110 protein-coding genes and 1 tRNA gene are annotated in these 110,593 nt (G+C 66.9%); 64 read left to right on the forward strand and 47 right to left on the reverse strand.

Annotated features, from left to right (window positions below):
- Positions 1-217 precede the first annotated feature (217 nt).
- From A5747_RS11085 to nuoN, 25 genes are all read left to right on the forward strand, one after another.
- Positions 218-1,324, forward strand: a complete 1,107-nt coding sequence (locus tag A5747_RS11085) for a homogentisate 1,2-dioxygenase (RefSeq protein WP_076123990.1) — start codon at positions 218-220, stop codon at positions 1,322-1,324.
- Positions 1,321-2,505, forward strand: coding sequence for a S9 family peptidase (locus A5747_RS11090; protein WP_076123993.1), 1,185 nt, complete (start codon positions 1,321-1,323; stop codon positions 2,503-2,505). The genes A5747_RS11085 and A5747_RS11090 overlap by 4 nt, the downstream gene beginning before the upstream one ends.
- On the forward strand, positions 2,502-3,707 hold the full coding sequence (locus tag A5747_RS11095) for a CaiB/BaiF CoA-transferase family protein (RefSeq protein WP_076123995.1): 1,206 nt from the start codon (positions 2,502-2,504) through the stop codon (positions 3,705-3,707). Before A5747_RS11090 ends, A5747_RS11095 begins: the two co-directional genes overlap by 4 nt.
- On the forward strand, positions 3,704-4,597 hold the full coding sequence (locus tag A5747_RS11100) for a hydroxymethylglutaryl-CoA lyase (protein ID WP_076123998.1): 894 nt from the start codon (positions 3,704-3,706) through the stop codon (positions 4,595-4,597). The genes A5747_RS11095 and A5747_RS11100 overlap by 4 nt, the downstream gene beginning before the upstream one ends.
- Before the next feature lie 14 nt (positions 4,598-4,611).
- Positions 4,612-5,223 (forward strand): TetR/AcrR family transcriptional regulator, encoded by a 612-nt coding sequence (locus A5747_RS11105; RefSeq protein WP_076124000.1) that lies wholly within the window; start codon positions 4,612-4,614, stop codon positions 5,221-5,223.
- Positions 5,224-5,246: 23 nt separating this feature from the next.
- Complete coding sequence (locus tag A5747_RS11110; protein ID WP_076124002.1) at positions 5,247-6,485, forward strand: acyl-CoA dehydrogenase family protein; 1,239 nt, start codon at positions 5,247-5,249, stop codon at positions 6,483-6,485.
- On the forward strand, positions 6,482-7,480 hold the full coding sequence (locus tag A5747_RS11115; protein WP_369805055.1) for a phosphotransferase family protein: 999 nt from the start codon (positions 6,482-6,484) through the stop codon (positions 7,478-7,480). The genes A5747_RS11110 and A5747_RS11115 overlap by 4 nt, the downstream gene beginning before the upstream one ends.
- Complete coding sequence (locus tag A5747_RS11120) at positions 7,477-7,848, forward strand: DUF6285 domain-containing protein (RefSeq protein ID WP_076124005.1); 372 nt, start codon at positions 7,477-7,479, stop codon at positions 7,846-7,848. The genes A5747_RS11115 and A5747_RS11120 overlap by 4 nt, the downstream gene beginning before the upstream one ends.
- Before the next feature lie 11 nt (positions 7,849-7,859).
- Positions 7,860-8,258, forward strand: a complete 399-nt coding sequence (locus A5747_RS11125; RefSeq protein WP_076124008.1) for a nuclear transport factor 2 family protein — start codon at positions 7,860-7,862, stop codon at positions 8,256-8,258.
- Positions 8,259-8,265: 7 nt separating this feature from the next.
- Positions 8,266-8,814 carry a YceI family protein gene (locus tag A5747_RS11130; protein ID WP_076124202.1) on the forward strand — a complete coding sequence of 183 codons (549 nt, stop codon included), beginning with the start codon at positions 8,266-8,268 and terminating at the stop codon, positions 8,812-8,814.
- A 30-nt stretch (positions 8,815-8,844) separates the two neighbouring features.
- Positions 8,845-9,264, forward strand: a complete 420-nt coding sequence (locus A5747_RS11135; RefSeq protein ID WP_076124010.1) for a response regulator transcription factor — start codon at positions 8,845-8,847, stop codon at positions 9,262-9,264.
- A gap of 258 nt (positions 9,265-9,522) precedes the next feature.
- Positions 9,523-9,900, forward strand: a complete 378-nt coding sequence (locus tag A5747_RS11140; RefSeq protein WP_076124012.1) for an NADH-quinone oxidoreductase subunit A — start codon at positions 9,523-9,525, stop codon at positions 9,898-9,900.
- Between the two features lie 8 nt (positions 9,901-9,908).
- Positions 9,909-10,463: an NADH-quinone oxidoreductase subunit B family protein gene (locus A5747_RS11145; protein WP_076064437.1), complete on the forward strand. Its 555-nt coding sequence runs from the start codon at positions 9,909-9,911 to the stop codon at positions 10,461-10,463.
- The gene (locus A5747_RS11150; protein WP_076124014.1) at positions 10,460-11,188 is read left to right on the forward strand and encodes an NADH-quinone oxidoreductase subunit C; all 729 of its coding nucleotides are present in this window, start codon (positions 10,460-10,462) and stop codon (positions 11,186-11,188) included. The genes A5747_RS11145 and A5747_RS11150 overlap by 4 nt, the downstream gene beginning before the upstream one ends.
- Positions 11,188-12,516: an NADH dehydrogenase (quinone) subunit D gene (gene nuoD / locus A5747_RS11155; protein WP_076124016.1), complete on the forward strand. Its 1,329-nt coding sequence runs from the start codon at positions 11,188-11,190 to the stop codon at positions 12,514-12,516. Before A5747_RS11150 ends, nuoD begins: the two co-directional genes overlap by 1 nt.
- Positions 12,513-13,295, forward strand: coding sequence for an NADH-quinone oxidoreductase subunit NuoE (gene nuoE / locus A5747_RS11160; protein ID WP_076124018.1), 783 nt, complete (start codon positions 12,513-12,515; stop codon positions 13,293-13,295). The genes nuoD and nuoE overlap by 4 nt, the downstream gene beginning before the upstream one ends.
- Positions 13,295-14,632 (forward strand): NADH-quinone oxidoreductase subunit NuoF, encoded by a 1,338-nt coding sequence (nuoF, locus tag A5747_RS11165; protein WP_076124022.1) that lies wholly within the window; start codon positions 13,295-13,297, stop codon positions 14,630-14,632. The genes nuoE and nuoF overlap by 1 nt, the downstream gene beginning before the upstream one ends.
- Positions 14,629-17,058 (forward strand): NADH-quinone oxidoreductase subunit G, encoded by a 2,430-nt coding sequence (locus A5747_RS11170; protein WP_076124024.1) that lies wholly within the window; start codon positions 14,629-14,631, stop codon positions 17,056-17,058. Before nuoF ends, A5747_RS11170 begins: the two co-directional genes overlap by 4 nt.
- Complete coding sequence (gene nuoH, locus A5747_RS11175; RefSeq protein ID WP_076124026.1) at positions 17,055-18,296, forward strand: NADH-quinone oxidoreductase subunit NuoH; 1,242 nt, start codon at positions 17,055-17,057, stop codon at positions 18,294-18,296. Before A5747_RS11170 ends, nuoH begins: the two co-directional genes overlap by 4 nt.
- The gene (nuoI, locus tag A5747_RS11180) at positions 18,289-18,834 is read left to right on the forward strand and encodes an NADH-quinone oxidoreductase subunit NuoI (protein WP_076124029.1); all 546 of its coding nucleotides are present in this window, start codon (positions 18,289-18,291) and stop codon (positions 18,832-18,834) included. The genes nuoH and nuoI overlap by 8 nt, the downstream gene beginning before the upstream one ends.
- A gap of 44 nt (positions 18,835-18,878) precedes the next feature.
- A complete protein-coding gene (locus tag A5747_RS11185) occupies positions 18,879-19,667 on the forward strand; it encodes an NADH-quinone oxidoreductase subunit J (RefSeq protein WP_142245531.1) in 789 nt (262 codons plus the stop codon).
- Positions 19,664-19,963, forward strand: a complete 300-nt coding sequence (gene nuoK / locus A5747_RS11190) for an NADH-quinone oxidoreductase subunit NuoK (RefSeq protein ID WP_076064444.1) — start codon at positions 19,664-19,666, stop codon at positions 19,961-19,963. Before A5747_RS11185 ends, nuoK begins: the two co-directional genes overlap by 4 nt.
- A gap of 10 nt (positions 19,964-19,973) precedes the next feature.
- Entirely contained in the window at positions 19,974-21,875 is a 1,902-nt protein-coding gene (nuoL, locus tag A5747_RS11195; protein ID WP_076124032.1) for an NADH-quinone oxidoreductase subunit L, read from the forward strand.
- Positions 21,872-23,458: an NADH-quinone oxidoreductase subunit M gene (locus tag A5747_RS11200; protein ID WP_076124206.1), complete on the forward strand. Its 1,587-nt coding sequence runs from the start codon at positions 21,872-21,874 to the stop codon at positions 23,456-23,458. Before nuoL ends, A5747_RS11200 begins: the two co-directional genes overlap by 4 nt.
- Positions 23,455-25,074 carry an NADH-quinone oxidoreductase subunit NuoN gene (nuoN, locus tag A5747_RS11205; protein WP_076124035.1) on the forward strand — a complete coding sequence of 540 codons (1,620 nt, stop codon included), beginning with the start codon at positions 23,455-23,457 and terminating at the stop codon, positions 25,072-25,074. The genes A5747_RS11200 and nuoN overlap by 4 nt, the downstream gene beginning before the upstream one ends.
- Here nuoN and A5747_RS11210 read toward each other — a convergent pair.
- The 5 genes from A5747_RS11210 to A5747_RS11230 are packed head-to-tail and all read right to left on the reverse strand — an operon-like array spanning position 25,071 to position 29,272.
- A complete protein-coding gene (locus tag A5747_RS11210) occupies positions 25,071-25,475 on the reverse strand; it encodes a hypothetical protein (RefSeq protein ID WP_076124038.1) in 405 nt (134 codons plus the stop codon). The two genes, nuoN and A5747_RS11210, sit on opposite strands and share 4 nt — an antisense overlap.
- 53 nt (positions 25,476-25,528) lie before the next feature.
- Positions 25,529-26,791 carry a DUF58 domain-containing protein gene (locus tag A5747_RS11215; RefSeq protein WP_076124040.1) on the reverse strand — a complete coding sequence of 421 codons (1,263 nt, stop codon included), beginning with the start codon at positions 26,789-26,791 and terminating at the stop codon, positions 25,529-25,531.
- 46 nt (positions 26,792-26,837) lie between these two features.
- Positions 26,838-27,809 (reverse strand): MoxR family ATPase, encoded by a 972-nt coding sequence (locus A5747_RS11220; protein WP_076124043.1) that lies wholly within the window; start codon positions 27,807-27,809, stop codon positions 26,838-26,840.
- Between the two features lie 33 nt (positions 27,810-27,842).
- The gene (locus A5747_RS11225) at positions 27,843-28,325 is read right to left on the reverse strand and encodes a hypothetical protein (RefSeq protein WP_076124045.1); all 483 of its coding nucleotides are present in this window, start codon (positions 28,323-28,325) and stop codon (positions 27,843-27,845) included.
- Positions 28,322-29,272, reverse strand: coding sequence for a DUF4129 domain-containing protein (locus A5747_RS11230; RefSeq protein WP_233148017.1), 951 nt, complete (start codon positions 29,270-29,272; stop codon positions 28,322-28,324). The genes A5747_RS11225 and A5747_RS11230 overlap by 4 nt, the downstream gene beginning before the upstream one ends.
- Before the next feature lie 152 nt (positions 29,273-29,424).
- On the opposite strand from A5747_RS11230, the gene A5747_RS11235 reads away from it, so the two are divergent.
- Positions 29,425-30,852 (forward strand): 13E12 repeat family protein, encoded by a 1,428-nt coding sequence (locus tag A5747_RS11235; protein ID WP_076124050.1) that lies wholly within the window; start codon positions 29,425-29,427, stop codon positions 30,850-30,852.
- On the opposite strand, the gene A5747_RS11240 is transcribed toward A5747_RS11235, so the two are convergent.
- Both A5747_RS11240 and A5747_RS11245 read right to left on the reverse strand, forming a co-directional pair.
- Positions 30,849-31,727, reverse strand: a complete 879-nt coding sequence (locus tag A5747_RS11240) for an SDR family NAD(P)-dependent oxidoreductase (RefSeq protein WP_076124052.1) — start codon at positions 31,725-31,727, stop codon at positions 30,849-30,851. The two genes, A5747_RS11235 and A5747_RS11240, sit on opposite strands and share 4 nt — an antisense overlap.
- Positions 31,724-32,326, reverse strand: coding sequence for a TetR/AcrR family transcriptional regulator (locus A5747_RS11245; RefSeq protein ID WP_076116884.1), 603 nt, complete (start codon positions 32,324-32,326; stop codon positions 31,724-31,726). The genes A5747_RS11240 and A5747_RS11245 overlap by 4 nt, the downstream gene beginning before the upstream one ends.
- 62 nt (positions 32,327-32,388) lie before the next feature.
- On the opposite strand from A5747_RS11245, the gene A5747_RS11250 reads away from it, so the two are divergent.
- Together A5747_RS11250 and A5747_RS11255 are read left to right on the forward strand one after the other, a co-directional pair.
- Positions 32,389-33,549: a phosphotransferase family protein gene (locus A5747_RS11250; protein ID WP_076124208.1), complete on the forward strand. Its 1,161-nt coding sequence runs from the start codon at positions 32,389-32,391 to the stop codon at positions 33,547-33,549.
- On the forward strand, positions 33,549-34,664 hold the full coding sequence (locus tag A5747_RS11255) for a hypothetical protein (RefSeq protein WP_076124055.1): 1,116 nt from the start codon (positions 33,549-33,551) through the stop codon (positions 34,662-34,664). The genes A5747_RS11250 and A5747_RS11255 overlap by 1 nt, the downstream gene beginning before the upstream one ends.
- A gap of 58 nt (positions 34,665-34,722) precedes the next feature.
- On the opposite strand, the gene A5747_RS11260 is transcribed toward A5747_RS11255, so the two are convergent.
- Positions 34,723-35,295, reverse strand: coding sequence for a hypothetical protein (locus tag A5747_RS11260; RefSeq protein ID WP_142245527.1), 573 nt, complete (start codon positions 35,293-35,295; stop codon positions 34,723-34,725).
- A 122-nt stretch (positions 35,296-35,417) separates the two neighbouring features.
- Here A5747_RS11260 and A5747_RS11265 point away from each other — a divergent pair, with 122 nt between their 5' ends.
- Positions 35,418-36,767 carry a flavin monoamine oxidase family protein gene (locus A5747_RS11265; protein WP_076124059.1) on the forward strand — a complete coding sequence of 450 codons (1,350 nt, stop codon included), beginning with the start codon at positions 35,418-35,420 and terminating at the stop codon, positions 36,765-36,767.
- On the opposite strand, the gene A5747_RS11270 is transcribed toward A5747_RS11265, so the two are convergent.
- On the reverse strand, positions 36,762-37,751 hold the full coding sequence (locus tag A5747_RS11270; protein WP_076124062.1) for an alpha/beta fold hydrolase: 990 nt from the start codon (positions 37,749-37,751) through the stop codon (positions 36,762-36,764). The two genes, A5747_RS11265 and A5747_RS11270, sit on opposite strands and share 6 nt — an antisense overlap.
- Positions 37,752-37,929: 178 nt before the next feature.
- On the opposite strand from A5747_RS11270, the gene A5747_RS11275 reads away from it, so the two are divergent.
- Positions 37,930-39,279, forward strand: coding sequence for an NAD(P)/FAD-dependent oxidoreductase (locus A5747_RS11275; protein ID WP_083700343.1), 1,350 nt, complete (start codon positions 37,930-37,932; stop codon positions 39,277-39,279).
- Between the two features lie 10 nt (positions 39,280-39,289).
- The gene (locus A5747_RS11280) at positions 39,290-39,631 is read left to right on the forward strand and encodes a hypothetical protein (protein ID WP_142245528.1); all 342 of its coding nucleotides are present in this window, start codon (positions 39,290-39,292) and stop codon (positions 39,629-39,631) included.
- A gap of 37 nt (positions 39,632-39,668) precedes the next feature.
- On the opposite strand, the gene A5747_RS11285 is transcribed toward A5747_RS11280, so the two are convergent.
- The 4 genes from A5747_RS11285 to A5747_RS11300 all read right to left on the reverse strand — a co-directional run bounded on the left by A5747_RS11285 (position 39,669) and on the right by A5747_RS11300 (position 43,205).
- On the reverse strand, positions 39,669-40,127 hold the full coding sequence (locus A5747_RS11285) for an SRPBCC family protein (protein ID WP_076124212.1): 459 nt from the start codon (positions 40,125-40,127) through the stop codon (positions 39,669-39,671).
- Positions 40,128-40,204: 77 nt separating this feature from the next.
- Positions 40,205-40,609, reverse strand: a complete 405-nt coding sequence (locus tag A5747_RS11290) for an STAS domain-containing protein (protein ID WP_076124066.1) — start codon at positions 40,607-40,609, stop codon at positions 40,205-40,207.
- 187 nt (positions 40,610-40,796) lie between these two features.
- Positions 40,797-41,945, reverse strand: coding sequence for a helix-turn-helix transcriptional regulator (locus A5747_RS11295; protein WP_076124069.1), 1,149 nt, complete (start codon positions 41,943-41,945; stop codon positions 40,797-40,799).
- Positions 41,946-41,999: 54 nt separating this feature from the next.
- A complete protein-coding gene (locus A5747_RS11300; protein ID WP_076124071.1) occupies positions 42,000-43,205 on the reverse strand; it encodes a glycosyltransferase in 1,206 nt (401 codons plus the stop codon).
- Between the two features lie 229 nt (positions 43,206-43,434).
- On the opposite strand from A5747_RS11300, the gene A5747_RS11305 reads away from it, so the two are divergent.
- Positions 43,435-44,313, forward strand: a complete 879-nt coding sequence (locus A5747_RS11305) for a chemotaxis protein CheB (RefSeq protein ID WP_076124074.1) — start codon at positions 43,435-43,437, stop codon at positions 44,311-44,313.
- A 28-nt stretch (positions 44,314-44,341) separates the two neighbouring features.
- On the opposite strand, the gene A5747_RS11310 is transcribed toward A5747_RS11305, so the two are convergent.
- From A5747_RS11310 to A5747_RS11320, 3 genes are read right to left on the reverse strand one after another with little or no spacing between them, the layout of a single operon-like run.
- Entirely contained in the window at positions 44,342-46,183 is a 1,842-nt protein-coding gene (locus tag A5747_RS11310; RefSeq protein ID WP_076124077.1) for a CheR family methyltransferase, read from the reverse strand.
- 55 nt (positions 46,184-46,238) lie between these two features.
- Positions 46,239-47,006, reverse strand: coding sequence for an STAS domain-containing protein (locus tag A5747_RS11315; RefSeq protein ID WP_369805059.1), 768 nt, complete (start codon positions 47,004-47,006; stop codon positions 46,239-46,241).
- Positions 46,990-48,027 carry a chemotaxis protein CheB gene (locus A5747_RS11320; protein WP_076124083.1) on the reverse strand — a complete coding sequence of 346 codons (1,038 nt, stop codon included), beginning with the start codon at positions 48,025-48,027 and terminating at the stop codon, positions 46,990-46,992. Before A5747_RS11320 ends, A5747_RS11315 begins: the two co-directional genes overlap by 17 nt.
- A gap of 151 nt (positions 48,028-48,178) precedes the next feature.
- On the opposite strand from A5747_RS11320, the gene A5747_RS11325 reads away from it, so the two are divergent.
- Both A5747_RS11325 and A5747_RS11330 read left to right on the forward strand, forming a co-directional pair.
- Positions 48,179-50,302, forward strand: a complete 2,124-nt coding sequence (locus A5747_RS11325; protein ID WP_076124086.1) for a catalase — start codon at positions 48,179-48,181, stop codon at positions 50,300-50,302.
- Between the two features lie 15 nt (positions 50,303-50,317).
- On the forward strand, positions 50,318-50,575 hold the full coding sequence (locus A5747_RS11330) for a Rho termination factor (protein WP_076124089.1): 258 nt from the start codon (positions 50,318-50,320) through the stop codon (positions 50,573-50,575).
- A 33-nt stretch (positions 50,576-50,608) separates the two neighbouring features.
- Here A5747_RS11330 and A5747_RS11335 read toward each other — a convergent pair whose 3' ends face one another.
- The gene (locus A5747_RS11335; RefSeq protein ID WP_076124092.1) at positions 50,609-51,199 is read right to left on the reverse strand and encodes a nucleotidyltransferase; all 591 of its coding nucleotides are present in this window, start codon (positions 51,197-51,199) and stop codon (positions 50,609-50,611) included.
- Positions 51,200-51,319: 120 nt separating this feature from the next.
- On the opposite strand from A5747_RS11335, the gene A5747_RS11340 reads away from it, so the two are divergent.
- From A5747_RS11340 to A5747_RS11350, 3 genes are all read left to right on the forward strand, one after another.
- Positions 51,320-52,297, forward strand: coding sequence for an acyl-CoA dehydrogenase (locus A5747_RS11340; RefSeq protein ID WP_076124094.1), 978 nt, complete (start codon positions 51,320-51,322; stop codon positions 52,295-52,297).
- An 8-nt stretch (positions 52,298-52,305) separates the two neighbouring features.
- Entirely contained in the window at positions 52,306-53,079 is a 774-nt protein-coding gene (locus A5747_RS11345; RefSeq protein WP_076124097.1) for a PIG-L deacetylase family protein, read from the forward strand.
- Between the two features lie 61 nt (positions 53,080-53,140).
- The gene (locus A5747_RS11350; RefSeq protein ID WP_076124100.1) at positions 53,141-53,905 is read left to right on the forward strand and encodes an endonuclease/exonuclease/phosphatase family protein; all 765 of its coding nucleotides are present in this window, start codon (positions 53,141-53,143) and stop codon (positions 53,903-53,905) included.
- Here A5747_RS11350 and A5747_RS11355 read toward each other — a convergent pair.
- Positions 53,892-54,248: a DUF3349 domain-containing protein gene (locus tag A5747_RS11355; protein ID WP_369805060.1), complete on the reverse strand. Its 357-nt coding sequence runs from the start codon at positions 54,246-54,248 to the stop codon at positions 53,892-53,894. The two genes, A5747_RS11350 and A5747_RS11355, sit on opposite strands and share 14 nt — an antisense overlap.
- A 53-nt stretch (positions 54,249-54,301) precedes the next feature.
- On the reverse strand, positions 54,302-54,538 hold the full coding sequence (locus A5747_RS11360) for a CsbD family protein (protein WP_076124102.1): 237 nt from the start codon (positions 54,536-54,538) through the stop codon (positions 54,302-54,304).
- Between the two features lie 328 nt (positions 54,539-54,866).
- Here A5747_RS11360 and A5747_RS11365 point away from each other — a divergent pair, with 328 nt between their 5' ends.
- The 6 genes from A5747_RS11365 to A5747_RS11390 all read left to right on the forward strand — a co-directional run bounded on the left by A5747_RS11365 (position 54,867) and on the right by A5747_RS11390 (position 63,589).
- Positions 54,867-55,670: an SDR family oxidoreductase gene (locus tag A5747_RS11365; protein ID WP_076124105.1), complete on the forward strand. Its 804-nt coding sequence runs from the start codon at positions 54,867-54,869 to the stop codon at positions 55,668-55,670.
- 322 nt (positions 55,671-55,992) lie between these two features.
- Entirely contained in the window at positions 55,993-56,439 is a 447-nt protein-coding gene (locus A5747_RS11370; protein ID WP_076124107.1) for a heme-binding protein, read from the forward strand.
- A 137-nt stretch (positions 56,440-56,576) separates the two neighbouring features.
- On the forward strand, positions 56,577-57,632 hold the full coding sequence (locus A5747_RS11375; protein WP_076124109.1) for a DNA topoisomerase IB: 1,056 nt from the start codon (positions 56,577-56,579) through the stop codon (positions 57,630-57,632).
- A 92-nt stretch (positions 57,633-57,724) separates the two neighbouring features.
- A complete protein-coding gene (locus A5747_RS11380; protein ID WP_076124111.1) occupies positions 57,725-58,777 on the forward strand; it encodes an SDR family oxidoreductase in 1,053 nt (350 codons plus the stop codon).
- A 60-nt stretch (positions 58,778-58,837) separates the two neighbouring features.
- Positions 58,838-60,631, forward strand: a complete 1,794-nt coding sequence (locus A5747_RS11385) for a thiamine pyrophosphate-requiring protein (RefSeq protein WP_076124114.1) — start codon at positions 58,838-58,840, stop codon at positions 60,629-60,631.
- Between the two features lie 3 nt (positions 60,632-60,634).
- Positions 60,635-63,589, forward strand: a complete 2,955-nt coding sequence (locus A5747_RS11390; RefSeq protein WP_076124116.1) for an FAD-binding and (Fe-S)-binding domain-containing protein — start codon at positions 60,635-60,637, stop codon at positions 63,587-63,589.
- Here A5747_RS11390 and A5747_RS11395 read toward each other — a convergent pair.
- Both A5747_RS11395 and A5747_RS11400 read right to left on the reverse strand, forming a co-directional pair.
- Positions 63,539-64,213, reverse strand: a complete 675-nt coding sequence (locus A5747_RS11395; RefSeq protein ID WP_076124119.1) for a UdgX family uracil-DNA binding protein — start codon at positions 64,211-64,213, stop codon at positions 63,539-63,541. The two genes, A5747_RS11390 and A5747_RS11395, sit on opposite strands and share 51 nt — an antisense overlap.
- Before the next feature lie 101 nt (positions 64,214-64,314).
- Positions 64,315-64,875, reverse strand: coding sequence for a hemerythrin domain-containing protein (locus A5747_RS11400; protein WP_076124121.1), 561 nt, complete (start codon positions 64,873-64,875; stop codon positions 64,315-64,317).
- A gap of 156 nt (positions 64,876-65,031) precedes the next feature.
- Between A5747_RS11400 and A5747_RS11405 the strand changes: the two genes are divergently transcribed.
- Both A5747_RS11405 and A5747_RS11410 read left to right on the forward strand, forming a co-directional pair.
- Positions 65,032-66,078, forward strand: a complete 1,047-nt coding sequence (locus tag A5747_RS11405) for a hypothetical protein (RefSeq protein ID WP_076124123.1) — start codon at positions 65,032-65,034, stop codon at positions 66,076-66,078.
- 23 nt (positions 66,079-66,101) lie between these two features.
- On the forward strand, positions 66,102-66,464 hold the full coding sequence (locus tag A5747_RS11410) for a hypothetical protein (protein ID WP_076124126.1): 363 nt from the start codon (positions 66,102-66,104) through the stop codon (positions 66,462-66,464).
- Here the strand turns inward: A5747_RS11410 and A5747_RS11415 are convergent.
- Genes A5747_RS11415 through A5747_RS11425 form a run of 3 tightly spaced genes read right to left on the reverse strand, consistent with a single transcriptional unit; the run spans position 66,412 to position 68,709 of the window.
- Positions 66,412-66,753 (reverse strand): hypothetical protein, encoded by a 342-nt coding sequence (locus A5747_RS11415; protein WP_076124128.1) that lies wholly within the window; start codon positions 66,751-66,753, stop codon positions 66,412-66,414. The two genes, A5747_RS11410 and A5747_RS11415, sit on opposite strands and share 53 nt — an antisense overlap.
- Position 66,754: 1 nt before the next feature.
- On the reverse strand, positions 66,755-68,251 hold the full coding sequence (locus A5747_RS11420) for a molybdopterin-dependent oxidoreductase (protein WP_076124131.1): 1,497 nt from the start codon (positions 68,249-68,251) through the stop codon (positions 66,755-66,757).
- Positions 68,252-68,259: 8 nt separating this feature from the next.
- A complete protein-coding gene (locus A5747_RS11425) occupies positions 68,260-68,709 on the reverse strand; it encodes an oxidoreductase (RefSeq protein ID WP_142245529.1) in 450 nt (149 codons plus the stop codon).
- Between the two features lie 322 nt (positions 68,710-69,031).
- Between A5747_RS11425 and A5747_RS25670 the strand changes: the two genes are divergently transcribed.
- From A5747_RS25670 to A5747_RS11450, 5 genes are read left to right on the forward strand one after another with little or no spacing between them, the layout of a single operon-like run.
- Positions 69,032-70,759 (forward strand): serine/threonine-protein kinase PknH/PknJ, encoded by a 1,728-nt coding sequence (locus A5747_RS25670; protein ID WP_076124133.1) that lies wholly within the window; start codon positions 69,032-69,034, stop codon positions 70,757-70,759.
- 44 nt (positions 70,760-70,803) lie between these two features.
- Positions 70,804-71,283, forward strand: a complete 480-nt coding sequence (locus A5747_RS11435) for a hypothetical protein (protein WP_076124135.1) — start codon at positions 70,804-70,806, stop codon at positions 71,281-71,283.
- 5 nt (positions 71,284-71,288) lie between these two features.
- Complete coding sequence (locus A5747_RS11440; protein WP_076124137.1) at positions 71,289-72,548, forward strand: hypothetical protein; 1,260 nt, start codon at positions 71,289-71,291, stop codon at positions 72,546-72,548.
- A gap of 47 nt (positions 72,549-72,595) precedes the next feature.
- Positions 72,596-73,615, forward strand: a complete 1,020-nt coding sequence (locus A5747_RS11445; RefSeq protein WP_076124140.1) for a sensor domain-containing protein — start codon at positions 72,596-72,598, stop codon at positions 73,613-73,615.
- 30 nt (positions 73,616-73,645) lie between these two features.
- Positions 73,646-74,614: an aldo/keto reductase gene (locus A5747_RS11450; RefSeq protein WP_076124142.1), complete on the forward strand. Its 969-nt coding sequence runs from the start codon at positions 73,646-73,648 to the stop codon at positions 74,612-74,614.
- Between the two features lie 8 nt (positions 74,615-74,622).
- On the opposite strand, the gene A5747_RS11455 is transcribed toward A5747_RS11450, so the two are convergent.
- From A5747_RS11455 to A5747_RS11470, 4 genes are all read right to left on the reverse strand, one after another.
- Positions 74,623-75,390, reverse strand: coding sequence for an SDR family oxidoreductase (locus A5747_RS11455; RefSeq protein WP_083700352.1), 768 nt, complete (start codon positions 75,388-75,390; stop codon positions 74,623-74,625).
- A 54-nt stretch (positions 75,391-75,444) separates the two neighbouring features.
- A complete protein-coding gene (glgX, locus tag A5747_RS11460; protein WP_076124146.1) occupies positions 75,445-77,610 on the reverse strand; it encodes a glycogen debranching protein GlgX in 2,166 nt (721 codons plus the stop codon).
- Between the two features lie 68 nt (positions 77,611-77,678).
- Positions 77,679-78,860, reverse strand: coding sequence for a zinc-dependent alcohol dehydrogenase (locus A5747_RS11465; RefSeq protein WP_076124148.1), 1,182 nt, complete (start codon positions 78,858-78,860; stop codon positions 77,679-77,681).
- A 59-nt stretch (positions 78,861-78,919) separates the two neighbouring features.
- A complete protein-coding gene (locus tag A5747_RS11470) occupies positions 78,920-79,657 on the reverse strand; it encodes a GAF and ANTAR domain-containing protein (RefSeq protein ID WP_076124151.1) in 738 nt (245 codons plus the stop codon).
- A 223-nt stretch (positions 79,658-79,880) separates the two neighbouring features.
- On the opposite strand from A5747_RS11470, the gene A5747_RS11475 reads away from it, so the two are divergent.
- Together A5747_RS11475 and A5747_RS11480 are read left to right on the forward strand one after the other, a co-directional pair.
- A complete protein-coding gene (locus A5747_RS11475) occupies positions 79,881-81,191 on the forward strand; it encodes an NAD(P)/FAD-dependent oxidoreductase (protein ID WP_076124218.1) in 1,311 nt (436 codons plus the stop codon).
- A 117-nt stretch (positions 81,192-81,308) separates the two neighbouring features.
- Positions 81,309-81,578 carry a hypothetical protein gene (locus A5747_RS11480; RefSeq protein WP_076124220.1) on the forward strand — a complete coding sequence of 90 codons (270 nt, stop codon included), beginning with the start codon at positions 81,309-81,311 and terminating at the stop codon, positions 81,576-81,578.
- Positions 81,579-81,658: 80 nt separating this feature from the next.
- On the opposite strand, the gene A5747_RS11485 is transcribed toward A5747_RS11480, so the two are convergent.
- Together A5747_RS11485 and A5747_RS11490 are read right to left on the reverse strand one after the other, a co-directional pair.
- On the reverse strand, positions 81,659-82,210 hold the full coding sequence (locus A5747_RS11485) for a DUF1360 domain-containing protein (protein WP_076124153.1): 552 nt from the start codon (positions 82,208-82,210) through the stop codon (positions 81,659-81,661).
- Positions 82,211-82,272: 62 nt separating this feature from the next.
- Positions 82,273-84,015, reverse strand: coding sequence for a glycoside hydrolase family 15 protein (locus tag A5747_RS11490; RefSeq protein WP_233148020.1), 1,743 nt, complete (start codon positions 84,013-84,015; stop codon positions 82,273-82,275).
- A gap of 96 nt (positions 84,016-84,111) precedes the next feature.
- Between A5747_RS11490 and A5747_RS11495 the strand changes: the two genes are divergently transcribed.
- The gene (locus tag A5747_RS11495) at positions 84,112-85,575 is read left to right on the forward strand and encodes an aminotransferase class I/II-fold pyridoxal phosphate-dependent enzyme (protein ID WP_076124157.1); all 1,464 of its coding nucleotides are present in this window, start codon (positions 84,112-84,114) and stop codon (positions 85,573-85,575) included.
- A gap of 9 nt (positions 85,576-85,584) precedes the next feature.
- Here A5747_RS11495 and A5747_RS11500 read toward each other — a convergent pair whose 3' ends face one another.
- Positions 85,585-85,941: a helix-turn-helix transcriptional regulator gene (locus tag A5747_RS11500; RefSeq protein WP_076124159.1), complete on the reverse strand. Its 357-nt coding sequence runs from the start codon at positions 85,939-85,941 to the stop codon at positions 85,585-85,587.
- Positions 85,942-86,081: 140 nt separating this feature from the next.
- Between A5747_RS11500 and A5747_RS11505 the strand changes: the two genes are divergently transcribed.
- On the forward strand, positions 86,082-86,531 hold the full coding sequence (locus tag A5747_RS11505) for an Hsp20/alpha crystallin family protein (RefSeq protein ID WP_076064549.1): 450 nt from the start codon (positions 86,082-86,084) through the stop codon (positions 86,529-86,531).
- 274 nt (positions 86,532-86,805) lie between these two features.
- Positions 86,806-87,492: a PAS and ANTAR domain-containing protein gene (locus A5747_RS11510; protein ID WP_076124161.1), complete on the forward strand. Its 687-nt coding sequence runs from the start codon at positions 86,806-86,808 to the stop codon at positions 87,490-87,492.
- A 79-nt stretch (positions 87,493-87,571) separates the two neighbouring features.
- Here A5747_RS11510 and A5747_RS11515 read toward each other — a convergent pair whose 3' ends face one another.
- The gene (locus A5747_RS11515; protein WP_233148021.1) at positions 87,572-87,784 is read right to left on the reverse strand and encodes a deoxyribodipyrimidine photolyase; all 213 of its coding nucleotides are present in this window, start codon (positions 87,782-87,784) and stop codon (positions 87,572-87,574) included.
- 199 nt (positions 87,785-87,983) lie between these two features.
- Entirely contained in the window at positions 87,984-88,412 is a 429-nt protein-coding gene (locus tag A5747_RS11520; protein ID WP_076124165.1) for a TIGR03618 family F420-dependent PPOX class oxidoreductase, read from the reverse strand.
- Between the two features lie 141 nt (positions 88,413-88,553).
- Here A5747_RS11520 and A5747_RS25640 point away from each other — a divergent pair, with 141 nt between their 5' ends.
- Both A5747_RS25640 and A5747_RS11525 read left to right on the forward strand, forming a co-directional pair.
- The gene (locus A5747_RS25640; RefSeq protein ID WP_255376709.1) at positions 88,554-88,676 is read left to right on the forward strand and encodes a hypothetical protein; all 123 of its coding nucleotides are present in this window, start codon (positions 88,554-88,556) and stop codon (positions 88,674-88,676) included.
- A gap of 65 nt (positions 88,677-88,741) precedes the next feature.
- Complete coding sequence (locus A5747_RS11525; protein WP_076124167.1) at positions 88,742-90,298, forward strand: succinic semialdehyde dehydrogenase; 1,557 nt, start codon at positions 88,742-88,744, stop codon at positions 90,296-90,298.
- Between the two features lie 242 nt (positions 90,299-90,540).
- Here A5747_RS11525 and A5747_RS11530 read toward each other — a convergent pair whose 3' ends face one another.
- The gene (locus A5747_RS11530; RefSeq protein WP_076124169.1) at positions 90,541-91,164 is read right to left on the reverse strand and encodes an NADPH-dependent F420 reductase; all 624 of its coding nucleotides are present in this window, start codon (positions 91,162-91,164) and stop codon (positions 90,541-90,543) included.
- Between the two features lie 96 nt (positions 91,165-91,260).
- Between A5747_RS11530 and A5747_RS11535 the strand changes: the two genes are divergently transcribed.
- Entirely contained in the window at positions 91,261-91,743 is a 483-nt protein-coding gene (locus A5747_RS11535; RefSeq protein WP_076124171.1) for a MarR family winged helix-turn-helix transcriptional regulator, read from the forward strand.
- 201 nt (positions 91,744-91,944) lie between these two features.
- Here A5747_RS11535 and A5747_RS11540 read toward each other — a convergent pair.
- From A5747_RS11540 to A5747_RS11555, 4 genes are all read right to left on the reverse strand, one after another.
- Positions 91,945-92,018: transfer RNA gene (locus tag A5747_RS11540), tRNA-Met, on the reverse strand.
- A 51-nt stretch (positions 92,019-92,069) separates the two neighbouring features.
- Positions 92,070-92,606, reverse strand: coding sequence for a cupin domain-containing protein (locus A5747_RS11545; RefSeq protein WP_076124173.1), 537 nt, complete (start codon positions 92,604-92,606; stop codon positions 92,070-92,072).
- A gap of 47 nt (positions 92,607-92,653) precedes the next feature.
- Positions 92,654-93,349, reverse strand: coding sequence for a nitroreductase family protein (locus A5747_RS11550; protein ID WP_076124174.1), 696 nt, complete (start codon positions 93,347-93,349; stop codon positions 92,654-92,656).
- A gap of 17 nt (positions 93,350-93,366) precedes the next feature.
- Positions 93,367-94,014, reverse strand: coding sequence for an HD domain-containing protein (locus tag A5747_RS11555; RefSeq protein ID WP_076124176.1), 648 nt, complete (start codon positions 94,012-94,014; stop codon positions 93,367-93,369).
- A 107-nt stretch (positions 94,015-94,121) separates the two neighbouring features.
- On the opposite strand from A5747_RS11555, the gene A5747_RS11560 reads away from it, so the two are divergent.
- Positions 94,122-95,087 (forward strand): GlxA family transcriptional regulator, encoded by a 966-nt coding sequence (locus A5747_RS11560; protein ID WP_369805064.1) that lies wholly within the window; start codon positions 94,122-94,124, stop codon positions 95,085-95,087.
- 3 nt (positions 95,088-95,090) lie between these two features.
- Here the strand turns inward: A5747_RS11560 and A5747_RS11565 are convergent, their stop codons facing one another.
- The gene (locus A5747_RS11565; RefSeq protein ID WP_076124180.1) at positions 95,091-98,081 is read right to left on the reverse strand and encodes a UPF0182 family protein; all 2,991 of its coding nucleotides are present in this window, start codon (positions 98,079-98,081) and stop codon (positions 95,091-95,093) included.
- A gap of 83 nt (positions 98,082-98,164) precedes the next feature.
- Positions 98,165-99,187: a PDZ domain-containing protein gene (locus tag A5747_RS11570; RefSeq protein WP_076124182.1), complete on the reverse strand. Its 1,023-nt coding sequence runs from the start codon at positions 99,185-99,187 to the stop codon at positions 98,165-98,167.
- 94 nt (positions 99,188-99,281) lie between these two features.
- Between A5747_RS11570 and A5747_RS11575 the strand changes: the two genes are divergently transcribed.
- Positions 99,282-100,643, forward strand: a complete 1,362-nt coding sequence (locus A5747_RS11575) for a zinc-dependent metalloprotease (protein WP_076124184.1) — start codon at positions 99,282-99,284, stop codon at positions 100,641-100,643.
- 2 nt (positions 100,644-100,645) lie between these two features.
- On the opposite strand, the gene A5747_RS11580 is transcribed toward A5747_RS11575, so the two are convergent.
- Positions 100,646-100,930: a hypothetical protein gene (locus A5747_RS11580; RefSeq protein ID WP_076124186.1), complete on the reverse strand. Its 285-nt coding sequence runs from the start codon at positions 100,928-100,930 to the stop codon at positions 100,646-100,648.
- 330 nt (positions 100,931-101,260) lie between these two features.
- On the opposite strand from A5747_RS11580, the gene A5747_RS24810 reads away from it, so the two are divergent.
- The 3 genes from A5747_RS24810 to A5747_RS11595 all read left to right on the forward strand — a co-directional run bounded on the left by A5747_RS24810 (position 101,261) and on the right by A5747_RS11595 (position 104,602).
- Complete coding sequence (locus A5747_RS24810; protein WP_076124188.1) at positions 101,261-102,256, forward strand: hypothetical protein; 996 nt, start codon at positions 101,261-101,263, stop codon at positions 102,254-102,256.
- An 85-nt stretch (positions 102,257-102,341) separates the two neighbouring features.
- Complete coding sequence (locus A5747_RS11590; RefSeq protein ID WP_076124190.1) at positions 102,342-103,199, forward strand: cyclodehydratase; 858 nt, start codon at positions 102,342-102,344, stop codon at positions 103,197-103,199.
- Positions 103,200-103,258: 59 nt separating this feature from the next.
- Positions 103,259-104,602, forward strand: a complete 1,344-nt coding sequence (locus A5747_RS11595; RefSeq protein WP_076124222.1) for an AarF/ABC1/UbiB kinase family protein — start codon at positions 103,259-103,261, stop codon at positions 104,600-104,602.
- On the opposite strand, the gene A5747_RS11600 is transcribed toward A5747_RS11595, so the two are convergent.
- From A5747_RS11600 to A5747_RS11610, 3 genes are all read right to left on the reverse strand, one after another.
- Positions 104,599-104,865, reverse strand: coding sequence for a WhiB family transcriptional regulator (locus A5747_RS11600; protein WP_076124192.1), 267 nt, complete (start codon positions 104,863-104,865; stop codon positions 104,599-104,601). The two genes, A5747_RS11595 and A5747_RS11600, sit on opposite strands and share 4 nt — an antisense overlap.
- Positions 104,866-105,013: 148 nt before the next feature.
- Positions 105,014-105,166, reverse strand: coding sequence for a hypothetical protein (locus tag A5747_RS25750; RefSeq protein WP_369805065.1), 153 nt, complete (start codon positions 105,164-105,166; stop codon positions 105,014-105,016).
- Between the two features lie 109 nt (positions 105,167-105,275).
- Positions 105,276-107,381: an ATP-dependent DNA helicase UvrD2 gene (locus tag A5747_RS11610; protein ID WP_369805067.1), complete on the reverse strand. Its 2,106-nt coding sequence runs from the start codon at positions 107,379-107,381 to the stop codon at positions 105,276-105,278.
- A 124-nt stretch (positions 107,382-107,505) separates the two neighbouring features.
- On the opposite strand from A5747_RS11610, the gene mrx1 reads away from it, so the two are divergent.
- Positions 107,506-107,757: a mycoredoxin Mrx1 gene (gene mrx1 / locus A5747_RS11615; RefSeq protein WP_076124194.1), complete on the forward strand. Its 252-nt coding sequence runs from the start codon at positions 107,506-107,508 to the stop codon at positions 107,755-107,757.
- A gap of 13 nt (positions 107,758-107,770) precedes the next feature.
- Here mrx1 and nudC read toward each other — a convergent pair whose 3' ends face one another.
- The 3 genes from nudC to A5747_RS11630 form a co-directional block, all read right to left on the reverse strand.
- The gene (gene nudC / locus A5747_RS11620; protein WP_076124196.1) at positions 107,771-108,703 is read right to left on the reverse strand and encodes an NAD(+) diphosphatase; all 933 of its coding nucleotides are present in this window, start codon (positions 108,701-108,703) and stop codon (positions 107,771-107,773) included.
- A 37-nt stretch (positions 108,704-108,740) separates the two neighbouring features.
- The gene (locus tag A5747_RS11625) at positions 108,741-109,811 is read right to left on the reverse strand and encodes a TrkA family potassium uptake protein (protein WP_076124198.1); all 1,071 of its coding nucleotides are present in this window, start codon (positions 109,809-109,811) and stop codon (positions 108,741-108,743) included.
- 73 nt (positions 109,812-109,884) lie between these two features.
- A partial coding sequence (locus tag A5747_RS11630) for a PD-(D/E)XK nuclease family protein (protein ID WP_198938168.1) occupies positions 109,885-110,593 on the reverse strand: 709 nt, incomplete at its 5' end.

Genomic DNA, 110,593 nt, shown 5'->3' on the forward strand with positions numbered 1-110,593 from the left:
CAAAACCGACGCTGAACCGACGTCAACGACCAATGAGCCGCCATCAACACTTCCTAACTACGAAGTGTTGCAATCACTCCTTGAGCCCAACCCGGAGCGGTGCGCAATGGTTTATGTCTCGCGGATAGGCGACGTGCCCTTGTGCGAGCGCAAAAGAAAAAGTAATGTCACTTTCAGTTTTGTGCCGTCTTTTTCTTTGCCCGAGCCTGGAGCCGCCATGGAATCCTTCGTTCACCTGCGAAAAGGGAAGACGCCACGCCGGCTGCACGCCGATCTTGACGGCCTCAAGGACGACGAGCTGGGCCGCGGCGGATTCACCGGCCGGACCGCCAACATCTACCGCCGCAACGACCCCACCGCCTACCGCGCGGTGGGCCCGCTGCGCCCCCTCGACGTGTTGTCCAGCGAACTGAAACCCAGCGACGCCACCGACGCCAACGGTGGCCCGTTGCTGATGTTCAGCAACGCCGACTGCCGCATCCTGCTGAGCCGCCGGCATGAACCGATGCCGTTCTACACCCGCCACATCGACGGGGATCTGCTGTGCTTCGTCCACGACGGCACCGGGCTGCTGGAGACCGAGTTCGGACCGCTGCGCTACCGCGAGGGCGACTGGGTCTACCTTCCTAAGGCATGCACCTGGCGCCAGGTGCCCGATCGTGAGACCACACTGTTGATGATCGAAGCCAGCGACGAATTCCGGGTGCCGCCGCCCGGCTCGCTGGGCCGCCACTTCCCCTTCGACCCGTCACAGGCGACGATCCCCGAACCGGAACCGATCGACGATGATGGGCGTGACGAATACGAGGTCCGGCTGATGCACCGGCCTATTGAGGGTGGCGGCACGACAACGCTTTACTACCAACACAATCCGATCGATGTCGAGGGCTGGCGCGGCGACAACTTCGCGTTCACATTCAACATCGCCGACTACAACGTCATCACCTCCGACAGCGTCCACCTGCCGCCGACCGTCCATTTGTTCATGCAGGCCACCGGCGTCTACGTGATGAACTTCTTGCCCAGGCCAGCCGAAGGCATCCCGGGCACCGAGCGCACACCCTGGTATCACCGCAACGTCGACTACGACGAGATCGCGTTCTTCCACGGCGGCTCCCTCTACGGCATCCCCATGCCGCCGGGCCTGATTTCCCATGCGCCGCAAGGGGTTCACCATGGCGCTCCGGAAAAGGCCCGGGAACGGGCCCGCCGCAAATTCGACGAGCACTCGCGCGTCGACTGGCAAGTCATCGCCATCGACACGCGCCGGCGCCTGACACCCTCGGCCGAGGTGCTCGCACACGACCTAGGACAGCACTCGTGAACTCGGCCGCGAAACACGACTACGACCGAATCCCGTATCTCGTTGCATTCCAGAACAATTCGAGCGTCCGCGATGTCTACGGCGGGCTAGCCGAGATCACCGTGCTGGAGAGCTATCTGCTCAAGCCCAACAAGCCGTCGGACACCGTGCTGGTGTTCATGCACCCGATCGGCGGCGGCGCATACCTGCCGATGATCAACGGCCTGGCCCGCGCCGGCCACCACGTCATCTACTGCAACAGCCGGTTCCGCGGCACGGATTCGGCGCTGCTGATGGAGAAGGTGGTCGAAGATCTCGGCGAGTGCATCAAGGACGCCAAGAAACGCCTGGGCTACGAGAAGGTTGTGCTGGCCGGGTGGAGTGGCGGCGGCTCACTGTCGGTGTTCTATCAGCAGCAGGCGCAGCACGCGACCATCACGTCGAGCCCGTCCGGCGACGGCCCCGACCTCACCGCGCTGGACCTGCCCGCCGCCGACGGGATCATGTTGCTCGCCGCGCACATCAGCCGGCACGGCACGCTGACCGAATGGCTGGACGCATCCATCCTCGACGAATCCGACCCCACCAAGCGTGATCCCGAGCTCGACCTCTACAACCCCGACAACCCCAACCAGCCGCCCTACAGCCAAGAGTTCCTCGCCCGCTACCGGGAGGCTCAGATCGAGCGCAACCGTCGGATCACCGCGTGGGTCCGGAAAAAGCTCGACGAACTGAAGGCCAGCGGCCGCCCCGACGACGAGTTCGGATTCGTCGTGCACGGCACCATGGCCGACCCGCGCTGGCTGGACCCCACCGTCGACCCCAACGAACGCACGCCGGGGACCTGCTACCTGGGCGATCCCCGAGTGGTGAACATGAGCCCCGTCGGGCTGGCCCGCTTCTCGACACTGCGCGGCTGGCTCTCGCAGTGGAGCTACGACGAGGCCCGCGGCGACGGCGTCGAGTGTGGGCGCGATATCGCGGTCCCCGCTCTGGTGATCGGCAACCTGGCCGACGACGCCTGCACGCCCAGCCACACCCGGCGGCTGTTCGAGGCGATCGGGCACCCCGACAAAGAGATGCACGAAATCCCGGGCGCCACGCACTATTACGCCGGCCCCGACCAGCGCGATAAGCTGCGGCAGGCCGTCGAGATCATCACCGACTGGCTGATACGCCACAACTTCGCGGAGACTGCATGACTCCTACCGGCCCACTGGCCGGCATCCGGGTGCTCGAGCTGGGCACCCTGATCGCCGGACCGTTTGCGGGCCGGCTACTGGGCGACATGGGGGCCGATGTCATCAAGGTGGAGCCGCCCGGCGCCCCGGACCCGTTGCGCACCTGGGGCCAGGCCGAGCTCGACGGGCACCACGTCTTCTGGACCGTGCACGCGCGCAACAAGCGCGCAATCACACTCGACCTGCGCCGGCCGCGCGGGCGTGAGCTGTTCCTCGATCTCGTCGAGAAATCCGACATCGTGGTGGAGAACTTCAGGCCCGGCACGCTGGAGAAGTGGAACCTGGGCTACGACGTGCTCAGCGAACGCAACCCGGGCATCATCCTGGTTCGGGTCTCCGGCTACGGGCAGACGGGGCCGGACGCACACAAGGCGGGTTACGCCTCGGTGGCCGAGGCCGCCAGCGGGCTGAGGCACCTCAACGGCTTCCCGGGCGGGCCGCCGCCCCGGCTCGCGCTTTCGCTCGGCGACAGCCTGGCCGGGATGTTCGGCGCCCAGGGCGCGCTCGCGGCCCTGTATCGCCGCGGCGTGACCGGACGCGGCCAGGTGGTCGACGTCGCGCTCACCGAATCATGTTTGGCCGTACAGGAATCCACGATTCCCGACTACGACGTCGGCGGCGTGGTGCGCGGGCCGTCGGGCACCCGGCTGGAAGGCATTGCGCCGTCCAACATCTACCGCAGCGCCGACGGTTCGTGGGTGGTGATCGCCGCGAACCAGGACACCGTGTTCGCGCGCCTGTGCGCGGCGATGGGCCGCCCGGAACTGGCCACCGACGATCGCTTCGCCACGCATGGGGCGCGCGGCCGCAATCAGGACGAGCTCGACAAGATCATCGGCGCGTGGGCTGCCGAACGGCAACCCGGCGAAATCATCGAAACGCTGTCCGCCGCAGGCGTGATCTCGGGGCCGATCAACACGGTCGCCGAGGTGGTCGACGACCCACAGCTGCGGGCCCGCGGCATGCTGGTCGAGCACTACGACGAACGCGTCGGGCGTAACGTTCTGGGACCGGGGATCGTTCCGGTGCTGTCCGAATCCCCGGGTGTGGTCCGCAACGCCGGCCCGGCCCGGCCCGGACAGCACAATGACGACATCTACATCGGGCTGCTGGGCAAGACCGCCGAGGAACTCGAGCAGCTAAGGGCCGAGGAGGTGCTATGACTCACGTGGACATCCGCGAGGTGTCGCTGCGCGACGGCCTGCAGATCGAAAAGCCAATCCCGTTGTCGGCCAAGCTGGAACTGCTCGCGGCCGTGGCCGCCACCGGGGTTCGGGAGGTCGAGGCCACCGCGTTCGTCTCCCCCACCAAGGTGCCGTCAATGGCGGACGCGGCCGAATTCGCGGCACAGCTGCACAACTACCCCGACATCGAGTTCTCGGCCCTGGTCGCCAGCCCCGGCGGGGCCAAGCGGGCCGTCGCCGCCGGCCTGCGGTCGATCGAGTACGTCGTGGCGGCAGACGACACGTTCAGCAAGGCCAACGTGGGGCGCACCAGCGCCGAGGCCACCAACGAGATCGGCGAGATCGTGGCCATCGCGCACGGCAGCGGGGTCACGGTCGAGGTGATCGTCGCCACCGCGTGGGACTCCCCGTTCGAGGGCCCCACCCCGCCGCAGCGGGTGCTCGACATCGCCGCCGCCGCCCGCGGGCGGGGCGTGGACCGCTTCTCGATCGCCGACACCATAGGCACCACCACCCCGCGCAGGGTGAGTTCGCTTGTCTCGCAACTACGTCCGATCCTCGGCGACATGCCGCTGGGCGGGCACTTCCACAACACCCGCGGCGCCGGGCTGGCCAGCGCCTACGCGGCGGTCAGCTCCGGCGTCACCCGCCTGGACGCCTCGGTCGGCGGCCTGGGCGGCTGCCCGTTCGCTCCGGGCGCCACCGGCAACATCGCCACCGAGGATCTGGTGTACCTACTGCGGGACAGCGATATCGATGTCGACGTCGACCTGCAGGCCGCCATCGCCGCGGCCGAAGTCGCGAAGTCGGTTGTCGGCCATGATCTGCCGAGCGCCCTGCTGCGTGCCGGCGACCGGCAGAGACATTAAGTGCCGGGGGCCTGATGCCGTCGGGAGAGCTGACCTCCAAGGGCCGCCAGACCAGGCAGGCCATCGAGCAAGCTGCCCGTAAACTGTTCGCCGAGCGCGGCTTTCACGGCACCACCCTGGCCGACATCACCTCCGCCGCCGGGAAATCGCCGGCCGTGTTCTACCGGTACTTCGCCGACAAAGAAGACCTGCTGGCCGCGCTGGCCGAGTCGTTTTTGCACGAGGTCGTGGCGCCGTCCGGGCTGAGTGTTCGGTTGCCGGAGTCACCCGACGACGACGGGTTCTTCACCTCGGTGGTCACCGGCTACTGGAACATCTTCAAGCAGAACATCGGCATCATGATCGCCGTCGCCCAGCTCGGCGCCACCCAGCAGCGCTTCGCGGCCGTCCAGAACGAATTTCGGCGTTTCGGCATGGACATCGTGGCCGCCTCGGTCCGCCGCGCCCAGGAACAGGGTTACGGGGCCGAGCTCAACCCCGAACACATTGCGGCCGCCATCGCGCTGCTGTTCGAAAACTTCACCACCGTGGTCGTGGGGCCGTCCGGCCTGGGGTTGGAAGTCAGCGACCAGGAAGCCATCGCAACTCTGTCGACGGTCTGGAAGAAAACGCTCTACGGGTCGTAACGAAAAATCTCGAGGAGATCATTGTGGATTTCACTCTGCCGGAACACCTTCCGGGACTGCTTGCCGACATGGACGCGTTCATCGAGCGCGAAATCGCTCCGCTGCAGGCCGAGAACACGCAGTACTTCGACCAGCGCCGAGAGCATGCCCGCACCGATTGGGACAACGACGGCATCCCGACACGCGAGTGGGAGGACCTGTTGGCCGAGATGCGCCGGCGGGCCGATGCGGCCGGCTGGCTGCGTTACGGGTTACCCGCCTCGCTGGGCGGGCGCGACGGCTCCAATGTTGACATGGCCGTCATTCGGGAACACCTGGCGCACAAGGGCCTTGGCCTGCACAACGACCTGCAGAACGAATCCTCGATCGTTGGGAACTTCCCGCAGGTGATCATGATGGAGCGCTTCGGCACCGCCGAGCAACGCCGGGCCTGGTCGGAGGCGCTGATCACCGGGGAACGCTCGATGGCGTTCGGCCTCACCGAGCCCGCGCACGGCTCCGATGCGACCTGGCTGGAAACTCACGCCAAACCCGACGGAGACGAGTGGGTGATCAACGGCTCCAAGCGATTCAACACAGGCGTGCATCGCGCCACCCACGATCTGATCTTCGCCCGCACGTCCGGTGAGCCGGGGCAGGCCCGCGGCATCACCGCGTTCCTGGTCCCCACCGATGCGCCGGGATTCAAGGTGCCGTACTACTGGTGGACCTTCAACATGCCCACCGACCACGGCGAGGTGGAGTTGACCGATGTGAGGGTGCCCGCCGACGCGGTGCTCGGCGAGGTGGACCGCGGCCTGGAGGTTGCGCAGACGTTCTTGCACGAGAACCGAATTCGCCAGGCCGCCAGCAGCCTGGGCGCGGCGCAATACTGCATCGACCGGGCGGCGGAATACGCCGGCCGGCGCACGGTGTTCGGCAAGCCGCTGTCGGTCAACCAGGCCGTGCAATGGCCGCTGGCCGAGCTGCAGACCGAGGCCCAGATGGTGCGGCTGCTGGTGCAGTACGCGGCCTGGCACCTGGACCGCAACCACCACATGGAGGTCTCCGACAAGGTGTCGATGGCGAATTACCGCGCCAACCGGCTGGTCTGCGACGCCGCCGACCGTGCGATGCAGATCTTCGGCGGCCTCGGCTACAGCCGGCACGAGCCGTTCGAGCACATCTACCGCCATCACCGCCGCTACCGGATCACCGAGGGCGCCGAAGAGATCCAGATCCGCCGAGTTGCCCAGCGGCTATTCAAGTTTGGCAGCAAGTGACGGTCAGCGCAGAACCGTTGGCGTCCAAACTGGCCGGGGTGCTGACGACGGCCCTGGGCACCGGGAGTTTGGAGATCGCCAACCTACGCGCGCTCACCGGTGGCGCCAGCCGAGCCACGTGGGCCTTCGACGCGGTCACCGACGACCAACGCCGTTCGCTCATCCTGCGCACCGGTGCACCCGACGACATGCACGCCGGCATGGAGCTGGAAGCAAGAGCGCAGGCCGCGGCCGCTGCCGCCGGGGCGCCCGTCCCGCACATCCTCGTCGCCGACGATTCGCCGGCCGCACTGGGCAATCCGTACCTCGTCTGCGACGAGATCAAGGGCGAGACCATCGTCCGCCGCATCCAGCGTCAGCTCGACAAGACCGATGGACAGCGGGGCCGGGCGCGGCTGCTCCAGCAGTGCGCCCGCGCACTGGCGGCCATCCACCGCGCCGAGAAGAACCTGCCCGGCCTTACACACGAGGGCCAGCTGGAGGAATGGCGCGAGCGCCTCGACGCGATGGGCGATACCACGGCCACCTTCGAGTGGGGGTTTCGCTGGCTGACCGCCCACCGGCCGCGACCCTCGCCCAACGTGCTGGTGCACGGCGATTTCCGGATGGGAAACCTGATCGTCGACGGATCCGACCTTGCCGCCGTTCTGGACTGGGAGCTGGTGCACGTCGGGCAGGCCTACGAAGACCTGGCCTGGTTTTGCATCCGGGCCTGGCGTTTCGGCGCGCCGCCGAGCCTCGGCGCCGGCGGGCTGGGCAGCATCGAGAGCTTTCTCCTCGCCTACGAAGAGGCCGGCGGGGCTAGCGTCGATCGCGCGGCGTTTCACTGGTGGCTGGTGCTGGCCACGCTGCGCTGGGGCGTCATCTGCCGGCACCAGGCCGAGCGCCACCTGAGCGGGCAGGTCCGCTCGGTGGAATTGGCGGCGATCGGGCGCCGCGTCTGCGAAACCGAGTGGGATCTGCTTAACCTGCTCGAGGAAGGGGCCCGCACATGACGTCCGGTGAGCAGCTGCATGGGCGGCCGACGGCAGCCGAGCTGGTGGCTGCGGTGGCCGAATTCATCGAACGCCTCATCCAAGCCGATGTGCGAGAGGCGACCACCGGGCAGGTCAACTTCCACGCCCGGGTGGCCGCCAACGTCTTGCGGACCGTCGAGCGCGAACTGCTCGACGACGGGGCGGCGGAGGCCCGCGCGGCGCTGGCCAGCCTGGGTTTCGACGACGAGGCCAGTCTGGCCGCCGCGATCCGGGCCGGTGAGCTCGACGAAAACGCCGGGCACGTCACGGCCTGCCTGCGGACCCTGGTGCGCCACCGACTGGCGGTCGCCCATCCCGGATACGACCGTGAATATGACGGGGAATAGGAGCCAGAGCCATGCCCGCTACCGCCGAGGCCATCGTCGACGTGGCCGACCGCCTGTTCGCGGCGATCGAAAAGGGCGACAAGGCGACCGTCGACCGAATGTGGAGCGACGACATCGCCGTCTGGCGCGTCGGCGCCCGCCGGGATGACGACAAGGCCCGCGCGTTGCGCGTCATCGACTGGTTCATCGACGTCACAACCGAGCGGCACTACGAGATCCTCGACCGCCAGGTCTTTGATGACGGATCGGCGGGGGGCTTCGTCCAGCAACACGTCCTGCACGCCACCGGCCATGCCGGACAATCGATCTCGCTACGCGTCTGCATCGTGATCAAGGTGGGCACCGACGGGCTGATCCATCGGATCGACGAGTACTTCGACCCCGCGGAGATCGCTCCCCTGATGAGATGAGGTGACGATGACGACGTTGGAAACGCTGCTCAACGATCCCGAGATGGCCGGCGTGTGGAACATCGTTCCGGATCGCTCGGCCATCACCTTCAAGGTCAGAAACTTGTGGGGACTACTGAACGTCAAGGGCCGCTTCACCGAGTTCAGCGGCGACGGACAACTCACCGGCAAGGGCGCGGTCTTCGGCCGCCTCGACATCCGCGCCGCGTCGCTGAGCACCGGAATCAGACGCCGCGACAGGCACCTGCGCTCGGCCGACTTCTTCGACGTCGAGCGCTTCGGCGAGATCAGCGTCGTCGTCACCGCCGTGCACCCCACCGAGGGCCCGCCGAAAGGCAAAGCCGCCGATCTGCGGGCGAACTTCACCATCAAAGGCGTCACCGCACCGCTACCCCTGCCCGTAACCATCACCGAGCTCGAGGACGGCTCCATCCAAATCAGCGGACAAACCAAGGTCGACCGATCCCAGTTCGACTTGGGCTGGAACAGGTTCGGCATGATCGGCGCGACGGCAACGGTGGCGGCGGATGCCATCTTCGTGCGGGCGCCCCGGTAAGACCGCCGAGCCACCAGTAGCATCTGCACCGTGCCCGCCTCGAGCCCCAATACCGAATCCAGCGAGGCCCTGCGGATCCTCGTCTACAGCAACAACGCCCACACGCGCGATCAAGTGATGCGGGCGCTGGGCAAGCGGCTGCACCCGGATCTGCCGGAGCTGAGCTACGTCGAGGTGGCGACCGGCCCGATGGTGATCCGCACGATGGACGAGGGCGGCATCGACTTGGCCATCCTCGACGGGGAGGCGACCCCGACCGGCGGCATGGGCATCGCCAAGCAACTCAAAGACGAACTCGCGACCTGCCCACCGATCCTGGTCCTCACCGGGCGCCCGGACGATGCGTGGCTGGCCAGCTGGTCGCGCGCCGAGGCCGCGGTCCCGCATCCCGTCGACCCCATCGTGTTGGGCCGCACGGCACTCGGCCTGCTGCGCACGCCCGCCCGGTAGCAATTACCTCTGCCACCTGCGCCGACACGGAAATCTAGACCGTGTGGGCGGTCGCTCAGCACCCTAGCGACGACGCGCCCGGATGCGGGGACGTTAAGACCGGGCTAATAGCAGCACCCCGGGCACGTGCGCCCGCGCCGACGACGCTATGTTGAAAGTCACTGTGGCGCACTCCAGACCCGGTTCGTCACAGCAGCCCGGTTACCGCCGGCCGCCGCTGCGCATCAAGGCGGCCCACACGACGGATCATGGAGCGAGTTGAACGTCTACATACCCATCCTGGTGCTAGGCGCGATCGCCGCCGCGTTCGCCGTCGGCTCGGTCGCGATCGCGAGCCTCGTCGGCCCGTCGCGGTACAACAAGTCCAAGCTGGCCGCGTACGAGTGTGGGATCGAGCCCACGGAATCGTCGGTGAGCGGTCCGGAGGCGAGGCCCGGGCAGCGGTTCCCGGTGAAGTACTACCTGACCGCAATGCTGTTCATCGTCTTCGACATCGAAATCGTGTTCTTGTATCCGTGGGCGGTCAGCTACGACGCCCTGGGGACGTTCGCGCTGGTCGAGATGGTGGTGTTCATGCTCACGGTCTTCGTGGCCTACGCCTACGTGTGGCGCCGCGGCGGCCTGACGTGGGATTGAGGTAAGACGTGGGCCTGGAAGAACAACTGCCCGGCGGCATCCTGCTGTCTACCGTCGAGAAGGTCGCCGGTTATGTCCGCAAGAACTCTTTGTGGCCGGCGACGTTTGGGTTGGCCTGCTGCGCGATCGAGATGATGGCGACGGCGGGGCCGCGATTCGACATAGCACGCTTCGGGATGGAGCGCTTCTCGGCGACGCCGCGGCAAGCCGATCTGATGATCGTTGCCGGGCGGGTCAGCCAGAAGATGGCGCCGGTGCTCCGGCAGATCTACGACCAGATGGCCGAGCCGAAATGGGTGCTGGCCATGGGTGTCTGCGCATCGTCGGGCGGGATGTTCAACAACTACGCGGTCGTGCAGGGCGTGGACCACCTCGTCCCGGTGGACATCTACCTCCCCGGCTGCCCCCCGCGGCCGGAGATGCTGCTGCACGCAATCCTCAAGCTGCACGAGAAGATTCAGGAAATGCCGCTCGGCGTCAACCGCGAGCGCGCCATCGCCGAAGCCGAGGAGGCGGCCCTGGCGGTCAGGCCGACGATCGAAATGCGTGGACTGCTGCGATGAGCTCACCGGATCACGACCCGAAGGTAGCCGCCAGCGAGGTGGGAGGGTCCGTCCCCGCTCCCGGCGAGGAAGTCATCAACGTTCGCCGCGGCATGTTCGGCGCGTCCGGGTCCGGTGACACGTCCGGGTACGGGCGGCTGGTGCGCGAGGTCACGCTGCCGGGCAGCAGCCCCCGGCCCTACGGCGGCTACTTCGACGACGTCGTCGACGGGCTGGCCGACGCGCTCGAGTCCGGCGACACCGAATTCACCGACGCCATCGAGAAAGTCGTGGTGTACCGCGACGAACTGACCCTGCACGTGCGCCGCGAGCTGCTACCGCAGGTCGCCCAGCGGCTCCGCGACGAGCCGCACCTGCGCTTCGAGCTCTGCCTGGGCGTCAGCGGGGTGCACTACCCGCACGAAACCGGGCGCGAGCTGCACGCCGTCTACCCGCTGCAGTCGATCACCCACAATCGGCGCGTCCGGCTGGAAGTGTCTGCGCCGGACAGTGATCCGCACATCCCGTCGCTGTTTTCGGTCTACCCGACCAACGACTGGCACGAGCGCGAGACCTACGACTTTTTCGGCATCATTTTCGACGGACACCCATCGCTCACCCGCATCGAGATGCCCGACGACTGGCACGGACATCCGCAACGCAAGGACTACCCACTCGGCGGGATTCCCGTGGAATACAAAGGCGCGCAGATACCCCCGCCCGACGAGCGGAGAGCCTACAACTGATGAGCACAATCACTGATTCGACGCACGATGACGGCGCCGCCGAGACGATCGTGGTCGCCGGCGGCCAGGACTGGGAACGGGTCGTCGACGCCGCTCGCGAAGCCGACCCCGGGGAACGCATCATCGTCAACATGGGGCCGCAGCACCCGTCCACCCACGGCGTGTTGCGGCTGATCCTCGAGATCGAAGGCGAAACGGTCACCGAGGCCCGCTGCGGGATCGGCTACCTGCACACCGGAATCGAGAAGAACCTCGAATACCGCTACTGGACCCAGGGCGTCACCTTCGTGACCCGAATGGATTACCTGGCACCATTTTTCAACGAGACCGCCTACTGCCTGGGCGTGGAGAAGCTGCTCGGCATCACCGACGAGATTCCGGAGCGCGTCAACGTCATCCGCGTCATGACGATGGAGCTCAACAGGATCTCGTCGCATCTGGTCGCCCTGGCGACCGGCGGCATGGAGCTGGGCGCCATGACCCCGATGTTCGTCGGCTTCCGCGGGCGCGAGATCGTCCTGAACTTATTCGAATCGATCAGCGGGCTGCGGATGAACAGTGCCTACATCCGGCCCGGCGGCGTCGCGCAGGACCTGCCGCCCAACGCGGAAACCGAAATCGCCGCAGCCCTCGAGGAACTCAAGAAGCCCCTGCGCGACATGGGCGATCTGCTCAACGAGAACGCCATCTGGAAAGCGCGCACCCAGGGCGTCGGCTACCTGGACCTGGCCGGCTGCATGGCGCTGGGCATCACCGGCCCCATCCTGCGCGCGACTGGCCTGCCGCACGACTTGCGCAAGAGCGAACCTTACTGCGGATATGAAAATTACGAATTCGACGTAATCACCGACGACACGTGTGATGCTTACGGGCGCTACATGATTCGCGTCAAGGAGATGTGGGAGTCGATCAAGATCGTCGAGCAGTGTTTGGACAAGTTGCGACCCGGACCGATCATGGTCGACGACCGCAAGATCGCCTGGCCGGCCGACTTGAAGGTCGGGCCCGATGGCATGGGCAACTCGGAAGAACACATCGCAAAGATCATGGGCAGCTCGATGGAGGCGCTGATCCACCACTTCAAACTGGTCACCGAGGGCATTCGCGTTCCGGCGGGCCAGGTTTACGTCTCGGTGGAATCGCCGCGCGGCGAGCTGGGCGTGCACATGGTCAGCGACGGCGGCACCCGCCCCTATCGCGTGCATTACCGGGACCCGTCCTTCACCAACCTGCAGTCGGTCGCCGCGATGTGCGAGGGCGGAATGGTCGCCGATCTGATCACCGCGGTCGCCAGCATCGACCCGGTGATGGGCGGGGTCGACCGATGACGGTGCCCGAAGTCGGTAGCAGCGGCGGGGAGCGGGTCTTCATCCGGCTCGGACCACCCCCCGAAGAACCTAGCCAATTCGTCGTTGAGGGTGCGCCGCAATCGTATTCAGCGGAGGTGCGGGCGCGGCTGGAGGTCGACGCCAAGGAGATCATCGGTCGCTACCCCAACAAGCGCTCGGCGCTGCTGCCGCTGCTGCACCTGGTGCAGTCCGAGGACACGTACCTGACTCCCGCGGGCCTCGAGTTCTGCGGCGAACAGCTCGGATTGACGGGCGCCGAGGTGTCGGCCGTCGCGAGCTTCTACACGATGTACCGCCGCGGCCCCACCGGCGACTACCTGGTCGGTGTCTGCACAAACACGCTGTGCGCGGTGATGGGCGGCGACGCCATTTTCGAAACACTGGTGAACCATCTCGGCGTCCGCAACGACCAGACCACCCCCGACGGCAAAATCACGCTGCAACACATCGAGTGCAATGCCGCTTGTGATTTCGCGCCGGTGGTGATGGTCAACTGGGAGTTCTTCGACAACCAGACGCCGGAGTCGGCGCGCGAACTCGTCGATTCGCTGCGCGAGGGCAACCCCGCGCCGCCCACCCGCGGCGCCCCGCTGTGTCCCTTCCGCGAGACCTCACGCATCCTGGCGGGTCTGCCCGACGAGCGCCCCGACCAAGGGCAGGGCGGCGCCGGTGCCGCGACGCTGGCCGGTCTGAAGGTGGCGAAGGAACTCGGCATGGAGGCACCGCCGGCGTCGGTCGCTCCCGGGGAGGAGCGCTAATGGGCGCTCCCACGATCCAGGCAACGCCGCTCACCCCGGTGATCAGCCGCTACTGGGACGACCCCGAGTCCTGGACGTTGGACACCTATCACCGCCATGACGGCTACCAGGCGATGAAGAAGGCCCTGGCCATGGAGCCTGACGCGGTGATGGGCACCGTCAAGGACTCCGGTCTGCGCGGACGTGGCGGCGCGGGCTTCTCCACCGGCACGAAATGGTCGTTCATTCCGCAGGGCGACACCGGGGCGGCCGCCAAGCCGCACTACCTGGTGGTCAACGCCGACGAGTCGGAACCCGGTACGTGCAAAGACATCCCGCTGATGCTGGCGACGCCGCACGTGCTCGTCGAGGGCGTCATCATCGCCGCCTACGCGATCCGGGCCAGTCACGCGTTCATCTACGTGCGCGGCGAGGTGCTACCGGTGCTGCGCCGCCTGCAGAACGCGGTCGCCGAGGCCTACGCCGCCGGTTACCTGGGTCGCGACATCGCGGGGTCCGGCTACGACCTGGAATTGGTCGTGCACGCCGGAGCCGGCGCCTATATCTGCGGCGAGGAGACCGCGCTGCTCGACTCGCTGGAGGGCCGGCGCGGCCAGCCCCGGTTGCGGCCGCCGTTTCCCGCGGTGGCCGGGCTGTACGGCTGCCCCACAGTGATCAATAACGTCGAGACCATCGCCAGCGTGCCGTCGATCATCCTCAACGGGGTCGAATGGTTCCGGTCGATGGGCAGCGAGAAATCGCCTGGCTTCACGCTGTATTCGCTGTCCGGGCACGTCACCCGCCCGGGCCAGTACGAGGCTCCGCTGGGAATCACGTTGCGCGAGTTGCTCGCCTACGCCGGCGGCGTGCGCGCCGGGCACCGGCTCAAATTCTGGACGCCCGGCGGGTCCTCGACCCCGCTGCTCACCGACGAGCACCTCGACGTGCCGCTGGACTATGAGGGCGTGGGCGGCGCCGGGTCGATGCTGGGCACCAAGGCGCTAGAGATCTTCGACGAGACCACCTGCGTGGTGCGCGCGGTGCGCCGCTGGACCGAGTTCTACAAGCACGAGTCGTGCGGAAAATGCACGCCATGCCGGGAGGGCACCTTCTGGCTGGACAAGATCTACGAGCGACTGGAAACCGGCGGGGGCACCCACGAGGACATCGACAAGCTGTCCGACATTTCCGACACCATCCTGGGAAAGTCGTTCTGCGCGTTGGGCGATGGCGCCGCCAGCCCGGTGATGTCGTCGATCCAGCATTTCCGCGACGAGTACGTCGCGCACGTCGAAGGCGGCGGCTGCCCCTTCGACCCCCGGGACTCGATGCTTACGCCAGACGGAGGTAACGCGTGACGCAGGCGGCCAAACCTCAGACCGGCGACGGGGTGAGCCAGCCCGAGATGGTGACGCTGACCATCGACGGCGTCGAAATCAGCGTTCCCAAGGGAACTCTGGTGATCCGCGCCGCCGAATTGATGGGCATCCAGATCCCCCGGTTCTGCGATCACCCGCTGCTGGATCCCGTCGGCGCCTGCCGGCAGTGCCTCGTCGAGGTGGAGGGGCAGCGCAAGCCGATGGCGTCGTGCACCACCGTGGCCACCGACGACATGGTGGTGCGGACGCAGCTGACCTCCGAGGCCGCCGACAAGGCGCAGCACGGCGTGATGGAGCTGCTGCTGATCAACCATCCGCTGGACTGTCCGATGTGCGACAAGGGCGGTGAATGCCCGCTGCAGAACCAGGCAATGTCCAACGGCCGCGCCGATTCTCGCTACACCGACGTCAAGCGCACCTTCGCCAAGCCGATCAACATCTCCTCGCAGGTGCTGCTGGACCGCGAACGCTGCATCCTGTGCGCCCGCTGCACGCGATTCTCCGAGCAGATCGCCGGGGATCCGTTCATCGACATGCAGGAGCGGGGCGCCCTGCAGCAGGTCGGCATCTACGCCAACGAGCCGTTCGACTCGTACTTCTCGGGCAACACGGTGCAGATCTGCCCGGTGGGCGCCCTGACCGGGATGGCCTACCGATTCCGGGCCCGCCCGTTCGACCTGGTCTCCAGCCCCAGCGTGTGTGAGCACTGCGCGTCGGGGTGCGCACAGCGCACCGACCACCGCCGCGGCAAGGTGCTGCGCCGGCTGGCCGGCGATGACCCCGAAGTCAACGAGGAGTGGAACTGCGACAAGGGCCGGTGGGCCTTCACCTACGCCACCCAGCCCGACGTCATCGCCACACCCCTGATCCGGGACGCCGACGGCACGCTGCAACCCGCGTCCTGGTCCCATGCGCTGGTGGCCGCGGCCCAGGGCCTCGAGGCCGCCCGGGGACGCACCGGCGTGCTGGTCGGTGGCCGGGCGACGTGGGAAGACGCCTACGCGTATTCGAAGTTCGCGCGAATGGTGTTGGACACCAACGACATCGACTTCCGGGCCCGCCCGCATTCGGCCGAGGAGGCCGACTTCCTGGCCGCCCGCGTCGCGGGCCGGCCGGTGACGGTGAGCTATTCCGATCTGGAGTCGGCGCCGGCGGTGCTGCTGGTCGGGTTCGAGCCAGAAGACGAGTCGCCCATCGTGTTCCTGCGGCTGCGCAAGGCGGCCCGCAAGAACGGTGTTCCGATATACGCCGTCGCCCCGTTCGCCACCCGCGCGCTGACAAAGATGTCGGGCCGGTTGCTCAAAACCGTTCCGGGCGGCGAGGCTTCGGCGCTGGACCGCCTGGCCACCGGTGAGGTCGGGGATCTGTTGTCCAGTCCGGGCGCGGTCATCATGGTCGGGGAACGCCTGGCCACTGTGCCCGGCGGATTCTCGGCGGCGGCCCGGCTCGCCGAGGCCACGGGGGCGCGGCTGGTGTGGGTGCCGCGCCGGGCCGGGGAACGTGGTGCGCTGGACGCGGGCGCGCTGCCCACGCTGCTGCCCGGAGGCCGCCCCGTTACCGACGACACCGCCCGCGAACAGGTCGCCGCGGCGTGGCATGTCGACGAATTGCCTTCTGCCGCTGGGCGTGACGCCGCGGGCATTGTGGCCGCCGCCGCGGACGGGACGCTGGGCGCGCTGCTGGTCGGCGGTGTCGAACCGGCCGACTTCGCCGATCCGGACGCCGTGCTGGCCGCGCTGGACGCCGCCGGCTTCGTGGTCAGCCTCGAGTTGCGGCACAGCGCCGTCACCGAACGCGCCGACGTCGTCTTTCCGGTCGCATCGACGACGCAGAAGGCCGGCGCGTTCGTCAACTGGGAGGGCCGCCATCGGGAATTCGGCCCCGCGCTGCACGGCACCACGCAGCAAGCCCGCCAATCGGACCACCGGGTACTGGACGCGCTGGCCGACGAAATGGGTGTCTACCTGAATGTGACGACCGTCGAGGCGGCGCGCGAGGAGATGTCCGGGCTGGGCGCGTGGGGCGGCAAGCACGCCGCGGGCCCGCAGGTCGCCAGCCCGCAACCGGCCGAACCGGGCCAGGGCGAGGCCGTGCTGACCGGCTGGCGGATGCTGCTGGACAGCGGCCGGCTGCAGGACGGGGAGCCGCATCTGGCGGGGACGGCGCGCGCACCCGTGGTGCGGCTTTCGGCCGATACCGCGGCCGAGATCGGCGCCGCCGAAGGTGACGCCGTCACCGTCAGCACGCCGCGCGGGTCAATCACGCTGCCGCTCAACGTCACCGACATGCCCGACCGGGTGGTGTGGCTGCCGCTGAACTCTCCGGGCTCGGCCGTGCACCAGCAGTTGGGGGTAACCCTGGGCGCCGTTGTAAAAATCGGCGTGAAAATCGGAGTGGGCGCATGACCGGCTTCGGGCACGACCCATGGTGGCTCGTGCTCGGCAAGGCGCTGGCCATCTTCGTCTTCCTGATGTTGAACGTGCTCGTCGCGATCCTGCTCGAACGCAAGATTCTCGGCTGGATGCAGCTGCGGCCCGGCCCCAACCGGGCGGGGCCGTGGGGCACCCTGCAGAGCCTGGCCGACGGAATCAAGCTGGCACTCAAGGAAAGCATCACCCCCGGCGGCATCGACAAGTTCGTCTACTTTGCGGCACCGGTCTTTTCGGTGATCCCCGCGTTCACGGCCTTCGCGTTCATCCCGTTCGGGCCGGAGGTGTCGGTGTTCGGCCACCGCACGCCGTTGCAGCTCACCGACCTGCCCGTGGCGGTGCTGTTCATCCTGGGGCTCTCGGCGATCGGCGTGTACGGCATCGTGCTGGGCGGCTGGGCGTCGGGCTCCACCTACCCGCTGCTCGGCGGGGTACGGTCCACCGCCCAGGTCATCTCGTATGAGGTCGCGATGGGCCTGTCGTTCGCGGCAGTGTTCCTGTACGCCGGCTCGATGTCGACCTCGGAGATCGTGGCCGCCCAGGACCGGGTCTGGTACATCTTCCTGCTGCTGCCGTCGTTCGTGATCTACCTGATCTCCATGGTGGGCGAAACCAACCGCGCCCCATTCGATTTGCCCGAGGCCGAGGGTGAACTCGTCGCCGGATTTCACACCGAATACTCGTCGCTGAAGTTCGCGATGTTCATGCTGGCCGAGTACGTCAACATGATGACGGTTTCGTCGCTCGCCACAGTCATGTTCCTCGGTGGCTGGCACGCTCCCTGGCCGTTCAACATGTGGCCTGGCGCGAACACCGGTTGGTGGCCCGTGCTGTGGTACGTCGCCAAGTTGTGGACCTTCATGTTCATCTACATGTGGCTGCGGGCCTCGCTGCCCCGGCTGCGCTACGACCAGTTCATGGGGCTGGGCTGGAAGTTGCTCATCCCCGTCTCGCTGGTGTGGGTGATGATCGCCGCGGTGATCCGGTCGGCGAGCAACCAGGGCTTCCAGCACTGGACGCCGGTGTTGGTGGTCAGCAGCATTGTCGTCGCCGCGTTGTTGGTGCTGTCGCTGCAAAGGCCATTCAGCGCCCGGAGTGCGCGCGTGCTGGACCGTCAGCTCCGCAAGCAGCGCCGCGAAAGTTCGGAAAGCGTCGGCACCGCACCGGCTTTCCCGACGCCGCCGCTGCCGAGCAAGGAGAAAGTACGTGGCTAAATTCTTGGATGCCGTCGCCGGCTTCGGCGTGACGTTTGGCTCGATGTTCAAAAAGAGGGTCACCGAGGAGTACCCGGAGAAGCCGGGCCCGGTGGCTCCGCGCTACCACGGCCGTCATCAACTCAACCGGTATCCGGACGGGCTGGAGAAGTGCATCGGCTGCGAGTTGTGCGCCTGGGCGTGCCCGGCCGACGCCATCTACGTCGAGGGCGCGGACAACACCGACGAGGCCCGATTCTCGCCGGGGGAACGCTACGGCCGGGTGTATCAGATCAACTATCTGCGCTGCATCGGCTGCGGCTTGTGCATCGAGGCCTGCCCGACCCGGGCACTGACCATGACCAACGACTACGAGATGGCCGACGACAACCGCGCCGACCTGATCTACGAGAAGGACCGGCTCCTCGCGCCGCTGCTGCCCGAGATGACCGCGCCGCCGCACCCCAGAGCCGACGGTGCTACCGACAAGGATTACTACCAGGGCAATGTGGGCCCGAATGGCTTGCGCCAGAACCACAACGGCGGAGATAGCCGGTGAACGCGGTGCTGGCCTCCAACCTGGCTTCTAACCTGGCTTCAAATCTGGCGCAGAATTTGGCGCAAGACACCATCACCCGCACCTCCACGGGTGAAGCGGTGACGTTCTGGGTGTTGGGTGCGCTGGCGGTGCTCGGCGCGCTGGGAGTAGTGCTGTCGGTCAACGCCGTGTACTCGGCGATGTTCCTGGCGATGACGATGATCATCCTGGCGGTGTTCTACATGGTCCAGGACGCGCTGTTCTTGGGTGTGGTGCAAGTCGTGGTCTACACCGGCGCGGTGATGATGCTGTTCCTGTTCGTGCTGATGCTGATCGGCGTCGACTCCGCGGAATCGCTGAAGGAGACGCTGCGCGGGCAGCGCGTCGCGGCGGTGATAACGGGTGTCGGGTTCGGCGTCTTGCTGATCGCCGCCATCGGCAACGTCGCCGTCGGCGGATTCACCGGGCTGACCACCGCCAACGCCAACGGAAACGTCGAAGGGCTGGCGGCGCTGATCTTTTCGCGATACCTGTGGGCCTTCGAGTTGACCAGCGCGTTGCTGATCACCGCCGCGGTCGGGGCGATGGTGCTGGCCCACCGCGAGCGTTTCGAGCGGCGCAAGACGCAGCGGGAGCTCTCGCAGGAGCGCTTCCGCGCCGGTGGGCATCCCACCCCGATGCCCAACCCGGGCGTGTACGCACGTCACAACGCGGTCGACGTGGCCGCGATGCTGCCGGACGGCTCGTACTCGCCATTGTCGGTGTCGCGCATGCTGCGCCGCCGCGGCGCGGACGGCACGGAGCTCGCCGAGGCCGAGGACGCCCCCTCTCCCGCGGCAGGCGGTAAGTCATGAATCCGGCCAACTACCTTTATCTTTCGGCGTTGCTGTTCACCATCGGGGCAGCCGGCGTGCTGATGCGTCGCAACGCCATCGTGATGTTCATGTGCGTCGAGCTGATGCTCAACGCCGTCAACCTGGCGTTCGTCACCTTCGCGCGGATGCACGGCCACCTGGACGGCCAGATGATCGCGTTCTTCACGATGGTGGTGGCCGCCTGCGAAGTCGTCATCGGCCTGGCCATCATCATGACCATTTTCCGTGCCCGCAAATCGGCGTCGGTCGACGACGCGAACCTACTCAAAGGCTAAGAACGCCACCGTGATTAATTCTTTGGGGACACACTTCACCTGGCTGATCGTGGCGCTGCCACTGGCCGGCGCCGCGATCTTGCTGTTCGGCGGCAGGCGCACCGACGCGTGGGGCCACCTGCTGGGCTGCGTCGCCGCGCTGGCGGCGTTCGGGGTGGGCCTGACGCTGCTCGCCGACATGGTCGGCCGAAGCGAGGCCGACCGCGTCATCCATCAGAAGGTGTTCAGCTGGATTCCGGTCGGGCAGCTCCAGGTTGACTTCGGGCTGCAGATCGATCAGCTATCCATGTGTTTCGTGCTGCTGATCTCCGGCGTCGGGTCGCTGATCCACATCTATTCGGTCGGCTACATGGCCGAGGACCCGGATCGCCGCCGGTTCTTCGGTTACCTCAACCTGTTCCTGGCATCGATGCTGCTGCTGGTGGTCGCGGACAACTACGTTGTGCTCTACGTCGGATGGGAAGGCGTCGGCCTGGCGTCCTACCTGTTGATCGGGTTCTGGTATCACAAGCCGTCGGCGGCCACGGCGGCCAAGAAGGCGTTCGTCATGAACCGGGTCGGTGATGCCGGTCTGGCCTTGGGAATGTTCTTGATGTTCAGCACTTTCGGCACGCTGTCGTACGCCGGAGTATTCGCCGGCGCACCGGGGGCCGGCCGAGGCGCGCTGACGGCGATGGGCCTGCTGCTGCTTCTCGGCGCGTGCGCCAAGTCCGCGCAGGTTCCGCTGCAGGCCTGGCTGGGGGACGCGATGGAGGGCCCCACACCCGTGTCCGCGCTGATCCACGCGGCCACCATGGTGACCGCCGGGGTGTACCTCATCGTGCGGTCCAATCCGCTGTACAACCTGGCGCCCGACGCGCAGCTGGCGGTCGTCATCGTCGGCGCGGTGACCCTGTTGTTCGGCGCGATCATCGGCTGCGCCAAGGACGACATCAAACGCGCGCTGGCCGCATCGACGATCAGCCAGATCGGGTACATGGTCCTGGCCGCCGGCTTGGGCCCGGCCGGATACGCCTTCGCGATCATGCACTTGCTCACCCATGGTTTCTTCAAGGCCGGGTTGTTCCTCGGCTCCGGCGCGGTGATCCACGCGATGCACGAAGAGCAGGACATGCGCCGCTACGGCGGCCTGCGCGCCGCGCTGCCGGTCACGTTCGCCACGTTCGGGCTGGGATATCTGGCCATCATCGGGGTTCCGCCGTTCGCGGGCTTCTTCTCCAAGGACGCCATCATCGAGGCGGCCCTGGGCGCCGGGGGCGCCCGGGGTTACCTGCTGGGCGGGGCCGCGCTGCTTGGCGCCGGCATCACCGCGTTCTACATGACGCGGGTCATGCTGATGACCTTCTTCGGTGAAAAGCGTTGGGCGCCAGGCGCGCATCCGCACGAGGCGCCCGCCGTGATGACGTGGCCAATGATTCTGCTCGCGGTCGGGTCGGTGTTCTCGGGCGGGCTGTTCGCCATCGGCGGCACCCTGCAGCACTGGCTGCAGCCGGTGGTCGGGGCGCACGAGGAAGTGACCCACGCCATCCCGGTCTGGGTCAGCACCGCTTTGGCGTTGGGTGTGGTCGCCGTCGGTATCGCGGTGGCCTACCGGATGTACGCCCGGGCACCCATCCCGCGCGTGGCTCCCGTCCGGGTCTCGGCCCTCACCGCCGCCGCGCGCGCCGATCTCTATGGCGATGCCTTCAACGAGGAGGTGTTCATGCGCCCTGGCGCGCAACTGACTTCGGCGCTGGTCGAGGTCGACAACGCGGGCGTGGACGGCTCGGTCAACGCGCTGGCGGCCCTCATCAGCGCGACCTCAAATCGCCTGCGGGGACTGCAAACCGGCTTCGCCCGCAACTACGCGTTGTCGATGTTGACGGGCGCCGTGCTGGTGGCGGCGCTGATCCTGGCGGTGCGGCTGTGGTGAGCGGGCCTTTCCTACCCAACGTGCCGTGGCTGAGCGTGCTGTGGCTGGTGCCGCTGGCGGGTGCGGTGCTGATCATCCTGATGCCTCCCGGATTGCGGCGGCTCGCCAAGTGGACCGGCCTGGTCGTCAGCGTCGCGACGCTGGCGGTATCGGTCATCATCGCGATGGGTTTCAAGGCGGGTGGCGCGCCTTACCAGTTCGTTGAAAGCCACCGCTGGATACCGGCCTTCGGTGCCGGGTACAGCCTCGGCGTGGATGGCATCGCGGTGGTACTGGTGCTGCTGACCACGGTGCTCATTCCCCTGCTGCTGGTTGCCGGCTGGAACGATGGCGGCGAGCGCACCCGCGGCGTGCATGCCTATGTCGCCCTGACGCTCGCCATTGAGTCGATGGTGTTGATTTCGGTCATCGCGCTGGATGTCTTGCTGTTCTACGTGTTCTTCGAGGCCATGCTCATCCCGATGTACTTCCTCATCGGTGGCTTCGGTCAGGGACCCGGACGGTCCCGAGCCGCGGTGAAGTTCCTGCTGTACAACCTGTTCGGCGGCCTGATCATGCTCGCGGCCGTCATCGGGCTGTATGTGGTGACCGCGCAGCACGGTTCGGGCTCGTTCGACTTCCGTGACATCGTGGCCGGCTTCGCGTCCGGCCGTTACACCGCGGACCCGGCGGTGATCAAGGCGCTGTTCCTGGGCTTCATGTTCGCGTTCGCCATCAAGGCCCCGCTGTGGCCGTTCCACCGCTGGCTTCCCGACGCCGCGGTCGAGGCCACACCGGCGACCGCGGTGCTGATGATGGCGGTGATGGACAAGGTCGGCACCTTCGGCATGCTGCGCTACTGCCTGCAGCTGTTCCCCAGCGCCTCAACGTACTTCCGCCCGCTGATCATCGTGCTGGCCGTCATCGGCGTGGTCTACGGCGCGGTTGTGGCGATCGGTCAGGCCGACATCATGCGCCTGATCGCCTACACTTCGATCTCGCACTTCGGCTTCATCATCCTGGGCATCTTCGTGATGACCAGCCAGGGCCAGAGCGGCTCGACGCTGTACATGCTCAACCACGGATTGTCCACCGCGGCGGTGTTCTTGATCGCGGGCTTCCTGATATCGCGGCACGGCAGCCGGGCCATCGCCGACTACGGCGGCGTGCAGAAGGTGGCCCCGATCCTGGCCGGCACGTTCCTGGTGTCGGCCATGGCCACCCTGTCGCTGCCCGGGCTGGCCCCGTTCATCAGCGAATTCCTGGTCCTGCTGGGAACTTTCAACCGGTACTGGCTGGCGGCGGCGTTCGGGGTCACCGCACTGGTCCTCTCGGCCATCTACATGCTCTGGCTTTATCAGCGCATGATGACCGGACCGGTGGCGCGCGACAACGAACGGATCCGCGATCTGGCACCACGCGAAATGATCGTTGTTGCACCGTTGATCGCGCTGCTGATCGTTCTCGGCGTCTACCCCAAGCCGGTCCTGGACGTCATCAATCCCGCGGTCGAGAACACCATGACCGCCATCGGACAGCACGATCCCGCACCGACGGTGCCACCCGGTGCCGGACCCCGGACAGCCGAAGGACCGCACCGATGACCCTCCCCACTCCCAGTGTCGAGTACTTTCTGCTGTGCCCGATGTTGATCGTTTTCGGCGTCGCGGTGGCCGGTGTGCTGGCGGAGGCGTTCTTGCCCAGGCGGATTCGCTACGGCACCCAGGTGACGCTGGCCCTGGGCGGGTTGGTCGCGGCATTCGTCGCGGTCATCGTCGTCGGCCGCGCCGTCGCGCCATCCGGCCACGCCGCCGTGCTGGGAGCGATGGCCATCGATCGACCCACCCTGTACCTGCAGGGCACCATCGCGCTGGTTGCGGTGATGGCGGTGATCTTCATCGCCGAACGCAGCGCCGTCACGTCGAAAAACGTTGCGTCGGAAAGCAAGGTGGCCGTCGCGGGGGGCTTGAATTCGGGGGGCCTGGATTCCTTTGCCCCGCAGGCGTCCGCGGTGCCCGGAAGCGAAACCGAGCGCGAGGCCGAGCGGGCCGGCGCCACCCAGACGGAACTCTTCCCGCTGCTGATGCTCTCCGTCGGCGGCATGATGGTCTTCCCCGCCTCCAACGACCTACTGACAATGTTCGTCGCGCTCGAGGTGCTGTCGCTGCCGCTGTACCTGATGTGCGGGCTGGCCCGTCATCGGCGGCTACTGTCCCAGGAAGCGTCGATGAAGTACTTCCTGCTGGGCGCCTTCTCCTCGGCATTCTTCCTCTACGGCGTGGCGCTGCTCTACGGCGCGACGGGCACGCTCACGCTGCCCGGCATCCGCGAAGCTCTTGCGGCTCATGGCGATAGCTCGATGGCGTTGGTCGGCGTCGCCCTGCTCTCGGTCGGATTGCTGTTCAAGGTCGGCGCGGTCCCGTTCCACTCCTGGATTCCCGACGTCTACCAGGGCGCGCCCACCCCGATCACCGGCTTCATGGCCGCGGCCACCAAGGTCGCGGCGTTCGGCGCGCTGCTCCGGGTGGTCTACGTCGCGTTGCCCCCGCTGCACGATCAGTGGCGGCCGGTGCTGTGGGCGATCTCGATCCTGACCATGGCGGTCGGCACGATCACCGCGGTGAACCAGACGGACGTCAAGCGGATGCTGGCCTATTCGTCGGTCGCGCACGTCGGGTTCATCCTCACCGGCGTTATCGCCGACAACCACGCGGGTCTCTCCGCCACGTTGTTCTACCTCGTCGCCTACAGCTTCAGCACCGTCGGTGCGTTCGCCATCGTCGGCCTGATCCGCAGCGCGGACGGTGTCGAGGATGCCGACCTCTCGCACTGGGCCGGGCTCGGACAGCGCTCACCCATTGTGGGAGTGATGCTTTCGATGTTTCTGTTGGCCTTCGCGGGCATTCCGCTGACCAGTGGATTCGTCAGCAAGCTCGCGGTGTTCAAGGCCGCCGCCCAGGGCGGCGCGGTGCCCCTGGTGGTCATCGGTGTGATCGCGAGCGGGATCGCCGCCTACTTCTATGTGCGGGTGATCGTGTCAATGTTCTTCACCGAACCGACCGACGACACGCCGCGAGTGGTAACCCCGGGCATCCTGAGTAAGGCCGCGATCGCGGTATGTGCGGCGGTAACAGTGGTCTTGGGGATCTTCCCGCAGCCGTTGCTCGATCTGGCCGATCACGCGGCGCAGCTGCTGCACTTCGCCGCGGGCGCCGGTTAGTCGCGAGTTACACCCAGAAACGGCCGGGTGGCCAACACGTAGATCGCCAGTACCCCCAACGGCGCGGCCAGCGGTAACCACGGCAGCTGCAGCGGGAACGACGTCGCGACGATCCCCGCGAGGGTAAACCCCGCGGCGGCAACAATTGTCGACCAGCTGCCCAACACGACACGGGTGGACGTGCCGCCCGCGTAGCGGCACACCAGATAGGCCGCCGCGCACAAGCCCGACAGCGCGGACAGCAGCTGCGGCGGGTCGGATAGCACGATCGCCGCCACCGCCAGCAGCACCGCGACCGTGGCCGCGGGTCGAACGACTATTCCCACCCCCACGGCAACCAGCGCCAACACCCCGGCCACACCCGCCGGCCCATGGGATCCCACCGCGACCAGACCTACCATCAGCAGGCCGAAAACCGTTGAGGCGGTGAGTGTTAAGGCTGGGCGTGTCACCGCTACACCCGCAGCCGTCCCCGAACCCGGCGGCGCCGGTCCGGCAGTACACCCATCGATTGATCCAAGCTGCGATCCCCTCGCCAGGAGACAATGTCGACGCCGAGGGTGGCCATGTCGCGATACATGGCGGAGCGCTGGAGCGCCCACATCCGATCCACCAGGGCATCCTGCTCGTCTTGAAACGGGGAGCTATCGAGGATGTCGACGGCGACCACGACATGGCCCCGTCTCCGCAGGTCGATCAGCGCCAGGGCGAATTCGGTGTCCAGCAGCGTGGAGAATGCGATGACGATCGCTCCCGCGGGAACGGCGGCGCGCGGCGCCAGTGTGCCAGTGGTGTTTTCGAATCGCTCACCCGCGCCCAGCACGGTATCGAGCACCCGATAGAACTGGCGCTGGCCGATGTCGGCGCCAAGCCAGCGCGGGCGGTTGCCGCCCAGCGCGACGATTCCCGCGCGATCGCCATGTCGCAACGCCGTCTGCACCACCTGCGCCGCCCCCCGAACCGTCCGCTCGGTGGCTTCGGTTGCCGGGCCCGCCGGCTGGCGGTAGGTGTCGATGAGCACCACCACGTCGGCGGCGCGGTCGGTCAAACGCTCGGTCACATGCAGCTGCCCGCGGCGCGCGCTCACCGGCCAGTTCACCGCCCTCAGCTGATCGCCCGGCACGTAGGCACGAATGTCGGCGTATTCGACGCCCGGTCCGATATGCCGGGTGAGGTGGGCGCCCAGGCGGTCGAGCAACTCGGTCTGCGGGATCGGCGTCGACTGCGGTGGCGTCAGCGGAAACACCAAGACGTCGGCGGCGTCGACGGTGGCCGATCCCGCGAGCAGCCCGCCGCGCGCGATCACGTCGACGCGGGCCCGAACGGGGTAGCGCCCCCAGCGTTGCGCGGTAGCCGTAACCGTTTTCGCGTCGCGGGAATCCATGTCCAGAACTTCGAGCTGCATGCCTTCGACGCCGACCACCGTGAGCTCGACCGCAGACGCACCGTCACCTGCCTGTGTTACCCAAACGGTGACTCGAGCCTGCTCGTTTTCGAAACATCGCTGCGCGTCGGGCTCGCCGTGCACGTAGAGCGTCGGGACCGGGCGCTGCCAGCTGATCGAGCACAGCACGCCCAGCAACGGCGCCGCGAACGCAATCAGCTGCCAATGCGCCCCGATCACGGCGGCCGCCAGCGCAACCAAGGCGCACGTCGCGATCGCCCGCGTCAATTGCGATGGACGCCAGCGAAACTGGACTTCACGGCCTTCGCTCACTTCGGCTTATCCAGTCTCTAATCCAGTCGGGCTTATCCAGTCGTGCTCATCCGGTCCCCCCTCGCGCCCGGGGCACCGGCAATCGCCGCAGCAGTTCTTCGATGATGTCGACGCCCTGCACCTTCCTCACCCACATCTCCGGCCGCAGCGTGATGCGGTGCGCGACCGCGGCGGTGGCCAGCGCCTTGACGTCCTCGGGGATCACATAGTCCCGGCCGAGCAACAGCGCACGGGCGCGCGCGAGTTGAACCAGGTCGAGTTCCGCACGGGGGCTGGCGCCGACGGCGACCTGCGGGTGGTGCCGGGTGGCGTTGGCCAGGGAGACCACGTAATGCAAGACGTCCTCGTGCACCGTCACCTGCTCGACCGATTCGCGCATCGCCAGCAGATCGGGCGCGTCCACAACTTGACTGACGGTCGGCTCGGCCGAACCGCGCTCCAGCCGTCGGCGCAGCATCGAGGTTTCGTCACGCTCGGAGAGGTATCGCAGTTCCAGCCGGATCGCGAACCGATCAAGCTGCGCCTCAGGTAACGGATAGGTGCCTTCATACTCGATCGGATTGTCGGTTGCCAGGACGATGAATGGCGTTGGCAGCTTATGAGTTTCGCCGTCGATGCTTACCTGGCCTTCGGCCATCGCCTCCAGCAGGGCCGCCTGGGTCTTGGGCGGCGTGCGGTTGATCTCGTCGGCGAGCAACAGATTGGTGAAGATTGGCCCGGCGCGGAACGCGAAACGCCCGGACTGCATGTCGTAGATCGTCGAGCCGAGCAGGTCCGCGGGCAGCAGATCCGGCGTGAACTGCACGCGGGTGAATCGCAGCCCCAGTGCCGCGGCGAAGGATCTGGCGATCAGCGTCTTGCCGAGGCCCGGCAGGTCTTCGATGAGTACGTGGCCGCGCGCGAGCACCGCGGTGAGGATCAGCGTGAGTGCGGCGCGCTTTCCCACCACCACGCGTTCGATTTCATCGAGCACCGCCTCGCAATTCGCGGTGGTCGTCGCGGCCGGCATGGTCGTCATATCAGTGTCATATCCGCTGTCATACCTTTCCTCTCACACCTCTTCCAGCCTCCGGAGAATCTCTTCGAACGCCGCTCGGCCGGGACCGGGCCGGTGGTCACCGCCGCGCACGACATTGTTGGGATTCACCCATTCCCACAATTCGTCGCCGAACAGCATTTGGCCCGTCGAGTGAAAACCCGCCGGATCTTTGGCTTGCCTTTGGCCCGTTGCCATTTCATATCGCCGCGCAAGCATCGGGCGCAGATGCCTGTCCCAGTCGGATCGGGTGGACTCCGACCAGCGGATGGTGGTCTCGGTGGTGGCGAGCCACCGGCGCAACGAATCCCCCAGATCGTCGGCATCCGGCTCGGCCGTGGATCGCGTCCCGTGTGCCAGGACACGACGGACGCTGAGCAGGATCAACGCCAGGGCGACACCGGAGGCCACCAAGACGAAGCGGCGATCGTGCACGATCAGCGCCAGCAGCTCAACGCCGACGATCAGGCAAACGCCCAGGGAAATAAGCCTTTTCATGCCGGGCTCCGCAACTCGGCAAGGACCAGCCGCAGCACCTGTACCGCTATGTCACGATGTCCCTCGTTCATCACGTGCGGACTGAATCGTGCTTCTTCGAACAGGTTCACCAGCTGCACCGCGTTGTCCGCGTGCAGCGCATGGTGTTCGACGGCTCGGCCCAGTACCTCGGTCGGGGTGTCGAAATCCTGAGGGGCGGCCCCGGGAAAATTCGCGAGCTCGCTTTCCATCGCGGCGTAGCACGCGATGATGGCCTCGCGCGGTTCGCGATTGAGGTCACCAATCTCGGCGAGCCCGAGTTCGGCCGCTCGCACAAGCGATTCCGAAGGTTTGGGTGCCGACGCCGGCTCCACGTAGTCGTCGGTGTGGTCATCGGAGACCGTGCCCGGTTTGGACGCCCTCCACCGCCGCCGGGACATGACGGCCGACCCCGCGACGATGATCAACAGCATCGGGACGGTGGTGGCCAGGAGGATTCCGTACATGTCCCCGTTGTCGTGTTGCGGACGCTGCGGCGGGGGCGGCTGCGGATTGACTTGCGCCGTCGGGGGTGCGCTGGGTGCCGGGGTCTGTGGGGGCGGAGCCACGCCGTGCGGAAGCGCTCGGGACACCAGCGTCGCGATAAGCAACCATGCCACGATCACGGCGAGCCCGATCAGCACCACGCGCCAGTTCGGCCGACCCCTGCCGGTGCCGAGCATTTCGGACAGGTCCCGGTTATAGGGCGCAATCGCGCGTGGATCCCGCAATCGCGCGATGACCGCGAACGCGACCAGCGCGAGCGTCACGCTCAGAGCCGCAACGACGAAAACGAACGCCACCCGGTTGGGGCCCGATTCGGTGTGCGCCGCGCCTTCGCGTGCCGGGAGATATCCGCGCAGGGCTGCGGCGACAACGATCAGCAGCACGATCAGCGCAACAACGCGCCCCGTCGGCTTGTCGGGCATTGGCACACGCTTTCCTCATACCTGCAAGTCGATGCTTGCACGTCAGGCACGCGTAACGCCAGGTTATCCACAGTCAGCGTTTCATCCACAAAACGCGAGCTAGCTGCATGAACGTGCGTGGATTCGAACACAAGTTCGATAGAATTGCGCCCATGGGTATCCGGATGAGCGACGAGCAGGCACGGGAGCGGATCAGCGCCGCCCTCGATGCGATCGACGCCGCCCACCTAGTGCTGCGCGAGACCCCCTCGGAACTGGTAGGGAACAACTTCCGCGTCGACGTAGCCGAACGGCTGGAAACCCAGGAGCGCGTCAACCGCGGGCTGATGTATCGCTTCTTCGGCGAGATCGCCGACCCGCCGGATGGGACCGGATTCATGCCCGCGGTGCGCGACGCGCTCTGGGCCCGGCTGCGCATCACACCGCAAGAAATCACTCGCCGCTTCAAACTGGCGGCGAGGATTCGACCGCGGCGCTCGCTTACCGGGCCGCGGCTGGCGCCCGAGTTGCCGGAGTTGGCAGACGCGATCGAAGCCGGCGCGGTCGGCGAGGACCACATCCGCGCGGTATGCCGGGCGGTCGACGTGCTGCCGGCCTGCGTCTCGCCCACCGACGCGGCAGAAGCCGAACGCACGTTAGTCCAGCACGCGCGCAAGCTCGATGCCGGCGTGATCACCAAACTGGGGCAGCGCATCGCCGACTACCTCAATCCCGACGGCCTTTTCACCGACGGCGATCGTGCCCGCCGCCGCGGGCTGCAGCTCGGCGCGCAGGGACCCGACGGCATGTCCCGGTTGCATGGATGGCTCGACCCCGAAGCCCGCGCGTACTTCGAAGCCATCGACGCCGCCGTGCGGCCCGGCCGCCACCGATCGGACGACGCCGACAGCCCGGACAACCCGAACGGCCCCGACGGCCCGGACACCCGTGCCGATGCGCGCGACGACCGCACACCCGCGCAGCGCTGCCACGACGCGTTCAAGTTGGGTATGGCGACGGCGATCTCATCCGGTGGGCTCGGTCAGCACCGAGGCCACCCGGTCACGGTGATCGTCACCACCACCCTGGCCGAACTCGACCGGGCGGCACACGCCGTGTCCAACGCATCGGTCCCGATGCCCGCACCCGCGCGAACCGGCGGCGGTTCCAGGCTGCCCATGCCGGACCTGATCCGCCTGGCCGCCAAAGCAATTCACTACCTGGCGGTGTTCGACGAGCACACCGGCCGGCCGCTGTATCTGGGAAGGCAAAAGCGGATCGCCACCGCCGACCAGAGGCTGATCTGCTACGCGCGCGACCGCGGCTGCACCCACCCCAACTGCCTGGAACCGGGCTATCGCTGCGAGGTTCACCACGCACCCGACTGGATGGCGGATGGCCGCACGGATGCGGACAAGCTGTTTTTCGCTTGCGGTTGCGACCACGGCAAGGCAAGCCGGGGCGAATGGCACACCGTAGTAACCGAAAACGGGCGACTTGGCTGGACGGACGGCAGCGGGCCGCCCGAAATCAATCATGCTCACCACCCCGACGAACTTCTCCGCGGCGATCCCGACCCGCCCGAGGAGGACGACGGTTAGCCGAATGTGAACGGACGGAAGCTGCCGTCCAGGACCTCGCTGTGGCCGATCGTGCGCCCGGTAACCTCGCGCGGGTCCACCAGCGCCAACTGCACTGCGGCCCGGGCGAATTCGTCCGCAGGGGCGGTATCGACAAACTCGCGAGCATAATACGCCAGGCCCGGGGTAAGAATCGGCTTCGACGGCGCTAACGCGTTGACCGCGATGTTGTGGTCGGCAAGATCGAACGCCGCGCACTGGGTGAGGTGCTCGAGCGCGGCCTTGGACCCGCCGTATCCCGGCAGCACTCCGCCGCTGCGGTCGGCGTAGGGGCCGTCGCCGGGCATCCGGGACGCGACCGACGTGATGTTGACGATCGAGCCGCCACCCGCGTCGATCATGTCCGGGCACACCAACTGCATCAGCTCGTAGGCGGCAAAGACTGCGATCTCGAAGTGCCGCCGAAACGCGTGCAGGGGTGTGCTGACGAAACCCGGCCAGTCGGGCTTTGCGCCGGCAGATGCGGGCTTTGCGGACTGGGCCGGCGGCTTGGGGCGCCCTCGTCCCCCAGGCGGCCGGCCGGGGGCGGTGAAGGCGGCGTTGTTGACCAGAATTGTGATGGGGCCCAGTGCTTCTCGTGCCGCATCCACCAACCGGGCGATGTCGTCGCGGTCGGTCAGATCGGCACGCACGGCCACCGCGTGTCCGCCGGTCGCCTCGACCTCGGCGACGGTCTCACCGATGGTTCCCGGCAACCGGTCGTCCCACACCTGCTCGGTGCGCCCGGCGACGGCCACCGCCGCGCCGTCGGCCGCGAGCGCCAGCGCGATCGCCCGGCCCAGGCCGCGGCTGCCGCCGGTGACGATCGCGGCCCGGCCCGCAAGCCGGCCCGTCATCCCGTTACCCCGTGCACGACGATCGCGGTCGTTTGATCCACCCACGCATCGTCCAGTTTTTCGTCCGGGCGTAACAGCATCCGCAGCATCGTCGCTCCCCCAATCAGCTCGATCAACCGATCCGGATCCACCTCGGAGTGCGCCTCGCCGCGGTCGACGGCCTCGCGAAGGCGCACCCGGACCGCGATGAACAGGTCGGTGAATCGCGACATCACCCTCGCGTTGAGATCGGGATCGGCCGTCATGTCGGCCACCAACCCGGGCAACGCGGCCCGCACCACCGGCGTGGTGAACACATCGCGGGTCGCCGCGATCATCATCCGGACGTCGGCGGCGATGTCACCGGCCGGGGACTCCAGCGCGGTCGGTGCCGTCGGAAAAGCCGCCTCGTGCACCAGCTCTGCCTTGCTCGACCACCGGCGATACAGCGCCGATTTCGTGGTGCCTGCGCGCTCGGCCACCGCGGCCAGGCTGAGGTTCGAATAGCCGATCTCCACAAGCAGTTCCGCGGTCGCCGACAGGATCGCCGAGTCGATGCGCGGGTCCCGGGGCCGGCCGGCGCCCGGGGCCTTGTCAAGGTAGGACGGGTCTGCTTTCATAACGCTACCTACCGTATCGTAATTGCGAGTATCAGCAGAAGTCTCGAAGAATGGAAGCACCCGTGTCGAATGAACCCGTGCTGGACAAAGTCGACCGACTTCAGCGATCCAGCCGCGACGTCACCACGCTGCCCGCGGTGATGGCGCAGTGGCTGTCGACCGTGCTGCCCGACGGGGCGAAACCCGAGGTGACGGTCGAAAGCGGCGTTGACGCCACGGGCATGTCGTCGGAAACCATCATTCTCTCTGCCCGCTGGCAACAGGACGGGCAGCCGATCGAGCAAAAACTCGTGGCGCGGGTGGCGCCCAGCGCCGAGGACGTCCAGGTCTTTCCGACCTATCGCCTGGACCACCAATTCGAAGTCATTCGCAAGGTCGGCGAACTCACCGATGTCCCGGTCCCCCGGGTGCGCTGGCTCGAGCCCACCGGAGAGGTTCTGGGCACACCCTTCTTCCTCATGGACTACGTCGACGGCGAGGTCCCACCGGACGTCATGCCCTACACCTTCGGCGGCAATTGGTTCGCCGATGCGCCCGCCGAGCGCCAGCGCGAACTGCAGGACGCCACGGTGGGCGTGCTGGCCAAGTTGCACGCAATCCCAAACGCCCAGAAGACATTTGAGTTTCTCTCTCAAGGTGGCGATACCGCCCTGCGCGGGCACTTCAATTGGGTGCGGTCCTGGTACGACTTCGCGGTGCCCGACATCGGCCGATCGCCGCTGCTGGAGCGGACTTTCGAGTGGCTCGAGGACAACTGGCCGCACGAGGTGGACGCGCGAGAGCCCGTGCTGCTGTGGGGCGACGCGCGGGTGGGCAACGTGCTGTACCGCGACTTTGCCCCGGTCGCGGTGCTGGACTGGGAAATGGTCGCGCTGGGGCCACGGGAGCTCGACGTTGCCTGGATGATATTCGCGCACATGGTGTTTCAAGAGCTCGCCGGTCTGGCGACGCTGCCGGGCCTGCCCGAGGTGATGCGTGAGGACGACGTCCGTGCCACCTATCAGCGACTCACCGGCGTCGACGTGGGCGACCTGCATTGGTTCTACGTCTACTCGGGGGTGATGTGGGCCGTCGTTTTCATGCGCACCGGCGCGCGACGCGTGCACTTCGGCGAAACCGAAAAACCCGACGACGTCGAATCGCTGTTCTATCACGCCGGATTGATGCGCCGTTTAATCGGCGAGGGTCTAATCGGTGAAGGTTTAAAGGGAGAGGATCAGTAATGCTTGGCCCGCTTGACGAGTTCCCGGTACATCAAATTCCACAACCGATCGCATGGCCGGGTTCCTCGGACCGCAACTTCTACGACCGTTCCTACTTCAACGCCCACGACCGCACCGGGGACATCTTCGTGATCAGCGGCATCGGCTACTACCCCAACCTCGGGGTCAAGGACGCGTTCTTTCTCGTCAGGCGTGGCGACACGCAGACCGCGGTGCACCTGTCCGACGCCATTGACCAGGACCGGCTCAACCAGAACGTCAACGGCTACCGGATCGAGGTGATCGAGCCGCTGCACAAACTCCGGCTGGTCCTCGACGAAACCGAAGGAATCGCAGCCGATCTCACCTGGGAAGGCCTGTTCGACGTCGTCCAGGAACAGCCGCACCTGATGCGGTCCGGCAACCGGGTGACCCTGGACGCGCAGCGCTTCGCCCAGCTCGGCTCCTGGAGCGGCCGCATCGCCATCGACGGGCAGGAGATCGCCGTCGACTCCGCGACCTGGCTCGGCAGCCGCGATCGGTCCTGGGGCATCCGGCCGATTGGCGAACCCGAGCCGGCAGGCCGGCCCGCCGACCCGCCATTCGAGGGCATGTGGTGGCTCTACGTGCCGATGGCCTTCGACGAGTTCGCGATCGTGCTGATCATCCAGGAGGAGCCCGACGGGTTCCGTTCGCTCAACGACTGCACCCGGGTTTGGCGCGACGGCAGGGTCGAACAGCTGGGCTGGCCGCGGGTCAAGATTCACTACCGCTCCGGTACCCGCATCCCGACCGGCGCCACCATCGACGCGACCGCCCCCGACGGCACCCCTGTCCACTTCGACGTGGAGTCCAAGCTGCCGGTGCCCATCCACGTGGGCGGCGGATACGGCGGCGATTCGGACTGGCTGCACGGCATGTGGAAAGGCGAAAAGTTCGTCGAACGCCTGACGTACGACATGACCGACCCGGCGATCATCGGGCGCTCCGGCTTTGGCGTGATCGACCATGTCGGGCGTGCGCTGTGCCGCGACGGCGACGGCGAACCGGTCGAAGGCTGGGGCCTCTACGAGCACGGCGCGCTGGGCCGCCACGACCCGTCGGGCTTCAAGGACTGGTTAACGGTGGCGCCCTAGGTCTTTCGGCTAGGTCTTTCGGCTAGGTCTTTCGGCTAAGTCTTTCGGCTAAGCCCGCCTAGCTGGGCCGCTCGAAAGTTTGCAAACTGGTCCGGAAGCGTTCGGCGCCGACCGGGTTCGAGATTTCGATGACGAAGTCCGGCAGCGCGTTGGCGGTGGGTTTCCCGTCGGGACCGGCCGCGCCCGGCTCCGCATTCCACTCGATCAGGTGCACGTGAACCGCGTAGCGGCCGGGGGGCAGCGGGAGCGCCAAGAAGTCACCGTCGTCCCACCCGACAGCCTCCAGCCCGCCCAAGCGCGCAGAGCCCCGGCTGACGAACAAGTACGGCTCGGAGGAGACCAGGCGATATCGCTGCTCGCGGTCGGTCAACCCGGGCCGGGTCCGACCACCCCGCACCGCGAACTGGAACGCCCCGTCGCCCCCGATGTAGATCGGCACGAACGCGCCCGCCTCGATGTGCCGCAGCAGCGCCGCATCCTCGGATACCTCGTCCTCCCAGCTTTCGAAGTCCGTGATGGCGCCGAAGCGCTCCGGTTGCCAGATCGCGAACATCCCGGCGTCCGTACGCACCGGTTCGGATAACTCCCACTCAGCAACCATGTCCGCGACCATGTCAAAAGCCAACGTCAAGTCATTTCACGGCTTTTAATGCACCTGCTCAACCGTTGTCGTCACCCCGGACGACGACCCGGAAAGACCGGGCAATCCAGAATTATGCTACGAACGCGTCAAAATGCGGTTGACTAGAGTCCGTGACCGACCCTCCCCGGATTGTCGACGTCGTCGTGGTAGGGGCTGGCTTTGCCGGGTTGACCGCGGCGCGGGAGCTGGCGCGACAGGGTCATGATGTGCTGGTCTTCGAGGGCCGCGACCGGGTCGGCGGCCGTTCGTTCACCGGCAGCGTCGCGGGATTGCCCGCCGATCTGGGCGGCACGTTCGTCGGCCCGACCCAGGACGCGGTACTGGCGCTGGCGGCCGAGCTCGACGTCGCGACCGCGCCGACACACCACGATGGCAAGAACGTGATCCACTGGCGCGGCTGGGCGCGTTCGTACCGCGGCACCATCCCCAAGCTCTCACTGACCGGGCTGATCGACATCGGCAGGCTGCGTTGGCAATTCGACAGAATTGCGCGCAGCATCCCGCTGGCAGCACCGTGGGACGCGCGCCGCGCCCGCGAGCTCGACGACCTCTCGCTCGGCGAGTGGCTGCGCGCGATGCGCGCCACCGCCTCGTCCCGCGACCTGCTCGCCATCATGGCGCGGGTGACGTGGGGGTGCGAACCCGACGACGTATCGATGTTGCACGCCGCCCGCTACACGCACGCCGCCGGCGGCCTGGACCGGCTGCTCGACGTCGAAAACGGTGCGCAGCAGGATCGTTTCCCGGGCGGCACCCAGCAGATCGCCGAGGCGGCGGCCGCCGAACTGGGCGACCGGGTAATGCTCAACGCGCCGGTGCGCCGGATCGAAAGACACGGTGCGGGCGTGACGGTGTCCTCCGATCGCGGCCAGACCGAGGGCGGGTTCGTCATCGTCGCCATCCCCCCGGCCCATCGCGCATCTATCGAATTCGCTCCCCCGCTGCCGCCCGAGTACACCGAGCTGGCCAAGAATTGGCCGCAGGGCCGGCTCAGCAAGGCTTACGCGGCCTACTCCACGCCGTTCTGGCGGGACGACGGCTTCTCGGGCCAGGCGCTGTCCGACAAGGGCCCGGTGTTCATCACTTTCGACGTCAGCCCGCACGCCGACGGGCCCGGCATCTTGATGGGGTTCGTCGACGCCCGCGCATTCGACTCGCTACCCACCGACCAACGCCGCCGCGATGCGTTGCGCTGCTTCGCCAGCCTGTTCGGGGAAGAGGCGCTCAAACCGCTCGACTATGTCGATCACCGTTGGGGCGCAGAGGATTTCGCACCCGGCGGCCCCACTGCGGCCGTGCCACCCGGGTCGTGGACGCGATACGGTCCGTGGTTGCGCGAGCCCGTCGGTCCCATTCACTGGGCCGGCACCGAGACCGCGGACGAGTGGACGGGGTATCTCGACGGCGCCGTCCGGTCGGGCCAGCGGGCGGCCGCGGAGATCGCCGCCCTCCTGTTATGAGCTGAGCTGTACCTCGCGGGCCGGCAGCCTGTGGGTCACGGATTCGGCCAGTGTTCGCAGCTGTCCGTTCACCTCGTGAGGGTGTTCCAGCATCGAGCAGTGTCCGCCCGGCAGCTCGACAAGTCCGACGATGTTGGGCGCGGTGCGCGCGATCCTGCGGGACTGACCGATCGGCGTCAGACGATCGCGTTCGCTGCCGATGACCAACGTCGGCACCGTCAAACCGTCCAACTCGAGGTAGCGCGAACCCAGGGCATCCACGAGCATCTTCGCGCAGCCGCCGCGCCCCGCCGGTGATGTCCGAGCGAACAGCTCGTAGATGAGCCGCGCAGCGCTCGGGTCGGCGTCCCTGCCGACCGCCAGCATCGCAACCAGGTAGCGACTCGCGAACCGGGCCGCGGTGGGCACCGCAAACCCGCCGAACGCGCCGATCAATCCGCGCGCGGCCATGACGCGGGCCTCCGAAAATCCACGCAGTTCCCTGGGGACCGACATCAGCTTCACTTCGCGCACCAGGTCCCCGGTGGTGGTGTTGATCAGCGCGACCGCGTCGGCGCGCTGGCGAACCCTGTCGCGGTAGTGCGCCGACCAGGCGGCGATGGTGATGCCACCCATCGAGTGCCCCGCCAGCACCGCACGCTCGTGCGGCGCCAACGTCGCCTCCAGCACCGAATTCAGGTCGGACGCAAGGTGTTCGAGGCTATAGCCGCCGCGCCCCTTACCCTTGGGGACACCGCTGCGGCCGTGGCCGCGATGGTCGAAGGCAATCACCCGATAGTCGGAGGCGAGGTCGGCGATCTGATATGTCCACGCGCGGATCGCGCAGGTGATGCCGTGCGTCAGAACAATCGGATAGCCGTCGGGCGGCCCGAAGACCTCCGTGTGAAGCGGGGTGCCGTCGGCCCCGCGGACCGTCAGAGTGCGGCTCGGGGGCAGTGCATCAGGCAGCCGGTGAATCGCGCTTGTCGCTTGTCGAGCACTCATCGCTGCTCCCCCCTCGAACACGGCCCCGTTGCCGCACCCTGGATGTGACCGAGTTTACGTGGAATCAACGAGGGACTGGCCGGAATCGGCCAAATGCATCCCGGAAATTTCGGACGCCCGTCCAACAATCATCCAGCTAAGTCCGGCCGGGTGTGAGACGCTGACCAACGTGTCCCCGATGTCGCGTCGGGAGTTTTTCGCGGCCACGACGAGCGTGGTCGGGGGGACGCTGGTGGCCGCCTGCGCGTCGGATCCCCCATCGCCACCGGACACCAGATCGGTCCTCATCGTCGGCGCGGGGATGGCGGGTTTATCCGCCGCACGCAGCCTCGCCGACGCGGGGTGGCCGGTGCGCCTGATCGAAGCCCGCGATCGCATCGGCGGCAGGGTGTACACCAACCGCGATTGGGGCGCTCCGCTCGAGATGGGCGCGTCCTGGATCCACGGCACGACGAACAACCCGCTGACGGACCTGGCACGGCGGGCGCAGGCACGGCATGTTCCGACCGACTATCACGGGTGGACGAAGCTCGCGGTTGACCCGCGGCTGCCGTCGCTGGACTACCACCCACGGCACTGGCGCACGTTCGTCGACCAGGCCCGCGACGACGCCGACGGCGGCAGTCTCGGCGCCGCGGTCCACGCCGCTGCCACCGACGCCGAACTTTCCGAGTCCGACCGCGCCCAGTTGGCATTTTTCGTCGCCACCGAGATCGAGGACGAGTACGCGGCCGGCGCGGATCAGCTGTCCGCCAAGACATTTGACAAGGGCGATTACTGCGGCGGCGACCAGGACGTGATCACAACCGGGTACGACGCCCTGCCGCGGCTCCTGGCCGAGGGGCTGCAGATCGTGCTGAATAGCCCGGTAACCGCGATCGCGCGACGAGACCGCTCCGTCGTGGTGCGCACGAAAGACCGCTCCTTCGAGGGACCCGCCGCGATCGTGACGGTTCCGCTTGGTGTGCTGAAATCCGGTGCCATCGCCTTCGATCCGCCCCTTCCGGACGGACACGCCCACGCGATTGACGCGCTCGGCTTCGGCGTGCTGTCCAAGAGCTACTTCCGCTTCAGCCGGCGCACCTGGGACGCGGAGAACGCCTTCTACCTGTACCTCGGACACGAGCCCGGCGCGTGGTCGCAATGGTTCACCTTGCCGGGCGCCTCGGGTCCGATTGTGTTGGCGTTCAACGCCGGTGACCGCGGCCGCGCGGTGGAGTCGTCCTCCCCGAGGGATCTCATGGCCGGCGCGCTGCCCATTGCGCGGCAGCTGTTCGGCGACGACATCGCGCCCGTCGAGGTCGCGACGTCGACGTGGACCACCGACCCCTACGCCCGCGGCGCCTATTCATTCCACGCACCCGGCTCCGGCCTCGACGACCGGCGGCAGCTGCAGCAGCCGATCGACGACCGGCTCTATCTCGCGGGCGAGGCCGTCGGCGTCGACAATCCGGCGACCGTGACCGGCGCCGTGCTCAGCGGCCGCTACGCCGCCGGCCAATTGATGCGACGGGTAAGGGTCGGGTAAAGGTGTGAATGTGACGGCTCCGAAGGGGCGTTCGACGGCCGACGTCGTGGCGACTGTGATCATGTTGACGGTCGCGGCAACGACGGCGTCGCTTTCCCTACTTATCTCGTTCTTTTTCGCAATGGCGACCGACGCGTGTGGAGACAACTGCAACACCGCGGCGCTCGATTGGGTCTACCCCGTGACGTGGGGTGGTATCGCGATCGGCGCGATAGTCGCGATCGCGGGCGTCGCCGTCGCGGCCAACCGCGGCCGGGTCATGTGGGTATGGCCGACGATCGCCGTGGCGCTGATCGTCGTCACCTTCGTCATCGGAGGGGAGTTAGCCAACTCGGTCAACCCGCATCACTAATGGCCGAGTCGGCGAGTGCCACAGCAGAATTCGCGGGCTAACGCTCCAGGGCCCTCGCGCAGGCGTTGAGGATCGCAAGGAAGCTGGAACGCAGCAGCCGAAGGCTGATGGCCTCGAGCACCTTGCCGCCGGCCACCGCCGGATGGGTGTAGTTAGTCAGCCAGTCGACGTCAGTGCCGCCACCCGAAGACGTGCCCGAAGACGCGCCCGAAGGCGTGAACGTCAGGGTCCCGCCCTCGTGGTCGAACGGCGGGAAGGACCGGACGATGAGGTAGGAGTAGCTGTGCGGCCGATCGTAGGCCGTGATTTCTTCGCGAAACCACGTGCCAAGCCCGACCACCTCGCGCACCGCACCCGCGCCGGGCGCCGCGGAGTCCTTCGCGTAACCGGCCTTGAGGACCAGCGGAGCGGCCGCCAGGTTGGCCGGGTCGGCCAACCAGTCGAAGACCTGGTCCACCGGCGCGGCGATCGTCCGCTCCAAATGAATCTCGACCATGACCACATGCTAGACGCCATTCGACCCGTGCTGGCGAGGGGGTCTGGCGTAAAGCTTTGCTTACGAGGGTTTTTCGTTCAAGTGTGCTGCGATTCTTCGACGAGCTGCAGGGCTTCGGGAACCGAATCGACGAGAGGCAAGCCGTGGTCGGCCACGACTCGGGTGAGCCGACGCAGCGTCGGACCGCCGACCATGTCGCACCGCAACCTGGCTTCTTGGTTTTCGTGATTGAGGATGATCAGCGCGCGAAGGCCGGCTACATCGAGAAACTCGAGGAGACGCAAATCAAGGATCAGAGGAACGTCCGGCCGCTCAATGCGGCGGATCGCCCGGGATACCAAGTCCGCGTTCGACGCGTCGATTTCGCCGCCGACGCGTACGACCGTCGCCGGGCCCCGCTCTTGAACACACAGTTGTGCCCCGGCACAGTCGATCAGCTCTGGTCTGTGGAGATCCGGTGCGGAGAAGACAAAGGCAGCCATGTGATTGCGCCCATCTAGGGTGGTGACGATAGCCCCGGGTGAACGGGGGCTGTGGACTCAACCTGAGGTAAAGCGTACGCCCGCGGCCGCACCGAGCGATGCCGAACCAGGCCGCGCAATTCGACGGCCGGGTGCGAACACCCTGCCGCACAGGCTATTCCGGGCTTGTTCGGCCTGCCCGAGCAGCCTAGGAGCCTTCGTTTCCTGGCTCGGGTCCACTGATCCGCTTCGTTTTTCGGCTTGCAGTCAGCTCATTGTTGAGTGTCGTATGTGGGCTCTGGCCATAGGTCTGCCGATAGAGCACCGCGAACCGGCCCGTGTGGGCAAAACCCCATCGCTGCGCAACCTCGGTAACGGTGGTCCCAGAACGGTCGCCGTTCATCAAGTCCTGGTGCGCGCGATGCAGCCGAACGCGACGCAGATACTCCGTCGGGGTGGTGTCGAGCCGCTGCCGGAAGAGGTATTGCACCGCTCGGGGCGTCAGATGCACGGCGGCCGCCACATCGCCGACGCCGACGTCACCGGCGGCGTGGCGATGGATGAATTTCACCGCGTCTTTCAGCGTTTCCGGCACCGCGGGGTCACTCAGCAGATCCTGCTGCAGGGTGACGTTCGACGGGTAGCATTCGAGCAGCGCCGTGGCCAGTAGGGGCGCCGCCGCCCCGGCGATCAACGGTTGGTGCACGGCATCCGACGAAGCAAGGGTGGCTATCACGTAATCCAGCGCTCGATGCCACGCGCGCACGGCGGCGCCCGAGCGTGGGCGCGAGCTGAGGAAGCGAATGTGCTGCGGTACCGGAGCAAGGCGGTCGGCGGCGACCTTGCGCAGCGCGTCGGCGCCGACGGTGACAACGTCGAAGCGGGCGCCGTTCACGTGCACCACGCAGGACATGCCGTGGGCTATCAGCAGCGGAGAGTCCGCGATCGGCAGTGGACCACCCGTCACCGACAAAGATCCCGCGCGGGGCTGGATCACGAGAACGGAGTCGGCGGGTGGAATCTTGCACGCCATCCGACCCTTAATCATCACCTCGTCGAAAGTCAGTTCAGCCGCTTCGCACCGCCGATGGGCGACGGTCGAGCCCCGAGCGAGGCCCGTAATCAGCCAGCCGGGTTTGTAGGCGTCGGCGAAGAATCGAGTCGCCGCAACGGGATCGCCGGTGCGGAATTGCTCGTACCTGACGGCAGCCGGGGCGTGCATGGCGCCGGGATCCGCGTCATGGGCGCGGGCCGGACCGGCATGATCTGCGTTGTGCAGGTCGACGTGAACCGCGCTGAACTCACCGGCTGAGCCCGGGACGGGGCCGGAGGCTACGTTTTCGGTGATGCTCGTCATTGTATGGCTCGGCATCGGGCCTAACAAAGACTACTCCGCGCAGCGCCCATCGCGTCACCGAACGGCTGTCGGCTGCAACGATCGGGTCGGCGACTGTTCGGAACCGAGCTGCCGGTATATGTTCAGCGCGTCGAGCGCGACCCGGTCCCAGGTGAAGCGCGACAATACTCTGCAGCGACCCGCCGCACCCATACTCTGGCACCGAAACTCTTGTGCCAAAAGGCTTCTCAACGTCGCAGCCAAGTCGTTGGGGTGGTCCAACATCAACCCGGTTACTGAATCAACGACCACGTCGGCCAGGACACCGACCGGCAAGGCGACCACCGCCACCCCGCTGGCCATGGCCGCTAACGCGGGCGTTGCCCGCGGTGGCTGCCGAGGTGTGCACGCGAGAACATCGGCGGATCGCACCATCATCGATAGCTCGGCACCGGACACGGTACCGACGAATCGCACCCGGTCGGCCACGCCCAATTCTGCGGCAAGACGTTTCAGACCATTGCGCGCCTTGGTGTGGGTACGGTCGGTGACACGGTCGGTGACACGGTCGGTGATATCTGTCTCCGCGACGACAAGCTCGGTATCCGGAACCCTTGGCATCGCGCCAATCGCGAGGTCGAAGCCGTTGCCCGGCAACGGGTTCGGCGCCATACATAGGACACGATGCAGGTTGGTGCGGCCCAGCACCGGACCCACCGAGGTGTACTGCTCGACGTCGACGCCGCTCGTCAGGACGGACACCCGCGCCCGACCATGCCGCACCCTGGCCAGCGCGGAGACGTCGGCGCTGCTCTCGACGGTCACCCAGTTCGCATTGCGCGCCAAGAGCGGCTCGATACGTTCGCGCTCGGTGACCCGAGCTACCTTGCGCTTGCCCCCGGCGGATTGCGGACACGACACCAGGGGCCCGAACGTCTGAACGGTCGGTAGGTTTTGTCGCCGTGCGGCCAGCTGAGCCGCCAGCCCGCCCAGCCATCCGTACGCGTGCACGATGTCCGGTCGATCCGCGGACCATAGCCGCTCGAGTGTGGCCGCCCACTCACCGACGAATGGCAACAGGGCGGCATCTTTGCCCACGCTCGCGGGGCCGACCCTCAGCCCGACGGCCCGATAGCCCCAATCGGCGCCGACTTCTCCCGTGGGTCGATCCGCTTGCCGAAGGTAGGCCGTGGCGTGCTCCCCCTGGGCCGCAAGCGCGGTACACAGCCGCCTCGTGTCGTCACCGATGAAGTCGTCGCCTCCGACGATCGCGATCTTCACCGCAGACTCCCTTCCGGGCTCGGGGATCCCTTCGGGCGCCGTTGACCCGCCAACACGCGCAATAAATCCGTACCCAGCACCCGCTGTCGACGAAACTCGGCGTCCCTGGTGCTTCGTCTGTTGTCCCGCACGCTTCGGATTGTGGATACAACGCAGGCTGGAAAAGGGGCCGAAGGGGCGCTTCGCCGCCGGGACTGCCGTATACCGCTAATGGGTGGACACTGGATAGATGGCGACCCAAGCCACGGCTGTTGAGCTGGTGGTTCTGCTGGCCTCAGCGGGCGGCCTGGATGCGTTGTCCGTGGTGCTCCATGATCTGCTGCCCGAGTTTCCCGCCGCGGTCGTCGTGCAACAGCATCTCGGCGGGTCTGCCAGTGTGCTGCCCACGATCCTGGCCAGGTCAACCGAGCATCGGGTGGACTGGGCGTCCGACGGCGAGCCGCTCGAACCGGGGCAGGTGATCGTGTGCCCGCCGGAAATGCACATGGAACTGGAGGCCGACGGTTCCTGCCGCCTGCACAAAGTGCGGGAGCGCGGCGACCGGCCCTTCGACGCGCTGTTGACCTCGGTGGCCCGCTCGTATGGTGCGCGGGGGTTAGCTGTGGTGTTGTCGGGCTCCGGCCGCGACGGGGCGGAGGGCACGGCGGCGATGAAGCGAGTCGGCGCCATCGTGATCGCGCAGAGCCCCGACACCGCCGACTACCCCTCGATGCCGATGGCCGCGGCTGAAGCCGGCGCCGACCTGGTGCTACCGATCCATGAGATCGGTGCAGTCCTGGCCGACGTCGTCGGAGGCGCGCCGCTGCCCCGGCGAGGTGGCTCGGGTAGCGGCTCCGACAGGGTCGACCACGCTGCCGAAACGAGTCAAGAGAGCGACCCGACGCCCAGCAGCGAGACACGCCAGCCCCCCAACAGCCCGGCCGCCCGCGCCGAAACCGCCCGGCTGCGAGCGACCGAACTGCGGCGCAGACGCGAGGAGCTGGCCGCGGGCCTCGGCCCCAGCGCGGAGACGGTAGCGGTTGCGCGGCGCAGGGTCCAAGAGTCGTTGCGCCGCGCGCAACTGGCGCACCAAGCCGCCTCACGCGCGGCGGCGGAGTGGGGACGCTGACTAGTCGGCCAAAGACGTGGCGGCGATGCTAGCCCACAACCTCCATCAGTAGCAGCGCCCCGCGGACGTCTTCCCCAGCCGAGCGGAACGGCGTGCAGGTGACCCGGACTTGCGCGGGTCGGCCGCGCCGGTTGACCGCGTCCACCACCGTCTGGCTGGAGGTATCGGAGTCGACAAACGCGTTGCCGATCAGCGGACGCACCGTGTCGATGGGCAAGCCGATGTCCAGCCCTGTCAATTTCGACCCCGTCGTCTCGTCGGCGCGCAGGCCCCACAGGTCCTCGCACCCGCGGTTCCACACGACCACCCTCATTTCACGGTCCACCACGACCATTCCCAGCTGGACGGAGTTGATCAGCGAATCCAGGAAGTTCTTGGCGTCGTCGAGTTCCACGCTGCGTTCGCGCAGCGTTTCGTTGATGGTGTGCAGTTCGTCGTTCGTGGACTGCAACTCCTCGTTCATCGTCTCGAGTTCTTCGTTGGTGGACTGCAATTCCTCGTTGGTGGTCTCGAGCTCCTCGACGGTGGACTGCAATTCCTCGTTGGTCGTCTCGAGCTCCTCGTTGGTGGATTGCAGCTCTTCGTAGGCCGCCTCGAGCTGGCGGTTGGTCTGCACGACCTTGTCCAGCAGCGCGCGCGTCGCGGTGACGTCGAAGAACACGATGGAAACCCCGAGCAGGCCGTTTTCGGCGTCGACGAGCGGGTTGATATGGATCTCGAACCACACCGTTTCGGCGCCTGGCCGTTGCCATTTGACGTCGGGGATCCGCGCCGAACGCCGCTCCACCTTGGCCTGCTCCAGGTAAGCCCGCAGCTCGACCGGACGATACGACACTTCCAGGTCGCGCAGCAGCCGGCCGATGTCCCGAGCCGACAGGCCGAAGATGCTCTCCGCCTGCTGGTTGATCATCGCCACGGTGTCTTCGCCGGTGACCACGATCTGCGCAACCGGGCTGGCCCGAAACGCCAAGTCGCGCACCGTGGTCAGGCCCGGTAGCTCGCCGTGCCGGTCGTAGAATGCCGCGGCCGGATCGTAGCGTTCTAGCCCGTTGTGGGTCCCCGCTGCCTTGCGAAAGATCCGGTTCTTCAGGTCCAGCGGGGTAAACCGGTCACCGTGGCTCAGCAGCATCTCGGCGTGGCCGAGAAAGAGCGTGCCCTGTGGTCCCAGCGCAAAATGTAGGCGCCCCAAGACGTTTCGTTGTGTCTCCGCATTGAGGTACATCAGGGTATTACGGCATACCAGCAAGTCGACGCGGGAGATCGGCGCGTCCTTGACGAGGTCGTTGCGACCGAATATCACCGCGCGGCGCAAATCTTTGTGAAATATGTAGCGGCCGTTGAGCTGCTCGAAATAGCGCGCCAACAGATCCTGCGGCACCGACTCGACGGCCCTGGAGTCGTAGGAGGCGGTGCGCGCCTCGGCGAGCGCCTCCTCGTCGATGTCCGTGGCGTAGATCTTGACCCGCTGCCGGAACGCGTCGGGACCCAGCGCTTCCGCCAGTAGCATCGCCAACGTGTAGGCCTCCTGCCCGGACGCGCATCCCGCGCTCCACACCCGAATCGGGTCGTCGGGGCCGCGCTCGGCCATCATCCGCGGGATGACCTCGGCGCTGATGAATTCCCACGCCTCCGGATCCCGGAAGAACGCGGTGACGTTGATGAGGATGGTGTTGAACAGCGAGGCGAATTCGTCCGAGCTGGCCTGCAAAACGTCGAGGTATTCCTCGAACGAGGTGTATCCGGCCTGATCCATCCGGTGACGGACGCGCCGCATCAGCGAGGTCCGCTTGTAGCCGGTGAAGTCGAAGCCGCGGGAATCGCGCATGTAGCGCAACAAGGCCTCGAAGGCTTCGTCAGTGGTGCCGTCCATTCGGTCCCGTTTCGAAGAGAGCGTCTGCCGGAGGACTAGAACACTACTCGCGACGTCAGAACTTATTTTCGCGACCGACGACGGCCCATACCGTCTTGCCCGACGCCGTCGGTGTGCTTCGCCAGGCACGACACAGCGCGGAAACGATCGCCAGCCCGGACACGATATCGGCGCCTCGATCGGGATCCTCGTGCCGGGCCGCCTGCCGGTCACTGCCGTCCTCGACGGCGACCGTGACGCTGTCCTTGTGGGACTCGACGATCAGGACCGGCGCGCTGTCGGTGTGGGCGAGGACGTTTTCGACGAAGACTGTCGCTACCGTGGCCGCCGCCGGAATCAGCTCACGCTTGTCCCACTTGGTGAGCCAATCGGTAACCATCGCGCGGGCAAGGCCGACACTGATCCTGCTGTCGGGAAGCTGGGTGCGCGCCCGCCGCCGCACGGGTAACGACCGATCGCGGACGGCGTCCAGCGCCGACTGCCGGGTCGGGTGCACGGGGACATACCGCGACACGCCCGTGGCGGTGATGGCCCGCACCGATCGCCGCGATTCGCACACCACCAGGATCGGCACATCCGGCCAGACACTGACGTGCCAGCGAGCACTGGTGAATACCGACCACGCGGATCCGGATGGCACCCATAAGTTGTTGACGTCGACGATCACGGCGCGGGGCTCGTCGAGCGCGGCCTTGATGATGGCGTCGCGCAAGCCACGGTAGGTAGCGCCGTCCAACACGCCGGTGACCGTCACGTAGGCCACGTCGTCGCAGCGTTCCACGTCAACCCTGATGGGCTCGGTGAATTCAGCCCGCGGCGTCACCGACATCACCCGACCGGGGGGCGCTGGCCGATAGCCGCTGGCCGAGGACCGTCAGGGCACCTTCGGTTTCCGCGGCCAGCGCGGTATACCGCGCGTAGAGCGGTCCGTGCCCGACGTTGTCGGCGAGTTGCCTGGCCAGCCTCGCCTTTTCCTGCAAGCTGCGCAGGGCGACCCACAGCGCGTTCTCGACTTCGTTGTCGCGGGCGGTCAGCAGCGAGTCGGGTGTCCATGCGTGACCCACGCGGCAGCGGAAGTGACCCTCGCCGATCGAAACCAACGACCCGTTGCAGTCCGGGCACGTGTACCCCGATGCCGGACCCAGTTCCTGGGTATCGAAGTTGGTGGAGAATCGGCGCGTCATGGCGATGCGGTTCTCGAGCTCCATCCGAGCGTCGGGCTCCATGTTCGGCTCCTTGATCTCAAGCTGCGAAAGCTTTTTGAGCATTTCGCCCATGTCGGCCGCCGCCGCCAGGTGGTCCAGCACGCCCGCTTCGCGCGCCTTGGCCGGCAGCGCCGGAAAAAGTGCGTCGTCGAGCGACTGGCCGATCGTCTTGCCGCCGCGCGAGCGGATCGCTGCCAGCCCCAGTACACCGTCGTCGAGCACACCAGACATGAGGATCCCGACGACACGGGGACCGAACGCCAATGCAACCGAGCGGAACAATGCGTTGATCGCCGGCCGATGTCCGTTCTCGGTCGGTCCCTGCGACAGCACCACGCGATGGTCGGCGACCAGCAGATGGCGATCCGGGCGCGCGACATAGATGTGTCCCGATTGCAGGCACGCCCCGTCCTCGGCCGTCGCGGCGGGCAGCGGCCCACTGCGGTCGATGATGCGCGCGAGGATGCTCGGTGCACCGGGGGGAATGTGCAAAGCCATCAAGTACGCGTAGGGCAGATCGGTCGGCAATCCGGCGGCCAGATTCGACAGTGCTTCGACACCCCCCGCCGATGCACCGATCGCCACTACGCCACTGACGCCATTGAGGTCGCCGTTTACCTCGGTCGCCTGTATCACCACTCTCGACTACCCCCCTCAAGGGTAGGCAACCGCGGAGCCGGTGGATAGATGCGTGGACAGATGCGCGGGCCACCGTTTGCGCCGGTTGATCAGTGGTACCCAAAACCGGATAGCCCGCGCCGTGATGTAGCCGTGAGGCAGGAGGGAACCCATGGGCAGCGACCACACGTCCGATCCGAAGCAGCGCGATCTGGAACCGTCCCGCTTCCGTCGCGATACCGGATACCTGACCACCCAGCAGGGTGTCCGCGTCGACGACACCGATGACTCGCTGACGGTCGGCGAGCGGGGACCGACGCTGCTGGAGGATTTCCACGCCCGGGAGAAGATCACCCACTTCGACCACGAGCGCATACCGGAGCGAGTGGTGCACGCGCGGGGCGCCGGCGCGTACGGCTTCTTCGAACCGTACGACGACTGGCTGGCCGAGTACACCGCGGCGAAATTTCTGACCACACCCGGAACCCAGACCCCGGTCTTCGTCCGCTTCTCGACGGTGGCCGGGTCGCGCGGTTCGGCCGACACCGTCCGCGACGTGCGCGGCTTTGCCACCAAATTCTATACAGCACAAGGCAATTACGATCTTGTCGGAAACAACTTTCCGGTCTTCTTCATCCAGGATGGGATCAAGTTTCCCGACTTCGTGCACGCCGTCAAACCCGAGCCGCACAACGAGATTCCGCAGGCGCAGTCGGCGCACGACACGTTGTGGGACTTCGTCTCGCTGCAGCCCGAAACGCTGCACACGATCATGTGGCTGATGTCGGACCGGGCGCTACCGCGCAGCTACCGGATGATGCAGGGCTTCGGAGTGCACACGTTCCGGCTGGTAAACGCCAGCGGTGAAGGCACTTTCGTGAAGTTCCATTGGAAGCCGCGGCTCGGCGTGCACTCATTGATCTGGGATGAATGTCAGAAGGTCGCCGGCAAAGACCCCGATTACAACCGCCGCGACCTGTGGGAGGCCATCGAGTCGGGCCAGTACCCGGAATGGGAACTCGGTGTGCAGCTCGTGGCCGAGGCCGACGAGTTCAAGTTCGACTTCGACCTTCTCGACGCCACGAAAATCATTCCCGAGGAACAGGTTCCGGTTCGCCCCGTGGGGAAGATGGTGCTGAACCGCAACCCGGACAACTTTTTCGCCGAAACCGAACAGGTGGCGTTTCACACCGCGAACGTGGTACCGGGGATCGACTTCACCAACGATCCGTTGTTGCAGTTCCGCAACTTCTCCTACCTCGACACCCAGCTGATCCGTCTCGGCGGTCCCAATTTTGCGCAACTGCCGGTCAATCGGCCGGTAGCCGAGGTGCTCAATAACCAGCAGGACGGCTACGGTCAGCACAGGATCCCACAGGGCCGATCGAGCTACTACAAGAACACCTTGGGTAGCGGGTGTCCCGCGCTGGCCAATGACGACGTCTTCCGGCACTACACCCAGCGAATGGACGGCGCCGCGATGCGCAAGCGCGCCAAGTCTTTTGAAAATCACTACAGTCAGGCGCGAATGTTCTGGAAGAGCATGTCGGCGGTCGAGGCCGAACACATCGTCGCCGCGTTCGCCTTTGAACTCGGCAAGGTCGAGGTCCCCGACATCCGGTCGGCGGTGGTGGGCCAACTCGCCCACATCGATCACGAGCTGGCGGGGCAGGTCGCGGCCAAGCTCGGGCTCCCCGAGCCGGAGCGCCAGCAGGTCGACGACGTGCCGGAGTCGCCGGCGCTGTCCCAGCTCACCGACGTCCCCGACACGATCGCCTCGCGCAAGATCGCGGTGCTGGCCGCCGACGGCGTGGACGTCGTCGGGACGCAGCGCTTTAAGGAGCTCATGCAGCAGCGCGGCGCGATGGTTGAAGTGCTGGCCCCGGTTGCCGGCGGAACTTTGGAGGGCGGATCGGGCGGCGAACTTCCCGTCGACCGCGCTTTCACCACCATGGCGTCCGTCCTGTACGACGCCGTCGTGGTGGCCTGCGGACCGCGCTCGGTGTCGACCCTCGCCAACGACGGGTACGCCGTGCACTTCGTGGTCGAGGCATACAAGCACCTCAAGCCGGTGGGTGCGTTCGGCGCCGGCATCGACCTGCTCCGCGCGGCGAACATTGAGAACCGGCTCGCCGATGACAACCCCGCGGATGACAACAGCGTCGTGAGCGATCAAGCCGTCGTGACCACCACGGCGGCCGCCGACGAATTTCCCGAGGAGTTCGTCGACGAATTCGCCGCAGCCCTGGCCCAACACCGCTGCTGGCAACGACAGACGGACCCCGTCCCCGCATAGCACAGGAGGTTTATCGTGCCCAGATCGTCGATCAAGAACGAAAAGATGTACCAGGAGCTACGCAAACAGGGCGACTCCAAAGAGAAAGCCGCGCGGATCTCCAACGCGGCCGCCAGCCGGGGCAAGTCGTCGGTGGGCCGCAAGGGCGGCAAGTCCGGGTCCTACGCCGACTGGACGGTACCGGAATTGAAGAAGCGGGCCAAAGAGCTTGGTATGTCGGGGTATTCGGGCCTGACGAAGGACAAACTGGTCGCCAAGCTGCGTAACCACTGAGTCCGCGGCTGAGTCGCTGAGATCTAGTCGAATCTAGTCGGTGAGCCCCAGCCGCTCGGCCAGCACCAAGAATGCGACCGCGTAGTCGTTGTCGGCGGTCCGTGATCTGATGCGATCCCAGTCCAGCCGTTCGCGGATCGCCCGCACGGCCGGCAGCAGCTTCGCGAAATCGCAGTGGTGCTCGTTGAGCGCGCGCAACTTCTGGATAACCACCAGGGTCGGCGGCAGCACCGGCATCGATATCGCCAACACGTCGCGCTGCTCGGCGCAGTCCAGGGTGGCCCGATCCACCGGCACGCCGTTCACCCGGTGCAACACATCCACGACCGTGCCTCCGGTGCGGGCCTTGAACAGCCAGTCCTCCGGCGGGTGTTCGACGGCGAATCCGGCGTCGTTCAAGGTCGCGACGGCGGCCGCCGCATCGGCCTCGGCGACCACCAGATCCACATCGTGGCTGGGTTCGGGTGCGCCGTATGCCCATAGCGCGTAGCTGCCCGCCAGCGCGAAACGCGGCCCATTCTCTTTGAGTGCCGACGCCGCGCCACGCAGCGCCTCGCGCAACCGCGCACAGTCGGCGGACACGTGTGCGCCAGTCTGAACGGCATCCGTCTGAATGGGGTTCATCGTGGATAGGTGATACCCGCCGGCCAGCGTCCGCAACCCGTTTAAGCGTCGTTTAGGCGTCGGCCAAATGGGCAATCGACCAGGTATGTCAGTGCAAAGATCGGCGTCGGGTGACCGCGCGTGACTGCGGGCCTCGTGCAGCACTGGCTGGAGTCGGGACGACTCGAGTTGCCGCTGCCCGCGTCGGGCCGTACCGCTGAGCGCTGGCAAGGCCTGGCGGGCCTCGCCGAAGAGGACATCGCGGCGGCCCGGATCGCCGAGACCCACGTCGACGCCGTCGCAATATTGGACGAATTGGGCGGCAAGCCACCGGAATCGGGCCAGCTATGGGCCGTCTGGGCGGCCGAATCCCCCGACGCGGTGCTGACGGCCACCAAGATCAGCCGCGGGGCGTTCACGCTGAACGGCACCAAGGTGTGGTGCCAGGGAGCAGGGTTCTGCACCAATGCGCTCGTGACCGCGCGCCTCGACGACGGAAGGCGGGGACTGTTCGCGGTAGCGGTCCTCGACCATGCCGTCAAAGCGCTGCCCAGCACGTGGTGGAACGCCGGGATGGCCGGCAGCGACACCCGGCCGGTCCAGTTCACCAACGCCCACGCCGTCGCGGTGGGCGACCCCGGTGACTACCAGAACCGCCCCGGCTTCTGGCACGCCGCGATCGGCGTGGCCGCGTGCTGGCTCGGCGGCGCGCGCCGGGTCGCCGAACCGCTATACCGTTGCGCCGGAAGCAAATCGGCTGACGCCTACTCACTGGCCCATCTGGGTGCGGTGGACGCCGCACTGGCCGCCGGCGACGCAATGCTGGCCACCGCGGCAGCCCAGATCGACGACGACCCATTCGACCGGGCCGGCACCGCACAACTGCTGGCCCGCCGCGTGCGAAGCATCGTCGAACACGCGGCCGACGAAGCCATCACCCGCACCGGGCGCGCCCTGGGACCGGGCCCGCTGTGTCAGGACGGCCGGCACGCCCAACGGGTGGCCGATTTGAGCATCTATATCCGACAGAGTCACGCCGAGCGAGATCTTGCCGAGCTCGGACGACTCGCCGGCGACCACCGCTGGGGAACGACCGACGACCAGGTGAGGACCACGTGAGAGCGACCGTGACGACCATTGCGACAAGCAATTGCACGCGGTTTGCCGCCAGGCCGCTGACCCGCGGCGGCACCCCGGTGCCAATCTGGCTCGCTGCCCTCGACCGGGGTGCCCCGCCGCCACTGGATCTGACCGAATGCCCCGGCCTTATCGTCGTCGCACCCCATCCCGACGATGAGACGCTCGGCCTGGGCGCAACCATCGCGCAATTGGCCGCCTCGGGCACCGACGTCCAGGTGGTGTCGGTCAGCGACGGCGGCGCAGTCCGGCCCGACGCGTCGCGGTCCGAACGGCTCCGTCTGGCAGCGATACAGAAATACGAATTACGCAGGGCAACGGGCATTTTGGGGCTCCCTCCGCCGATATCACTGGGCCTGCCCGACGGCCGTATCGCCGACCACGAGGGCGGGCTCACCGAGACGCTGGTCAACATCCTCGCCGATGCCCGGCCCGGGACATGGTGTGCCGCCACGTGGCGCGGCGACGGCCACCCCGACCACGAGGCAGCCGGGCGCGCTGCCGCGGCGGCGTGTGCGCGCACGGGTGCCACGCTGCTGGAGTATCCGGTCTGGATGTGGCACTGGGCTAACCCCGCCGATCCTGCGGTGCCGTGGAACCGGGCATATTCGGTGCCCGTGCCCGCGTGGGCTCTCAGCCGTAAACGCCTTGCGGCGCATTGCTTTCGCAGCCAACTCCAGGCGGGAAACGCAGACTCGGCACCCGTATTGCCGGCATTCGTCCTCGCGCGGCTCCTGGCGGTCGGGGAACTGGTGTTCCGATGAACGCGCGATGTGCAAGTGACGGCACCAGGGACCGATGTGCCGGTGACAGCATCAAGGACCTATGCGCGTAGCGACCTTCAACATCCTGCATGGTCGCACGGTCGGCGATGGCGTTGATCCGCAACGGCTACGCGACTGCGTGCGCCGGCTTGATCCCGACGTGTTGGCGTTGCAGGAGGTCGACTTCGAGCAGCCGCGCTCGGAGCGGGCCGACCTCACCGCGGTGGCGGCCCAAGCGATGGGAGCGGTGGAGCACCGGTTTGTCGCCGCTATCTCGGGCACCCCTGGGGCGACCTGGATGGCCGCCACGGGCCGCGAACAACCCGGGACCGCGGCATACGGAATCGCCCTGCTGTCAAGGTATCCGGTGGACAGCTGGCAGGTGCTGCGCCTGCCGCGGATTCCGATGCGCTTTCCCATGTACCTGCCGGGACCCAGGCGGGTGATGATCGTCGATGAAGAACCGCGGGCGGCGGTCATCGCACGGCTGCGCACCCCGCGGGGCGCTCTGACGGTGGCCAACACGCACTTGTCTTTCGTACCCGGCTGGAATCGGCGTCAGCTGCGCCGGCTGATCCGCGACCTGCGCGGCTTTCCCGGTCCGCGGCTGCTGATGGGAGACCTGAACATGACGCCCCAGGCAGTCCGGCGTTGGTCGGGAATGCGGACGTTGGCGGTGGCCCCGACCTTTCCCGCGGATGCGCCCGGCCGCCAGCTCGACCACATCCTTACCGACGACAATCGCTTGCGGGCCGATGCCGCCGAGGCGGAGCTGATGCCGATATCCGACCATCGCCCACTGGTGGTCGACCTCAGATCGCGGTGAGTCCGCGTTGAACGCGGTCGATGTCGTCCGGTAACGGCATCTCGTTGGTGACCCTGGTGATCTCCACCCCGACATCGACCCGGAAATCGGCGCTACCGACGGGTCGCGGTTCTGGCGCGAATTTACTTATGACAGACCGGATCTCGTCGTCCGATGCTCGTCGCGGCAGCAGGGCCAGCAGCGGCACATAACCCACGGCCGGCGTCCCGCTCGAGTAACCGGCACGGAGAAAAGCGACAATGCGCGCCACCCGGTCGCCCATGCTCATTTTGCCGGGATAGCCCGGCAAAACCGTTTGAAACGCAGCCGTTTGAGCGCAGCCGTTCACGAAACGAAAGTCCACAAAACGAAGAGGCCCGGTCCCCCAACGGAACCGGGCCTCTCGTTCGTTCGAAACTACTGGTTTTCCTTTTGCCGTTCCTCGGCGGCCTTTGCGCCGGCGCGGGCGGATTCGGCTTCGGCTTCCTTCTTGCCCGCATCGCGCTGGGCGTCGGCCTTGTCTTGCTGCGCCTGACCCTCTTCGACGACGTCGTCGCGGCCGGCCAGGGTTCCGCCAACCTCTTTCGCCTTACCCTTAACGCCTTCAACGGCGCCCTTGACGGCTTCTTGTGCTCCGCTCTTGTGATCGCCCATGTTTCGACCTCCCTTTCGGTGGTTGCTGAGCTTGCGCCCATCTGGATGCGGATCGGCCTGATCAGCTGGCACGCACCGCGGCCTTCTTTGGCTCCTCGGTTTGTTAGCTGCCGGGCTAATCAACGCGTCCGCGTATATCGGCTTCCCGCGCCGCGGCCCGCCAAACGCGCCCACCGCATCGCGAACAATTTCGCCTGGTCGACCCGCAGGTGTCACGAGTCACTGGAGTCCCCCAACGAATCAAGTTGCGCGGCTAGCACTCCGGCGGACAAGCGGCGAAATTTATCCGCGGAGCCCTGTTTGAATGCCCTAATCCGGGGTACAAGCCGTGAGCCAACGAAGGGGGTGTGAAACGACCAACGTCGCCGTCATCGGAGCGACCGGCACGGCCGGGTCCCGCGTCACCGCCAGGCTGAAAGGCCGCGGTGTCGCGGTGATCGAGCTCGCCCGCGCCCACGGCGTCGACCTGATCTCCGGGTGCGGTCTGGCCGAGGCGCTTGAGGGAGTCGACGTCGTCATCGACGTGTCCGATCCGGTGCCGGATGGCGATGACGGCGACATCATCGACGCCCTGGCGACCGCGTCGCACAACCTGATCGGTGCGTGCGCCTTGCAAGGAGTCCAGCGGCTGGTGGCGTTGACGCTTGCCGGCATCGACGACCCCACGCTCGATGCGTCCCCCTACTACGTGGCCAAACGCGCGGCCAAGGAGATCGTGCTGGACGGTCCAGTGCCGGCGACGATCGTGAAGTCCACGCAGTACCACGAGTTCGCCACCCACCCAGCGGCCGTGAGCTGCGAGGACGACGAGGTGCTGGTCGAGGACTGGCTGATACAACCCATCGCCGCCGACACCGTCGCCGATGTGCTGGTCGAGGCCGCTCTGGGTCAAACCCGCGCACCGCGAACCATCACCGGCCCGCAAGACATCCGACTTCCCGAACTCACGTCGAAACTGCTCGCATCGCAGGGCGATGACCGTCCCGTGCGCACCGTGCAACCGGCCCTGACGGCCCTGGCCGGCGGCGCGTTGCTGGCACCGAACCACGCGATGGTTCTCGGCCCCGACATCGAAACGTGGCTGGACACGATGGCAACGGATGGCGCGGCGAAGGGTTCGGTCAACGCCTAGCGGAGCAAAACACTACAGCCGATTCGGGTCACAGCTTTATTACGATCGAGATCACGATCCGCTAAGAAGACCGCGGTTTGTCTGAGAGTTTGGCCATTCGCTTAGCACATCAGCATCAATTTGTCCGTCTGATCCGTCTAATCACACAGCCGGGTGAAAGGAAGCGATCGGCGTTGATTGTGCGTCGACGTTGGGCCTACTCGCTTCGGCTACTTTGGATTTCGGGCCTCGGGAGCCCCGCGCGAAGCAACGAGAAATCGAAGCAACGAGAAATCGAAGCAACGAGAAATCAACGCGAGAATTCGAAGGACGATCACCGATCATGAAAATCAGCAGTAATCTCACGCGCCGGGTCACGCGCCGGGTCACGCGCCTGGTCGCGCGCCGCAGAGCGGCCGGTATCAGCGCCGGCTGTCTGCTCGGGGGCGTGGCCGCGAGCATGGCCGCAAGTATCGCCGCCGCACCGTCGGCGGCCGCAGCGCCCGACTGCAGCCCCGCCGGCGTCAACGCCACGGTCTCCTCGGTCACGGACTCGGCCCAGCAATACCTGGCCGGGCATCCGGGCGCTAACCAGGTGGTCATGGCCGCTTACGGGCAGCCACGCGCGCAGGCCGCATCCAACCTGCGCAACTACTTCACCGCGCACCCGCAGGAGTACTACGACCTGCGCGGCATCCTGGCACCGATCGGCGACACCGAGCGCCAGTGCAGCGTGACGGCGCTACCGCCGAATCTGGAGTCGGCCTATCAGGAGTTCATGGCCGGCTGACGCTCCCAGAAACGACCCGCCACCACCCCTGTGGCGGGTCGTTCTGCGTCACCGCTAAACCGACCCCGTGTGAACAGCTCGCCGGGTGGGTAATTGTCCAGCCAGACAACGGGACTGGACGGCGACTGGAGGCCAGGATGCGGCTGCGTCGCAGCGAGCTCAGTAAGCCGGGGATCACGCGTAAGCGCCGCGGCAAGGGTTTCGCCTACTTCGGGACGGATGGCGAGCCGCTGACTGACGAGCGCACCCTGCAGCGGATCAAAGACCTCGTGATCCCGCCGGCGTGGAAGAAAGTGTGGATCTCACCGCACCCCAATGGCCATATACAGGCCGTGGGCACCGACGCCGCCGGCCGCCGCCAGTATCTCTACCACACGGCCTGGCAGCAGGAACGTGCCGAGGAGAAGTTCGACCGCGTCCTGGAACTGTCCACGCAGTTGCCGGCCTGGCGCGAGCGTGTGGCCGCGGACCTCGCGGGTCGGGGGCTGACGCGTGAGCGGGTGCTGGCTCTCGCCCTGCGCCTGCTTGATCGTGGCTACTTTCGGGCCGGCGGCGAGCAGTACGCCGAGGAGCACGAGTCCTACGGGATCGCCACCCTGTTGTGCGAGCACGTGACGGTGCGTCGCGAGGCGGTCGAATTCGACTACCCCGCCAAAAGCGGGGTGCGGCGAACCCTGGAAATCGAGGACCCCGCGGTGGTCCGTGCGGTGCGGGCACTGACGCGCCGCACCGAGCGAACCGAGCGATTGCTGGTGTGCCGTAGCGCATCCGGATGGATAGACGTGCGCGCCGACGACCTCAACGCCCGGTTCAAGGAGCTCGTCGGCGACGAATACACCGTCAAGGATCTGCGGACCTGGCATGGGACCGTACTGGCCGCCGCGGCGTTCGCCGACGCTGACCCTGCCGTCTCGCAGCGGGTGGCCAAGCGCGTCGAGGCCGCGGTCATGCGGGAGGTCGCCGAGGAACTGGGCAATACGCCGGCGGTTGCCCGCGGCTCCTATGTAGATCCGCGCGTCGTCACCGGCTACCGGCAGGGGCAGACCATCGCCGCGGCTGCCGGCCGCGCCGCTCGCGCCCGCCGACCCGAGGCGGTCCAGGAAATCCTGGAGCGGGCCACCCGCGCGCTGATTCGCCGAGTAGCCAAGGGCGACAGCGCATCTGGTTTGGCGGCCCTGCCCAAGAGCGCGTGAGCTGGCGAGCCGCCACGCGATTCCACAACCGTTGTCGTAAAAAATCGGGTCGGCGACGCATAACGACGAAAAATCCGGGTATGACGTGATCCGTGGGGAGTGTTAAAGCCGCGCGCTCGAACCGGACCGCGAATCAGACCGTCGTGGTGACTGGCGCCAGCGGGGGGATCGGGCGCGCCACCGCCACGGCATTCGGAGCGCGGGGCGCGCACGTCGGCCTGGTAGCCCGCGGCGAGAAAGGACTGAGCGCCGCGGCCCGCGACGTCGAAGCCGCTGGCGGCAAAGCGTGTGTGATACCCACCGACGTCGCCGACCCGGAGCAGTGCGAGGCCGCCGCGGAGGAGGTCGAGCGGACCTTCGGGCCCATCGACGTCTGGGTGAACGTCGCATTCACTTCGGTTTTTGCCCCGTTCTGGGAAATCACGCCCGCGGAGTTCCGGCGCGTGACCGAGGTGACCTACCTGGGCTTCGTGTACTGCACGATGGCCGCATTGAAGCGGATGAGGCCCCGCGACGCCGGCACCATCGTGCAGGTCGGGTCCGCCCTTGCCTATCGCGGCATCCCGCTGCAAAGCGCCTACTGCGGTGCCAAGCACGCGACACAGGGCTTCAACGAGGCGCTGCGATGCGAGCTGCTGCACGAACACAGCAACGTCCGCGTCACCATGGTTCAGATGCCGGCGGTCAACACCCCGCAGTTCTCCTGGGTGCTGTCGCGCTTACCCAAGCAGGCGCAGCCGGTTCCGCCGATCTATCAGCCCGAAATCCCGGCGCAAGCCGTGCTCTACGCCGCGGACCATCCGCAACGACGCGAGTATTGGGTGGGCGGCAGCACCGTCGGAACCCTGGCCGCCAACGCGATAGCGCCGGGCCTGCTAGACCGCTACCTCGCCCGCACCGGCTTCGACTCGCAGCAGACGGAGGATCCCCGACCGGCCGACCAGCCAGCCAACCTGTGGGAGCCCGCGGACGGCAGCGAAGGCCGGGACTACGGCGCACACGGCATTTTCGACGACACATCCACCAACCGCAGTTTCCAACTGTGGGGTTCCCAACACCACGGCCTCCTCGGCGGTACCGCAACGGCGGCGTTTGCCGCCGCGGCCGGGGCGGCGGTGCGCCGGTTACGACGATGGCGTCGGTAACCGGGCATACGCGGGTCCGAAATCTGAACTCTGCTGTCTAGGAGGGCTAGGAGGGAAACTATGTCCAAGCAAGAGGTCGGCGACTACCTGTTGGAACGGTTGCGGGCGTGGGGTGTTGAGCACGTCTTCGCCTATCCAGGGGACGGCATCAACGGAATCCTCGCCGCGTGGGGCCGAGCCGACAACAAGCCGATGTTCATCCAGTCGCGCCACGAGGAGATGAGCGCTTTCGAAGCAGTCGGGTACGCGAAGTTCACCGGCCGTGTCGGCGTGTGCATGGCCACGTCGGGGCCCGGCGCGATCCATCTGCTCAACGGCCTCTACGACGCCAAACTCGACCACGTTCCGGTGGTCGCCATCGTCGGGCAGACCAACCGCAGCGCCATGGGCGGGTCCTACCAACAGGAGGTCGACCTGCTCAGCCTGTACAAAGACGTCGCCAGCGACTACGTCCAAATGGTCACCGTGCCAGAACAATTGCCCAACGTCCTGGACCGCGCCATCCGGGTCGCGCTGACCGAGCGCACCACGACCGCGCTGATCATCCCGGCCGATGTGCAGGAACTCGAATATTCGCCACCCAGCCACGCCTTCAAGATGGTGCCCTCGAGTTTGGGCATCGAATGGCCGGCCATCTCCCCCGACGACGAGGCCATCACACGCGCGGCCGAGGTTCTCAACGAGGGCACGAAGGTCGCCATGCTGGTTGGCCAGGGCGCGCGCGAGGCGCGGGACGAGCTCGTCGAAGTAGCCGAGCTACTCGGCGCCGGCGCGGCCAAGGCGCTACTGGGCAAGGATGTGCTTCCCGACGACTTACCTTGGGTCACAGGGGCTATCGGATTGCTCGGCACCCGCCCCAGCTACGAGCTCATGCGCGACTGCGATGCGTTGCTGACCGTGGGATCCAGCTTCCCTTACACCCAATTCATGCCCCAGTTCGGGCAAGCCAAAGCGGTGCAGATCGACGTCGACGGCCGGATGATCGGGATGCGCTACCCGTATTCGATCAACATCGTCGCCGACGCGAAGTCCGCACTGCGGGCGCTGATTCCCAAGCTGCGGCGCAAGGAGGACCGGTCCTGGCGCGAGGGCATCGAGGCGAACGTGACCCGGTGGTGGGAAACCATGGACATGGAGGCCAAGGTCGGCGCACACCCGATCAACCCGCTGCGGCTTTTCTCGGAGCTCTCCCCGCAGCTGCCCGACAACGTCATCGTCTCAGCCGATTCCGGCTCCGCGGCCAACTGGTATGCGCGAAACCTGAGGTTCCGCGGGAACATGCGGGGTTCGCTCTCGGGCAACCTCGCCACAATGGGCCCCGGTGTCCCGTACGCGATCGGCGCGAAATTCGCTCACCCAGACCGGCCGGTCATCGCGTTCGCCGGGGACGGCGCCATGCAGATGAACGGAATGGCCGAACTGATCACGATCAAACGGTACTGGCACGAGTGGGACGATCCACGCCTGATCGTCGCGGTCCTGCACAACAATGACCTCAACCAGGTCACCTGGGAAATGCGTGCCATGGCCGGCGCACCGAAATTCGTTGAGTCCCAAGCGCTTCCCGATGTCGATTTCGCGGCGTTTGCGGCCAGCCTCGGTCTCAACGCCTTGTCCGTCAAGGACCCCGAGGAACTCGGCGACGCGTGGCGGGAGGCGCTCTCGGCCGACCGTCCGACCGTGCTGGACGTCTTTACCGACCCCGACATGCCGCCGATCCCGCCGCACGCCACCTGGGAACAGTTCAAGGCGGCCAGCGCCGCGGTGCTCGGTGGTGACGAAGACCGCAAGGGCTTCGTTAAGGTGGGCCTCAAAGCCAAGGCTCAAGAGTTCCTGCCGCACAAGAAGAGTTGACCCGTGAAGAGCCGCACGCCGACGCTGTTCGAAGCGGTGGCCGCCGACCTCCGCGCCGAGGTTGACGGGGAAATCCGGTTCGATCCCGGCTCACGTGCGGCCTACTCCACCGATGCGTCCAATTACCGGCAGGTGCCCATCGGCGTGGTGGTGCCGCGCACGGTGGAGGCCGGAGCTAAGACCATCGACGTGTGCCGCCGCCACAACCTGCCCGTGTTGTCCCGTGGCGGCGGCACCAGCCTGGCCGGGCAATGCTGTAACGCGGCGGTGGTCATCGACTGGACCAAGTACTGCACCCGGATCGGCTCCGTGGACACCGAGGCGGGAATCGCGGTGGTGGAGCCGGGCATCAAGCTCGATGTGCTGAACGACCAGCTGGAGTCATCGGGGTGGATGGTGGGCCCCAAACCGTCCACCCATGTCAGCTGCGCGATCGGCGGCATGATCGGCAACAACTCCTGCGGTTCCACCGCCCAGGAGTACGGCAAGATGGTCGATTCGGTGCGCCGCCTCGAGGTGGTGACCTACGACGGGCTCCGGATGTGGGTTGGTCAGACGGACGACGACGAGTACAACCGGATACTCGATGCGGGCGGCCGGCGCGCGGAGATCTATCGCGGACTCAAGGCGCTCGCCGAAAGATATGCCGACGACATCCGGTCGCGCTATCCCAAAATCCCGAGGCGGGTTTCGGGGTACAACCTGGATTCGTTGTTGCCGGAGAACGGCTTTCACGTCGCCAAGGCACTGGTCGGCTCGGAGAGCACCCTGGTCACGGTACTGCGGGCGGAGCTGCAGCTGGTTCGCATACCGCCGGCCGACGCGCTGGTGGTCATGGGCTTCGACGACGTCGCCTCGGCCGCCGACGCGGTCCCGGCCGTGCTCGAGCATGGCCCGGCGGCCCTGGAGGGCCTGGATCATCGGCTGGTCGAACTCGAGCACTCACAGAAGCTGGCCGAGCAGGCGCTGCGCCAGCTGCCCGACGGCAACGCCTGGCTGATGGTGCAGATCAACGGTGACAACCAGGACGATGCCGACCGCAAGGCCAAGTCGATGATCGACGCTTTGCACAAAGTGCCGCACAAGGGCGTCACCGTCCTCGACGACCCGACCCGCAAGAAGGAAGTCTGGGCCGCCCGGGAGGCCGGGCTGGGTGCCACCGCGTATCCGCCCAACGAACCCGAGACCCACGAGGGATGGGAAGACGCCGCGGTGCCGCCGGACCGGCTGGGTGATTACCTGCGGGATTTCCGCGAGCTGCTCGAGCGCTACGACTACGCAACCGCCTCGCTGTATGGCCATTTCGGCCAGGGCTGCGTGCACACCCGCATCCCCTTCGTGTTGCGCACCGCGGCGGGCATCGCCAAATACCGTTCCTTCGTGGAAGATTCGGCGCGGCTGGTCGTGAAATACGGCGGCTCGCTGTCGGGCGAACACGGCGACGGCCAATCGCGCGGCGAGCTGTTGCCGATGATGTTCGGCGAGCGCGTGGTGACCGCGTTCGAGCAGACCAAGGCCCTGTTCGATCCGGACAACCGGATGAACCCGGGCAAGGTCGTGCACCCGTACAAACTCGACGAAAACCTGCGCTTCGGCGTCGATTACCGCCCCGCCGAGCCGGATGTCATGTTCGCCTACCCTGACGACGACCACCGCTTCTCGCGCGCCGCCGCGCGCTGCGTGGGCGTCGGCAAGTGCCGCGGCCACGAATCGGGCGTGATGTGCCCCAGCTACCGCGCGACCCAGGAGGAGGAGCACGCCACCCGGGGCCGGGCCCGGCTGCTGTTCGAGATGGTGCAGGGCATGGACGGCGGGGGCACAGCGGGAAGGGGAGTCATCACCGACGGCTGGCGCTCCACCGCGGTGCACGACGCGCTCGATCTATGCCTGGCCTGCAAGGGTTGTCGCAGCGACTGTCCGGTCGACGTCGACATGGCCACCTACAAGGCGGAGTTCCTGTTCCATCACTACCGGCGTCGGCTGCGGCCGATGGCGCACTACTCGATGGGCTGGATCCCGCTGTGGGCCCGGCTGGCCGCGACCGCGCCGGGCCCGCTCAATGCCGTGACACACGCGCGCGGGCTCTCGACGCTGGTCAAGAAGGCCGGCGGAATCGACCCGCATCGCGAGCTGCCGCGCTTCGCCGACGAGAGGTTCACCCGTTGGTTCTCCCGCCGCCGACGGGACGCCGGTGAGCCGCCACGCGGACGGGTGGTGCTCTGGCCGGACAGCTTCGTCAATAACTTCGAACCCGAGGTGGGACAAGCCGCCGTCGCCGTGCTGGAATCGGCGGGCTTCGCCGTCGACGTTCCGCAACGAACCGTCTGCTGCGGGCTGACCTGGATCTCGACGGGTCAGCTGAAGGTCGCCAAACGCGTTCTGCGCCGGACCCTTACGGCGCTGCGCCCGGCGCTGCGGACGAGCACGCCGGTGGTGGTGCTGGAACCCAGCTGCGCCGCGGTGTTCCGCTCCGACCTGCCCGAACTCCTTTTCGGCGACGAGGATGCGCACCGGCTGGCCAAGCAAACCTATACTCTCGGTGAGCTTTTGGCCCGCAAGGCGCCGGACTGGGAGCCACCCCAGATCGGCGCCCAGGCGGTGGTTCAGCAGCACTGCCATCAGCACGCGATATTGGGTTACAGCCACGACAAGCAGCTGCTCGTCGATGCCGGAGTGGACACCGACGTGCTCGACGCCGGATGTTGCGGTCTAGCGGGCAATTTCGGCTTCGAAAAAGGCCACTACGACGTGTCGGTAGCGTGCGCCGAAGACAAACTGATGCCCGCGCTGCGCGAAGCCGATCCCGAAGCACTGGTGCTGGCCGACGGGTTCAGTTGCCGCACCCAGATTCGCGAACTCTCCTCTGACCATAAGCCGATGCACCTCGCGCAGGTCATCGCCGCGGCGCTAGCCGCTCACGAGAGCGGCCCGCGCGCTACGCAAATCGTCAACGAATAGTCGATACGCCTCATCGCGCCGGTCGCTGCGATCACGCAGCACCGCCGACGGGTGCACGGTCGCAACCACGCTCGGTTCGGGGTCGAACTCCAGGTCACCCTCCGATGGGAGTGCCACCACGTGGCCGCGCTCGGTGGAGACTCGAAACGACGGTCCCATCAGTGCCTGCGCGGCGGTCGCCCCGAGACACAGGATTATCTGGGGACCCAGCGCCTCTATCTCCGCGATAAGCCACGGTCGGCACGCGACAACCTCGGTGCGACTGGGTTTCTGGTGTATCCGCCGCTTGCCGTCCTTGCGGGTGAACTTGAAATGTTTCACCGCGTTGGTCTGGTAGGTCATCCCCGCATCGATGTCGGCCTCGTCGAGCGCCCGGGCCAGCAATCGCCCCGCCGGACCGACGAACGGCAAACCCGCGCGGTCCTCCTGGTCGCCCGGTTGCTCACCGACCAACATGATCGGCGCTCCGGGGGGCCCATGACCGAAGACCGTTTGGGTCGCGTCCTGAAAAAGCGTGCAGCCTCGGCAATGTTCGGCCGCCGACTTCAACGAGTCGAGGCGACGGTCCTCGGGCAAATAGCGCGCCGCGCTCGTCGTCTTCGTCGTGCGCTTCGTGGTGGTCATGGGGTGGCCTCAAGCGCCTCAGCGGGAGTAGCCCAGGGACGTCATGCCCCTGGGCATACCCCTGCGGTACCGCCCGAAAACTCCCCGCTAGCCCTTACCGACTAGCCCTTACCGACGATGGCGTCGCGGGCCCGGTCCAGCATTGCCGCGAACGGACCCGCTACCAAGTTGGCCGCCTGCGACTCGACCCCGGCGTGCGGCCGGGTGGGTGCGATCGCCTCGGCGAGCTTGGCGGCGCGGCCCATGCTTTCGAGCTCGCGACTGCTCAATTCCTCGCCCAGCTTGGCGAACTCGTCGTTCTCCTCATGGTGCGCGTGATCGAGGACGGCGTCGCGGAGCTCGGTGAGCTCGCGGGTGAATTCCTCGCTGTCCACGTCGAGCTTTTCCAGCTTCTGCAGCACCGTCTTGGCTTCGTGCTCTTCCTCCAGCCGCTCGCCAACCACCGACTCCCCATCGGCAATCTTTCGTTTCGCCCGGGGGTGAACGATTTCCTCCTCGGCGGTTTCGTGGACGGCGAGCAGTTGCCGGAGTTCGACGAACGCCTTTTCCCGCGCCTCGCCGGACGCCGCAAGGGTTTTGGCGAAGAGCGACGTGATCTGCTCGTGCTGGCTGATGAGAAAGTCGACCACATCGGTGGGCGACGTAATGGCGTTCGGAGCCATGATGTCCTCCCCTTGATTGTCTTGTCGCGTGATGTCGCGCTGTGTTGGGCGCGCGGGCTGTTTTGCGCGCTTCCCAGCGGCTACCCGGCAGCACTTTCACCAAACGTTTCCCAGGTCATCGGGTGTAGGGGCGCGGCGGCGGGGTATTTCATCGACATGGGCGATCACAGGTGCCTGCTCCGACGCTTGGCCGTCGCCGGCGCGGCGCTGATCGCGACCGGATGTTCGACCCCGGGCACAACACTGGAGAGCGCTCCCGAGGTCCTGCTGTGGTCGGTGGGCGCCATGCTGCACCAGCCGGTGTGGTCGTATCGGACGCACGCCATGGTCGCGCTCACCGACGACAACCGGGTCGCCGAGGTCACGGGGGGCGCCCACGACCACGACGCCAAGACGCGGTTGTCCATGCCGATGGCGGTGGGGCGCAATCTCCAGATCAGTCAGAAAGACGACCGCATGGTATTCGTGCCGCAACCGGAGCGCGGCCGGGTCGCCGAGGTCGATCTTGAAAGTCTGCGCCAAGTCAAGGATTTCGACGCCGGACCGGCCCCGGCCTACCTCGCCGAAGACGCGGGCATGCGGGTGTTGCTTGCCCTGTCGGCAGACGGGAAGTCGGTGACGCCGGTGGAGCAGTATGGCTTCCGCAAGCTAGCGACCGCCGGCGTCACCGGCGATCCCGCGGACACCATCGACGGCGCCAACCGTGGGCGCGAGATCGACTACCACCTCTATGGCCCGTCGGGAATCCGCTACTACGAGGGCCCCTCGTCACCCCCCGAGGAGCAGGGTTCGCTGCACATGGACGCCACGGTCTCGGCGGGCGACGGTGCCAACGCCGAACGCACCTATATCGCAGGTCGCAACGACAGCACGCTTTATGCGATCGACGCGCGCCACGGCGAGAATGGGCTGGATGTGCTCGCCAGTGCCAAGCTGCCGTCGACGATCCGCGAACTCGGCACCGACGACAGCCGGATCTATGCCGCCACCGACCACGAGGTGGTGGTTCTCGAGACGGCGAGCTTCACCGGTTTCCCGGACGGGAAGATTCACGTGATCCGCGTCATCGACTACCGGGCCCATCTGCCCAGCGGCGCGGTCCAGTCGGCGCGCCTCTCGGGCATGGCGATCGGGCCCCACCGCGTATACCTCACACTGGCCGATGCGCCGTATGTGGTCAGCGTCGCCAAACCGCATCTGTGAGTAGGTGAGTAGAGGAGATACCGATGAGCGCAACACAAAACCCCACTCGCACGGCGGTCGAGATCGACGATGACGTCGAATTGATCAGCGGACAGATCAAGGCGCTCAAGGAACTCGGCAAAAAGGACGACGAAGCGGCGATAAGCGAAGGACAGCGCTACGACTTCAGCATCAGGTGGGGCACAGTGCTGGCGGGCCGGCTGCGTCGGCTGGTGCACTATAGCTCGCTGGGCCGGCTCGACGACGCCGACGAGCGCAGATTCCGGGCCTTGTGCGACGAGCTGCGCGCGCTATCGCATCTGATCGATCGATTCCGCCTCGCTCAGCCGAATTTCACCGAGGCCGCGCCCGCAACGGCCAAGCGCTTCCGTCGTCGCTCTCGCTGAGAAAGTCCTTCTCGGGCAAGACAATTCCGGTCCGCGGTTTGGCGCAGTCGGGGTTCTGACAGGTCAGCGCGACCATATAGGCATCGGAATCCTCATCGAGAAATAGGAAGCCGAGATAGAAGGCGTGGCCGACGTCGAAGTTCTTCTCGCCGCAGGATTCGCAGTAACCGCCCTTGGCCGCTACCTGTTCGAGCACTCGCTCGCGAGAAGCGGGATCCAGGTCGAACAGCTCGGGGCGCACGTTATTGCGTGGAACGTCGTCGGCCGCGTTTTCCGTAGGCGCGCTCATGTCAGATCTCCACGTCCTTGTCGTAATGGACGTTGTCTTCGCGCCAGCCGCCCAAACCGTAGCCGATGCCGCGATGGTCGTCGATGAACTCGATCTGGTAGATCCATTTCGCCATCTTGAAGCCCACCTGGGTCTCCACCCGTAACCGCAAGGGCGCACCGTGCTTGATGGGCAACGGCTTTCCGTTCATCTCATACGCCAGGATGGTTTGCGGCTTGTAGGCCAGCTCCAGGTCTATCACCTCGTAGAACTGCCCCTCTCCCTCGGCGCTTGGCTCGTCGCGGCCGGTGTCCTGCATCGTCAGACAACACACGTATCGCGCCTGCGGAAGCGGCCGCACCAGATCGGCGACCGAGGCCAGCGAAATCCCCTTCCACTCACCGATACTCGACCAGCCCTGCACGCAGTTGTGCAGCACGCGTTGACTTTCCGGCTCGGCAAGCGCGCGCAACGCGGCCAGGTCCAACGTCACCGGCCGTTCGACGAGTCCGCCGACCCGCAGCCGCCAGTCCACGAAGTTGTGCACCGCCATCACCTTGTAGGCGGGTGAACACGGCGGCTTGCCGTTGACTCGGTGCTCCTCCGAGAGCATCCGTTCCGGGTAGTTCTGTCGCGAGTCCAGCGGGCGCAACAGGATGAGCCGAGCGCGCGTCACCACCGCACCGAGTATGCGGCGAACCTGGACGGGGTTACGCAGACTCCAGACCGTCGCCGCCACATGGATGGCGACGATCACGCCGATGATCACGAACGACAACACGACCGCCAACGTGAGATTGCGTACCGAGCCGAAGATCATCGCGGCGTTGAGTTGACCCCAGCCCCAGAAAAAGATCATCGACAGGTGGACCGCGATGAAGATCAGGAACGCGACCAATCCGATGAAGTGCAGGCTGCGCGCCCATTGCCGTCCGCCGAGGAGCCGCACGAACCAGGGGAATCGAGCCTCGATGGCCGGCGATTGCGCCGCGCCGGTGAGGATCTGGAACGGCGCCAGCAGGAAGATGACACCGGCGTAGGTGAGTTTCTGGATGGCGTCCAGGGGTTCGCCGGGCAGCAACGACGGCAGGTTGAACGTCACATAGGCGACGACGTCGTTCCACGCCTCCCCGAAGATCGACCACGAGTACGGCCAGTACCGGTGCCATTGGCCGGTTGCGAACAGCAAGATGTAGTACGAAAGCCCCACCAAAATCCACCCGATCACCGAGACGAAGTGCCAATGGCGGCCCATCCCGAGCTTTTTATGGCCGGGCAGCGCGATCAGCGAGCTGTAGTCCTCCTCCTCGTCGAGGGTGTCGTAGAGCTTGTCGGTCGGCATTTTCTTGGTGGTGAAGCGCGCCCATTCGGTCCCAGGCTTGCTGTCGTCGCGCCAGTACAGCTTGGGATGGGTGGACAGAATCTCGATGCCGCTGCGCAGCAGTAACGTCAGAAACAGGACGTTGAGCCAATGATCGATGCGTAGCCACGCCGGGTAGTCGAGCACTGTGTCAGTCATGTGCCCGCTCAGTCCTCCCAGTGCTGCCGTCGCGGATAGGCGACGTTGATGCCCAGCAGCACCGATCCGTGCAATGCGATGAAGGCGCCCGCGAAGGCGAGCGTAAGCGTCGCCGGCGCGAAGTCCCACCTTCCGGTGACGGCAACCAGACCGGGCAGGCTTGCCATCCGGGTGCCGACGTCGACGGCGAGAACCGCGAACGCGAGCAAGCTACCCAAATACCAACCTGCCTGTGCCACACGAGGATTCCGCGCGTACCCGAGGCTGCCGGCAAACATCAGGCACAGCACGATCACCATGGCGGCGTACGCCTGAAAATAAGGCGGCAGCGCGTCTTGGCTGGTCCACACGTAGATGTGCATCGCAGCGATGCCGACCAGCAACAACGCGCCCAAGCCCGTTACGGCCCTGGGCAAATTAAACGCGACATATCCGCCCAGGCTGAGCACTCGAAACATCCGGCTTTGATGCCAACTTTCTGGCCATGTCTCGACAAGAAGGCCCACGATTCGCGCATACCCCGCCGCCGCAGGCTCAAACAGCGGCGCGCAGCCGGCGAAACGCGCTGGGCTGCTTGGAAAGTGACAGGATCCGGGTTGCGGTGGCATGGTTGCGCACTGACGCGGAGAGCCGTTGCGACGGTGGGCTTTTCACCGACGGGGAAGGCGGGGCGGGTGGCGCGGGGGGCCTCGTGGCGGGGTGACTTGGCCGTATGCCGGTTTCGGCGCAACATTGCCGGACACGCCCCTACGGAACGGGGTTGACCTTAGGGTGTTTTGCATGCTGACGGTGGGATCCGTGGTGGGCGGTTACCGCGTTGAGCGTGTCCTGGGCACCGGCGGGATGGGCGCGGTTTATCTGGCCGCTGACCCCGGCCTTCCGCGCCACATCGCGCTCAAGGTGCTCTCGGCCCAGCTGTCGCGCGACCCCGACTTCCGGGCGCGGTTCATCCGGGAGGCCGACATGGCGGCGGCCCTCGATCACCCCCAGATCGTGTCGGTGTACAACCGCGGGCAGACCGAGGACGGCCAGCTGTGGATCGCGATGCAGTTCGTCGACGGCACCGACGCCGATGCCGCGCTGCACGCGGGAACCATGAGCCCGCAACGCGTCGTGCACATCCTCGTCGAGGTGGCCAAGGCGCTCGACTTCGCGCATGCCCGCAACGTGGTGCACCGCGATGTCAAGCCCGCGAACTTTCTGCTTTCGGGGCCCATCGGTCCCGGCGAACGGGTCCTGCTCGGCGATTTCGGCGTGGCGCGCGCCCTCGACGACGTCGGCCTGACCGCGACGAATTCGGTGATGGCGACCGTCGCCTACGCCGCCCCGGAAGTGCTGTCGAATTCGCCGATCGACGGCCGGATCGACATCTACTCCCTGGGCTGCACCATGTTTCGGTTGCTGACGGGCAAGACGCCGTTCCCGGATACCAACGGGGTGGCGGGGGTGATGGCGGCCCACCTGTTCGCCCCGCCGCCCCGGGTCACCGAGCCGATGCCCTGGCTGCCGGTCGCGCTCGACCACGTCGTCGCCACCGCGATGGCCAAGGATCCCGCGGCCCGCTTCCCCTCGGCCGGCGCACTGGCCGAAGCGGCGGCCGCGGCGTTGCACGATCGCCCGGTGAGTGCGCCGTTGCCGCCCGTGCCCAGCCGCGAGGTCCGCGCCTATCCGCGAACCGACTCTCCGGCACGACCGGGCTGGGAGAACGGCGGTCCGCGCACCATGACCCCCTGGCCCGGTCCGCCCGCCCGGCGGCGCCGGCGCACCCTGATGGCCCTCGCGCTGTCCGCGGTGGCGGTGCTCGTTGTCGGCACGGTCGCCGTCCTGGCCTGGCCCAACGACTCGACCGAGAACCCCGGCGGCGCCTCCCGGTCGGGATCCGGGCCCCAGGCATCCGTGCCCGCTCTGGCCGACGGTCCGCCGGCAACCGATATCACCGCCGCGCAGCTACGGCCGATCCTGCTGACCACCGCGGAGATCGCGGGGGTCGCACACGGCGATACCGTCACCCTCGAGCGAGACGGCGCCGGCCTGCTCGACGACGCCGCGACGATCGACAACCAGCAGTGCCTGCCGGCCTGGGCCCCCGCGCAACAATCCGTCTACGCGAACAGTGCCTACACCGGCGTGGCCGCGCAGGAGTTGCGTGCCATGTACCAAAAGGCGTGGCAAGACAGCATCACCCAGGCCGTCATCGCCTTCCCGTCCCAGGACAAGGGCGGGTTGTCGTATATCTCCCAACGCGAGCAGTGGGGGCTGTGCGGTGGCAAAGCCGTCACGATCACCGCGCCCGGCGAGGGACCCCAGGTGTGGGAATTCGGCCAGCCGTTCACCACCTCCGGCGTCCTGACGATCTCGGCCGGCCTGCGCGGAGGCAACGCGTCCTGCCAGCACGGAATGATGGAGCGCGGCAACGTGATCATCGATATCGTCCAGTGCCATGCCGGCGGCGGGGCCGACGTCGGCGCGCTCGTCACCGCGACGGCCGCGAAAGTGCCCCGGCAGTGACAGGCGCTTACTGGGGCGGGCCCTGTGACAGAGAGGTCGAATCCATGACTGCATCGAATGCATCCGCGTCGATTCTCGCCACCGTGGGGGCCGCGCTGGCCGTCGCCGCAGTCACCGCCTCGTGTTCGAACGTCATCGGCGGCACCCCGGTGGCCCAGCACGGCGGCGCTCCGATGGCGGCGCCCGCGCCCGCCCCCACCACCTCGCTCTCCGCATCGCCCTCCGCGGAAGATCAGGTCCGCCAGACGGTCATGGCGTTTCAAGATGCCTACAACACCCAGAACTGGGACGCCTACACCGAGCTGATGTGCTCGGCGATGCGGGCCCAATTCGTCGGGCCGGTAATGGGTTACGTGAAGAAGGGTCGCGCCGAAACGGGCCTTACCTCGGTCAAAAACATCTCGGTCGCCATCACCGGCGACACCGCCACGGCGACGATGGACGCCCAGAACGAGGCCTTGGGCAGCCGCACGGTCAGCCTGCCCTTGAAACTCGAAGACGGCTGGAAGATCTGCAAAACATGAGCCCAATGCGGACCAGCCAACTGCGACACGGGAAACCAATGGCGGCGCTGCTCGCCGCTGCTCTGCTGGGCTGCAGCCACACGACCACGGCGGGCACCGCGCGTCCGGCGCCCCAATCGCCCTCGGGCCCTTCGGCATCGGTGAACGTACCCCTGCTCGACCCGGGCAATTACCCGATCGTCCCGCAGTCGCCGCTGGGCAATGCCGGTTCGGACCACGACGGCCGGCTCATCGAGGGCAGGCGCATGGCCGACTATGTCGTCGGTCCGTGGCAGGCCGACGCGGGGCTGTCCACCCGGGGATCCAGCAGCGCGGCCGTAGTGATCGAGGACTACCAGCAGCTCTCCCACGTGATGTGGACGCCGATTCTGGGCGGTGCCTATGGCTTGCCCTTCGTGGTCGGGTTTATGTCCGAGCGACAAGGCCCGGGCCCGGATTCACAGATGTTGCTGCGCAACGCGGTGCTGCGGTTTGCGGGTCCGGCCGCGGCATCGGCTGCGGCCCAAGGGATGTACGGGAAGGCGATGGCGATGCCCCGCGTTCCCAGCGCCACGCCCATCGTCACTGAACCCGAGCGCGCGGTCCCGGTCCCCGGCCATCCCGATGCCACCGCGGCGCTGCTGACCTTCCAGGAGGGCCCCCAGACGGTCCGCGAACTGAGCGTTTTCACCGCGCACGGTCCCTATGTTCTGGTCCAGGTCGCCCGGTGTCCCGCCGGCGCCGACTGCGAAGCTCCGCTGGCCGCGCGTAGCCTCGACCTTCAGATTCCATTGATCGACAAGTTTTCGCCGACTTCCGCCGACCAGTTCGCGGCGCTTCCCAGGGATCCCACCGGGCTGGTCGCCCGCACGCTGCCGCTGCCGCCCGATCAGGGCACCTCCACGACCGGGGCCACCTACCAGGTAGCGGGCGCGTTGCATCTGGAAGACAACCCCGCGCGAATCGGTCCCGCCCTGACGACCGCGGGTGTCGATCTCGTGTCGACCAGCCTGACGACCGTGTATCAAGCCAAGGACGCCGCGAGCGCGCAGACCTTGTCGCAGGCCTACAGCGACGCCGTGGCGGCCACCGCCGCGGCGCAAGGCGCCGCACCGGTGCCGGGGCTACCGCAGAGCCGTTGCACCAGGGTCGCCGGGGCCAGCGGGTTGGTGCCGCACTTCTGGTGCCTGGCGGCCGCCGGCCGCTACGCCATCAAAGCCGTTGCCCGCCAACTCGATACCGCACATCAACAGATCGCGGCCCAATATCGCATGCTGACCGGATAGCCGGACCGCGTTAAGGAGCGTTGAGGAGCGTTGAGGAGGCAGCTGGGGTGACCGACCCTCAGGATCCGTTCGGGGACAACCCTTTTACGTACGACCCGCTGGGTCGCGTCCCCTTCACGGGCCCGTCCGCCCCGCCGCCGGGCTTCCCGCCGCCAATCTTCACGCCACCGCCGACGCAACCGCCGTACCCGCCCCGCGTCAACGCCTTGGCGACGCTGTCGGTGGTGTTCGCGTTCGTGTTCGCCCCCGCGGGCGCGATTCTGGGGCACCTGGGGCTGGCGCAAATCCGGCGCACCGGTGAGCTTGGCCGTGACCGCGCCCTGGTCGGGGTGGTGCTGTCGTATTCGTTCATCACGATGGCGATCCTCGCCCTCGTCGGATGGGCCACCCTGACGGCGTTCCCGTCACGCCAGAACGCGGCACCGCCGAGTTCCGCAACCACCACCACCGCTACGGTGCCGCCACGACCCACCGTGGCGCCGGACAAGATCAGCACGCTGCTGCCCAATCTCGAGGACCTCAAACAGATCACCACCGACGAAAATCTGCGGCCCGGTCAAACGTGGGACCGGCCCATCAAGTCCGACAGGGAGGCAAGCATCGACCGGCCCGAGTGCTGGGAAAGCGTCATCCCCGGGGCCCCGGAGGCCTACAACGCGATCGTGCGCTACCACGCGGCCGAATTCGACGACACCCGTAGCTTCCTCAAATCGACCCAAGTCATGCAGGCCGTCGCCGCGTTCTCCGATCAGAATGCGGCCCAAGCGCAACTGGCGACACTGCTCGACGGTTGGCGCCAATGCGGCGGGACAACCGTGACGGTGACGGACCGCAGCGGACCGTCGTACCCCCTTTCCCTGAGCGCCCCCGCCGACGCCGGCAACGGCATCACGACGATGGACCTGACGCCGAAGGGATTGAAGGTGTGCTTCGTCCGCGCACTCGCCGCCAAGGCCAACGTCGTCATCGACCTCGAGGTAACCAACCTCGGCAGCACCGACGTCGGCGCCGCCCGGCAGACGGTGGTGAGCATCGCCAACTACATCCTCAACAAGATCCCCGGCTAGGGGTCACACTCGAAGCCCTAGGGTGAACCCATGAAGTATCTCGATGTCGATGGAGTGGGACGGGTCAGCCGGATTGGGCTGGGGACGTGGCAGTTCGGCTCGCGCGAGTGGGGCTATGGCGACAGTTACGCCTCCGGAGCCGCGCGTGACATCGTGCGCCGGGCCCTCGAGCTGGGGGTGACGCTGTTCGACACCGCCGAGGTGTACGGACTGGGCAAGAGCGAGCGGATCCTGGGCGAGGCGCTCGGCGACCAGCGCGCCGAGGTCGCGGTGGCCAGCAAGATCATGCCCGTGGCCCCCTTCCCCGCAGTGGTCAAGCAGCGCGAGCGCGCCAGCGCGCGCAGGTTGGGGCTGGACCGCATCCCGCTCTACCAGATCCACCAGCCAAACCCGGTGGTCCCCGATTCGGTGATCATGCCGGGGATGCGCGACCTGCTCGATGACGGAAAGATCGGCGCCGCAGGCGTTTCCAACTACTCGCTGGCGCGGTGGCGCAAGGCCGACGCCGCGCTCGGGCGGCCGGTCATCAGCAACCAGGTACATTTTTCGCTCGCCCACCCCGGCGCGCTGGAGGACCTAGTGCCCTTCGCCGAGCGCGAGAACCGCATCGTGATCGCCTACCAACCGCTGGAGCAGGGGCTGCTGGGCGGCAAATACGGCGTGGACAACCGTCCCGGCGGCGTCCGCGCGGTGAACCGCTACTTCGGCACCGAGAACCTGCGCCGCATCGAGCCGCTCTTGCAGACGCTGCGCGACGTCGGGACCGAGGTCGACGCCAGGCCGGCGCAGGTGGCGCTGGCCTGGCTGATCAGCCTGCCGGGCGTCGTGGCCATCCCCGGCGCGTCCAGCGTCGAACAGCTCGAGTTCAACGTCGCCGCCGCCGACATCGAGCTGTCGCCGGATTCCCGCGACGCCCTCACCGACGCGGCGCGCGCGTTCCGGCCGGTGTCGAACGGGCGATTTCTGCTCGACAAGGCCCGCGAAAAGTTGGGGGTGTAGGCCGGGTCTCAGGAGTGCGCCGTCTCCGCGAACGCCGGGGGGCTGGCGGGCGCGCCCCGTGCCACCACGACAGGCATCGACGTCGTCGCGTTGGTGCGCAGGATCGTGTGCACCACGTCGATGAGGTCCTCGACCGGCATCAGCTTGCCGGGCATGCATCCGCGGGACGCCCACAATGGGGCGGCCTTCATCGCGAGGTCCATGTCCCAGCCGGTGGTCATGCCCGTCGCCGCGTCGCCCTCGCCGCCTCCGCACTCCCCCACGATCAGGTTGGTGAATCCGACGTCGGGGTGTTCGGCCCGCCAGGCCTCCACCAGTCGTTCGAGGGCCGCCTTGCTGACGCCGTAGGCGCCGAGCCCCGGCCAGGGCGGCCCGAAGGTACCGGCGTCGGAGGCCAGGTAGACCACCTTGCCCGTCGACTCGGTCAGGTGCGGCATCGCCGCCGCCGTGACCAGCGCGGCACCGATCACGTTGGTGTCGAAGACGCGCCGCCACGTCTCGGCATCGGTATCGACCATGCGGACCAGCGGGCCGATGGCGGGTGTGTACACCAGGTTGTCGATGCCGCCGAACGCGTCCGCGACAGTGGCGATCGCGGACCGGCAGGAGGCCTCGTCGGTGACGTCGCATTCGACGGCGATCGCAGCCGACCCCGCCTCCTTCGCGGCGGCCTCGATACGCTCTCGGCGGCGGGCGAGCAGCGCGACTTGATCACCTCGTTGCGCCAGGCCAACGCCTATGCAGCGCCCGAGTCCACTCGAGGCGCCGACCACCACTGTCCTTGACATATTCACCCACTTCTGTAACGCAGCCGATGCACGCACAGCGTATCAGCGTGGGTTCAGCCCACCGGGTTCCCGCTCCGCGTGCAGCACCACGGCGGTGTGCGCGTCCACGGTGAGCGTGCCTCCCCCGGGCACTTCCTCCGCGGGCGTCTCCTCCTCGGGCCCGGTGTACACCGCCAGGCGCCAGGCGCAGCCGAATTCCTTTGGCGGAAGGGTGAATTCGATCGGTTCGTAGTGGGCATTGAAACACAGCAAGAACGAGTCGTCGATCACGCGCTGGCCCCGGGCATCGCGGTCGGGAATGCCGTCGCCGTTGAGAAACACCGCGACGGACTTGGCAAAACTCGCCTCCCAGTCCTCCTCGGCCATCTCGGCGCCGTCGGGGGTGAACCACGCGATATCGGGCAGGCGGTCCTGGCCACGGCGGCCCACCGGCTTGCCGGAAAAGAACCGCCGCCTGCGGAAAACCGGGTGGTTCGCGCGCACGGCCGACACCGCACGGGTGAACTCCAGCAGGCCGGCATCGGCGTCAGCCCAATCGATCCAGGTCAGCTCGTTGTCTTGGCAGTAGCCGTTGTTGTTACCACGTTGCGTGCGACCGAGTTCGTCGCCGTGGCAGATCATCGGCACCCCCTGGGACAACAGCAGGGTGGTCAGGAAGTTGCGCTGCTGACGGGAACGCAGGTCGTTGATCTGCCCGTCGTCGGTGGGCCCCTCCGCACCGCAGTTCCACGACCGGTTGTGGCTTTCGCCGTCGTTGTTGTCCTCGCCGTTGGCCTCGTTGTGCTTCTCGTTGTAGGAGACCAGGTCGCGCAGCGTGAAGCCGTCGTGCGCGGTGACGAAGTTGATCGATGCGACGGGGCGTCGCCCGGTGTGCTCGTAGAGGTCGGCCGACCCCGAGAGGCGGTAGGCGAATTCGTCGAGCGTGGCGGGCTCCCCGCGCCAGAAGTCACGAACGGTGTCGCGGTACTTGCCGTTCCACTCCGTCCACTGGGGCGGGAAATTGCCCACCTGGTAGCCGCCCGGCCCGACGTCCCATGGTTCGGCGATGAGCTTGACCTGGCTGACCGTTGGATCCTGTTGCACGAGTTCGAAGAACGCCGCCAGCCGGTCGACGTCGTAGAACTCCCGGGCCAGCGTCGCGGCGAGGTCGAACCGGAAACCGTCGACGTGCATCTCGGTCACCCAGTAGCGCAGCGAATCCATGATCAGCTGAAGTGAGTGCGGATGCCCAACGTTGAGGCTGTTCCCCGTGCCGGTGTAGTCCATGTAGTACCGCTTGTCGTCGTCGACCAGGCGGTAGTACGCAGGGTTGTCGACCCCGCGCATCGACAGGGTCGGGCCCAGGTGGTTGCCCTCCGCGGTGTGGTTATAGACGACATCGAGGATGACCTCGATCCCCGCCTCATGCAGATCGCGGACCATCGCCTTGAACTCCTGCACCTGCCCTCCCGGCGAGGTGGCGCTGGAATACTTCGTGTCCGGTGCGAAGAAGCCGATCGTGTTGTAGCCCCAGTAATTGTTGAGGCCCTTGTCGATCAGGGTGGAGTCATTGGCGAAGTGGTGCACCGGCATCAGCTCGATCGCGGTGACGCCGATGCTCTTGAGGTGCTCGATGATCGCCGGGTAGGCCACCGCGGCGTAGGTCCCGCGGATCTGTTCGGGGATGTCCGGGTGCGTCTTGGTCAGGCCCTTGACGTGCGCCTCGTAGATGACGGTGTCGGCGTACTCGTGACCCGGCGGGCGGTCGTAGCCCCAGTCGAAGAACGGATTGATCACCACCGACTTGGGCATGCTGGAGGCGGAGTCGACGTCGTTGCGGCTATCGGGATCGCCGAAGTTGTAGCCGAATAGCGACTGGTTCCAATCGAAGCTGCCGTCGATGGCCTTCGAATACGGGTCCAGCAATAGCTTGTTCGCATTGCACCGCAGTCCCGCTTCCGGCTGGTACGGACCGTGCACGCGATAGCCGTAGCGCTGGCCCGGCTCGATGCCCGGCAGGTAGCCATGCCAGACGAACGAGTCGACCTCGGGCAGCGCGATCCGTGTCTCGGCACCCACGTCGTCGAACAGGCAAAGCTCGACCCGCTCGGCCACCTCGCTGAACACCGCGAAGTTGGCCCCCGCTCCGTCGTACGTGGCGCCCAGCGGATACGCCTTGCCGGGCCACAATTCACCGGTGGGCGTGGGGGCGGAGGGTGCTGCGGTCATGGCGCACTTGATACCCGAGCAGTGAGGTGGTCAAACACGAGCCCGAAACCGCTTGGCAGACAACGCGATTAGGGCTTGAGCACCACCTTGACTGCTCCATCCCGCTTTTTCTGGAATATCTCGTAGCCGTGTGGGGCCTCGTCGAGAGGCAGCACGTGGGTGGCGAAGGTGTCGACGCCGAGCGGGTCGTCATCGGTGAGCAGCGGCATGATGTCGTCGACCCACCTCTTGACGTTGGCCTGACCCATCCGCAACGTCACTTGCTTGTCGAAGAGGGTGAGCATCGGCAGCGGGTCGGCCATTCCGCCGTAGACGCCGATCAGCGAGATGGTTCCGCCGCGCCGGACGATGTCGATCGCGGAGTACAGCGCGCTGAGCCGGTCCACGCCCGCCGTTTGCATCAGGCGCTTGGCCACCGCGTCCGGCAACACCCCGGTCGCCTGCTGGGCCAGCCGGGCGGCCGGGGAACCGTGGGACTCCATGCCCACCGCGTCGATCACCGAGTCGGCACCGCGCCCGTCGGTCAGGTCCCGAATCGCATCCCCCAGCGACGTGTCGAGCCGCCCCAGGTCGAGGGTGTGGATGCCGCGCTCGGCTGCGCGGGCCAGACGTTCGGCCACCAGGTCGACGGCGATGACGCGGTAGCCGAGGTGATCGGCGATGCGCGCGGCCATGTCCCCGATGGGCCCCAGGCCCAGGACGGCTACCGTGCCGCCATCCGGGATGTCGGCGTAGGCGACCGCCTGCCAAGCTGTCGGCAGCACGTCGGAAAGATAGACGAATCGCGAATCCGGCGGTCCCACAGGGACTTTGATGTGGGTGAACTGCGCCTGGGGTACCCGCAGCAATTCGGCTTGGCCGCCGGGAATTTCGCCGTAAAGCTCCGAGTAACCGAACAGCGCCGCCCCCATGCCCTGCTCGCGCACCTGGGTGGTTTCGCATTGCGTGAAGAGTTGATTGCGGCACATGTAGCAGCTGCCGCAGCAGATCTGGAACGGGATCACGACCCGATCGCCGACCCGCAGCTCGCCCACCTCCTCGCCGACCTCGCGGACGATTCCTATCGGTTCGTGCCCGAGGATGTCCCCGGGTTTCATGAAGGCCCCGAGGATTTCGTAGAGGTGCAGATCGGATCCGCAGATGTTGGTCGAGGTGATCTCGACGATGGCATCGGTCGGCAGCTCGATCTTCGGGTCGGGCACCGATTCCACGCGCACGTCGCGTTTCCCGTGCCAAGTGACAGCTTTCATGAACGGCTGGCTACCCGCGGCACGCCGGGCGAAACGGTACTGGGCTTTCGACGACCGCGCTAGCTCGATCGCTTCGACAGTCCCTGGATCACCGCCGTCGGCACTTTGATCGGATGTTCGTTTTCGATCAGCGCCCGCGCGACGTCGAACAACTTCGTGTTCGATTGCTGCGAGAGCCGGGCCAGCAGATCGAAGGCTTCGACGGCATCCAGGTTGAAGCGTTCCATGATGACGCCCTTGGCCTGACCGATGATGTCGCGCGACGCCAGCGCGCTGCGGAATTGATCGTGGCGCCGCATCATCGACCACGCCAGCGCGACGTGCGAGGCGAAAATGCCGCCGAGTTCGATTGATTCGTCGATGAATGCGTGCGGATGGTGGGCAAAAAAGTTCAGCGCCGCAGTGAGTTCGTGGCCATCGAACAATTCGAACGACAGGATCGACCGGATCGGAGTGTGCGCGAGCGCATATTGCCGATAGCGCGGCCAACGGCGGTCGACGGCCAGATCTGCGACGTGCATGACGTGGTGCTGCCAAGCGGCCGCGACGCACGGGCCTTCGCCGCATTGGTTCTGGATTTCGTCCAAGTCCACCGGGTAGCGGTGGGTGGCGACCACATTGGTGATCGCGTGGCCCCGCTCGGCCAGGGTGATCCCGGCGTAGTGGGACCCCGGCACGTGCTGAGTGCCACTCTCGATGAGTTCGCGCAGGCCGGCGCGGGTCTCGGTCCCTTGGCGGTCAAGACTGGCGACTAATTCCGCTAACTGAGCGACGACCGTGTTGTTGCTGTCGGGCATGCCATCACCCCCTCAGGAGTGCCGTTGCGGCCTGCCTCACGATGTCATCGTGGACCTCGGTGGGCGGGGTGGCTACGCAGAAAACGAAGTTCACCATCCAGAAAACGAAGTGGCCGGAAGCGGCCGACCCGGGCTCCCAGGGCCCCGGCGCGTATTCTCTTGGTGGCTAACGGCTTTCGTGCCAGCTACCGCCCTCGGCGGCGTCCGCCCTACACTCGGGTTGGTGACCTCAATCGTCATTGTCGGCAGCGGCTTCACCGGATTCACCTGCGCCCGTCGCCTCACCCGGATCCTCCGAAGACGGCGCGCGCCCGTCGACGTCACCATCATTTCGCCGGTCGACTACATGCTCTACACGCCGCTGCTGCCCGACGTCGCCGGCGGCGTCGTCGACGCTCGCTTTGTCGCGGTGCCACTGGCCAACACGCTCAAAGGCGTTCGTGCGGTGCGCGGTCGGGTGGATGGTGTCGACTTCGCGCAACGGACCCTGACCTACCGCGATCCCGAGGAACGCGCCCACCGCATGTCCTGGGACCGCCTGGTGCTCACCCCCGGGTCGGTCACGCGCTTGTTCGATGTGCCCGGAATCGCGACACATGCCCTGGGATTGAAGTCCACCGTCGAGGCCCTATACCTGCGCGACCACATCATCGAGCAGCTGGAGCTGGCCGGCCTCGAGGACGACCCGGAAGTGGCGGCGGCGCGGCGCACCATCGTGGTCGTCGGCGCGTCGTATTCGGGCACCGAACTGGTCGCGCAGCTACGGGCCCTGGCCGATGCGGCGGCCAAACAAATGGGCTTTGACGCCGCGGACGTGAAGTTTCTGCTGCTCGACACGGCCAAGCAGGTGATGCCGGAGGTGGGCAAGAGGCTGGGCGACGCCGCGCTCAAGGTGCTGCGCAAACGCGGCATCGATGTCCGGCTGGGCATGACGCTCAAGGAGGCGCACGCGGATCACGTTGTCCTCAGCGATGATTCGCGCATCGACACGCGCACGATCGCGTGGGTGACGGGCGTGACCGGCGCGCCACTGATCCAGGAGCTCGGGTTGCCGACAGAGAAGGGCCGGGTCAAGGTTCAGCCCGACCTGCAGGTGCCCGATCACGAAGGCGTCTTCGCGGCCGGTGATGCCGCGGCGGTACCCGACCTGACGCAACCCGGCAAGATCACGCCGCCCACCGCACAGCACGCGACCCGACAGGGCAAGGTACTCGCCCGCAACGTGGGGGCCAGCCTCGGCTACGGCAAGAGCAAGCAATACAAGCACGGCAACCTGGGCCTGGTGGTCGACCTCGGGCCTCGGTATGCCGTCGCCAATCCGCTCAATGTGCAGCTTTCGGGATTGCCCGCAAAAGCCGTGACGCGCGCATATCACCTGTATGCGATCCCGCGGCTGCTCAACCGCTGGGCGGTGTCGCTGGCGTACCTGACCGACACGATGTTCGACCGCTCGGTGGTGTCGTTCGGGTTGCCTTCCCTGCAGGACGCGCAGTTCGCGGCGAGCGAAGGCATCCCGATGCCCAAGACGAGCTGACTCGCCGTTTAACAGGGGCTGTTTAACTCGGCCGTTTAACTCGCCCGTTTAACTCGCCCGTTTAATTCGCACGGCGACGGGCAACCGGCAGTCGTGGGAAACGACTTCGACGACGACATGCTGGAGCAGTCCGAGAGCCTGGACTCTGACGAGGTACGCAACGACGACGGTGACACCGTGGTCGATCCGCCCGACAGGTGGATCAAGGCTGATGAAAACGAGTCTCTCGACGAGAAGCTCGCGGCAGAGAATTCTGGAAGGCCACGGGACGACGTATCGGGGCGCGATGAGTTGGACGGCATCGATCCGGACGCCCACGGTCGCGATAGCGGCCAGATCAGCGGGACGCCGGAGGACGGCGAATCATTCTTCGACGTACAGGAGTGACCCTGTTCGACACGCGGGGGATCGACACGCGGGGGTTCGACACGCGGGTCGAAATGCTGGATCGAAATGCGTTGTGCTGACTAGCCTTCCGCTGATTGTTGCGCCCGCGCGTAGGCAAGCTGCAGAAAGTCGGCCCCGGCCAGCGCGGAGAAGCTGCCGGCGATCAGGCGAGTGAACCTGGGCGCGAAGATCAATCCGATGGCGAACGCCGTGACGACCCACATGTCCAGGCAGAACGGGCAGGTCAACAACTCTCCCAGGCTGTGCCGCAATTGGCTGTCCTGCCGGACTTCCTCCTTGACCTCCGCCGGGCCGGCGGTGCCCGTGTAATGAGTAAACGGCGCCCGCAACGGGCTCGTCACGGCGTCCTTGGACAAGGTTCGGGAAAGCTTGTGGGTGCCCAGCGTCACCGTGACCAGGTCCTGCACGCGCCAGCGCGGCGGCAACGTGCGCCCGGTGAGTGCCGCGAGCACCGCGGCGACGGCCACCACAGTGCCGTAGATGCCCAAAACGGCCAGATACCCCGCCAGCGGGCGCGGATTGTCGCCGCGGTAGGCGGCGGCTTCGCGCCGTGCGGCGTCGGCCACGTCGTCTGCCACGTCCCCGGCGCCGGCCTGCGTGACTTCTCTCATTGCAACTCCTTCAGGGCCGCCCGGATCGGCGGCTCCAGCAGGCCGGATACCCGGTGCTGGCTTCATGAACCGTCCTCGCCGAGCCCACGACCCGCGAGGCGATGTGCGGTTTCGAACAGCAACGCGTGGACGAAGGCCTGCGGTAGGTTGCCGCGCAGCTGACGCTGCTCGACGTCGAATTCCTCGGCGAACAACCCGGGCGGTCCGCAGGCCGTCCGGCTGCGTTCGAACCATCGAACCGCCCGCAGATCGTTGCCCTGCTGATGATCTGCCAACGCCACCAGGAACCCGCACAGGAGAAAGGCCCCTTCGTCGTCCCCCAGCGCCCCGTCGTCCGGACGGAAGCGGTACACGAAGCCCTGCTGGGCCAGCTCCGAGCGCACCGCCTCGAGGGTGGCGACGGTGCGCGGGTCGTCCGCCGGGATCGCACCTCGGATCGCGGGCAGCACCAGCGCCGCGTCGATTCGCGAATCCCCCGGTGCCCGTTGCCATCTCCCGGATGGATGCAGGCAATCCGCGTCGGCGTCGGCGATCAATTGATCGGCCAGGTGCTGCCACTCGGCACCCAGCCGCGGCGGCGCCACCGCCCCGATGCTGCGCATCGCCGCCGCGCACGTCAGGCGGGAATGGGCCCAGCGCCGGTCGTCCAATTCCCAGATCCCGGCATCGGGTTCGCGCCAACGCTGTTCGATGTTGCGCACCAGCGTGTGGACCGCCTCCCAGTGCAGGCTGTCGAGGCGGTCGAGCCGGGCCGCCGCGGCAAAGAGCAGCAGGGCTTCGCCGTGGGCGTCGAGCTGGAATTGCTCTGCCACCCAATTGCCGGTCTTCACCGCGGCGCCGGGATACCCGGGCAGGTCGAGGTCGCGTTCGCGCGGCGGCGGACTGCCGTCGACCGCATAGGCCGGCCGCAGCCCTGGACCGTCCGCGAGGACGCGCTCGCTGACGAAGCGAATGGCGTCGTCGAGCAACGGGTAGCCGCCGGCGGCGGCCATCGCCTGCCCCGCATAGCACTGGTCGCGGATCCAGCAGTACCGGTAGTCGTAGTTGCGGCCCTGTTCGGCGCGTTCCGGCAACGATGTGGTCGCCGCGGCGACCATCCCGCCGCCGCTGCTCGTCAAACCGCGCAGCACCGCGTACGCGACCTCGCAGTCGCGGTCGGCCAAGGTGCCGGTGACCGCCGGAATCGCTTGCGCCCACGCGTGTTCGGTGGCTCGCCAGGCATCCTGTGCCCGTGTCGGTTCCGCATCCAGCTCATGGTCGGAAAGCTCGAGAACCAGGTCGTGGTCGCGTCCCGCGGCGACGTCCAGCACCGCATGCAGCGAACCGTCCTCGGCGAGTTTCGCGTTTTCGCCTCCCGCCCAACGGAATCGGTGGGGTCCCGACCTCCCGGTCCACACGCGGCCCCCATCGGTTTCGTGGCAGGAGACGTCCGACATGGCGTGCGCGCCGAAGTCGGCGCGGATGTCGAGCGCGATGCGCATTCGCGCAGGGCCGTCGATGACGTGGATGCGGCGCAGCAACACCGCGGTGTGCGCGTCGGTGGGCAGCGCCAGCGCCTCGCGGCACTCGACGATTCCGTCGGTGGTGACCCATCGTGAACGCCAGATCAACGACCGCGGTTCGTAATAGCCGCCCCAGACGAATCGCGACACATCGGGAGCGACGGCATACACGCCGCCGCCGCCGAGCAGGGAATTGAACACCGCACCGTCGTGCCAGCGCGGCAGACACATCCAGCAGTAGTCGCCGCGCGGCCCGACGAGAACTCCGCGTTCGCCGTCCGCGAGCAACGCGTACTGCCGCAATACGTGCGGGGGAAATTCGTCGGATAGCAGTTGTCATCCCTTTCGAAGCGAGCGAGCGCCGATTGGCGCCCTCACCCGCCGGGTACCCGATCCGCCATGGATCAGTCGCAAGCACCACTGTTGGACGCGCTGGCCGACTACCACCGCAGCAACCGCTACGGCTTCACCCCGCCGGGTCACCGCCAGGGCGCCGGGGTCGACGAGCGCGTGCTAGCCGTGATGGGTAAGGACCCGTTTCGCAACGACATCCTCGCCACCAACGGCCTCGACGATCGGATGTCCCGCGGCAAGTTTCTATCGAAGGCCGAGGACTTGATGGCCGACGCCGTCGGCGCGGAGGCGGCGTTCTTCTCCACCTGCGGCAGCTCGATGTCCGTGCGGGCCGCGACGATGGCCGTGGCCGGCGGGGCGGATGGCGGGCTGCTCGTCACCCGCGACTGCCACAAGTCGATCGTGGGCGGCTTGATCTTCTCCGGCGTCCGACCGAGGTGGATCACCCCGCAGTGGGACACCGAACGGCACTTATCTCATCCGCCCTCGCCGGAGCAGGTGCGGGCCGCATGGGACAAATATCCCGACGCGGCTGGTGCCCTCATCGTCAGCCCGAGCCCGTACGGCACGTGCGCCGACATTGGAGCCATCGCCGACATCTGCCACAAGCGCGGCAAGCCGTTGATAGTCGACGAGGCCTGGGGAGCGCACCTTCCGTTCCACGAGGACCTGCCGACGTGGGCGATGGATGCGGGCGCCGACGTCTGCGTAGTCAGCGTCCACAAGATGGGCGCGGGGTTCGAGCAGGGATCCGTATTCCACCTGCAGGGGGATCTGGTTGACCCGCAACGCCTTTCGAAGTGCGCCGATCTGCTGATGACCACGAGCCCCAACGTCCTCGTCTACACCGCACTCGACGGTTGGCGGCGCCAGATGGTCGAGCGTGGCCACGATTTGCTCGGCGCCGAACTCGACCTTGCCCGCTATCTGCGAGCACGTCTGGACGAGATCGGCGACGTCGAGGTCCTCGAGGACGAGCTGCTGGGCAAGGAGGCCTCGAGCGATCTGGACATCACCCAGGTGTTGATGGACCTCTCCGCGACCGGAACGTCGGGATATCAAGCCGCGGACTGGCTGCGCGAGCACTGCAATCTCGATCTCGGTCTCAGTGATCACCGCCGGATCTTGGCGACGATGTCGTTCGCCGATGACAAGCAAACCGCGGACCGCCTGGTGGACGCGATGCACAAGTGGCGCGAGGCGGCCGAGGACTTCGACCGGCCGCCGTCCATCAAGCTGCCCGCCCCGGACGAGCTGGAACTTCAGACCGTCTGCCTACCCCGGGACGCGTTCTTCGGGCCGACCGAAATGGTGCCCGCCGCCAAGGCCGCCGGCCGCGTTGCGGCCGAGCTGATCACCCCGTATCCGCCCGGCATCCCCGCCGTGGTGCCCGGCGAACGTCTCAACGACGCCGTGATCGACTACCTGCGGTCGGGTGTCGAAGCGGGCATGACGCTGCCCGACCCCGTCGATGCGAACGCACAACAGTTCCGGGTGGTCGCGGCCTAGCGGTAGCTCCTAGGTCGCGTTGTCGTTCGTCTTCTTCGCGGCACCACGCAAGGTGCGATTGGTGGACCGCAGATCCGTGTTGGCCGCGGAGAGCGCGGCATTGTCGTCTTCCAGGCTGAGGATGCGGGCGATGCCCGCCAGGTTGACCCCGGAGGCGACCAGCTCGCTGATGCGCTGTAGCCGGGCCAGGTCGTCGGCGCTATAGCGCCTGGTGCCTCCGTCGCTTCGCGCCGGGCTCAGCAGTCCGTGACGCTCGTACAGGCGCAGGGACTGTACCGGGATACCGGAAAGTTCGGCGGCCACGGAAATGCCGTACACCCCGTGATCGGATGCCGGCCCACCGTTATCACCAGGTGTGTCGGCCATCGGTCAACTCCTTAACTAACTCGGATAGAAAACCTGTGTACCACACTTGCGATGATGTGTCGATAGTGCTATACCAAATCTATGTCATTAGACATAGGTAATAGCCGCTTCACAACAGATTGGAGTGAGAGGTGACAGCCATGCTGATGCGTACTGACCCGTTCCGTGACCTGGACCGCTTCGCTCAGCAAGTATTAGGCACGGCAGCCCGGCCTGCGGTGATGCCGATGGATGCCTGGCGTGAGGGCGAGGAATTCGTTGTCGAGTTCGACATGCCCGGCATCAACCCCGACTCGCTGGACATCGACATCGAGCGCAACGTGGTGACCGTGCGTGCCGAGCGGCCCGCCGTCGACCCCAACCGCGAAATGTTGGCCGCCGAGCGATCACGCGGGGTGTTCAGCCGCCAGCTCGTCCTCGGGGAAAACCTCGACACCGACCGGATCGAGGCCTCCTACAACGAGGGCGTCCTGAGCCTGCGCATCCCGGTCGCCGAAAAGGCCAAGCCGCGCAAGATTTCCGTCGCGCACGGCAACGGCCACAAGGCGATCAATGAAAACGCCGGCAAGCGGGAGGTCATCGACGCCTGATCATCGATGGGCGCGCGGCGGCCCGACCGGCACGGCCGACGAATCCCGTCGGCGGCCGCGGCCGCCGCCGCCGGCCACGCCACCGCCGATAGCGGGTTGTACCAGCGGTAGTGTGGCAAGATATCGAGCCTGTCCTCGGCGTTCAACAGCTAGCGCCGCTCCCACCACGCCACTGCGCGATGTCACGCACCTACCCCTTTGTGCGGGGTCGCTCATGCGCACATAACGGCGGTCGGTTTTGCCGCAGCGAACTGCACCGAGGAGACGCATCACGATGAATTGGAACCTGGACGGCCAATCGGCCGACGTCGAACAAGCCTTGGCCGGCGGATCGCCGCAGCGCGCGGGCTGGTTCCGGTTCTACTTCGCCGATCAGCGGTGGGAATGGTCCGAACAGGTGCAGCGCATGCACGGCTACGAGCCCGGCACCGTCACCCCGACCACCGAGCTGGTGCTGTCCCACAAACACCCCGACGACCGCGGACAGGTGGCGGCCACCATCCACGAAATCCTGGACACCCATAAGGCGTTCAGCACCCGCCATCGCATCATCGACACCAAGGGAAATGTGCACTACGTCGTCGTGGTCGGCGACCAACTGCACGGCGGCAACGGCGACGTGATCGGAACCCACGGGTTCTACGTCGATGTCTCCCCGCTGTACGACCAGGAGCGCGAGGAGATGGTCACGGCGAAGTTGGCCGAGATCACCGAGCACCGCGCGGGCATCGAGCAGGCCAAAGGCATGCTGATGCTGATCTATGGCATCAGTGACACCGCCGCGTTCGACCTGCTGAAGTGGCTGTCGCAGGAAACCAACATCAAGCTTCGTCTGTTGGCCGAACGGATCACCGACGACTTCCGCGCCATCGGCCCCACGCTGACCTCTCAAACGGAGTTCGACCATTTGTTGATGACCGCGCATTCGCGCGTCGACCCCGACGAACAGCCCGTGGAGTGATTAAGGCACTGGCGTTAGTTTGCTGATGGGCCTGGGGGATTCCCGCCCTGGGATCCGCCTCTAATTGCCGCCAAGGCCGTCATTTCTTGCTAGGAATGACGATGACGACGATTAACGTCAAGATTGAGAAGAACAGTCCGAGTATTCCCCAACCCAGAGGGTTGCGGCCCTTGGTTGCCGCGATGATCGCGCAAACAAACGCCGCGATAACACTGCCGATGGCGACGAATATGCCCTTGATTCCACGAAGAATCATCCCCGCGGCAAGCGGGTCCGAACTCGCCAAAATCATCGAGTGCAACATGTCAGGCCTTTCTGGTGGGGGCTTCAGGGTGATACCCGCCCGGTCGCGGATTAAAACCGCGCCGGGGGCGACCCCATGTTTGACGGGTTTGAAGGCCCACGGCCTATTGCATTAACTCAGGGCGATGATTTCGTCGCCTTTGGCCTTCATAGCCCATTTGCTACGGGACCGCCCGGTGTTCTGCCGCTCAGAGCTCGTCGGAGAAATCGGCGGTGAGCCAACGGTCGGGGCGGATGGTGAACAACACGCTGTCCTGACCCTCCATACTTTGGACGAACTGGCGCCCACCCTCCTCGCCGAGGTAACGGATCGCGATGGCTTCCCGTGCCTCGAGCGGGGCGGGTGAGGTGCTCTCGACGACGGTGCCCTCGACGACCACGTATTGATACGGTGGCTCCTCGCGCTGGACGACCAAGGTCACCGCGCCGGCCCGGTCGATGAGCTTGGCCTTGCGGGTCCCCGGGCCGGTGTTGAACCGGATGTCTCCGCCAGGGGTGTAGTCGTACCAAATCGGGACGCTGGCCGGCGGCCGGCCGTCGGCGGCGTCGACGGACAACACCCCCACATGCTTCGCTGCGAGGAATTCCTGACGTTCGGCTTCGCTGAATGGATGCATGGCCGCGTCAACGCGCCGGCGGCGCGCGGGTATTCCCCAGACCTGGGCGAAAACGGTTTGGCGACAACCGTGTTAGCCCGGTTTTCCGCGCGCGAACCGGGGTAGCTGACTATGCGAACACCCCGTACGGATGGAGACCCAATGACCACCGCTGAACAACCGGCACCCGAAGGTGACAAACAACCCCCACAAGCCGCATCCGTCGATTCGCCTGAGGACGGTTCCGACGACAACGACGCCGATTCGGAGGACAAGTCTTCCTGACGACCGGCGACCTGGCGTTGCAGGCGGAATAGTCTGGTGAGGTCTTGCTTTGGGAGGAGAACGTTATGCCCGCACCGTCCGCCGAAGCCTTCGATCGCTTGCGTCAGCTGGCGGCGATCAAAGACCTCACCGCACGCGAGACCAAAACCATCGAAGAGGTGTTCACCGGCAAGCCGCTGACCACGGTCCCGGTCGGCACGGCCGACGACGTCGAAGCGGCATTCGCCGAAGCTCGTGCGGCACAGATCGACTGGGCGAAACGCCCGGTCACCGAGCGCGTTGCGGTCATCCGCCGCTATCGCGACCTGGTCATCGAGAACCGCGAGTTCTTGATGGACCTCCTGCAAGCCGAGGCGGGCAAGGCCCGATGGGCGGCGCAGGAGGAGATCGTCGACCTGATGGCGAACGCGAACTACTACGTCCGGGTCGCCGCGGACCTGCTCAAGCCGCGCAAAGTGCAGTCGCTGCTCCCGGGGATCGGCAAGACCACGGTCGGCTATCAGCCCAAGGGCGTCGTCGGCGTGATCTCGCCGTGGAACTACCCCATGACGCTCACGGCCTCGGACTCGGTGCCCGCGCTCATCGCCGGCAACGCGGTGGTGCTCAAGCCGGACAGCCAGACACCGTATTGCGCGCTCGCGTGTGCCGAGCTGTTGTACAAGGCCGGCCTGCCGCGCGCGCTATACGCGGTCGTGCCCGGCCCCGGCTCGGTCGTCGGCACCGCCATCACCGACAACTGCGACTACCTGATGTTCACCGGCTCGTCGGCGACGGGGAGCCGGCTCGCCGAACGTTGTGGCCGTCGGCTCATCGGCTTCTCGGCCGAACTCGGGGGTAAAAACGCGATGATCGTCGCGCGGGGAGCAAACCTCGACAAGACCGCCAAAGCGGCCACCCGCGCGTGCTTTTCGAACGCGGGCCAGCTCTGCATCTCCATTGAGCGGATCTACGTCGAGAAGGACATCGCCGACGAGTTCATCAGCAAGTTCGGCGCCGCGGTGCGCAATATGAAGCTGGGCACCGCGTACGACTTCTCGATCGACATGGGCAGTTTGATCTCCGCGGATCAGCTGGAGACGGTCACCGACCACGTCAACGACGCAACCGCCAAGGGCGCCAAGGTGATTGCGGGAGCCAAAGCTCGACCCGACATCGGTCCACTGTTCTACGAACCCACGGTCCTGACCGACGTGACGCCCGAGATGGAGTGCGCGGCCAACGAGACGTTCGGGCCACTCGTGTCGATCTACCCCGTCGCCGACGTGGACGAAGCCGTCGAGAAGGCCAACGACACCGAGTACGGACTCAACGCCAGCGTCTGGGCCAGCTCTCCCGCGGAGGGCCAGAAGATCGCGGCCCGCTTGCGCTCGGGAACGGTGAACGTCGACGAGGGGTACGCGTTCGCGTGGGGCAGCCTCAGCGCCCCGATGGGCGGGATGGGCGTCTCCGGCGTCGGCCGCAGACATGGTCCGGAGGGCCTGCTGAAGTACACCGAATCGCAGACGATAGCGACCGCCCGCGTGTTCAATCTCGATCCGCCCCTTGGCATTCCGTCGACGTTGTGGCAGAAGTCGCTGTTGCCGATCGTGCGGACGGTCATGAGGCTTCCCGGCCGTAACTGACGTAGACCGGGCCGCCCCGCTCCATCGATCGATCACCTGGCCGGCGTGACCAGGCGATCGCCGACCCACAGCGTGTCGTAGCCACGTCCTCGAGTCCGCGGCAGAACGCGCTCAGACCGGCGGCGCTGCTGAGAGCGGACCCGACGATGGGCAGTGCGAAGCCAAGCTTCATCGCGAATCCTTTCGGTGATTCATCAACCATTGTTTGGGCACAGGTCGCTCCTGTTCGACGGCAGCGCCGCTCAGGCGGCTGGGCTCACGCCCAGGGCGAAGTCGAAGTTGCCCACCCCGTGCCGGGCGAGACCCATCACGACCAGGCCCGTTGCTTCCAGCCAGTGCGCCATGTTCAGGCCACCGACGTCCAGCGGACGCAGCTTGATGCTCGCGATGAACTCCGCCAGGCGCGCCTTAGCGCGCGCGTCGTCGCCGGCGACGAAGACGTCAAGCGGCCGGCCCTGAGCCAGGGCGACACCGAAGATAGTGTTGAACGCCTTCACCACGCTGGCGCTTGCCGGGGCCACCTTGGCAACTTCCTGCGCGACCGAGGTCTCCTCGGGGATGGCCAGCCCGTCGGCCGCGGAATTGAAGGGATTGCTGATATCGACGATGATCTTGCCCGCCAAGGCGTCTCCGTACTGAGCCACGACTGGAACGACGTTGGCGTACAACACGGAAACGATGACGATGTCACCGGCCGGTGTGGCGCCGAACTCTCCCGTCGTGGCGCCGCCGCCGAGATCCTTGGCCAGGCCAGCGGCCTTGGCCTGATCGCGGCCGATGACCTCGACGGTGTTGCCGCCGGCTACCGCCAGCGTGCCGATCGCGCGGGCCATGTACCCGGTGCCGATGATGCTGATGTTGCTCATGAGGTATCCCGTCTTCGGATTAACGAAAAGGTTGACTCGTCCACCTTATGGCGATTTCGATGACGCGTCAACCAAAGGGCGGTAGCATTAACGGCGATGGAACCGAACTGGCTGAACCCTGCTGAAGACCGCGCCTGGCGTGCCTTCCAGCACGCGAATCATCAACTCAGCGTGCACCTGAACCGCGGCCTGCAGGAATCGGGCCTGTCCGGCGCCGACTACCAGATCCTGGCCGTGCTCTCCGAACACGACGGGGACCGCCTACCCGCCCACGAGCTGTGCAACGCGCTGGGCTGGGAGAAGAGCCGTGTCTCCCACCAGGTGCGGCGCATGCAGCAGGACGGCCTGATCAGCCGCGAGCCCAACCCCGACGACGCTCGCAGCACCATGGTCTGCCTGCTGCCGGCGGGCCGCGCGGCGATCGAGAAAGCGGCGCCCAAGCACGTGGCGGACGTGCGCCGGAACTTCATCGACCTACTCTCCCCGGCCGAGCTCGACATGTTCGCCGCCCTCAACGAACGAGTCCTGCGCCACCTGGCTAAAGACGATGACTCCCCCGCCGAAGGCGAGCCCTCATAGATCGGGTGATCAATGTTCGAGTGCGTAACCATCCTCGTCGACGCCGCGGCTGCGTTGGGGAGTGCGTTCGGCGCGGCGCTTGTTCGTTGCGCGCCAATTGTTTTAGACAACCGTAGGGAGCAGCTGAGACGTGGACCGAAAATATTGTCATTAGGCATGAAAATGGCCCCCGGAGGAGAGTCCGGGGGCCACTTCCCTTAGTAGCGGGGACAGGATTCGAACCTGCGACCTCTGGGTTATGAGCCCAGCGAGCTACCGAGCTGCTCCACCCCGCGTCGGTAAATGCCAGGTTACCGAACGCCCGGCGGGGCCTCCAAATCGCGGGTTCAGTGCGACGGCGGATTGAGACCGTATCGGCGGGCGATGTCGTCCATCCATTCCGGGTCGCCGTAAGTCAGCCCGTACTTCTCGGCGAGTTCGCCGAACTCAGGCAGCTCATGAAGCGACTTGCCGCCCGCGCCGTTCGCGTGGTCGAGGAGCAACTCACCGAGCTCGCGGAAGTAATTCTCGAATCCACCCGGCGTGATGATCTCGACGATGCGGCCCGGCTCGCTGCCCGCGTTCCACATCGCATGCATCTGCCCCCGCGGCTTGGTGATGTAGCCGCCCGGGCCCAGGACCACTTCGCTGTCGTCTGAGCGGAAGCCGATCTCGCCCGCCAGCACGATCGAATGCTCGTCCTCACGCGTGTGACGATGAGCCGCGGTGAGCAAGCCGACCTCGAACGGATGCTCGACGATGGACACCTCGCCCCCATTGGTCTTGCCCGACAACTTGAACACCGCGCCGAACCCGGGAAGGGCGACGCGCTCGCCCTCCCCCGGCCGCACCACAGTGACCCCGATTTCGTTCGGTTCGGTCATCTGATAGAGCCTCCTCCGAATACCGTTGCGCCGCAAGGCTTAGGCCGCTATTCCGGCCGGGCTGTCGTGTCGCTTCGAGGCGGCCACAGCGGCTGCGGCACTTCGATACCGAACGGCTTGCCCCAGCTGTTTCGGGATGAAACCTCGTGCACGGGACGCCGATTGGCCGCCACCCCCCACTTGCCCCGCGGGTAGCCAAGGGTCAGCATGGCCGACATCTTCCAGCCTTCCTCGACGGGCACACCCAGCATCTCGTTCACCCTGTCCCGGAAATTGTTGAGCACCATCGTCATGACGCCGCCGACGCCCTCGGCACGGGCGGCGAGCAAGATGCTCCAGATCGCCGGGTAGATGTTGGCGCCGCCGAGGTCGTCGATCGCGAAGACGAAGAGCAGCAGGGGAACCTCATCGAAGTGGTCGGCCAGGTAGTCCCCCGAGCCTTTGATGCGGCGCATCGTTTCGGCGTGAGTGGCCGCGTCCGCGCCGGGCGCCGGCGCTACCATCGGTCCCGCTCCTGTCGCGAACTTCTCGTACTCGAGGGCGCGGGCTTGCCGGAACAGCTGTCCGAACTCGCGTATGAGTGCCGGGTCGTCGACGGCGACGAAGTGCCAGCGTTGGGTGTTGCCCCCATTCGGGGCACGCACGGCGGCATCGAGGATGCGGGCCTGCACGTCCATCGGAATCGGGTCCGGCCGCAACCGCCGCATCATCCGGGTGGTGTATAGCGCCTCATGAATATCCATTTGTCCGCTCCCTTCCGCTATTCGGGCCAGCCGTTGTTGAGAATGTTGTCGACGAAGTCGACACGCCTGAAGGCGGGATCGAAGTGCGCCAGCACGTCGTCGTTCATCGTTCCGAAGGTGGTCTGCGGGCGGTGTTTCATGCCGTCGTTGAACGCCGCCAGGATGCGCTGTTTGAACTGTGGGCGCGGGTGAGCGGCCGTCACCGCGGCCAGCGCGTCGGGGGCCAGGTCCTCCCGCCCGACGCCGACCACGTCGACTTCCACGCCGGCTTGGAGCAAGGCGACTTCGGGCGCGAGGAATTCGGGCACGCCGGGGGTGGTGTGCAGGGCAATGCCGAGCCACACCTTGTCGATGTCGGCTTTGTCGACGCCGTGGCCAACCAGGAAGTCCCGGGCAGCGTTTGCGCCGTCGACCTCGAAACGAACCGTCGAGCTGCGGAAGCGCTCGGTAAGCCCGAGGTCGTGAAACATCGCCGCGACGTAGAGCAGCTCCAGGTCCGGTTGCAGTCCGCGGCGCAGGCCCTGCAGCGCGCCGAAGAGAAAGACCCGCCGCGAATGGTTGAACAGCAGGTCGTCCTCGGCGCGGCGAATGAAATCGGTGGCCTCGCGCACCAGCGGCGAATCCGGGATTTGGATGCCGGCAATGCTTTCGATCGACCTGGTCATGACATCGTCTCCTTCGGGTGAGCGTGATAGCTAGTCTGCGGCGGCACGGTCTTCCCGACCGCGTGCGTTCGGGCCGTCCTCTCCACAGAAAGCGACACAATGGCTTGGTGACTGCAGCGGATTCGCGGGTGGTGGTGATCGTCGTCTTCGACGACGTGACGATGTTGGACGTCGCCGGCGCGGGTGAGGTCTTCGCCGAGGCCAACCGGTTCGGCGCCGACTACCGGCTCAAGATCGCGTCGGTGGATGGACGCGACGTGACAACCTCGATAGGCACGCGGTTGGGCGTCACGGACACCCTTTCGTCGATCGAGTCGGCCGACACCGTGCTGGTCGCCGGCAGCGACAACCTGCCCCGGCGGCCGATCGACCCCGAGCTCATCGAGGCGATCAGGTCTTTGTCGGCGCGAACCCGGCGGATGGCATCCATCTGCACCGGATCGTTCATCCTCGCGCAGGCGGGACTGCTCGACGGTCGTCGCGCCACCACGCACTGGCACGATGCCCGGTTGTTGGCCCGGGCCTTTCGGGAGGTCACCGTCGAGCCGGACGCGATCTTCGTCCGCGACGGCGATGTCTTCACCTCGGCGGGGATTTCATCGGGCATCGATCTGGCGCTGGCGTTGGTCGAAATGGATCACGGGACCGAACTGGTCCGCGACGTGGCCCGGTGGCTGGTCGTCTACCTCAAACGCGCCGGCGGCCAATCACAATTCTCTGTGCTGGTCGAGGCCGATCCGCCACCGCAGTCGCCGCTGCGCGCGGTGATCGATGCGGTCGCAGCCGATCCGGCCGCGAACCACAGCGTGAAATCCCTTGCCGCCCTTGCCTCCCTGAGCACCCGCCAGCTGACCCGCCTCTTCCAGTCCGAGGTCGGGATGAGTCCGGCACGGTATGTCGAACTGGTTCGAATCGACTTCGCCCGCAACGCACTCGAATCCGGCCGGTCCGTCACCGAGACCGCGGGCATGGCGGGCTTCGGCAGCATCGAAACGCTGCGACGGGTCTTCGTAAGCCACCTGGGCATCAGCCCGAAAGCCTATCGAGACAGGTTCCGAACGGCCTACGCCTGAAAGCTACTTGGTGGCGTTGTACTTGTTGATGGCGTCGTCGAGCCGCTGCAGCGCCGCGCCGTAGGCGGCGAAATCGCCCTTCTTTTGCGCGTCGCGCGCGGCGCCGATCGCCGCCTGGATGTCCTGCAGCGCGGCGGCCTTGGCCGGCGACAACGTCACCGACCCATCGGGAGAGGGCGGCACCACGGCCGCTGCCGGCGGCGGCACCGGTGCCGGCGGAGCCCCGGCCGGCGGCGGCGGGCTCGCGGGCGGGTTGGCGGGCACACCGCCCTCGGTAGGTTGGATCCCCGTCGCCGCCGCACCCGCACCTGGCCCGAACAGGCCGGTGAGCGCGTCACCCACCGTCGGGCCGTAACCGATCTTGTCGTTGTACATCATCGCCACCCGGATCAGGCGCGGGTACGACGAGGCGGCGTCGCTGGCCCCCGGGGACGCATACACGGGTTCGACATAGAGCAGCCCGCCCTGGCCGACGGGAAGGGTGAGCAAATTGCCCCAGCGGATCCGGTTTTGGTTGTCGCGCCCGATCACGCCCAGGTCCTGAGATACGGCCGGGTCGGTGGTGATCGCATTGTTGGCCAGCTTGGGTCCGTTTACCTGCCCGGGGATGGTCAGCACGGTGATCTTGCCGTACGTCGCCGGATCGGAGCTGGCGCTGATGTAGGCCGCCAGGTAGTCGCGCTTGAACCGGTTCATCGCGCTGATCAACTGATACGAAGACGAATTATCGTTCTTGCCAATGTTTTTCGCGACGATGTAATACGGCGGCTGATAGCTGCTGGCGGTCGGATTGGGGTCCAGCGGCACGTCCCAGAAGTCCGACGTGGAGAAAAACGTCACCGGGTCGTTCACGTGATATTTGGCCAGCAGCATCCGCTGCACCTTGAACAGGTCTTCGGGATAGCGCAGATGCTCGGCGAGCTCGGGCGTGATGTCGCTCTTGGGTTTGACCGTGCCCGGGAACACCCGCATCCAGGCTTTGAGCACCGGGTCCTGCTCGTCCTGCTGGTACAGCGTCACGGTGCCGTCGTAGGCATCGACGGTGGCCTTCACAGAATTGCGGATGTAGGAGACCTGCTTGTCGGGCGCCAGCCGGTTGAATGCCACCTCGGTGGAGTCGGCCGTCGCCGACGACAGCGAGGTGAGTTCGGAGTACGGGTAGTTGTCCAGGGTGGTGTAGCCGTCGATGATCCACACCAGCCGCTTGTTGACGATCGCGGGGTACACGGAGCTGTCCGTCGTCAGCCACGGCGCCACCGCCTCGACCCGCTGCGCCGGGTCGCGGTTGAACAGGATCTTGCTGTTGGAGCCGATCACGTTGGAGAACAGGAAGTTTCGCTCGGCGAATTTGGCGGCAAACACGCTGCGGGAGATCCAGCTGCCGATGGGAACACCCCCGAGCCCGGTGTAGGTGTAGTTCTTGGTTTCGGTGCTGGTCTCGTAGTCGTATTCGCGATCGTTGCCGTTGCGGCCGACGATCGCGTAGTCGGCGGACGTGTTGGAGATGACGGGCCCGTAGTAAATGCGGGGCTGGTCCAGGGGCGCCGGCCCGTCGGAGACGACGCTGCCGTTGGCGCCCACGACGTTGACCAGAAATTCCGGGTAGCCACCGTTCTGGTTGGGGTCGTTGGCGATTCCGCGCACGGTGTTGGCCGGCGAGGCGATGAATCCGTTGCCGTGCGTGTAGACCGTATGCCGGTTGATCCAGTCCCGTTGGTTGTCGATCAGCCGGTCCGGGTTGAGTTCCCGGGCCGCGACGACGTAGTCGCGCAGCGCGCCGTTGCGGTCGAGGTAGCGGTCGATGGATAGCTGGTCCGGGAAGTGGAAGAAGTTCTTGCCCTGCTGGAACTGGGTGAACGCCGGGCTGACGATGGTCGGATCGAGCAGCCGGATGTTCGACGTGGTCGCGCGGTCGGACGCGACCTGCTGGGCGGTCGCCTGCGCGTCACCGGTGTAGTTGCGGTAGCTCACCACGTCGGACGTCAGCCCGTAGGCTTGCCGCGTCGCGGCGATGCTCCGGCTGATGTATTCGCTTTCCTTTTGCGCGGCATTGGGTCGCACGCTGATCTGCTCGACGATCAGCGGCCAGCCCGCACCCACGATCAACGACGACAGCAGCAGCAACACCAGCCCGATCGCCGGAATCCGCAAGTCCCGCAAGGTAATCGCCGAGAACACCGCGGCGGCGCAAATGATGGCGATCGCCAGCAGAATCAGCTTGGCCGGCAACACCGCATTGATATCGGTGTACCCGGCCCCGGTGAACGGCTTGCCGCCACGCGTATGCGACAGCAGCTCGTAGCGGTCCAGCCAGTACGCAACGGCTTTGAGCAGCACCAGCATCCCAACCAGGCTGACCAGCTGGATGCGCGCCGAGCGGCTCAGGGCGCCGGTACGGCCCGACAGTCGGATGCCGCCGAAGATGTAGTGCGCCAACAGGTTCGCGACGAATGCAAGGAACACGGCCACGAACATGTAGCTGAGCAGTAGCCGATAGAACGGCAGGTCGAACGCGTAGAAGCCGAGATCCTTGCCGAACTGCGGATCCCTGACTCCGAAGTTGCCGCCGTGCAGGAACAGCTGGATCCGCACCCAGTAACTCTGCGCGATGATGCCGGCCAACAGGCCGATCGCCACCGGAATTCCGATGCCCACCAGTCGCAGCCGTGACATGACGACAGTGCGGTACCGCGCAACCGGATCGTTGTCGTTGCTCGGGACGAAAACCGGGCGGGTCCGGTAGGCGATCGCCAGCCCGGCGAACACGATGCCGCCGACCAGCAGACCGGCGACTAAGAACACCACGATGCGGGTCACCAGCACGGTGGTGAACACCGAGCGGTAGCCCAGCTCACCGAACCACAGCCAGTCGACGTAGGCGTCGATCATTCGGGGACCCGCGAGCAGCAACACGATCACACCCAGTGCGATCAAGATCAGAATCCGGCTACGCCGAGTCAGCTTCGGCATTCTCGCGGTGGGCCGCATCCCCACTGGCTACGCTCCCTGATCGATCTGGCGACTCGATGTGGCGACAACAACTCTACGCATTGCGCGACGTGCGATCCCGGGCTCGCCTAGCAGGTCGGCGGCTGACCCCCGGTCTGGATCGCGTGCAGCGCGTCCACCGCTTGGTTGAGGGTCTCGACCTTGATCAGGCGCAGGCCGGACGGATTGTCCGAACTCGCCTCGTAGCAGTTCTTCGCCGGCACCAGGAACACCGTGGCGCCCGCCGCGTGGGCGGCAACCATCTTGTGCGTGATGCCGCCGATCTGGCCGACCTTGCCGTCGGCGGAGATGGTGCCGGTCCCGGCGACGAACGTCGACCCGGCAAGGTCACCGGTGGTGAGCTTGTCGACGACCGCCAGGCTGAACATCAGGCCCGCGGAGGGCCCGCCCACGTTGGCGAGGTTGAAATCCACCACGAACGGCGCCCACGGCGCGTCGAGCACCGCGACACCCAGGAAGCCGTAGTCGCGATCTTTGTTTGTGCCCAGCGTGATCTGAGCTACCCCCGCGGGCTCGTTCTTGCGGCGGAAGTCGATCGTCACCACCTGGCCGGGCTTGGTGTTCTTCATCAATCCCGTGAATTGCTCGACGTTGGCGACCGGGGTGTTGTTGACCGCGTCGATGGCGTCACCGGCCTTCAGCTTGCCCGCCGAAGGACCGGGATCGTTGACCGTCGCGACGGTCACCGCGGGCGCGTACTTCAGGTACCCCAGGGCGGCGTAGGCGGCGCTGTCCTCGGACTGTTTGAAGTCGGCGTTGTTGGCCTTGTCCACGTCTTCGCGCGACTTGCCCGGCGGATAGATGAGATCGCGCGGGATCAGTTGTTCCTGCCCCGACAACCACAGGGTCAACGCCTCACCCAGGGTCAGGTCGTCGCGCTGGGACACCGTCGTCATGTTGAGATGACCGGTCGTCGGGTGCGTTTGCGTGCCCTCGATCGCGACCACCTGCTTGCCGTCGACCTCGCCGAGCGTGTCGAACGTGGGGCCCGGGCCCAGCGACACGAACGGCACCGTCACCACCGCCAGCAACACACCGAAGACCACGATCGGCACCAGCGCGACCAGCAAGGTCAGAATCCGCCTGTTCACGCCGCTACACTATCGGGGCCCTGCCGCGGCGGGTTCAGCTGTAAGCATGACCGCAGACCGCGCCTTCCCTTCGACCGGTGAGTACCGTTGAGTTATGGCTGACCTGCCTTTCGGCTTCTCCTCTGGAGATGACCCCGACCCCGAGAAGCGCGGGAAGAACGATCCCGAGTCCGGCGCGTCCAACCCGCTGGGCGCCTTCGGCATGAGCGGCGACTTCAACGTGGGCGACCTGGGACAGATCTTCACCCAGCTGGGTCAGATGTTCTCCAGCGCCGGCACCATGACGCAGGGCGGCGAAGCGGCGGGTCCGGTCAATTACGAACTGGCCCGGCGCGTGGCGACAAGCTCGATCGGGTTTGTCGCGCCCATCCCGGCGACGACGAGCTCGGCGATCGCCGACGCGGTGCACCTCGCCGACACCTGGCTGGACGGCGTCACCGCGTTGCCCGCGGGCACCACCAAAGCGGTTGGCTGGACGCCCAGCGACTGGGTGGACAACACGCTGGACATCTGGAAGCGGCTCTGCGACCCGATGGCTCAACAGATCTCGACGGTGTGGGCGTCCGCCCTGCCCGAGGAGGCCAAGAGCATGGCCGGCCCCCTACTGGCGATGATGTCGCAGATGGGCGGCATGGCGTTCGGCTCGCAGCTGGGGCAGGCGTTGGGCCGGTTGTCCCGCGAGGTGCTGACCTCGACCGATATCGGTCTGCCGCTGGGACCCAAGGGCGTCGCCGCGATCCTGCCCGATGCCGTCGAATCGTTCGCCGCAGGGCTCGAGCAACCGCGCAGCGAGATCCTGACCTACCTCGCCGCACGCGAGGCCGCACACCATCGGCTGTTCAGCCACGTGCCGTGGCTGTCCAGCCAGCTGCTCGGCGCGGTAGAGGCCTACGCCATGGGCATGAAGATCGACATGACCGGGATCGAGGAGCTGGCGCGCGACTTCAATCCGGCCACCCTGTCCGACCCGGCGGCCATCGAAAACCTGCTCGGCCAAGGCGTATTCGAGCCCAAGGCGACCCCGGCACAGACTCAGGCGCTGGAACGGCTCGAGACGCTGCTCGCGCTGATCGAGGGCTGGGTGCACGTCGTGGTGACCGCGGCGCTGGGCGACCGGATTCCGGGCGCGGCCGCACTGGCCGAGACGCTGCGCCGGCGCCGGGCCAGCGGCGGCCCGGCTGAGCAGACGTTCGCGACGCTGGTAGGCCTCGAGCTGCGGCCCCGCAAGCTGCGCGAAGCCGCCGCGCTGTGGGAGCGGCTGACCCAGGCGGCCGGCGTGGACGCCCGCGACGGCGTCTGGCAGCACCCGGACCTGCTGCCCAGCGGGGAGGATCTCGACGAGCCGGCGGGCTTCATCGACCGTGTTATCGGCGGGGACACCAGCGGCATCGATGAGGCGATCGCCAAGCTCGAGGACCCCGACTCCGAAGACCCGCGCGGCGGTTCTGGCCGCTAGGGTCAGGAACCGGCCTCTCCGAGCAGGCGTAGTCGGGCCGCTGCTATTACGGCCTCGGCTTCAACAATGACTGCTTCAGCCGCCTTGGCTTCTGCTGCCTCGGCTTTTGCTGCCTCGACTTTTGCTGCCCCGGCGCGGTGCGCAGCGTCTGCGCGTGCCACCGCCAGCACGTAAATCAATACCCCGGCGCAGGCTACGACGGACACCACTGGCCCCGCTGCGGCGGTCACGATGAACGCAAACGAGAAGCTCGAAACAATGAGCCAAATAAGCCTTCTCAGCATCATGGACGTTAAGTCGCCTGGTGCCGCACTGACGTTACCTAGGACGTTCCTGCCGACGTCCCTTCCGACAGCGTGAAGTGCTATCGCCGGGCGCAGGGACCCACGCACGAGCGCGGCAGGACCAAGCTCTCCCTAGGACACGGGACGTAGCGCTGGACGAGCGCCGCCAGCTAGTGGGAAGCTCTGAAGGTGGTCAAGCACGCGGGCCCATACGCTGCCATCGAGTCGGGCGACGCGATGCCACCATCTCCGCGAAGCGGAGGGACCACGCGGCGGTCCTCGTGGTCTCCGAGCGCGGTTATCAGATGGCTGGATCGCGATCCGTGGGTCGCCGTGGCGCTCGTGGTGCCGATGGCGATATTCCTCGTAGGCGCGTTGATCGGGCATCCATTCCTGTTCGTGTTCGTGCTGCCCCTGGCGCTGACCGTGCTGGCCGGCATGGCTTTCGTCGTGATGGATTTGTACAAAGGGGCCGAGCGAAAGCTGGCGCGAGCGGAGTCGGAAGCCGAGGAGCGGACGCGGGCCCAAGCCGCCGAAGCCAAAACTCTGGCCACGGAAGCCAAAACTCTGGCCGCCGAAGCACGGGCACGAGCACAAGCCGCCGAAGCCAAAGCCGTCACCGCCGGAGCCAAGGCTGTGTCCGCCGAAGCCGAGGCTATAGCCGCCGAAGCCAAAGCTGTCACCGCCGAAGCCGAAGCTCTGACCGCCGAAGCTCTGACCGCCGAAGCGCGGGCACGAGCTGAGGCCGCCGAAGCCGAGGCTCTGAACGCTGAGGCCCTCAAAGCCGAAGCGCGGGCACGGGCAGAAGCCGCCGAAGCCGCCGCGGTGAACGCCGAAACGCGCGCGCGAGCACTGGCGGCCGATGCCGACGCTCTGACCGCCGAAGCGCGGGCGCGAGCGCAAGGGCGGGCAGAGGCCGCCGAAGCCGCCGCGCTGGCCGCCGAAGCGCGGGCGCGAGCGGAAGCCGCCGAAGCCGCCGCGCTGGCCGCCGAGGCGCGGGCGCGAGCGGAAGCAGCCGAAGCCGAAGCGCTGGCCGCCGAAGCCCGGGCCCGAGCACAAGCGGCCGAAGCCGCCGCTCTGAACGCCGAAGCCCGGGCCCGAGCGCAAGCCGCCGAAGCCGCCGCGCTGACTGCCGAAGCGCGGACGCGGGCGCGGGCGCGAGCCGAGGCCGCCGAAGCCGCCGCGCTGGCCGCCGAAAGGCGGGCCCGAGCCGAAGCCGCCGAAGCCGCCGCTCTGAACGCCGAAGCGCGGGCGCGAGCAGAAGCCGCCGAAGCCGCCGCGCTGGCCGTCGAAGCGCGGACGCGAGCGATCCGGCTGCGAGCTGCTTGAGCCGAACCCGGGCCCCGAATCCAACGGGCGGTTCTGTGGATAACTGAGCGGGGCGTTCGCCCCCGGCGTGGCACAGTCTGAACTCATGCCGCGGGCCGCGCCTCCCCTGTATGCGTTGAACCCGGCGATGCCGGTGCTGCTTAGACCCGACGGGGCGGTGCAGGTCGGCTGGGACCCGCGCCGGGCCGTGCTGATCCGCCCGCCGAGCAGCCTGGCCGCGGCCGAGTTGGCCGCCCTGCTGCGGTCCATGCGATCACCGCTACCGATCACCGAGCTGCAGCGGCAGGCCGCCGACCGCGGGCTAACCGACGCCGACGGTCTGACCAGCCTCGTCGCGCAGCTGGTCGGCGCGGGAGTGGCGACCCGCGGCCGCCGGCAGTCCGGCGGCCGGGCCGCGTCGATCCGGGTGCACGGTCGCGGCCCGCTGTCGGACCTGCTCGTGGACGCGCTGCGCTGCTCGGGTGCCCGCATTGCGCACAGCAGCCAGCCGCACGCGACCGTGTCGCCCGACGCCGTCGACCTGGTGGTGTTGTCGGACTACCTGGTCGCCGACCCCCGGATGCTGCGCGACCTGCACTTCCAGGGCGTGCCGCACCTCGCGGTTCGGGTGCGCGACGGCACCGGCCTGGTCGGGCCGCTGGTCATCCCCGGCGTGACCAGCTGCCTCGGCTGCGCCGATCTGCATCGCAGCGACCGCGACGCCGCCTGGCCGGCGATCGCGGCTCAGCTGCGGGAGACCGTTGGCGTGGCGGATCGGGCCACGCTGCTGGCGACCGCGGCGCTGGCGCTGAGCCAGGTGAACCGGGTGATCGCGGCCGTGCGCGGGCAGGCGGCGCGGGACCCCGAGCCGCCCCAGGCGCTCAACGCCACGCTCGAGTTCGATCTGCATGCCGGCGCGATCGTCGCGCGCCAATGGACCCGGCATCCGTTGTGCTCGTGCTGACCGCTCCCCAACCGCTGCGCCGGTGTTACCCAGATCAACACCGCGGGGCCCGAATCGTCATGGATGATGGGTGTGTGTCAGATATCAAACGCGGCCGTGCTGCGCGCAACGCAAAGCTGGCCACCATTCCGGTCGGGTTCGCCGGCCGGGCGGCGCTCGGGTTCGGTAAACGCCTGACCGGCAAGTCGAAGGACGAGGTCCAGGCCGAGCTGCTGGAGAAGGCCGCCCACCAATTGTTCACCGTCCTGGGCGAGCTCAAGGGTGGAGCGATGAAGGTGGGCCAGGCACTCTCGGTGCTGGAGGCCGCGATTCCGGAGGAGTACGGCGAGCCGTACCGCGAGGCCTTGACGAAACTGCAAAAGGACGCGCCGCCGCTGCCCGCCGCCAAAGTGCACCGCGTGCTCGACGCGCAGCTCGGCACCAAGTGGCGCGACCGGTTCAGTTCATTCGACGACACGCCGGTGGCCTCTGCCAGCATTGGCCAGGTACACAAGGCGGTCTGGTCCGACGGCCGCGACGTGGCCGTCAAGATCCAGTACCCCGGCGCCGACGAGGCGCTGCGGGCCGACCTCAAGACGATGCAGCGGATGGTCGGGGTGGTCAAGCAGCTCGCGCCGGGAGCCGACGTGCAGGGCGTGGTCGACGAGCTGATCGAGCGCACCGAGATGGAACTCGACTACCGGCTGGAAGCCGACAACCAACGCGCGTTCGCCAAGGCATACGAAGGCCACCCGCACTTCGCGATTCCGCACGTTGTGGCCAGCGCCCCCAAGGTGGTGGTTCAGGAGTGGATGCAGGGCGTGCCGATGGCGGAGATCATCCGCCACGGCACCCCCGAGCAGCGCGACCTGATCGGCACCCGGCTGCTCGAGCTCACCTTCGACGCGCCGCGCCGGCTGCAGATGTTGCACGGCGACGCGCACCCCGGCAACTTCATGCTGTTGCCCGACGATCGGATGGGCGTGATCGACTTCGGCGCCGTCGCACCGCTGCCGGGCGGGTTGCCGATCGAGCTCGGGATGTCCATCCGGTTGGCCCGCGACAAGAACTACGACTTGCTGTTGCCGACGATGGAGAAGGCCGGGTTTATCCAGAAGGGCCAGCAGGTGTCGGTGCGCGACATCGACGACATGTTGCGCCAGTACGTCGAGCCCATCGAGGTCGAGGTGTTCCACTACACCCGGAAGTGGCTGCAGCGCATGAGCGCCATCGAGATCGACAAGTCGGTGTCGCAGATCAGGACGGCCCGGCAGATGGACCTACCGCCCAAGCTGGTGATCCCGATGCGGGTGATCATGTCGGTGGCCGCGATCCTCTGCCAGCTGGATGCCCATGTGCCGATCAAGGCGCTGTCGGAGGAACTGGTCCCGGGTTTCGCCGAGCCCGACGCGGCCGTCGTCTAAGCGGCAACGTCTTTGCGCGGGCGTCCGCGCGGGCGTTTGTAGCTCACGATCGAGCCCCGCTCGAAGATCTCGCCGCCCCAGACGCCCCAGGGCTCGGCCCGGTCCAGCGCCGCGGTCAGGCACTGGCGCCGGATCGGGCAGCTCGCGCACAGCGCCTTGGCGCGCTCGAGGTCGGCCGGGGTCTCTGCGAACCACAGGTCGGGATCCCCGGCGTGACATGGCAACGCCGGCCGCGGCGGTCTGGGGACTGTCAATGCCGACATGTCCTGCTCACCTGCTTCCTGGTCTGGTGGATGTCTGGGATTGATCCGGACCAGGTAGGGAGGCTGTCGACCCTACAAGTGTGGCCACGGATCCTGGTGACTTCGGGTCCGTGGCCATTCGGCGAAAATCGGGCGGGTTACGTAGCGCTTACGTATGACCCCGATCCACGGACACATCAGTCGCGGCGGCGGCGGCGCGATGCTTGACCGCGGCCGCCGGGGTAGCGGTGTGAGCGGCATGGGAGGTCCCCGCGGTCAGCACCGCGCCGGCCACGGCTACACCGAACGTGTTGTGGATCATCGTGGCCACCTCCTCCCGCCTGGACGCTTGCCAGCCTTCAGCCAGCAGCAGTGTTTCGAGGGTAGATGGTAGCCGACGACCGTGACAACCGATTTTCTGACCTGCGTGTTTAGCCGCGGGCGCGGACCAACCCCAGCACGTCCGGCCCGTACTGCTCGAGCTTGCGCGCGCCGATGCCCGGGATCGCGACCAGGGCCGCCTCATCGGCGGGCAGCGCCTCGGCGATCGCGATCAGCGTGTTGTCACTGAAGACGATGTACGGGGGAACCTTCTGTTCCCGCGCGAGGTCCAGGCGCCAGGCCTTGAGTTGCAGCAGCAGTTCCTCGTCGATGTCGGCCGCGCACGTCTCGCAGCGACGCAACATGACGGCCGCCGGGGTGGTCAGGTCGTTGTTGCAGATCCGGCAGCGGGTGGCGACGCCCTTGTTGCGCCGGGATCTGCTCGGCGCGGGATCGGGCCGCGCCTGCGGCGCGATCCCGTTGAGGAACCGCGACGGCTTGCGGCTCTGGCGTCCGCCCGGGTTCCGCGCCAGCGCCCAGCTGAGCGCCAAATGCATTCGGGCCCTGGTGATTCCGACGTAGAGGAGGCGACGCTCCTCCTCTACGGGTTCGCTCTCGGCGCCGTGCGCCAGCGCGTGCGAGATGGGCAGCGTGCCGTCGGCCAGCCCGACGAGGAAGACCGCATCCCATTCAAGGCCCTTGGCAGCGTGCAGCGAGGCCAGCGTCACGCCCTGCACCACCGGTGGGTGCCGGGCGTCGGCCCGCATCCGCAGCTCGGCCAGCAGACCGGAAAACTCCAGCCGCGGATTGTGCGCCACTTCGTCGTCCACCAGCTGGGCCAGCGCGGTCAGGGCCTCCCAGCGATCCCTGGCGCGCGTTCCGACCGGGGCCTGCGCCGTCAGGCCCAGCGGCTCCAGGATGGCGCGAACCACGTCGGGCAGCGGTCCGTCTTCGCTATCTTCAGAGCCGCGGTCGGCCGCCCGCTGCAGGGCCAGCAGCGCCTGCTTGATCTCCTGGCGGTTGAAAAATCCCTCGCCGCCGCGAACCTGGTAGGCGATGCCGGCTTCGGTCAACGCCTCCTCGTACACCTCGGACTGCGCGTTGACCCGGTAGAGGACCGCGATTTCGGCTGGCGCGGTGCCGGATTCGATCAGCTTGGTGATCGATGCCGCCACCGCGGTGGCCTCGGCCGTTTCGTCGGGATGCTCGTGGAATGACGGAGCCGGGCCAGGCGCCCGCTGGCCGGACAATTGGAGCTTGCTGCCGGCGACGCGGCCGCGAGCCGCGGCGATCACCTGGTTGGCCAGCGAGACCACCTGCGGGGTGGACCGGTAGTCGCGCTCCAGCCGCACGACCGTGGCGTCGGGAAACCGGCGCGAGAAGTCGAGCAGGAAGCGCGGCGAGGCGCCGGTGAACGAGTAGATGGTCTGGTTGGCGTCGCCGACCACGGTCAGGTCGTCGCGGTCGCCCAGCCACGCCGAGAGCACCCGCTGTTGCAGCGGGGTGACGTCCTGGTACTCGTCGACCACGAAGCAGCGGTAACGATCGCGGAACTCGTCGGCCACCGCGGCGTCGTTTTCGATCGCGGCGGCGGTATGCAGCAGCAGATCGTCGAAGTCGAGCAGAGTCCCCGCTTCGTCGCGGGCCTTGAGCGCCTCGTATGCGGAATAGACGGCCGCGACCTGCGCGGCGTCCAGCGGGATGTCCCGGCCCGCTGCGGCCACCGCGGCGGCGTAGTCCTCGGGGCCGATCAGCGATGCCTTGGCCCACTCGATCTCGCCAGCGAGGTCGCGCACGTCGTCGGTGCTGACGTTGAGCCTGCAGCGGCTGGCCGCCCGGGCCACGACGGCGAACTTGCTGTCCAGCAGCTGCCAGCCGGTGCCGCCGACCACCCGGGGCCAGAAATACCGCAGCTGGCGATGCGCGGCGGCGTGAAAGGTCAGCGCCCGCACCGCGCCGACACCGCAGCCGCTCTGGGTGGCGGCGTCGAGCGTGCGCAACCGCGACCGCATCTCCCCCGCCGCCCGCTGGGTGAAGGTGACCGCCAGCACCTGCCCGGCGGCGACGTGGCCGCTCGCGACGAGCTGGGCGATCCGGTGCGTGATGGTGCGGGTCTTGCCCGTTCCGGCGCCCGCGAGCACGCAGACCGGTCCGCGCGGGGCCAGCACGGCTTCGCGCTGCTCGTCGTCGAGTCCGGCGGTCAACGGGTCGGTCATGGTCGGAATGGGGACCATTGGCATGGCGTCCATCTTGACAGCGATGGCCGACAAACCAGGTGCATCGCCACGCGTGAATTGGGTCGCTTCGGAATTCATCCGCGCCGCGCTACGTTAACGGGCTATGACCAACGCGGCGATTACCGTCTACACCACGTCATGGTGCGGTTTCTGTCACCGGCTGATGACGGTGCTCAAGTCCAATGGGATCCCCTACGACGCGATCGACATCGAAGAGAACCCGGCGGCGGCGGAATTCGTCAGCTCGGTCAACGGCGGCAACCGCACGGTGCCGACGGTGAAGTTCGCCGACGGGTCCACGCTGACAAACCCGAGCGCCGCCGAGGTGAAAGCGAAGCTGGCCGAAGTAGGCTGACGGCTCAACCCGCCTAGCCAGTAATCTCCGCCCAGGATTCGATGATCACCCGGGCGATCGAAATCGACCCGGGCAGAAGCAGTTTCGATTTCCCAGACGCCGCGCTGCTCCAGTCGCCGGCCGCAAGCGCGGCACGCACCTCGTCGCGGCTGAACCACGCCGCCTCGGCGATCTCGCCGTCGTTGAACGAGAAAACCTCGTCGGGGTCGCCCACCGCATGGAATCCGACCATGAGCGAACGGGGAAACGGCCACGGCTGGCTGCCCAGGTAGCGCACATCGCGCACGTGCAGGCCGATTTCCTCGCGGATCTCCCGGGCGACGCAGGTTTCGAAAGACTCGCCCGCCTCGACGAATCCGGCCAGCAGCGAGAACATCCGCTCGGGCCACACCGCCTGGCGGGCGAGCACGGCGCGGTCACCGCCGTCGTGGACCAGACAGATCACCGCCGGGTCGATGCGCGGGAACTCCTCGTGACCGGTCACCGGGTTGATGCGCGACCAGCCCCCGCGTGACGGCCTGGTCGGCGAGCCGTCCACCGCGCTAAACCGGGCGCTGTCATGCCAATTCAGCAGCGCGATGGCCGACGACACCAGTTGGCTGCTGGTGTCGTCGAAGATCGGCCCGAGACTGCGCAGGTTCACCACTTCGGCTTGCACGTCGGGGTCTTCGGGCGCCTGCAGCGCGCCCCGGACCGCCCAGACATGCCGGCCGCCCTCGATGCGGCCCAGGAATACCGCGTCGACCGGGGGCTTGTCGCCCAGCTCGGCCGCGGCGCCCAGCACGACCCGGCCGTCGGCGACGAGCACCTGGTTGCGCGAATCCACCCGCAGCAGCGCCGCGTCCGCCCACCCCGCGGTGGCCGCATCGACATCGGTGCGCAACTGATCGGCGCGGTCCGCGCCGACGCGTGAGAGCACCGGAACGTCCCGCAGCTGGAACTCCACCTAGTCTCCTGCCGACCCTGCTGGCGGCGAGCCGCCGCTAACGTCCCACGTCGCGGATGTAGAGCAACCGGTCGGTGGCCTCGATGGCGTCCGCCTCGGGTGCGCCGACCCGCAGCAGGTGGCCGTCGCGCACCACGCCGAGCACGATGTCGCGCAGGTGCCGCGGGGATCCGCCGACTTCGGTCTGCTCCACCTCGCGCTCGGCGATGACCATCCCGGCGTCCGGGGTCAGCAGATCCTCGATCATCTCCACGACGCTCGGCGTGGTGGTGGCGATCCCGAGCAGCCGGCCGGCGGTCTCGGAGGAGACGACCACCGAGTCCGCGCCCGATTGCTGCAGCAGGTGTGAATTCTCGGCCTCCCGAATGGAAGCCACGATCTTGGCCTTGGGCGCGATCTCCCGCGCCGTCAAGGTCACCAGCACGGCGGTGTCGTCGCGGCCGGTGGCAACGATGATCGACGACGCGTGTTGGGCCCCGGCCAGCCGCAGCACATCGGATTTGGTGGCGTCGCCGTGTACGGTGACCAGCCCGGCGGTCGCGGCGTGTTCGAGGGCGCTGCGATCGGGGTCGACGACGACGACCTCACCCTGGGCCTCCTCGTCGCTAATCATCGCGGCGACAGCCGTTTTGCCCTTTGTGCCATAGCCGATCACGATGGTGTGGTTGCGCACTTTGTTCCTCCAACGCTGAATCTTCCACGCCTGCCGGGACCGCTCGGAGAGCACCTCGAGGGTCGTGCCGACCAGCACGGCCAAGAACGCGATCCGCAGCGGCGTGAAGATCACGGTGTGGACCAGACGCGCGGTCTCGGTGTAGGGGGTGATGTCGCCGTACCCGGTCGTCGACAGCGACACCGCCGCGAAGTAGACGCAGTCGGCGAATGTCGGCGGCTCGCCGCGCACGTCGCGGTAGCCGGTGCGATCGAGGTAGACAATGACGGCCGCGCCGAACAACACCACCAGCGCGATGGCGACGCGTCGCGCGATGACCCGCACGGGACTGCCGTGCTCTTCGGGGATGCGCAACACGCCGACCAGCAGATGACCGGGCTGGGCGGTCAGCGTCTCGTCGAGCCCCCTCAGCCGCTGCGACCTACCCTTTTGCACGGCGGTCCGTCACTGGATTGACCCCACGCTAAACCCACCCGCAGGCCTGATACACGCCTCAAATGTAACCACGTCAGCCGGTCAGTAGCAGCCCGGCCAGCTCGGTGGGCTCGGGCAGTTCATCGGGAACGACGGTGACGCCGGTGCGCACGTAGTAGAAGGCGGTGCGCACCGACGATTCCGGGCATCCCGACAACGCCGCCCACGCCAGACGGTAGACCGCGAGCTGGACGGCGGCCTGCCGCAGGGCTTCCGGCCCGCGCGGGGGCTGGCCGGTCTTCCAGTCCACCACCGTGACACCGCCGTCGGGGTCGGCGAACACGGCGTCGATGCGGCCGCGCACCACGGTCTCGCCGACCGGCATCTCGAACGGCACCTCGACGGCAACCGGTGTGCGCGCGGCCCACCGCGAGCTGGTGAACGCCTCCTGCAACGCCGCCAGCTCCCGGGTGTCCCCGACGTCCGAGTCGGCCGCACCGGGCAGGTCGGCGAGGTCGAACAGCCGCTCGGCGCCGTAGAACTGCTGCACCCAAGCGTGAAAGGCGTTGCCCAGCAGGGCATGTGGATCGGGCCGCGCGGGCAGCCGATGCACCAGCCGCTGCACCGCGCCCTGCGGGTCGCGTGCCAGGTCCACCAAACCGCTGACCGACAGCTGGCTGGGCAGGGCACGGGCGGGCGGGCGCGCCGCGCGGGCGCGCTCGGCGAGCAACGCATCGACGTAGGCGGGCCAGCCGTCGACCTCGGCACCGGCCGCGACCCCCCCCGCCGACAAGGCCGAGCGA

Origin of the sequence: Mycobacterium sp. IS-836, from assembly GCF_001954275.1 — a bacterium.
Taxonomy (GTDB): domain Bacteria; phylum Actinomycetota; class Actinomycetes; order Mycobacteriales; family Mycobacteriaceae; genus Mycobacterium.

Bases quoted from the DNA above. Each gene is read 5' to 3' on its own strand.
- A5747_RS11255 (WP_076124055.1), top strand. From the start codon at position 33,549: ATGCTTGGCCCGCTTGACGAGTTCCCGGTACATCAAATTCCACAACCG.
- A5747_RS11285 (WP_076124212.1), bottom strand. From the start codon at position 40,127: ATGGTCGAGATTCATTTGGAGCGGACGATCGCCGCGCCGGTGGACCAG.
- A5747_RS11550 (WP_076124174.1), bottom strand. From the start codon at position 93,349: ATGGATATTCATGAGGCGCTATACACCACCCGGATGATGCGGCGGTTG.
- nuoE (WP_076124018.1), top strand. From the start codon at position 12,513: ATGACGGTGCCCGAAGTCGGTAGCAGCGGCGGGGAGCGGGTCTTCATC.
- A5747_RS11470 (WP_076124151.1), bottom strand. From the start codon at position 79,657: ATGCCCGACAGCAACAACACGGTCGTCGCTCAGTTAGCGGAATTAGTC.
- A5747_RS11230 (WP_233148017.1), bottom strand. From the start codon at position 29,272: ATGCCCGACAAGCCGACGGGGCGCGTTGTTGCGCTGATCGTGCTGCTG.
- A5747_RS11290 (WP_076124066.1), bottom strand. From the start codon at position 40,609: ATGGCTGCCTTTGTCTTCTCCGCACCGGATCTCCACAGACCAGAGCTG.
- A5747_RS11580 (WP_076124186.1), bottom strand. From the start codon at position 100,930: ATGATGCTGAGAAGGCTTATTTGGCTCATTGTTTCGAGCTTCTCGTTT.
- A5747_RS11120 (WP_076124005.1), top strand. From the start codon at position 7,477: ATGACGTCCGGTGAGCAGCTGCATGGGCGGCCGACGGCAGCCGAGCTG.
- A5747_RS11410 (WP_076124126.1), top strand. From the start codon at position 66,102: ATGAGCGCAACACAAAACCCCACTCGCACGGCGGTCGAGATCGACGAT.
- A5747_RS11245 (WP_076116884.1), bottom strand. From the start codon at position 32,326: ATGAAAGCAGACCCGTCCTACCTTGACAAGGCCCCGGGCGCCGGCCGG.
- A5747_RS11425 (WP_142245529.1), bottom strand. From the start codon at position 68,709: ATGTTTCGAGTGCTCAGCCTGGGCGGATATGTCGCGTTTAATTTGCCC.
- A5747_RS11375 (WP_076124109.1), top strand. From the start codon at position 56,577: ATGCGGCTGCGTCGCAGCGAGCTCAGTAAGCCGGGGATCACGCGTAAG.
- A5747_RS11515 (WP_233148021.1), bottom strand. From the start codon at position 87,784: ATGATTTTGGCGAGTTCGGACCCGCTTGCCGCGGGGATGATTCTTCGT.
- glgX (WP_076124146.1), bottom strand. From the start codon at position 77,610: ATGACCGCAGCACCCTCCGCCCCCACGCCCACCGGTGAATTGTGGCCC.
- A5747_RS11095 (WP_076123995.1), top strand. From the start codon at position 2,502: ATGACTCCTACCGGCCCACTGGCCGGCATCCGGGTGCTCGAGCTGGGC.
- A5747_RS11335 (WP_076124092.1), bottom strand. From the start codon at position 51,199: ATGAACCCCATTCAGACGGATGCCGTTCAGACTGGCGCACACGTGTCC.
- nuoF (WP_076124022.1), top strand. From the start codon at position 13,295: ATGGGCGCTCCCACGATCCAGGCAACGCCGCTCACCCCGGTGATCAGC.
- A5747_RS11525 (WP_076124167.1), top strand. From the start codon at position 88,742: ATGCCCGCACCGTCCGCCGAAGCCTTCGATCGCTTGCGTCAGCTGGCG.
- A5747_RS11495 (WP_076124157.1), top strand. From the start codon at position 84,112: ATGGATCAGTCGCAAGCACCACTGTTGGACGCGCTGGCCGACTACCAC.
- A5747_RS11575 (WP_076124184.1), top strand. From the start codon at position 99,282: ATGGCTGACCTGCCTTTCGGCTTCTCCTCTGGAGATGACCCCGACCCC.
- nuoD (WP_076124016.1), top strand. From the start codon at position 11,188: ATGAGCACAATCACTGATTCGACGCACGATGACGGCGCCGCCGAGACG.
- A5747_RS11485 (WP_076124153.1), bottom strand. From the start codon at position 82,210: ATGAGAGAAGTCACGCAGGCCGGCGCCGGGGACGTGGCAGACGACGTG.
- A5747_RS11370 (WP_076124107.1), top strand. From the start codon at position 55,993: ATGAAAATCAGCAGTAATCTCACGCGCCGGGTCACGCGCCGGGTCACG.
- A5747_RS11610 (WP_369805067.1), bottom strand. From the start codon at position 107,381: ATGACCGACCCGTTGACCGCCGGACTCGACGACGAGCAGCGCGAAGCC.
- A5747_RS11505 (WP_076064549.1), top strand. From the start codon at position 86,082: ATGCTGATGCGTACTGACCCGTTCCGTGACCTGGACCGCTTCGCTCAG.
- A5747_RS11130 (WP_076124202.1), top strand. From the start codon at position 8,266: ATGACGACGTTGGAAACGCTGCTCAACGATCCCGAGATGGCCGGCGTG.
- nuoH (WP_076124026.1), top strand. From the start codon at position 17,055: ATGACCGGCTTCGGGCACGACCCATGGTGGCTCGTGCTCGGCAAGGCG.
- A5747_RS11210 (WP_076124038.1), bottom strand. From the start codon at position 25,475: ATGGTAGGTCTGGTCGCGGTGGGATCCCATGGGCCGGCGGGTGTGGCC.
- A5747_RS11440 (WP_076124137.1), top strand. From the start codon at position 71,289: ATGCGGACCAGCCAACTGCGACACGGGAAACCAATGGCGGCGCTGCTC.
- A5747_RS11480 (WP_076124220.1), top strand. From the start codon at position 81,309: ATGCTGGAGCAGTCCGAGAGCCTGGACTCTGACGAGGTACGCAACGAC.
- A5747_RS11270 (WP_076124062.1), bottom strand. From the start codon at position 37,751: ATGAGTGCTCGACAAGCGACAAGCGCGATTCACCGGCTGCCTGATGCA.
- nuoK (WP_076064444.1), top strand. From the start codon at position 19,664: ATGAATCCGGCCAACTACCTTTATCTTTCGGCGTTGCTGTTCACCATC.
- A5747_RS11295 (WP_076124069.1), bottom strand. From the start codon at position 41,945: ATGACGAGCATCACCGAAAACGTAGCCTCCGGCCCCGTCCCGGGCTCA.
- mrx1 (WP_076124194.1), top strand. From the start codon at position 107,506: ATGACCAACGCGGCGATTACCGTCTACACCACGTCATGGTGCGGTTTC.
- A5747_RS11150 (WP_076124014.1), top strand. From the start codon at position 10,460: ATGAGCTCACCGGATCACGACCCGAAGGTAGCCGCCAGCGAGGTGGGA.
- A5747_RS11500 (WP_076124159.1), bottom strand. From the start codon at position 85,941: ATGGCCGACACACCTGGTGATAACGGTGGGCCGGCATCCGATCACGGG.
- A5747_RS11545 (WP_076124173.1), bottom strand. From the start codon at position 92,606: ATGACCGAACCGAACGAAATCGGGGTCACTGTGGTGCGGCCGGGGGAG.
- A5747_RS11225 (WP_076124045.1), bottom strand. From the start codon at position 28,325: ATGAAAAGGCTTATTTCCCTGGGCGTTTGCCTGATCGTCGGCGTTGAG.
- A5747_RS11350 (WP_076124100.1), top strand. From the start codon at position 53,141: ATGCGCGTAGCGACCTTCAACATCCTGCATGGTCGCACGGTCGGCGAT.
- A5747_RS11465 (WP_076124148.1), bottom strand. From the start codon at position 78,860: ATGAAAGCTGTCACTTGGCACGGGAAACGCGACGTGCGCGTGGAATCG.
- A5747_RS11530 (WP_076124169.1), bottom strand. From the start codon at position 91,164: ATGAGCAACATCAGCATCATCGGCACCGGGTACATGGCCCGCGCGATC.
- A5747_RS11125 (WP_076124008.1), top strand. From the start codon at position 7,860: ATGCCCGCTACCGCCGAGGCCATCGTCGACGTGGCCGACCGCCTGTTC.
- A5747_RS11220 (WP_076124043.1), bottom strand. From the start codon at position 27,809: ATGACGACCATGCCGGCCGCGACGACCACCGCGAATTGCGAGGCGGTG.
- A5747_RS11595 (WP_076124222.1), top strand. From the start codon at position 103,259: ATGGATGATGGGTGTGTGTCAGATATCAAACGCGGCCGTGCTGCGCGC.
- A5747_RS11325 (WP_076124086.1), top strand. From the start codon at position 48,179: ATGGGCAGCGACCACACGTCCGATCCGAAGCAGCGCGATCTGGAACCG.
- A5747_RS11275 (WP_083700343.1), top strand. From the start codon at position 37,930: ATGTCGCGTCGGGAGTTTTTCGCGGCCACGACGAGCGTGGTCGGGGGG.
- A5747_RS25670 (WP_076124133.1), top strand. From the start codon at position 69,032: ATGCTGACGGTGGGATCCGTGGTGGGCGGTTACCGCGTTGAGCGTGTC.
- A5747_RS11510 (WP_076124161.1), top strand. From the start codon at position 86,806: ATGAATTGGAACCTGGACGGCCAATCGGCCGACGTCGAACAAGCCTTG.
- A5747_RS11400 (WP_076124121.1), bottom strand. From the start codon at position 64,875: ATGGCTCCGAACGCCATTACGTCGCCCACCGATGTGGTCGACTTTCTC.
- A5747_RS11305 (WP_076124074.1), top strand. From the start codon at position 43,435: ATGGCGACCCAAGCCACGGCTGTTGAGCTGGTGGTTCTGCTGGCCTCA.
- A5747_RS11385 (WP_076124114.1), top strand. From the start codon at position 58,838: ATGTCCAAGCAAGAGGTCGGCGACTACCTGTTGGAACGGTTGCGGGCG.
- A5747_RS11405 (WP_076124123.1), top strand. From the start codon at position 65,032: ATGGGCGATCACAGGTGCCTGCTCCGACGCTTGGCCGTCGCCGGCGCG.
- A5747_RS11415 (WP_076124128.1), bottom strand. From the start codon at position 66,753: ATGAGCGCGCCTACGGAAAACGCGGCCGACGACGTTCCACGCAATAAC.
- A5747_RS11235 (WP_076124050.1), top strand. From the start codon at position 29,425: ATGGGTATCCGGATGAGCGACGAGCAGGCACGGGAGCGGATCAGCGCC.
- A5747_RS11435 (WP_076124135.1), top strand. From the start codon at position 70,804: ATGACTGCATCGAATGCATCCGCGTCGATTCTCGCCACCGTGGGGGCC.
- A5747_RS11310 (WP_076124077.1), bottom strand. From the start codon at position 46,183: ATGGACGGCACCACTGACGAAGCCTTCGAGGCCTTGTTGCGCTACATG.
- A5747_RS25640 (WP_255376709.1), top strand. From the start codon at position 88,554: ATGACCACCGCTGAACAACCGGCACCCGAAGGTGACAAACAACCCCCA.
- A5747_RS25750 (WP_369805065.1), bottom strand. From the start codon at position 105,166: ATGATCCACAACACGTTCGGTGTAGCCGTGGCCGGCGCGGTGCTGACC.
- A5747_RS11520 (WP_076124165.1), bottom strand. From the start codon at position 88,412: ATGCATCCATTCAGCGAAGCCGAACGTCAGGAATTCCTCGCAGCGAAG.
- A5747_RS11535 (WP_076124171.1), top strand. From the start codon at position 91,261: ATGGAACCGAACTGGCTGAACCCTGCTGAAGACCGCGCCTGGCGTGCC.
- nuoN (WP_076124035.1), top strand. From the start codon at position 23,455: ATGACCCTCCCCACTCCCAGTGTCGAGTACTTTCTGCTGTGCCCGATG.
- A5747_RS11100 (WP_076123998.1), top strand. From the start codon at position 3,704: ATGACTCACGTGGACATCCGCGAGGTGTCGCTGCGCGACGGCCTGCAG.
- A5747_RS11450 (WP_076124142.1), top strand. From the start codon at position 73,646: ATGAAGTATCTCGATGTCGATGGAGTGGGACGGGTCAGCCGGATTGGG.
- A5747_RS11240 (WP_076124052.1), bottom strand. From the start codon at position 31,727: ATGACGGGCCGGCTTGCGGGCCGGGCCGCGATCGTCACCGGCGGCAGC.
- A5747_RS11360 (WP_076124102.1), bottom strand. From the start codon at position 54,538: ATGGGCGATCACAAGAGCGGAGCACAAGAAGCCGTCAAGGGCGCCGTT.
- A5747_RS11555 (WP_076124176.1), bottom strand. From the start codon at position 94,014: ATGACCAGGTCGATCGAAAGCATTGCCGGCATCCAAATCCCGGATTCG.
- A5747_RS11105 (WP_076124000.1), top strand. From the start codon at position 4,612: ATGCCGTCGGGAGAGCTGACCTCCAAGGGCCGCCAGACCAGGCAGGCC.
- A5747_RS11420 (WP_076124131.1), bottom strand. From the start codon at position 68,251: ATGACTGACACAGTGCTCGACTACCCGGCGTGGCTACGCATCGATCAT.
- A5747_RS11395 (WP_076124119.1), bottom strand. From the start codon at position 64,213: ATGACCACCACGAAGCGCACGACGAAGACGACGAGCGCGGCGCGCTAT.
- A5747_RS11590 (WP_076124190.1), top strand. From the start codon at position 102,342: ATGCCGCGGGCCGCGCCTCCCCTGTATGCGTTGAACCCGGCGATGCCG.
- A5747_RS11085 (WP_076123990.1), top strand. From the start codon at position 218: ATGGAATCCTTCGTTCACCTGCGAAAAGGGAAGACGCCACGCCGGCTG.
- A5747_RS11600 (WP_076124192.1), bottom strand. From the start codon at position 104,865: ATGTCGGCATTGACAGTCCCCAGACCGCCGCGGCCGGCGTTGCCATGT.